General features: G+C 65.6%; 109 protein-coding genes and 1 tRNA gene (2 of these 110 cut by a window edge). 58 read left to right on the top strand and 52 right to left on the bottom strand.

Annotation, left to right across the window (positions count from 1 at the left end):
- A protein-coding gene (locus FHS94_RS04105) for a TetR/AcrR family transcriptional regulator (protein ID WP_184054944.1) crosses the window boundary here: on the bottom strand, window positions 1-686 show its 5' portion. It extends 544 nt beyond the left edge of the window; 686 of the gene's 1,230 nt are visible here — the first part of the coding sequence; it begins with the start codon at window positions 684-686; the stop codon falls past the left edge of the window.
- 125 nt (window positions 687-811) lie between these two features.
- Here FHS94_RS04105 and FHS94_RS04100 point away from each other — a divergent pair, with 125 nt between their 5' ends.
- From FHS94_RS04100 to FHS94_RS04075, 6 genes are all read left to right on the top strand, one after another.
- Window positions 812-2,092 (top strand): acyl-CoA dehydrogenase family protein, encoded by a 1,281-nt coding sequence (locus FHS94_RS04100; protein ID WP_184054942.1) that lies wholly within the window; start codon window positions 812-814, stop codon window positions 2,090-2,092.
- 58 nt (window positions 2,093-2,150) lie between these two features.
- The gene (locus FHS94_RS04095; RefSeq protein WP_184054940.1) at window positions 2,151-3,233 is read left to right on the top strand and encodes a Zn-dependent alcohol dehydrogenase; all 1,083 of its coding nucleotides are present in this window, start codon (window positions 2,151-2,153) and stop codon (window positions 3,231-3,233) included.
- A gap of 1 nt (window position 3,234) precedes the next feature.
- Window positions 3,235-4,272, top strand: a complete 1,038-nt coding sequence (locus tag FHS94_RS04090) for a phosphotransferase family protein (RefSeq protein ID WP_184055288.1) — start codon at window positions 3,235-3,237, stop codon at window positions 4,270-4,272.
- 3 nt (window positions 4,273-4,275) lie between these two features.
- Window positions 4,276-5,040 carry an SDR family NAD(P)-dependent oxidoreductase gene (locus tag FHS94_RS04085; RefSeq protein WP_184054938.1) on the top strand — a complete coding sequence of 255 codons (765 nt, stop codon included), beginning with the start codon at window positions 4,276-4,278 and terminating at the stop codon, window positions 5,038-5,040.
- 11 nt (window positions 5,041-5,051) lie between these two features.
- Window positions 5,052-5,840, top strand: a complete 789-nt coding sequence (locus FHS94_RS04080; protein WP_184054936.1) for an SDR family NAD(P)-dependent oxidoreductase — start codon at window positions 5,052-5,054, stop codon at window positions 5,838-5,840.
- An 83-nt stretch (window positions 5,841-5,923) separates the two neighbouring features.
- A complete protein-coding gene (locus FHS94_RS04075) occupies window positions 5,924-7,063 on the top strand; it encodes an energy transducer TonB (RefSeq protein WP_184054935.1) in 1,140 nt (379 codons plus the stop codon).
- Between the two features lie 8 nt (window positions 7,064-7,071).
- On the opposite strand, the gene FHS94_RS04070 is transcribed toward FHS94_RS04075, so the two are convergent.
- From FHS94_RS04070 to FHS94_RS04050, 5 genes are all read right to left on the bottom strand, one after another.
- On the bottom strand, window positions 7,072-7,962 hold the full coding sequence (locus tag FHS94_RS04070; RefSeq protein WP_184054933.1) for an acyl-CoA thioesterase: 891 nt from the start codon (window positions 7,960-7,962) through the stop codon (window positions 7,072-7,074).
- Between the two features lie 33 nt (window positions 7,963-7,995).
- Window positions 7,996-9,123: an acyl-CoA dehydrogenase family protein gene (locus tag FHS94_RS04065; protein WP_184054931.1), complete on the bottom strand. Its 1,128-nt coding sequence runs from the start codon at window positions 9,121-9,123 to the stop codon at window positions 7,996-7,998.
- A gap of 98 nt (window positions 9,124-9,221) precedes the next feature.
- A complete protein-coding gene (locus FHS94_RS04060) occupies window positions 9,222-10,406 on the bottom strand; it encodes an acyl-CoA dehydrogenase family protein (RefSeq protein ID WP_184054929.1) in 1,185 nt (394 codons plus the stop codon).
- Window positions 10,403-12,415 (bottom strand): 3-hydroxyacyl-CoA dehydrogenase NAD-binding domain-containing protein, encoded by a 2,013-nt coding sequence (locus FHS94_RS04055; RefSeq protein WP_184054927.1) that lies wholly within the window; start codon window positions 12,413-12,415, stop codon window positions 10,403-10,405. Before FHS94_RS04055 ends, FHS94_RS04060 begins: the two co-directional genes overlap by 4 nt.
- 95 nt (window positions 12,416-12,510) lie before the next feature.
- Window positions 12,511-13,740 carry a serine hydrolase domain-containing protein gene (locus FHS94_RS04050; protein WP_425506156.1) on the bottom strand — a complete coding sequence of 410 codons (1,230 nt, stop codon included), beginning with the start codon at window positions 13,738-13,740 and terminating at the stop codon, window positions 12,511-12,513.
- Window positions 13,741-13,908: 168 nt separating this feature from the next.
- Between FHS94_RS04050 and FHS94_RS04045 the strand changes: the two genes are divergently transcribed.
- Entirely contained in the window at window positions 13,909-15,615 is a 1,707-nt protein-coding gene (locus tag FHS94_RS04045; RefSeq protein WP_184055286.1) for a class I adenylate-forming enzyme family protein, read from the top strand.
- Window positions 15,616-15,624: 9 nt separating this feature from the next.
- Here FHS94_RS04045 and FHS94_RS04040 read toward each other — a convergent pair whose 3' ends face one another.
- Both FHS94_RS04040 and FHS94_RS04035 read right to left on the bottom strand, forming a co-directional pair.
- The gene (locus FHS94_RS04040; RefSeq protein WP_184054922.1) at window positions 15,625-16,704 is read right to left on the bottom strand and encodes a patatin-like phospholipase family protein; all 1,080 of its coding nucleotides are present in this window, start codon (window positions 16,702-16,704) and stop codon (window positions 15,625-15,627) included.
- Window positions 16,705-16,753: 49 nt separating this feature from the next.
- The gene (locus tag FHS94_RS04035) at window positions 16,754-18,073 is read right to left on the bottom strand and encodes a M20/M25/M40 family metallo-hydrolase (RefSeq protein ID WP_184054920.1); all 1,320 of its coding nucleotides are present in this window, start codon (window positions 18,071-18,073) and stop codon (window positions 16,754-16,756) included.
- Window positions 18,074-18,232: 159 nt separating this feature from the next.
- On the opposite strand from FHS94_RS04035, the gene FHS94_RS04030 reads away from it, so the two are divergent.
- Together FHS94_RS04030 and FHS94_RS04025 are read left to right on the top strand one after the other, a co-directional pair.
- A complete protein-coding gene (locus FHS94_RS04030; protein ID WP_246348367.1) occupies window positions 18,233-19,414 on the top strand; it encodes an AI-2E family transporter in 1,182 nt (393 codons plus the stop codon).
- 45 nt (window positions 19,415-19,459) lie between these two features.
- Window positions 19,460-19,536 (top strand) — tRNA-Asp (locus FHS94_RS04025).
- Window positions 19,537-19,593: 57 nt separating this feature from the next.
- Here FHS94_RS04025 and FHS94_RS04020 read toward each other — a convergent pair.
- The 4 genes from FHS94_RS04020 to FHS94_RS04005 all read right to left on the bottom strand — a co-directional run bounded on the left by FHS94_RS04020 (window position 19,594) and on the right by FHS94_RS04005 (window position 20,992).
- Window positions 19,594-19,800 (bottom strand): DUF2842 domain-containing protein, encoded by a 207-nt coding sequence (locus FHS94_RS04020; RefSeq protein ID WP_184054916.1) that lies wholly within the window; start codon window positions 19,798-19,800, stop codon window positions 19,594-19,596.
- A complete protein-coding gene (locus FHS94_RS04015) occupies window positions 19,797-20,291 on the bottom strand; it encodes a 5-formyltetrahydrofolate cyclo-ligase (protein WP_343055154.1) in 495 nt (164 codons plus the stop codon). Before FHS94_RS04015 ends, FHS94_RS04020 begins: the two co-directional genes overlap by 4 nt.
- Before the next feature lie 213 nt (window positions 20,292-20,504).
- Window positions 20,505-20,810: a cell division protein ZapA gene (locus FHS94_RS04010; protein ID WP_184054912.1), complete on the bottom strand. Its 306-nt coding sequence runs from the start codon at window positions 20,808-20,810 to the stop codon at window positions 20,505-20,507.
- Window positions 20,810-20,992 (bottom strand): hypothetical protein, encoded by a 183-nt coding sequence (locus FHS94_RS04005; RefSeq protein ID WP_184054910.1) that lies wholly within the window; start codon window positions 20,990-20,992, stop codon window positions 20,810-20,812. Before FHS94_RS04005 ends, FHS94_RS04010 begins: the two co-directional genes overlap by 1 nt.
- Before the next feature lie 123 nt (window positions 20,993-21,115).
- On the opposite strand from FHS94_RS04005, the gene gap reads away from it, so the two are divergent.
- The 10 genes from gap (at window position 21,116) to FHS94_RS03950 (ending at window position 29,460) form a co-directional block, all read left to right on the top strand.
- Window positions 21,116-22,126 (top strand): type I glyceraldehyde-3-phosphate dehydrogenase, encoded by a 1,011-nt coding sequence (gene gap, locus FHS94_RS04000; RefSeq protein ID WP_184054908.1) that lies wholly within the window; start codon window positions 21,116-21,118, stop codon window positions 22,124-22,126.
- A 106-nt stretch (window positions 22,127-22,232) separates the two neighbouring features.
- Complete coding sequence (locus FHS94_RS03995) at window positions 22,233-22,643, top strand: MOSC domain-containing protein (RefSeq protein WP_184055284.1); 411 nt, start codon at window positions 22,233-22,235, stop codon at window positions 22,641-22,643.
- Window positions 22,640-23,827: a phosphoglycerate kinase gene (locus FHS94_RS03990; RefSeq protein WP_184054906.1), complete on the top strand. Its 1,188-nt coding sequence runs from the start codon at window positions 22,640-22,642 to the stop codon at window positions 23,825-23,827. Before FHS94_RS03995 ends, FHS94_RS03990 begins: the two co-directional genes overlap by 4 nt.
- A gap of 31 nt (window positions 23,828-23,858) precedes the next feature.
- The gene (locus tag FHS94_RS03985) at window positions 23,859-24,764 is read left to right on the top strand and encodes a fructose bisphosphate aldolase (protein WP_425506155.1); all 906 of its coding nucleotides are present in this window, start codon (window positions 23,859-23,861) and stop codon (window positions 24,762-24,764) included.
- Between the two features lie 45 nt (window positions 24,765-24,809).
- Window positions 24,810-25,487 carry a thiamine phosphate synthase gene (thiE, locus tag FHS94_RS03980; RefSeq protein ID WP_184054902.1) on the top strand — a complete coding sequence of 226 codons (678 nt, stop codon included), beginning with the start codon at window positions 24,810-24,812 and terminating at the stop codon, window positions 25,485-25,487.
- Between the two features lie 509 nt (window positions 25,488-25,996).
- On the top strand, window positions 25,997-27,046 hold the full coding sequence (locus FHS94_RS03970) for a L,D-transpeptidase family protein (RefSeq protein ID WP_246348339.1): 1,050 nt from the start codon (window positions 25,997-25,999) through the stop codon (window positions 27,044-27,046).
- Between the two features lie 4 nt (window positions 27,047-27,050).
- Window positions 27,051-27,242 (top strand): hypothetical protein, encoded by a 192-nt coding sequence (locus tag FHS94_RS03965; RefSeq protein ID WP_184054898.1) that lies wholly within the window; start codon window positions 27,051-27,053, stop codon window positions 27,240-27,242.
- On the top strand, window positions 27,239-27,826 hold the full coding sequence (locus FHS94_RS03960) for a peptidoglycan DD-metalloendopeptidase family protein (RefSeq protein ID WP_184054896.1): 588 nt from the start codon (window positions 27,239-27,241) through the stop codon (window positions 27,824-27,826). The genes FHS94_RS03965 and FHS94_RS03960 overlap by 4 nt, the downstream gene beginning before the upstream one ends.
- A 124-nt stretch (window positions 27,827-27,950) precedes the next feature.
- Window positions 27,951-28,514: an elongation factor P gene (gene efp, locus FHS94_RS03955; protein WP_184054894.1), complete on the top strand. Its 564-nt coding sequence runs from the start codon at window positions 27,951-27,953 to the stop codon at window positions 28,512-28,514.
- A gap of 133 nt (window positions 28,515-28,647) precedes the next feature.
- Window positions 28,648-29,460 carry an inositol monophosphatase family protein gene (locus FHS94_RS03950; RefSeq protein ID WP_184054892.1) on the top strand — a complete coding sequence of 271 codons (813 nt, stop codon included), beginning with the start codon at window positions 28,648-28,650 and terminating at the stop codon, window positions 29,458-29,460.
- Window positions 29,461-29,463: 3 nt separating this feature from the next.
- On the opposite strand, the gene FHS94_RS03945 is transcribed toward FHS94_RS03950, so the two are convergent.
- Complete coding sequence (locus FHS94_RS03945) at window positions 29,464-31,065, bottom strand: glycosyltransferase family 39 protein (RefSeq protein WP_184054890.1); 1,602 nt, start codon at window positions 31,063-31,065, stop codon at window positions 29,464-29,466.
- Between the two features lie 151 nt (window positions 31,066-31,216).
- Between FHS94_RS03945 and ndhC the strand changes: the two genes are divergently transcribed.
- The 19 genes from ndhC (at window position 31,217) to FHS94_RS03855 (ending at window position 49,579) form a co-directional block, all read left to right on the top strand.
- Window positions 31,217-31,591 (top strand): NADH-quinone oxidoreductase subunit A, encoded by a 375-nt coding sequence (ndhC, locus tag FHS94_RS03940; RefSeq protein WP_184054888.1) that lies wholly within the window; start codon window positions 31,217-31,219, stop codon window positions 31,589-31,591.
- A complete protein-coding gene (locus FHS94_RS03935) occupies window positions 31,582-32,151 on the top strand; it encodes a NuoB/complex I 20 kDa subunit family protein (protein WP_425506158.1) in 570 nt (189 codons plus the stop codon). Before ndhC ends, FHS94_RS03935 begins: the two co-directional genes overlap by 10 nt.
- The gene (locus FHS94_RS03930; protein ID WP_184054884.1) at window positions 32,148-32,975 is read left to right on the top strand and encodes an NADH-quinone oxidoreductase subunit C; all 828 of its coding nucleotides are present in this window, start codon (window positions 32,148-32,150) and stop codon (window positions 32,973-32,975) included. The genes FHS94_RS03935 and FHS94_RS03930 overlap by 4 nt, the downstream gene beginning before the upstream one ends.
- 41 nt (window positions 32,976-33,016) lie before the next feature.
- Window positions 33,017-34,231, top strand: coding sequence for an NADH-quinone oxidoreductase subunit D (locus FHS94_RS03925; RefSeq protein ID WP_184055280.1), 1,215 nt, complete (start codon window positions 33,017-33,019; stop codon window positions 34,229-34,231).
- A complete protein-coding gene (locus tag FHS94_RS03920; RefSeq protein ID WP_184054882.1) occupies window positions 34,231-34,914 on the top strand; it encodes a complex I 24 kDa subunit family protein in 684 nt (227 codons plus the stop codon). The genes FHS94_RS03925 and FHS94_RS03920 overlap by 1 nt, the downstream gene beginning before the upstream one ends.
- Window positions 34,904-36,205, top strand: coding sequence for an NADH-quinone oxidoreductase subunit NuoF (gene nuoF / locus FHS94_RS03915; protein ID WP_184054880.1), 1,302 nt, complete (start codon window positions 34,904-34,906; stop codon window positions 36,203-36,205). The genes FHS94_RS03920 and nuoF overlap by 11 nt, the downstream gene beginning before the upstream one ends.
- Window positions 36,205-38,199, top strand: a complete 1,995-nt coding sequence (gene nuoG / locus FHS94_RS03910) for an NADH-quinone oxidoreductase subunit NuoG (RefSeq protein WP_184054878.1) — start codon at window positions 36,205-36,207, stop codon at window positions 38,197-38,199. The genes nuoF and nuoG overlap by 1 nt, the downstream gene beginning before the upstream one ends.
- Entirely contained in the window at window positions 38,196-39,299 is a 1,104-nt protein-coding gene (nuoH, locus tag FHS94_RS03905; protein WP_184054876.1) for an NADH-quinone oxidoreductase subunit NuoH, read from the top strand. Before nuoG ends, nuoH begins: the two co-directional genes overlap by 4 nt.
- Window positions 39,296-39,430 (top strand): hypothetical protein, encoded by a 135-nt coding sequence (locus FHS94_RS19600; protein WP_281396830.1) that lies wholly within the window; start codon window positions 39,296-39,298, stop codon window positions 39,428-39,430. Before nuoH ends, FHS94_RS19600 begins: the two co-directional genes overlap by 4 nt.
- Window positions 39,427-39,912 carry an NADH-quinone oxidoreductase subunit NuoI gene (nuoI, locus tag FHS94_RS03900; RefSeq protein WP_184054874.1) on the top strand — a complete coding sequence of 162 codons (486 nt, stop codon included), beginning with the start codon at window positions 39,427-39,429 and terminating at the stop codon, window positions 39,910-39,912. The genes FHS94_RS19600 and nuoI overlap by 4 nt, the downstream gene beginning before the upstream one ends.
- A 90-nt stretch (window positions 39,913-40,002) precedes the next feature.
- Window positions 40,003-40,617 carry an NADH-quinone oxidoreductase subunit J gene (locus FHS94_RS03895; protein WP_184054871.1) on the top strand — a complete coding sequence of 205 codons (615 nt, stop codon included), beginning with the start codon at window positions 40,003-40,005 and terminating at the stop codon, window positions 40,615-40,617.
- The gene (gene nuoK / locus FHS94_RS03890) at window positions 40,614-40,919 is read left to right on the top strand and encodes an NADH-quinone oxidoreductase subunit NuoK (protein WP_184054869.1); all 306 of its coding nucleotides are present in this window, start codon (window positions 40,614-40,616) and stop codon (window positions 40,917-40,919) included. The genes FHS94_RS03895 and nuoK overlap by 4 nt, the downstream gene beginning before the upstream one ends.
- Window positions 40,920-40,926: 7 nt before the next feature.
- A complete protein-coding gene (nuoL, locus tag FHS94_RS03885) occupies window positions 40,927-43,068 on the top strand; it encodes an NADH-quinone oxidoreductase subunit L (protein ID WP_184054867.1) in 2,142 nt (713 codons plus the stop codon).
- Between the two features lie 7 nt (window positions 43,069-43,075).
- Complete coding sequence (locus tag FHS94_RS03880; RefSeq protein WP_184054865.1) at window positions 43,076-44,608, top strand: NADH-quinone oxidoreductase subunit M; 1,533 nt, start codon at window positions 43,076-43,078, stop codon at window positions 44,606-44,608.
- On the top strand, window positions 44,605-46,047 hold the full coding sequence (gene nuoN / locus FHS94_RS03875; RefSeq protein WP_184054863.1) for an NADH-quinone oxidoreductase subunit NuoN: 1,443 nt from the start codon (window positions 44,605-44,607) through the stop codon (window positions 46,045-46,047). The genes FHS94_RS03880 and nuoN overlap by 4 nt, the downstream gene beginning before the upstream one ends.
- Before the next feature lie 44 nt (window positions 46,048-46,091).
- Window positions 46,092-46,796 (top strand): biotin--[acetyl-CoA-carboxylase] ligase, encoded by a 705-nt coding sequence (locus tag FHS94_RS03870; RefSeq protein WP_184054861.1) that lies wholly within the window; start codon window positions 46,092-46,094, stop codon window positions 46,794-46,796.
- A 12-nt stretch (window positions 46,797-46,808) separates the two neighbouring features.
- Window positions 46,809-47,594 (top strand): type III pantothenate kinase, encoded by a 786-nt coding sequence (locus tag FHS94_RS03865; protein WP_184054859.1) that lies wholly within the window; start codon window positions 46,809-46,811, stop codon window positions 47,592-47,594.
- A gap of 51 nt (window positions 47,595-47,645) precedes the next feature.
- Window positions 47,646-49,283, top strand: a complete 1,638-nt coding sequence (locus FHS94_RS03860; RefSeq protein ID WP_184054858.1) for a ribonuclease J — start codon at window positions 47,646-47,648, stop codon at window positions 49,281-49,283.
- Between the two features lie 5 nt (window positions 49,284-49,288).
- Window positions 49,289-49,579: a DUF1467 family protein gene (locus FHS94_RS03855; RefSeq protein ID WP_184054856.1), complete on the top strand. Its 291-nt coding sequence runs from the start codon at window positions 49,289-49,291 to the stop codon at window positions 49,577-49,579.
- Window positions 49,580-49,849: 270 nt separating this feature from the next.
- Here the strand turns inward: FHS94_RS03855 and FHS94_RS03850 are convergent, their stop codons facing one another.
- Complete coding sequence (locus FHS94_RS03850; protein ID WP_221234527.1) at window positions 49,850-52,102, bottom strand: coiled-coil domain-containing protein; 2,253 nt, start codon at window positions 52,100-52,102, stop codon at window positions 49,850-49,852.
- A gap of 105 nt (window positions 52,103-52,207) precedes the next feature.
- Here FHS94_RS03850 and FHS94_RS03845 point away from each other — a divergent pair, with 105 nt between their 5' ends.
- Genes FHS94_RS03845 through FHS94_RS03830 form a run of 4 tightly spaced genes read left to right on the top strand, consistent with a single transcriptional unit; the run spans window position 52,208 to window position 56,169 of the window.
- Entirely contained in the window at window positions 52,208-52,501 is a 294-nt protein-coding gene (locus FHS94_RS03845) for an Hpt domain-containing protein (RefSeq protein ID WP_184054852.1), read from the top strand.
- 51 nt (window positions 52,502-52,552) lie between these two features.
- Entirely contained in the window at window positions 52,553-53,728 is a 1,176-nt protein-coding gene (locus FHS94_RS03840) for a hypothetical protein (protein ID WP_184054850.1), read from the top strand.
- A 57-nt stretch (window positions 53,729-53,785) separates the two neighbouring features.
- Window positions 53,786-54,856, top strand: coding sequence for a DUF2336 domain-containing protein (locus FHS94_RS03835; RefSeq protein WP_221234526.1), 1,071 nt, complete (start codon window positions 53,786-53,788; stop codon window positions 54,854-54,856).
- Window positions 54,853-56,169, top strand: a complete 1,317-nt coding sequence (locus FHS94_RS03830; protein ID WP_184054846.1) for an ATP-binding protein — start codon at window positions 54,853-54,855, stop codon at window positions 56,167-56,169. The genes FHS94_RS03835 and FHS94_RS03830 overlap by 4 nt, the downstream gene beginning before the upstream one ends.
- Here the strand turns inward: FHS94_RS03830 and FHS94_RS03825 are convergent.
- From FHS94_RS03825 to gltX, 3 genes are read right to left on the bottom strand one after another with little or no spacing between them, the layout of a single operon-like run.
- Complete coding sequence (locus FHS94_RS03825) at window positions 56,155-56,355, bottom strand: hypothetical protein (protein WP_184054844.1); 201 nt, start codon at window positions 56,353-56,355, stop codon at window positions 56,155-56,157. The genes FHS94_RS03830 and FHS94_RS03825 overlap by 15 nt on opposite strands.
- 6 nt (window positions 56,356-56,361) lie before the next feature.
- The gene (locus tag FHS94_RS03820) at window positions 56,362-57,645 is read right to left on the bottom strand and encodes a citrate synthase (protein ID WP_184054842.1); all 1,284 of its coding nucleotides are present in this window, start codon (window positions 57,643-57,645) and stop codon (window positions 56,362-56,364) included.
- A gap of 17 nt (window positions 57,646-57,662) precedes the next feature.
- On the bottom strand, window positions 57,663-59,090 hold the full coding sequence (gltX, locus tag FHS94_RS03815; RefSeq protein WP_184054839.1) for a glutamate--tRNA ligase: 1,428 nt from the start codon (window positions 59,088-59,090) through the stop codon (window positions 57,663-57,665).
- Between the two features lie 27 nt (window positions 59,091-59,117).
- Here gltX and FHS94_RS03810 point away from each other — a divergent pair, with 27 nt between their 5' ends.
- Window positions 59,118-61,304, top strand: a complete 2,187-nt coding sequence (locus tag FHS94_RS03810) for a ComEC/Rec2 family competence protein (RefSeq protein WP_184054837.1) — start codon at window positions 59,118-59,120, stop codon at window positions 61,302-61,304.
- Here FHS94_RS03810 and lexA read toward each other — a convergent pair.
- The 8 genes from lexA to FHS94_RS03770 are packed head-to-tail and all read right to left on the bottom strand — an operon-like array spanning window position 61,301 to window position 67,983.
- Window positions 61,301-61,984, bottom strand: coding sequence for a transcriptional repressor LexA (gene lexA, locus FHS94_RS03805; protein ID WP_184054835.1), 684 nt, complete (start codon window positions 61,982-61,984; stop codon window positions 61,301-61,303). The genes FHS94_RS03810 and lexA overlap by 4 nt on opposite strands.
- A gap of 55 nt (window positions 61,985-62,039) precedes the next feature.
- Window positions 62,040-63,221 carry a molybdopterin molybdotransferase MoeA gene (locus tag FHS94_RS03800; RefSeq protein ID WP_184054833.1) on the bottom strand — a complete coding sequence of 394 codons (1,182 nt, stop codon included), beginning with the start codon at window positions 63,219-63,221 and terminating at the stop codon, window positions 62,040-62,042.
- 4 nt (window positions 63,222-63,225) lie between these two features.
- On the bottom strand, window positions 63,226-64,005 hold the full coding sequence (locus tag FHS94_RS03795; RefSeq protein ID WP_184054831.1) for a ZIP family metal transporter: 780 nt from the start codon (window positions 64,003-64,005) through the stop codon (window positions 63,226-63,228).
- Between the two features lie 52 nt (window positions 64,006-64,057).
- Window positions 64,058-65,143: an SGNH/GDSL hydrolase family protein gene (locus tag FHS94_RS03790; RefSeq protein WP_184054829.1), complete on the bottom strand. Its 1,086-nt coding sequence runs from the start codon at window positions 65,141-65,143 to the stop codon at window positions 64,058-64,060.
- The gene (gene moaC, locus FHS94_RS03785; RefSeq protein WP_184054827.1) at window positions 65,140-65,625 is read right to left on the bottom strand and encodes a cyclic pyranopterin monophosphate synthase MoaC; all 486 of its coding nucleotides are present in this window, start codon (window positions 65,623-65,625) and stop codon (window positions 65,140-65,142) included. Before moaC ends, FHS94_RS03790 begins: the two co-directional genes overlap by 4 nt.
- The gene (gene trpC, locus FHS94_RS03780; RefSeq protein WP_184054825.1) at window positions 65,622-66,401 is read right to left on the bottom strand and encodes an indole-3-glycerol phosphate synthase TrpC; all 780 of its coding nucleotides are present in this window, start codon (window positions 66,399-66,401) and stop codon (window positions 65,622-65,624) included. Before trpC ends, moaC begins: the two co-directional genes overlap by 4 nt.
- Entirely contained in the window at window positions 66,401-67,393 is a 993-nt protein-coding gene (gene trpD / locus FHS94_RS03775) for an anthranilate phosphoribosyltransferase (RefSeq protein ID WP_184054822.1), read from the bottom strand. Before trpD ends, trpC begins: the two co-directional genes overlap by 1 nt.
- A complete protein-coding gene (locus FHS94_RS03770; protein WP_184054820.1) occupies window positions 67,390-67,983 on the bottom strand; it encodes an anthranilate synthase component II in 594 nt (197 codons plus the stop codon). The genes trpD and FHS94_RS03770 overlap by 4 nt, the downstream gene beginning before the upstream one ends.
- A 112-nt stretch (window positions 67,984-68,095) precedes the next feature.
- Between FHS94_RS03770 and FHS94_RS03765 the strand changes: the two genes are divergently transcribed.
- Window positions 68,096-68,518: a hypothetical protein gene (locus tag FHS94_RS03765; protein ID WP_184054818.1), complete on the top strand. Its 423-nt coding sequence runs from the start codon at window positions 68,096-68,098 to the stop codon at window positions 68,516-68,518.
- A gap of 21 nt (window positions 68,519-68,539) precedes the next feature.
- On the opposite strand, the gene trpE is transcribed toward FHS94_RS03765, so the two are convergent.
- Window positions 68,540-70,060 carry an anthranilate synthase component I gene (gene trpE / locus FHS94_RS03760; RefSeq protein WP_343055150.1) on the bottom strand — a complete coding sequence of 507 codons (1,521 nt, stop codon included), beginning with the start codon at window positions 70,058-70,060 and terminating at the stop codon, window positions 68,540-68,542.
- A complete protein-coding gene (locus FHS94_RS03755; RefSeq protein ID WP_184054816.1) occupies window positions 70,044-71,987 on the bottom strand; it encodes a SurA N-terminal domain-containing protein in 1,944 nt (647 codons plus the stop codon). The genes trpE and FHS94_RS03755 overlap by 17 nt, the downstream gene beginning before the upstream one ends.
- A 122-nt stretch (window positions 71,988-72,109) precedes the next feature.
- Here FHS94_RS03755 and tpiA point away from each other — a divergent pair, with 122 nt between their 5' ends.
- On the top strand, window positions 72,110-72,853 hold the full coding sequence (gene tpiA / locus FHS94_RS03750) for a triose-phosphate isomerase (RefSeq protein ID WP_184054814.1): 744 nt from the start codon (window positions 72,110-72,112) through the stop codon (window positions 72,851-72,853).
- A gap of 127 nt (window positions 72,854-72,980) precedes the next feature.
- Here tpiA and FHS94_RS03745 read toward each other — a convergent pair whose 3' ends face one another.
- Complete coding sequence (locus FHS94_RS03745; RefSeq protein WP_184054812.1) at window positions 72,981-74,360, bottom strand: leucyl aminopeptidase family protein; 1,380 nt, start codon at window positions 74,358-74,360, stop codon at window positions 72,981-72,983.
- 1 nt (window position 74,361) lies between these two features.
- Window positions 74,362-75,762, bottom strand: a complete 1,401-nt coding sequence (locus FHS94_RS03740; RefSeq protein ID WP_184054810.1) for a serine hydrolase domain-containing protein — start codon at window positions 75,760-75,762, stop codon at window positions 74,362-74,364.
- On the opposite strand from FHS94_RS03740, the gene FHS94_RS03735 reads away from it, so the two are divergent.
- On the top strand, window positions 75,762-76,550 hold the full coding sequence (locus FHS94_RS03735) for a PdaC/SigV domain-containing protein (protein ID WP_184054808.1): 789 nt from the start codon (window positions 75,762-75,764) through the stop codon (window positions 76,548-76,550). The genes FHS94_RS03740 and FHS94_RS03735 overlap by 1 nt on opposite strands.
- On the opposite strand, the gene rimO is transcribed toward FHS94_RS03735, so the two are convergent.
- A complete protein-coding gene (rimO, locus tag FHS94_RS03730; RefSeq protein ID WP_184054806.1) occupies window positions 76,526-77,875 on the bottom strand; it encodes a 30S ribosomal protein S12 methylthiotransferase RimO in 1,350 nt (449 codons plus the stop codon). The genes FHS94_RS03735 and rimO overlap by 25 nt on opposite strands.
- Before the next feature lie 102 nt (window positions 77,876-77,977).
- Here rimO and FHS94_RS03725 point away from each other — a divergent pair, with 102 nt between their 5' ends.
- Window positions 77,978-79,066, top strand: coding sequence for an anhydro-N-acetylmuramic acid kinase (locus tag FHS94_RS03725; RefSeq protein ID WP_184054804.1), 1,089 nt, complete (start codon window positions 77,978-77,980; stop codon window positions 79,064-79,066).
- 6 nt (window positions 79,067-79,072) lie between these two features.
- Here the strand turns inward: FHS94_RS03725 and FHS94_RS03720 are convergent, their stop codons facing one another.
- The 9 genes from FHS94_RS03720 to FHS94_RS03680 form a co-directional block, all read right to left on the bottom strand.
- Window positions 79,073-79,504: a hypothetical protein gene (locus FHS94_RS03720; RefSeq protein WP_184054802.1), complete on the bottom strand. Its 432-nt coding sequence runs from the start codon at window positions 79,502-79,504 to the stop codon at window positions 79,073-79,075.
- Window positions 79,505-79,558: 54 nt separating this feature from the next.
- On the bottom strand, window positions 79,559-80,737 hold the full coding sequence (locus FHS94_RS03715; RefSeq protein ID WP_184054800.1) for a vWA domain-containing protein: 1,179 nt from the start codon (window positions 80,735-80,737) through the stop codon (window positions 79,559-79,561).
- Window positions 80,738-80,747: 10 nt separating this feature from the next.
- Entirely contained in the window at window positions 80,748-82,103 is a 1,356-nt protein-coding gene (locus FHS94_RS03710; RefSeq protein WP_221234525.1) for a glycosyltransferase family 39 protein, read from the bottom strand.
- 68 nt (window positions 82,104-82,171) lie between these two features.
- Window positions 82,172-82,702: a CHAP domain-containing protein gene (locus FHS94_RS03705; RefSeq protein WP_184054796.1), complete on the bottom strand. Its 531-nt coding sequence runs from the start codon at window positions 82,700-82,702 to the stop codon at window positions 82,172-82,174.
- An 84-nt stretch (window positions 82,703-82,786) separates the two neighbouring features.
- Window positions 82,787-83,641: an AAA family ATPase gene (locus tag FHS94_RS03700; protein ID WP_184054794.1), complete on the bottom strand. Its 855-nt coding sequence runs from the start codon at window positions 83,639-83,641 to the stop codon at window positions 82,787-82,789.
- 57 nt (window positions 83,642-83,698) lie between these two features.
- Window positions 83,699-84,364 (bottom strand): DUF6975 family protein, encoded by a 666-nt coding sequence (locus FHS94_RS03695; RefSeq protein ID WP_184054792.1) that lies wholly within the window; start codon window positions 84,362-84,364, stop codon window positions 83,699-83,701.
- A gap of 224 nt (window positions 84,365-84,588) precedes the next feature.
- The gene (gene rpoD / locus FHS94_RS03690) at window positions 84,589-86,625 is read right to left on the bottom strand and encodes an RNA polymerase sigma factor RpoD (RefSeq protein ID WP_184054790.1); all 2,037 of its coding nucleotides are present in this window, start codon (window positions 86,623-86,625) and stop codon (window positions 84,589-84,591) included.
- The gene (dnaG, locus tag FHS94_RS03685) at window positions 86,625-88,514 is read right to left on the bottom strand and encodes a DNA primase (RefSeq protein ID WP_184054788.1); all 1,890 of its coding nucleotides are present in this window, start codon (window positions 88,512-88,514) and stop codon (window positions 86,625-86,627) included. The genes rpoD and dnaG overlap by 1 nt, the downstream gene beginning before the upstream one ends.
- An 82-nt stretch (window positions 88,515-88,596) precedes the next feature.
- Complete coding sequence (locus FHS94_RS03680; protein ID WP_184054786.1) at window positions 88,597-89,049, bottom strand: GatB/YqeY domain-containing protein; 453 nt, start codon at window positions 89,047-89,049, stop codon at window positions 88,597-88,599.
- Window positions 89,050-89,192: 143 nt separating this feature from the next.
- On the opposite strand from FHS94_RS03680, the gene carA reads away from it, so the two are divergent.
- From carA to FHS94_RS03660, 4 genes are all read left to right on the top strand, one after another.
- Entirely contained in the window at window positions 89,193-90,365 is a 1,173-nt protein-coding gene (gene carA, locus FHS94_RS03675; protein ID WP_184054784.1) for a glutamine-hydrolyzing carbamoyl-phosphate synthase small subunit, read from the top strand.
- Between the two features lie 84 nt (window positions 90,366-90,449).
- Complete coding sequence (gene carB, locus FHS94_RS03670; protein ID WP_184054782.1) at window positions 90,450-93,785, top strand: carbamoyl-phosphate synthase large subunit; 3,336 nt, start codon at window positions 90,450-90,452, stop codon at window positions 93,783-93,785.
- Window positions 93,786-93,859: 74 nt separating this feature from the next.
- Entirely contained in the window at window positions 93,860-94,336 is a 477-nt protein-coding gene (greA, locus tag FHS94_RS03665; protein ID WP_184054780.1) for a transcription elongation factor GreA, read from the top strand.
- A gap of 5 nt (window positions 94,337-94,341) precedes the next feature.
- The gene (locus FHS94_RS03660) at window positions 94,342-94,977 is read left to right on the top strand and encodes a rhomboid family intramembrane serine protease (protein WP_184054778.1); all 636 of its coding nucleotides are present in this window, start codon (window positions 94,342-94,344) and stop codon (window positions 94,975-94,977) included.
- A gap of 20 nt (window positions 94,978-94,997) precedes the next feature.
- On the opposite strand, the gene FHS94_RS03655 is transcribed toward FHS94_RS03660, so the two are convergent.
- The 5 genes from FHS94_RS03655 to FHS94_RS03635 form a co-directional block, all read right to left on the bottom strand.
- Window positions 94,998-95,225, bottom strand: coding sequence for a DUF4170 domain-containing protein (locus tag FHS94_RS03655; protein WP_184054776.1), 228 nt, complete (start codon window positions 95,223-95,225; stop codon window positions 94,998-95,000).
- 62 nt (window positions 95,226-95,287) lie between these two features.
- Complete coding sequence (locus FHS94_RS03650) at window positions 95,288-95,689, bottom strand: hypothetical protein (RefSeq protein ID WP_184054774.1); 402 nt, start codon at window positions 95,687-95,689, stop codon at window positions 95,288-95,290.
- Window positions 95,690-95,715: 26 nt separating this feature from the next.
- Window positions 95,716-96,018 (bottom strand): DUF3618 domain-containing protein, encoded by a 303-nt coding sequence (locus FHS94_RS03645; protein ID WP_184054772.1) that lies wholly within the window; start codon window positions 96,016-96,018, stop codon window positions 95,716-95,718.
- Between the two features lie 3 nt (window positions 96,019-96,021).
- Window positions 96,022-96,384 carry a phage holin family protein gene (locus FHS94_RS03640; protein WP_184054770.1) on the bottom strand — a complete coding sequence of 121 codons (363 nt, stop codon included), beginning with the start codon at window positions 96,382-96,384 and terminating at the stop codon, window positions 96,022-96,024.
- A 1-nt stretch (window position 96,385) separates the two neighbouring features.
- Window positions 96,386-96,958, bottom strand: coding sequence for a hypothetical protein (locus tag FHS94_RS03635; protein ID WP_184054768.1), 573 nt, complete (start codon window positions 96,956-96,958; stop codon window positions 96,386-96,388).
- A gap of 136 nt (window positions 96,959-97,094) precedes the next feature.
- On the opposite strand from FHS94_RS03635, the gene eno reads away from it, so the two are divergent.
- Together eno and FHS94_RS03625 are read left to right on the top strand one after the other, a co-directional pair.
- Entirely contained in the window at window positions 97,095-98,387 is a 1,293-nt protein-coding gene (gene eno, locus FHS94_RS03630) for a phosphopyruvate hydratase (protein ID WP_184054766.1), read from the top strand.
- Window positions 98,388-98,449: 62 nt separating this feature from the next.
- The gene (locus tag FHS94_RS03625) at window positions 98,450-98,731 is read left to right on the top strand and encodes an FtsB family cell division protein (protein ID WP_246348338.1); all 282 of its coding nucleotides are present in this window, start codon (window positions 98,450-98,452) and stop codon (window positions 98,729-98,731) included.
- A gap of 41 nt (window positions 98,732-98,772) precedes the next feature.
- Here FHS94_RS03625 and FHS94_RS03620 read toward each other — a convergent pair whose 3' ends face one another.
- On the bottom strand, window positions 98,773-99,600 hold the full coding sequence (locus tag FHS94_RS03620) for an alpha/beta fold hydrolase (RefSeq protein WP_184054764.1): 828 nt from the start codon (window positions 99,598-99,600) through the stop codon (window positions 98,773-98,775).
- Between the two features lie 80 nt (window positions 99,601-99,680).
- Between FHS94_RS03620 and FHS94_RS03615 the strand changes: the two genes are divergently transcribed.
- The gene (locus FHS94_RS03615; RefSeq protein WP_184054762.1) at window positions 99,681-101,417 is read left to right on the top strand and encodes a DUF885 domain-containing protein; all 1,737 of its coding nucleotides are present in this window, start codon (window positions 99,681-99,683) and stop codon (window positions 101,415-101,417) included.
- On the opposite strand, the gene FHS94_RS03610 is transcribed toward FHS94_RS03615, so the two are convergent.
- On the bottom strand, window positions 101,414-102,817 hold the full coding sequence (locus tag FHS94_RS03610; protein WP_184054760.1) for an MFS transporter: 1,404 nt from the start codon (window positions 102,815-102,817) through the stop codon (window positions 101,414-101,416). The genes FHS94_RS03615 and FHS94_RS03610 overlap by 4 nt on opposite strands.
- 93 nt (window positions 102,818-102,910) lie before the next feature.
- Between FHS94_RS03610 and FHS94_RS03605 the strand changes: the two genes are divergently transcribed.
- Window positions 102,911-105,049, top strand: coding sequence for a prolyl oligopeptidase family serine peptidase (locus tag FHS94_RS03605; protein ID WP_184054758.1), 2,139 nt, complete (start codon window positions 102,911-102,913; stop codon window positions 105,047-105,049).
- Between the two features lie 42 nt (window positions 105,050-105,091).
- Here FHS94_RS03605 and FHS94_RS03600 read toward each other — a convergent pair whose 3' ends face one another.
- Entirely contained in the window at window positions 105,092-105,586 is a 495-nt protein-coding gene (locus tag FHS94_RS03600) for a DUF5872 domain-containing protein (RefSeq protein WP_184054756.1), read from the bottom strand.
- A gap of 101 nt (window positions 105,587-105,687) precedes the next feature.
- Between FHS94_RS03600 and FHS94_RS03595 the strand changes: the two genes are divergently transcribed.
- Window positions 105,688-106,023, top strand: coding sequence for a WYL domain-containing protein (locus tag FHS94_RS03595; RefSeq protein WP_184054754.1), 336 nt, complete (start codon window positions 105,688-105,690; stop codon window positions 106,021-106,023).
- An 87-nt stretch (window positions 106,024-106,110) separates the two neighbouring features.
- Here the strand turns inward: FHS94_RS03595 and FHS94_RS03590 are convergent, their stop codons facing one another.
- A complete protein-coding gene (locus tag FHS94_RS03590; protein WP_184054752.1) occupies window positions 106,111-106,665 on the bottom strand; it encodes a glycine zipper 2TM domain-containing protein in 555 nt (184 codons plus the stop codon).
- Between the two features lie 159 nt (window positions 106,666-106,824).
- Between FHS94_RS03590 and FHS94_RS03585 the strand changes: the two genes are divergently transcribed.
- The gene (locus tag FHS94_RS03585) at window positions 106,825-107,823 is read left to right on the top strand and encodes a glycoside hydrolase family 43 protein (RefSeq protein WP_343055147.1); all 999 of its coding nucleotides are present in this window, start codon (window positions 106,825-106,827) and stop codon (window positions 107,821-107,823) included.
- Between the two features lie 4 nt (window positions 107,824-107,827).
- On the opposite strand, the gene FHS94_RS03580 is transcribed toward FHS94_RS03585, so the two are convergent.
- Window positions 107,828-108,535 carry a Crp/Fnr family transcriptional regulator gene (locus FHS94_RS03580; RefSeq protein ID WP_221234524.1) on the bottom strand — a complete coding sequence of 236 codons (708 nt, stop codon included), beginning with the start codon at window positions 108,533-108,535 and terminating at the stop codon, window positions 107,828-107,830.
- A gap of 204 nt (window positions 108,536-108,739) precedes the next feature.
- Here FHS94_RS03580 and FHS94_RS19775 point away from each other — a divergent pair, with 204 nt between their 5' ends.
- The gene (locus tag FHS94_RS19775; protein WP_184054748.1) at window positions 108,740-109,213 is read left to right on the top strand and encodes a MarR family transcriptional regulator; all 474 of its coding nucleotides are present in this window, start codon (window positions 108,740-108,742) and stop codon (window positions 109,211-109,213) included.
- A 24-nt stretch (window positions 109,214-109,237) separates the two neighbouring features.
- Here the strand turns inward: FHS94_RS19775 and FHS94_RS03570 are convergent, their stop codons facing one another.
- From FHS94_RS03570 to FHS94_RS03560, 3 genes are all read right to left on the bottom strand, one after another.
- Complete coding sequence (locus tag FHS94_RS03570; protein WP_343055146.1) at window positions 109,238-111,559, bottom strand: ATP-dependent helicase; 2,322 nt, start codon at window positions 111,557-111,559, stop codon at window positions 109,238-109,240.
- 195 nt (window positions 111,560-111,754) lie between these two features.
- The gene (rsmD, locus tag FHS94_RS03565; RefSeq protein WP_184054744.1) at window positions 111,755-112,291 is read right to left on the bottom strand and encodes a 16S rRNA (guanine(966)-N(2))-methyltransferase RsmD; all 537 of its coding nucleotides are present in this window, start codon (window positions 112,289-112,291) and stop codon (window positions 111,755-111,757) included.
- A 3-nt stretch (window positions 112,292-112,294) separates the two neighbouring features.
- Window positions 112,295-112,386 carry the 3' end of a pseudouridine synthase gene (locus FHS94_RS03560; RefSeq protein WP_246348337.1) on the bottom strand. Its footprint extends 1,375 nt past the window's final position, so 92 of the gene's 1,467 nt are visible here — the last part of the coding sequence; the start codon falls outside the window, past its right edge; it ends in the stop codon at window positions 112,295-112,297.

Below are 112,386 nucleotides of genomic sequence, written 5' to 3'. Positions count from 1 at the left end.
GTGGCGGCAAGAAGGAATGCGGCCCGGCCGGGCTCTGCCTCCTCATGCTGCAGGTCAATGGTGGATGGCGCCCAGCGGTCATCTGGTGCAGCGACGCCACCAGCGAACACATCCATCAGGCGCGCCTCGACGCGCGGGTATTGATCGGGTTCGTAGCGGGTCAGCCATGCCGGCAACCAGAAAATGTTCTCCAGCAGAACATGCGCGCGTGCACCGTTCAGGTCGGTCGCGGCGCGGCTGGCCGGGGAGCCCCAGAGACTGCGGGTACGCCGGAACACCTCTCGCCAATCCGCCATCAACCTCGCGCGGATTGGCTCTTCAGTGGCGCGAAGGTCGGACAGAACCGCGAACGCGGTCTCCTCGCCCCGGTTGATCCGGGACAGGCGTGCCATGTTGAGCGCAAGAAATCGTGCCACCCGTTCACGCGGGGTTGGCTGCTCCAGCGCGGCGTCGAGCATCACCAGGAGGGAGTCGAGCGTATGCTCGAACGCGGCAGCCGCCAGGTCTTCCTTGCGCTTGAAATAATAGGTGACGCTGGTGGTGTTCAGCCCGACACGCCGCGCGACGTCGGCAAAGGTCATGCCCTTTGCGCTTTGTTCGTTGATGGCTTCGGCCGCCGCGGCGAGGATCGCGTCGCGCTTTGCCCGGAACCGCTTGGTGCCCCCGTCATCCTGCTGTGTTGCCATGCGCGGGACCCTACCAAGCTTTGTTCGAACGGAAAGCCGCTTTGTTGCGCGGCGCTGGAACGGCTTTACCGAAAACGCGGTATGGCCTAAACCCCCGACCACACAACCGACGGAGGGTGAGGGCGATGGATTTCACGCTGAACGAGCGGGAGACCCATTTCCGCGACCGGGTCCGCGCCTTCATCGAGGCGGAAATCGCGCCGCGTGATGCGGAGTACCACCAGCAGGAGCGAGAAGGAGAGCGCTGGAAGGTTTTGCCCGTCATCGAGGAGGTGAAGGCCAGGGCGAAAGCGGCCGGGCTGTGGAATTTGTTCATGCCGCCGCACTCAGGTGCGCCGCCGGTGGACAACAGCTTCCGGTTCGAAGGAGCGCAGCTCTCGAACCTTGAGTATGCGCTTTGCGCCGAAGAGATGGGGCGGATCGGCTGGGCGTCCGAATGCTTCAACTGCTCGGCGCCGGATACCGGCAACATGGAGGTGTTCCACCGCTACGGCACCGCCGAGCAGAAGGAGCGCTGGCTTCGGCCCCTGATGAACGGCGAGATTCGGTCTGCCTTCCTGATGACCGAGCCGGCCGTGGCAAGCTCCGATGCGACCAACATCGAGACCCGGATCGAACGCGGTGGCGACGAATATGTGATCAACGGCCGCAAATGGTGGTCGAGCGGCGTCGGTGATCCCCGATGCAAGGTCGCCATTGTCATGGGCAAGACGAGCTTCGAGGGCTCTCCGCATACGCAGCAATCGATGATCCTGGTGCCGATGGATGCGCCCGGGGTGACGATCGAGCGGATGTTGTCGGTTTATGGCTATGACCATGCGCCGCACGGGCATGGCGAGGTTGTGCTGGAGAACGTGCGCGTTCCGGCGGCCAATCTGTTGCTGGGCGAGGGGCGTGGCTTTGAGATCGCGCAGGGCCGGTTGGGTCCGGGCCGCATCCACCATTGCATGCGCACCATCGGCGTGGCGGAAACCGCGATCGAGGCGATGGCGCAGCGGCTGCTGTCCCGTGTCGCTTTCGGCAAGCCGATCGCGAGCCATTCGATCTGGGAGCAGCGCCTTGCACGCGCGCGCATCGACATAGAAATGACGCGCCTGCTGTGCCTGAAGGCCGCCGACATGATGGACAAGGCCGGCAACAAGGCGGCGCAGCTAGAGATCGCGATGATCAAGGTGCAGGCGCCCACCATGGCGTTGCAGATCCTGGACGACGCCATTCAGGCGCATGGCGGCGGCGGCGTGTCCGACGATTTCCCGCTCGCGCATCAATGGGCGGCGATGCGAACCTTGCGCTTCGCCGACGGGCCGGACGAGGTCCACAATCGAGCGATCGCGCGACACGAGTTCGGCAAACATGGCGAGCATCGGGCCGGCAACGACCGGGCGACCGCGCGGGCGGCGGAATAGGCGACCCGGTCTACCCGTCTTTCGGAGCAGGACCAGACGATGATGATGGAGTGATCGCTTGAAAGCCGCCGTTCTGTTTGAGGCCAAGACCCCGCTCAGCATTGAGGATGTCACGATCGATGCGCCGGCAGCGCACGAGGTGCTGATCCGCACCGCCGCGGTCGGCGTGTGCCGGTCGGACCTGCACTTCGTCGACGGCGCCTACCCGCACGCGATGCCCACCATTCCCGGCCACGAGGCAGCTGGCGTGGTCGAAGCGGTCGGCAGCGAGGTGCGGACGGTGAAGGTTGGTGACCATGTCGTGACCTGCCTGTCCGCCTTTTGCGGCCAGTGCGAATTCTGCGTTACCGGGTGCATGTCGCTGTGCATCGATCCCAGCGTCAAACGGCCCCGCGGGGCGCCGCCCCGGCTGCGGCTGGGCGAGCGACCCGTGGCGCAGATGCTCAACCTGTCTGCCTATGCCGAGCAGATGCTTGTTCATGAGCATGCATGCGTCGCGATCGATCGCGACATGCCGCTCGACCGTGCCGCGATCCTGGGCTGCGCGGTGACGACGGGTGCGGGCGCGGTGTTCAACGCGGCGGCGGTTGTGCCCGGCGAAACGGTGTGCGTGGTCGGCTGCGGAGGCGTCGGCCTGGCGGCGGTCAACGCGGCAAGGATCGCAGGCGCGGGAAAGGTGATCGCGGTTGACCCGGTGGCCGACAAGCGCGCCATCGCGACCAAGCTCGGGGCGACCCATGTAGTCGACGCGTTGTCGGACACGGCAATCGAGCAGGTGGTCGAGATCAGCCGCGGCGGCGTCCACCATGCGATCGAGGCGGTGGGGCGACCGCAGTCCGCCGCGACGGCCGTGAAGGTGTTACGTCGGGGTGGAACCGCGACGATCCTGGGCATGATGCCCTTGTCCGAACAGGTCGGCCTGTCGGCGCTGGACCTGCTTGCCGACAAAAAGCTGCAAGGCGCGCTGATGGGACGCAATCACTTTCCCGTCGACCTGCCCCGGCTGGTCGACTTCTATCTGCGCGGTGATCTGGACCTGGATACCATCATCGCCGAACGCCTGCCGCTGGAGCAAATCAACGATGCCTTCGACACGCTTCGCCACGGCGACGCCACTCGGACGGTGATCACCCTTGGTTGAGATGGAACAAGCACTGGAGCCGGTCGGTGACCTCGACAGCGAGCGGCTGACGGCATGGCTGGCCCAGAACGTCGACGGGTTCGCCGGCCCGCTCAGCTATGGCAAGTTCCCAGGCGGGCAATCGAACCCGACCTATCGCATCGACGCGGCGAGCGGCGCTTATGTGCTCCGCCGAAAGCCGTTCGGGGTGTTGCTGCCGTCTGCCCATGCGATCGAGCGTGAATATGGGCTGATCCGGGGGCTGCACCCGACTGGCTTTCCCGTCGCGCGACCTTTCGGGCTGTGCGAGGACAGCGGCGTAATTGGCGCGCCGTTCTACGTGATGGAGTTGGTCGAAGGGGCGACCTACTGGGATGGCTCGCTGGCCGGCTTCACGCCGGAGCGGCGCAGGGCCGTGTACCATCAGATCGTGGACCGATTGGCCGAGCTTCATTCGGTCGATTACGCCGCGGCCGGGCTAGAAGCTTTTGGGAAACCCGGCAGTTATTTCGGGCGGCAGGTGGCGCGTTGGACCAAGCAGTATCGCCTGTCACAGACCGATGACCTGCCCGTCGTCGAACGCTTGATCGAGTGGCTGCCCCGCACGCTCCCCGAACAGACCCGAACCGCCATCGTCCATGGCGACTATCGCATCGACAATCTGATATTCGATCCCGAAACCGACCGCGTCTCGGCGGTGCTGGATTGGGAGCTGTCCACGCTGGGCGACCCAATGGCCGACCTGTCGTACCTGCTGATCAACTGGGCGATCCCGGCGAGCGGGGCGGCGACAGTGGGCGGCATCACGGGCCCGGAGACGGGCATCCCGACGCTGGACGAGATGGCGGAGCGCTATTGCGCGGCGACTGGGCGGGACCGGGTGCCCAAGCTCGACTGGTATTTCGCCTTTGGCCAGTTCCGGCTGATGAGCATCGTGCAGGGCATCAAGAAACGCGTGCTCGACGGCAACGCGTCCAATGCCCAAGCACAGGCCCATGCCGCGCGCGTCCCGATGCTGGCGGAGAGCGCCTGGACGTTCGCGCAGCGGGCAGGGGCCTGAGCGATGTCGCTGTTCGACCTGACCGGCAAAGTCGCGATCGTGACCGGATCGACGCGCGGGATCGGCCGCGCTTCGGCGGAGGCTCTGGCAGATCACGGCGCCCGGGTCGTTATCTCCAGCCGCAAGCAGGACGCCTGTGACGCGGTCGCGGCGGCGATCAACGATCGGCATGGAGAAGAGCGGGCCATCGCGATCGCGGCCAGCATCTCCGATAAGCCAGCGCTGGAGCGACTGGTTGCGCAAACCCGGGCAAGGTGGGGGCAGGTCGATGTGCTCGTCTCCAACGCGGCATCCAACCCCTATTATGGCCCGCTTGCCGGGATCGCGGATGAGCAGTTCCGCAAGATCATGGACAACAATGTTCTGTCCACCCACTGGCTTATACAGCTCGTCGCGCCCGAGATGCGGACGCGCGGGGAAGGATCGATCGTAATCATATCGTCGATCGGCGGGTTGCGCGGATCGTCGGTGATCGGCGCGTATAACGTGTCCAAGGCAGCCGACCTGCAACTCGCGCGAAACTACGCTGTCGAGTTCGGCCCCGACAATGTCCGGGTGAACTCGATCGCGCCCGGCCTGATCCGGACCGACTTCGCCCGCGCGCTGTGGGAAGACCCGGAACGGATCAGGGCGGCGAACGAGAGCGTGCCGCTGCGCCGGATCGGGGAGGCTGACGAGATTGCTGGCGCGGTGGTGTTCCTGGCCGGCCCCGCAAGCCGCTTCATGACCGGGCAGGTCATGGTCATCGACGGCGGGGCAACGATCTGACGGAGGTGGCGATGCGGTTCGCGGGCAAATCGATCATCGTCACGGGCGCCGGTTCCGGCATCGGTCGTGCCGCGGCGGTCGCCTTCGCGGCGGAGGGTGGCCGTGTCGTGGTGGCGGATCGGACGGAGGGCGCCGAGGAAACGGCAGCAATGATCGGCGCTGCAGCCGTGCCGATCCGGATGGACGCGGCGGACGAGGCGGATGTGGTCCGGGCAGTGGCGCTGGCTTGTGACCGGTTTGGCGGTCTTGACGTCATGTTCGCCAACGCCGGCATCTCGGGCGGGCTCGCGAACCTGTTCGACACGTCGGTGGAGCTGTTTGCCGATGTGCTGAGGGTGAACCTGATCGGGCCGTTCCTCGCCATCAAGCACGGCGCGCCGAGGATCGCGGACCGTGGCGGCGGCGCCATCGTGTTGACCGCCAGCGTCGCCGGGATGCGGTCGGGCGCCGGATCGCCGGCCTATTCGGCATCGAAGGCAGGCGTCATCAACCTTGCCCAGGTCGCGGCGCAGCAGCTTTCTGGATCCAACGTGCGGGTCAACGCCCTGTGCCCTGGCCTGACCGAGACCGGGATGACCCAGCCCACCTTCGATTACGCGCGCGAAGCGGGAAAGCTGGACCGTGTCGGCCGCCTCAACCCCCTTCGCCGCGGCGCCAAGGCCGAAGAGCTGGCGCGCGCCGCCCTTTTCCTCGCCTCCGACGCAGCGAGCTATGTCAACGGCCAGGCGCTGGCGGTGGACGGTGGGCTGTCGTCCAGCCACCCCGTGACCCGTCAGGAATATGGCAAGACCGCCGTCTGACATGCGGCAGTCGTGCTGACCGGCTAGTTTCGTCACGGCCGCGCCGCTAGCGTACGCCAAACTGTTAGGGGGAGGGTGACAGGATGGCGGGTGAGCGTGCGACAACGGCCGGAGCCGGGCTGTTCCTGTCTGCTGCGGCCGGGTCAATCGTCGTACTGGCTCCGCCTGCGATCGGCATGGCACCCCCGAGCGTGCTTGCGCCGACAGCCCCGAGCCTGAACTTGGTCAGCTGGGCGGTGGAAAACGTCAGTTGTGACGACGGCGCCAAACCGCTCTTCGCCCGCGCGCCCGATGTTGCGCCATCCTTGGACTATGGCTCCGCCTCGTCGGCGCTGACCGCATCGTTCCGGATCGCAGCTGACGGCCGGCCGCTCAGTGTCAAGCGCGAGGGCAATGGATATATCAGCAACGCCAGCGACGTCTTGCCGGCGCTGGTCGCAGCCCGGTTCGCAGCCGGGCAAGCACACGCCGCTTGCTCGATCCGCTTTGCCTCCATTCAGCAGCCTGTCGCAAGTGCGTCGCCTGACCTTGCGACGGAATACTCCATGTTCCCGAACGGGCAGCCGCCGCGCGAGCTGTGGGAACGTACCAGACCGCTTGGCAGTGATTGCTTTGAGCCGGCTCCGGAACCGAGGCTGCGCGCTTTTCCGGCGTTCAAGGAACTTCCAGGTGAGCCCGGCCGGCGCAACTGGAGCATGATCGGGTTCGACCTCGACGCGAGCGGGAAGCCGGTACGGCCGGCGGTGGTTGCGGGATCCGGCAACGCGGCACTCGACGCGGCGTCGGTGCGGGCGGTGGCCGCGAGCCGGTTCGAAGCGGGCGCACGTCATGGTTGCCGCTATCCTTATTACCGCAACGCAGTGGTGCTGCCCGCGCCACCGCCACCCAGCCAGGAGAGCTTGCGGCCGGCGGGGTCAACCTGCCCGGACCTGCCCTTTGTTCAGCCGCCAACGCTGACCTTCCCCGAGGAATACAGGACGCGCAGCATCGAGGGCTGGGCCGTGCTCGCCTTTGACGTCGCGCCCTGGGGTGAGATCGGCAACATTCGCGTCCTGGCGGCAGAGCCGGCAGCCGCGTTCGGGGAATGGGCCAAGCAGGTCATCGGCAATGCGCGCAAGCCGGCCGGGCGCACCGGCTATGTCGATTGCACCGACCGCGTGTTGTTCAAAATGGGCCCGACAGCCCGTATCACGACCACTACAGCCTCGGCACCCCACTCCTGATCCATACGTTAGCCGCGCTGTCGGATAAGGCCCTCCTGCGCGACGCTGGCGACCAGCCGCCCGTCCTGGCTGAAGATGCGGCCGCGGTTCATGCCGCGCGCATGGCCCGCCCATGGACTGTCGCAGGCGTATAAGAGCCACTCGTCGGTGCGGAATGGCTCGTGCAGCCAAAGCGCATGGTCCAGGCTGGCAGTCTGGATGCTGGACGTCATCCAGTTCACGCCATGGGGCAGCATGGACGTCCCCAACAGTGTCATGTCCGATGCATAGGCGAGGATGGCCCGATGCGTATCGCCATCCGCCTGAACCGGGGCGGCGAGGCGAAACCAGCTATACTGCTGGGGATCGCTGACCTGCGGGCGAAACCAGCTGCGTGGATTGACGGGCCGGATCTCGATCGGCCGGGCACGCAGGAGGTGGCGCCGGAACTTCTCCGGGATCGCATCCGCCTGTTCTCGGCGAAGTTCCGACTCGGGTCGCAGTGCATCTGGGCCGGGCACGTCGGGCATCGCGTCCTGATGGTGCAGGCCGTCCTCCGCGACCTGGAAGGAGGCTGCGAGATTCAGGATCGGCTGGCCGCGCTGCATCGCGATCACCCGGCGAGTGGCGAAACTGCGCCCGTCGAAATCGCGCACGACGCGAAAGATGATGGGGAAATCCTCATCGCCCGGCCGCATGAAATAGGCGTGGAGCGAGTGGGCGGCCTTGCCCTCCGTTGAGCGTTGCGCGGCCTGAAGCGCCTGCGCGATCACCTGGCCGCCGAACACCCGCCCGACACCGCCGGGCTGGCGCCGCCCGCGATACAGGTCTGCGTCGATCTCCTCCACGGTGAGCAGGTCGACCAGTGCCTGGGCGAGCTCTGCGGGCGGGGTGTCGTCGGGCGCTTCGGTATCCGTCATGGCTGCGGGGAAAGCGGATGCACCGCCCGTCCGTCAATAGCCAGCTGCACGCGCCAGTCGGTCGGCATGGTAATTGGTGTCGCCAAACATCTCCGCCAGCACACGCGCGCGCTTCATGAAAAAGCCGATGTCATATTCGTCGGTCATGCCGATGCCGCCGTGCATCTGGACGCCCTCCTGCACCGCCAGGGTAGTCGCGAGCCCGGTCTGCGCCTTGGCCACGGACACCGCCGTGTCGGCGTGAGGACTTCCGGCGTCGAGCAATTGCTGCGCCTTCAGCACTGCGGCACGGGCGACCTCCGTCTCGCTATACAAATGTGCGGCGCGATGCTGGAGCGCCTGGTAGCTGCCAATCAGCGTGCCGAACTGCTTGCGCTGCTTCAGGTAGGACAGTGTCATGTCGGCTGCGCCCGCGGCGACGCCCAGCATTTCTGCGGAGGCCCCGGCGCGACCGGCGCGGAGCAGCCGGTCCAGAGGCTCGCGGCCGGCGTCGACTTCCCCGATGACCGCGTCGGCATCGACGGTGACGCCCTCCAGCGTGACGCGCGCGGCGATGCTGGCATCAGCCAGCCGCTCTGGCGTCGCGGTCAGGCCGGCGGCGTCGCGCGGCACGGCGAACAGGGTAACGCCATCGCTGTCGTGGTCGCCGCCGGCCGTGCGTGCCGCGACCAGCAGCAGGTCGGCGACGTGACCATGGGTGACGAATTGCTTGGCGCCGGTCAGGCGAAAGCCGTTGCCGGCTCGCTCCGCGCGGGTGGACACCGCATCGCCATGCTTCGCGCGCTCATCGACCGCAAGCGCCGCGACCGTGTCGCCCGCCAGGATACCGGGAAACCAGCGATCCGCATGGGGCGTGTTCTTCAGCGCCTCGACGGCCGCGACTGCGGTAGTGAGAAAGGGCGAGGGGGTCAGGTTACGGCCAATCTCCTCCAGCACGACGCCCGCTTCGACATGGCCCAGCCCCAGGCCGCCAGCATTTTCCCCGATCAGGATGCCAGTGAAGCCCATCTCGGCAAAGCTCTTCCACAGGTCGCGCGAGAAGCCTGTCGGGTCGTTCGCATCGCGCAGCCCTCGAAGGTGCGACACGGGGGCATGTTCGGCAACGAAGTCCTTCGCCGTGTCATGGAGCATCTGTTGTTCGTCGTTGAGGAAAAGCGGCATGTTCGTTCTCGTCATCGGGCGCGGCCGGGACGAAAGTGCCGAAGGCCGCGCTGCTTGGCTCTGGACCCCGACCTATGTCGGGGTGACGGCATGATCAGTCAGGCTCCTGGCAATTCCAGGATGCGCTTAGCGATGATGTTGAGCTGGATCTCCGACGTGCCGCCCTCGATCGAGTTGCCCTTGGTACGCAGCCAGCCGCGGCTTACGGCGCCGCCGTTGGACCGCTCGCTTTCCCATTCCAGCGCGTCCGATCCGCCTGCGGCCATGACCAGCTCGTGACGCGTCTTGTTCAGCTCGGTTCCATAATATTTCATCATCGATGGCTGGGCAGGGTGGGCGCGACCAGCCTTCAGCTCATCGATAAAGCGTTCGGACATGGCGCCGAATGCCTGCGCGCGCACCTCGAACAGCGCGATGGACGCACGCAGCAATGGGTCGGCGAGGCGCCCGTCCGCGTCGAGTCCGATCGTGGCGATCGCCCCCGCCACCAGCGGGTTGGCGCCGCGGCCGCCCAGGCCCATGCCGCTGATCATCTCCCGCTCATGGCCGAGCAGGTATTTTGCGACGTCCCAGCCCTTGTTCTCGTCATGGATGCGGTTCGCCTTGGGCACCCGCACATCGTCGAAGAAGGTTTCGCAAAAGGGAGAATAGCCGCTGATCAACAGGATCGGCTTGGTCGACACGCCCGCCGTTTCCATGTCGAACAGCAGGAAGCTGATGCCGCCCTGCTTAGATTCCCTAGACGTGCGCACCAGGCAGAAGATCCAGTCCGCCTTGTCGGCATAGCTGGTCCACACTTTCTGCCCGTTGACGATGTAGTCATCGCCGTCGGGCACCGCGCTAGTCTGCAGTCCGGCCAGGTCGGAGCCGGCATTGGGTTCCGAATAGCCCTGGCACCAGCGGATCTCTCCGCGCGCGATCGGGGGCAAATGCTCCAGCTTCTGTGCTTTGGTGCCATATTTCAGCAGCGCCGGCCCGAGCATGGAAATGCCGAAGGAGTTGAGCGGATTGCGGGCGCGGATCGCTGCCATTTCCTGACGCAGGATCTTGGTCTGCTCGGCGGACAGGCCGCCGCCGCCATATTCGGTCGGCCAATCTGGCACGGTCCAGCCGCGTTCGGCCATGCGGTCCAGCCACTGTTTCTGCGCTGGACTGGATGGCTGGAAGTTGCGGCCGCCCCAGCAGATATCGGCATCCGAGCGCACGGGCTCGCGCATTTCGGGCGGGCAGTTCGCCTCCAGCCAGGCGCGGGTGTCGGCGCGGAACGTGTCGAGGTCGCTCACTTGATTGCTCCCGACTTGAGACTTTGCGCGACGGTAAAGCCGTGGCGTTCCAGCCCGGCCACGACCTTGTCGTACCCCTCGGTCTTGGCCCAGAACATCGGGCCACCGCGATAGACCGGCCAGCCATAGCCGTAGATCCAGACCACATCGATATCCGACGCACGTTGCGCCTTGCCTTCCTCCAGTATCAGCGCGCCCTCGTTCACCATCGGGTAAAGCGTGCGCTCGACAATCTCCTGGTCGGTAATCTCGTGCTGCGGGGTCCCTGTCTTCTCCCGCCATTCTTTGATGATCTCCGCGACCCGTGGCGAAGGCGAAGGCGTCCGCTTCTCGTCATAATCGTAGAAGCCGGCCTGGCGCTTCTGCCCCCAGCGCCCTTCGGCGGCGAGAGCGTCGCGGACATTCTCGATACGGTTCGGGTCGCGATGCCAGCCAATATCGACGCCGGCGAGGTCGGCCATCTGGAACGGGCCCATCGGCATGCCGAACTCGACATGGACGCGGTCTATCTGCTCGGGCGTTGCGCCTTCCAGCAGCAGCTTGTTGGCCTCTACCTGGCGCGGCATCAGCATGCGGTTGCCGATAAAGCCATAGGTGACGCCGGCAACAACGGCGACCTTCCGGATTTTCTTGGCCAGATCCATGACGGTCGCCAGCACGTCGGGCGCGGTCTTGTCGCCGCGAACCACCTCCAGCAGCTTCATGATGTTGGCGGGCGAGAAGAAGTGCATGCCGAGCACGTCCTGCGGGCGGGCCGTGCAGGCTGCGATCTCGTTTATGTCGAGATAAGAGGTGTTCGATGCCAGGATAGCGCCCTGCTTCGCGATCTGGTCGAGTCGGGTGAAGATATCCTTCTTCACGTCCATGTTCTCATAGACCGCTTCGATGATCAGGTCGCAGTCGGCGAGGTCGTCGAAGCTGAGCGTCGGGGTCAGCGCACCCATCGCGGCCTCGACCTGTTCGGGCTTCATCCGGCCCTTGGCAGCGGTTGCTTCATAGTTCTTGCGGATGACGCCGGTGCCCCGGTCGAGCGCGTCCTGCGCCATTTCGACAATGGTGACGGGGATGCCGGCGGACAGGAAGTTCATGGAGATGCCGCCGCCCATCGTGCCGGCACCGATCACGCCGACGCGGCGGATTGGCCGAAGCGGCGTATCGGCGGGAACATCGTCGATCTTTGACGCCTGCCGCTCGGCGAAGAAGATGTGGCGCTGGGCGGCGGACTGGGTGCCAAACATCAATCGCATGAACTCGGTGCGCTCGAACTGGACGCCCTCATGATAGGGCACCTCGGTCGCCTTCACGACGCAGGCGATGTTGGCGGCTGGTGCATCAAAGCCACGGAACTTGCGCGCGTTGGCCTTCTGGAACGCGGCAACGGCTTCAGGATCGGGCGCCAGCGATTTTTCGGACGCACGGGGCAGGGGGCGGTGACCCTTGATGTCGTTGGCAAAGGCAAGCGCGTCTGCGGCGAGGCTGTCCTCACCCACCAGCTTGTCGATCAGGCCGGCGTCGGCCGCCTGCTTGGCGGAGATGGTGTCGCCGGTGGCCGTCATCCGCAGCGCAAGCGCCACGCCCGCGACACGCGGAAGCCGTTGAGTACCGCCAGCGCCAGGCAGCAGTCCCAGCTTTACCTCCGGCGTGCCTAGCTTCGCGGAGGGCACCGCCACGCGATAGTGGCAGGCGAGCGCCACCTCGCACCCGCCGCCCAGCGCGGTGCCGTGGATCGCGGCTACTACGGGCTTGTCCGACGCTTCGATCATGTCGACCAGCGCGGGCAGCGGCGGGTCCTGCATCGGCTTGCCGAATTCGGTGATGTCAGCGCCAGCGAAGAACGTGCGACCATCGCACCGGATCACCATTGCGTGAATAGAGGCGTCGGCGACGCCCTGCTTGATCGCAGCTTCCAAGCCCTGCCGAACCGCAGCGCCCAGCGCGTTCACCGGCGGGTTGTCGGAGATGATGACTAGAACGTCACCGTGGCGCTCCGTGCGGATTGGTGAAGTCATTCTTTTGGCTCCTCTCTGTGCTCCTGCTGGGCAGGACCTTGGGCCCAACGGCCCGCTTGTGGCTTGCTCTCCCGCTTGCGGCAGGAGCGCTGGCGTTATGTCAGTGCCGCGTAGATCATGGTCTTGAGCTCACGGCGGATGGGATACAGCATCGACGGGCTGAACTGGGTCATGAAGACCATACTCACCCGTTCAACAGGGTCGATGAAGAAGGCGGTCGAGAACATGCCACCCCAATAATACTCGCCGACGCTGCCCGGCATCATGGTGCGAGCTACGTCCTGCGTCACGGCAAAGCCGAGGCCGAAGCCGGTTCCGGCATTCTGCGCCTCGCTGAACAGCGATTTCGACATGGTGGTCAGGTCACCACCGCCGGGCAGGTGATTTTGCGTCATAAGGTCGACCGTCTTTCGGCCGATCAACCGCACGCCGTCCAACTCGCCGCGGTTCAGGAACAATCGACAAAATCGATGATAATCGAGTGCGGTGGATACCAGCCCGCCGCCGCCCGATATGAGCCTGGGCGCGCGGATCCAGGCGCTGGCCTCGCCTCGGTCGTAGAGCACGCGTGTCTTGTCCGGTGACAATGCCCAGCAGTCGGTCAGCCGCTCGACCTTGTCCGCCGGCACGTGAAAGAACGTGTCATCCATGCCGAGCGGGGCGAAAATGCGATCGCGAAAGAATGTCGCGAGGTCAGTGCCAGACACCCGCTCCACCACGGCGCCGAGCACATCGGTCGCGACGGAATAGTTCCAGGCGGAGCCGGGCGAGAACTCGAGCGGCAACTCTGCAAGCGCCTCCACGAAGCCCTGCAGGTCATGGCCGCCGTGCCAGCTTTCCAGTTTGGACTGACGATGGGCAAGGTCGATATTGGACCGGTTCTGAAAGCCATAGGTGAAGCCGGCTGTGTGGCGGAGAAGGTCGACCATGCGCATCGGTTGATCGAGCGGTCGGGTGACAAAGGGCGCTTCACCGCCGCCCGACTGGTACACGCCCACCTTGGCCAGCGCCGGCAAGACGTGATGGACAGGCGTGTCGAGCGCGACGCGCGCTTCCTCGACCAGCATCATGAAGGCAAGGCTGGTGACCGGTTTCGTCATTGAAGCGATGCGGAACAGCGAGCGCTCGTCAACCGGAGCATCGCTGCCGTCGCGAGCCGGACCCTGGTGTGAGAAGTGCACCACCTCACCATCGTGGGCGACCAGCAACTGGGCGTGCGGCAGCCTGCCCGAGTCGAGGTAGCGCTCTTTCAGAAAAACATCGATCGCGCCAAGGCGTGCCGGATCGAAGCCGGGTCGAGATGTCGTCCCTTTTATCGTCCCCACGTCATGCCCCGTCTCCATACCCCCGCTTCGAAACGTTGAACCACCTATTGCCTCCGCCGAGGTTTGAATCAACTATAACCGCAATGTGACGGGACAAACCCGTTCTTCGACCGGAGCGATTCTGTGGCCAGCGACCCCGCCTTTGCGCTTCCCTCCTCATGGCCCGCCATGTCGCTGGCCAAGGCGCAGGCGCTGCTGACCGCCCCAGGCCAGCCGTTCGAGATGACGACTGCAACAATCAGGGGCGTCGAAACCCGGGTCTGGAAAAACGCGCCGCCCAGCCTCCGCGCGCTGATCGACGCATCGCGGGGGCATGGCGATCGCCTGATGACGATCTATGAGGACGAGCGCATCAGCTATGACGCCAACCACCGCGCGACGGCGGCGCTGGCCGCGCATTTGTCGAACCTGGGAGTCGGCAAGGGTGATCGCGTCGCGCTGGCGATGCGCAATTTGCCCGAATGGCCCGTCGCGTTCTTCGCGATCGTCAGCATGGGCGCGATTGCGGTGCCGTTGAACGCGTGGTGGACGGGCGAGGAGCTTGCCTATGGATTGCGCGACTCGGGCGCTCGCGTCCTGATCGCCGACGGTGAACGTCACCACCGGTTGGGCGAGCACTATTCCGACTTGCCCGAGCTGGAGCAGGCCCTTGTGTCGCGGGCCACTACGCCCCTGGAGGGCAATGCTGGCCGGTTGGAGGCAGTGATCGGAACGCCGCACGACTGGGCGCGGCTACCCTCGGCCGAACTGCCGGAGGCGGCCATCGAGCCGGGCGATGGGGCCGCGCTGTTCTACACCAGTGGTACCACTGGCGCGCCAAAGGGTGCGCTGCTGACCCACCGCAACCTTTGCACCAACATCCTGTCCGGAGCCTACAATTCCGCCCGGTCATTCCTGCGGCGCGGCGAAGGCATTCCAGCTCCCTCCCCGCGCGTCGTGCTGACGGTTATCCCCTTGTTTCACGTCACGGCATGCTCGGCCGGGATGATGCCGGCGATCGCAGCCGGTAATACTGTCATCTTCATGCGCCGTTGGGACACGGTGCGGGCCATGGAGATCATCGAGCGTGAGCGGGTCAACATCACGGGCGGGGTGCCGACGATCGCCTGGCAGTTGATCGAACATCCCGACCGGGCGCGCTACGACCTGTCGAGCCTGGAAGCGATCGCCTATGGGGGCGCGCCCTCCGCCCCCGAACTGGCGCAGCGCATCTATGCCGAATTCGGTGCCTTGCCCGGCAATGGCTGGGGGATGACGGAAACCTGCGCCACGGTGACCGGCCATGCGGGCGAGGACTATCTTGCCCGACCGACCAGTTGCGGCCCGGCGGTGCCCGTCGCCGACCTGCAAATTCGCGCCGATGATGGCACCACTGTCCTGCCGCCCGGCACAGTGGGAGAGCTATGGGCGAGAGGGCCGATGATCGCCGCCGGCTATTGGCGCCGGCCCGAGGCAAGCGCCGAAACCTTCGTCGACGGCTGGGTCCGCACCGGCGACCTCGCGCGGCTGGACGAGGAGGGCTTCTGCTTCATCGTCGATCGAGCCAAGGACATGGTGATCCGCGGCGGCGAGAACATCTACTCGATTGAGGTGGAGAACGTGCTCTACGCCCATCCGGCCGTTACAGATTGCGCGGTGATCGGGTTGCCGCACCGAAGCTGGGGCGAGGAGCCGGCGGCGGTGGTCCATCTTGCGCCTGGTGAAACTGCCAGCGAGGCCGAATTGCAGGCCTTTGTCGCGGCCAGGCTTGCCGCGTTCAAGGTGCCCGTCGCCATTTGCTTCGTGACGGATACCCTGCCGCGCAACGCCAATGGTAAGATCATGAAGAAGGACCTCAAGGCCCTTTTCGCCGATCGTGTCGAGGCGGCCGCCTGACGGCCGCGGTCAGCGAGTGCGGCCGGGTGTCATGGACCAGCCAAGTGGCTCGCCCGTGCCGCCGACGACATGGAGGCCCGGCCTGCCCACGGGCATCCGCCCATTGACCAGGTGATCCAGCGCCAGCTCCATCGCTTGCCGTCCCGAGTCCCACCGCTGTCGCACCGTTCCGGGTGAGAAGTCGAACGCCTTGCCCGCGACTTCGCGCGACTGGTCAGCATAGCTGATGTGGACGAGGGTGATGGCCGGGACCGGGTCGCCGGCCTGCTCACGCGCGGCGAACAGCGCTTGCCAGGCGGCGATGGTGCGGCGGCTCTGCGCGGCGAACATCAGGTCCTGGGCGCGACCGATTGCTTCGCCCAGGGTGGTCGGGCGTGGTGCCTGCAACGGCAACAGGTCGACGGCGAGGCAAAGCAAGGGCGATGACTGCTGCCCGTCCTGTTCGGCCGCGAGGATCGTGTCGAGCGGCAGATTCGCCGACATCCCCGCGTCCCCGTACAGGTGCCCGTCGATCTCAACTCCCGGGAAAGCAGGCATCAGCCCACCACTCGCCAGCACATGGTCGGTTGTGAGCGGCGTTGCGCGATCGAATACGACGTCCTCCCCCGTTTCGATGTCCACCGCGGTTGCTGCAAATCGGATCGGGCCCTCATTCAGGCAGCGCAGGTCAACCAGCTCATCGAGCGAGGTCCGCAGGGGAGCGTTGCTGAACAGGCTCGGGACTGACACCCGCGGGTCCCACCAGTCTGGCGACAGGTGGGTTCTGGGCGCGAACACCCGATAATGGCCGGTCGCGAGGGCGAGGCTGGCGGCCGCCGTTCGGCGCGCCGTGTCGGTCGCGGGCATGTCCGCCGTCAGGTCCCGCCCAGGGTTCCAGAAAGTCATGAGCCGATCCATCTGTCGCTCGGCCGGATTGCCCGCGATCAGGGCGCCGTTGACCGCCCCGATCGACGCCCCGACGATCATGTCGGGCTGAACGCCGCGGGCATGCAATGCCTCATAGGCACCGGCCTGGAAGGCACCCAAAGCGTTTCCGCCGCTGAAGGCAAGGGCGATGCGGGTTTCGACTTCCGGAACGATGTTGGTCATCGCGTGGTAGCGTCGGGCGCGGCCTATCGTTCCGGCGTCGGTGATCCGCTCAGCGCGCGGTCCCGGGTGCCGGCCGCGGAGGGACCCCGGCGAACGTCACCAGGCTCTCCGATCCATCGGTCGCCAGCGCGGACACGCCAAAAAAGTGATCATCGATGTTCACACGCGGCAGGTCGAGCAGCGTCGCCGATGCCGGCACGTCGCGGCTGTCCGTCCAGGCGTTGCCGTCTCCGCGGCGCCAGCGGATCCGGTAGCCGGCAGCGGCCGGCACCGCGGCCCAGGTCACGCGCGTGTCGTCGCTGAGCGCGCCTGCGATGGAGGCGCGGGCCGGCGCCGCGGGTGCGGCGGCGAGCTGACGCAGCAAGGCCATGTTGAGCTGCGTCACCTTAGCGAGGTACGGGAAATCCACGAACTCGATTGTGTCGCCATAGCGGCGCGCGCCCTCGGTGCGGATCGTCTGATGCTGGCGATCATAGTTCTCGGTCGCTTCGGTGAACCGGATCGCGGGGAATCCAGCCTCAAGGAACGGCAGATGGTCGCCGCCGCGCTGGAAGCGGTCGGCACGGCGGATTGCGACTGCTTCAAGTCCGATCCCGCGGTCTGCGGCGGCAGCGCGAACGGCGGCCTTTGCTAACGCACGCGAGGGGCCGTCGTCCTCTGCCCCGATCGCGCGCTGTCCCTTGGGGTCGGCGTCCGCGGACGAGCCGATCCCTTCGGAAAACACGCGCACAAGGTTGTCGACGTGCTCACCACCGATGCCGTGGGTGTTGCCAACAATGTCGTTGTTGAGCACGGCCGCGACCTGCCAGCCACGCGCCTTTGCCGTTTCGGCCAGCAACTGCCCGCCCCACAGGCCCTGCTCCTCGCCAGACAGCGCCGCGTAAACAATGGTGCCCGCGAGCTTTTCCCGGCTGAGCAGGCGGGCGGCCTCCATCACCAGAGCAACGCCAGAAGCGTCGTCATTGGCGCCCGGGGCATCCGTCGTCACGTCCATGACGTCGTTGACGCGGCTGTCGATATGGCCCTGCACGATCACCACGCGGTTCGGATCGCCGGTGCCCCGCTGGACCGCGAGCACATCCTCCACCCGGACGCCGTTCGGCGCGCGCGGGCCCGTGAAGCTGCGGCCGATCGTTTCAACCTTCAGGCAGCCGCCACAATCGCGCCCGATCGCCTCGAACCGAGCGGCGGTCCAGCGGCGGGCAGCGCCGATGCCGCGATTGGGATCAGTGGTGGTCGACAGCGTGTGCCGGGTCCCGAAACCAACCAGCGCGCTGGTGGTGCGCTTCAGCGCGGCGGGATCGGCACGTGGCGCGGGGCCGGCAGCGACGAGCAAGGGGGCGGCAAGGAGGAGAAGGCGCGGGTTCATGGCCCTTTCGTGCCCTGCGGCGATGACGTCGGCAAGGTCCAAATCGGCTGCATGCCGGGTGACAGGATGCCCTTGCGCCCGCTACGGTGAGGCATGGCGGATCCAGCTTCAAGCGATACCCTGTTTCCCTCGGCCGAAGAGGAAGTGTCCGCTGCCGCCATGGTCGCGGCCAATGGCGGCGTGGGAGAGATCGGGCGCATCGCGGCGCGGCGGGACCGCCTGCTGGCGGCCTTGGTGCTGGTGGCGAGTGTCGGGCTGATGCTCGCCGTGCCATTCGCGCTGAAATCCGGCGCGGAGTTCTTTCTGCCGGTCACCGTCGCGCTGGTGATCGCAATCGCGATGGTCCCCGTGCTGGAATGGCTGGAGCGGCGCGGCGTACCGTCCGCGCTGGCCGCCATCCTGTGCATTTTGCTGTTCCTGATCGCCGCCAATGTCGCGATTGCCGCCATCGTGGTGCCGGCGACGGATTTTTTCAGGCTGCTGCCGACCCGGATCGATCGGATCCAGAACAATCTGGCGCCGCTCCTGGACCTGTATTCCAACCTGGAAAAGTACGTGAACCGGACCCTGCGGGCGGTTGCGGACGCACCGGTTCGGCGAACGAGCAATGCGGCCGTCGCGCCGCCCAGTTCGATCCTGGAACTCGCGGCTACGTCGGCTCCGGCGCTGATCGTGCAGTTCATCTTTGCCGTGCTGGTCGTGTTCTTCTTTCTATCGGGTTGGACGCGGATGCGGAAGCGCACCATCGCCGGCCGGTCGAGCTTCGACGGCGCCATGGCAACCGCGCGGGTGATCCAGGACGTGGTCGATGACGTGTCCGCCTATCTCGGCACGATCACGGTCATCAACCTGATCCTTGGCGGGATCGTGGCGGGCGCGTTGTACCTGCTCGACATGCCTTATCCGTTAATGTGGGGCGGAGTCGTCGCGCTGCTGAACTATATTCCATATTTTGGACCGGTGGTGGCGGCGTTCCTGCTCGCGATCGGCGGGCTGATGACCTTTGCCGATATCTGGACGGCGCTGGTGCCGCCCGCGCTCATGTATGGTTGCCACCTGATCGAGGCCAATCTGGTCACGCCCTTCGTAGTCGGGCACCGGCTGACGATCAGTCCGCTGCTGATCCTCGTCTCGCTCAGCTTCTGGAGTTGGGTGTGGGGCACCACGGGCGCGCTGCTCGCCGTGCCGCTGCTGATCATCATCCAAACGGTCGCGGGTGCGGCGGGCAAACCCGACATCGCCGGCTTCCTGTTCGAGCATGGCACGCTGGTCCAGCCCGCGCGCGAGCGTCGGCGGTGGCGATTTGGCGGAAGTGGCGAAGATGACGAAACAGGCGGTTGACACCCCCCGGACCCTCGCCTAGTTGGCCCTCCACAACGCTTCCAAGCGGGTGTAGCTCAGTTGGTTAGAGCGCCGGCCTGTCACGCCGGAGGTCGCGGGTTCGAGCCCCGTCACTCGCGCCACCCTTTCTAATGGGTGGCGCTTTTTCTGAAGCGTTTCGGTGACATCGCAAGCAGCGCTCAGCGCCAGCGACCAGTTTCCATCCACAGCAGCAACGGTTTCAGCGGCGCGATCCACACGATCCCTGTGACCAGGTAAAAGCCGAGCTGGAGCGGCCACGCCCAGTTGCCAACCAGTGCGGACGCACTGGCGATCAGGATTGACCAGACGGCGATCAAGGCCAGAATGATGAAGATGCCAGCGGGCTTGCGCCAGGTTGGGGTCATGCAGGTGTAATCCATTCTGTATCGGTGGCGATGGCGTTGAGCGGAACGTCCCATGGGTCGCAAGGTAGTTGCGCAACTTCCTGAATCGAAAAGGCAACGCCGACCCGCCAGGCCTGCGGGTATTCGGCAAAGGCGCGGTCGTAATGGCCGGCGCCCTGGCCGAGGCGATTGCCGGCGCGGTCGAACCCGACAAGGGGCGTCAGGATGATGTCCGGCGTAACCCCGGGTGCGTCAGGGGATAGCTGTTGCAGCCCGAACGGACCGGGCAGAAGCGTTCCGCCATCCCAGGCAAGAAAGATCATCGGTGTCGCCCGGTCGATCACATAGGGCAGGGCAAGGCGACAGCCCGCCGCCTGTGTCGCAGCGTTGAGCAGCTGCGGATCGGCCTCTCCGCCGACCGGGTGATAGGACGCAACCGTCAGTCCGGGACGCAGCCGATCAATGAAAGCCTGGGCAGCGGGCACGATGCGGCCAGCCGCACCCCTGCGCACGGCCCGGAGGCTGCGGCGCAAATCGTTCTTAACGCTGGGAGCGGGTGGCGGGACCGCCATGGCCGTTTGCCGAAATATCCTCTGACGCCCGGTACGTCAGGTGGGGACCATATACGTCAGACCAGGATCTGTGCAGGGACAGCCCCCATGGATGATGAATAGCCTCAGGGATAATCGATGGCTCGTACCGGGCAGTGCCCGCCATCATCTGATCTAGGCGCTCGGAGGCGTTTGCTCAAGGGCTGACGCGAGCCGCTCCAGCCGATCGGCGATCCGCGCCAGTGCTGCGTCGCTTACCGCGGCGCCAACAGGCGGGCGCCGTTCCAATTCGTCCAGGTCGTCGGCGAGCATTAGGGCGACAAGAAGAAAGGCGCGTTCGCTGTTCAGCCCGGCCGCGCGCTCCGCTGGTGCCCAGCGCTCATCGATCATCGCGGCGAGCTGGCGCACGCGATCCTCTTCGCCATCGCGGCAGGCGATCCGATGCGGTCGGCCGCCAATCGTGATCGAAATCTCTGCCATTATTCCTCCGGCCGCCGGGCTATGACATCGTCCAGCGCGGCGACCGCTTCCGCCATGCGCGCCCGCAGCGCCTCATGACGGGTGGAAAGGTCGCGGGCGTCGGCGGCGCGAGCGGCAACGGCAGCCTCGATCCGAATGATCGCGGCCTCGATCCGGTCGGCGGCGGTGGAGGGCTCTGCCATCGGCGCGCGATAGCATGGAGAGACGACGCGACAAGCGGGTTTTCATACGCCGTGGGAATGGTTGACAGGCCCCGCTGCGGGCCGTCAAAGGCCTCCCAACCTCACTTCGGGAGCGAGCAGGCGATGACGGTCAAGGTTGCGATCAATGGCTTCGGGCGTATCGGTCGCCTGGTCGCGCGCGCGATGCTGGAGCGCGGCGATGAAACGCTGGAGCTGGTGACGATCAACGACCTGGCCGATGCCAAGTCGAACGCCTGGCTTTTCAAGCGCGACAGCATCCACGGCATATGGCCAGGCTCCGTGACGGCCGAGGGCAATGACCTGGTCATCGATGGCAAGCGCATCCGCGTCACTGCCGAGCGCGATCCCGCCAACCTGCCGCACCGCGAGCTGGGCGTAGACCTGGTGCTTGAGTGCACCGGCTTCTTCACCGATCGCGACAGCTGCCAGAAGCACCTGGATGCCGGCGCGAAGAAGGTGCTGATCTCCGCGCCGGGCAAGAAGGTGGACCTGACCGTCGTATACGGCGTCAATCATGACAAGCTGACCGCCGAGCACACCATCGTGTCGAACGCGAGCTGCACCACCAACTGCCTGGCGCCAGTCGCCAAGGTGCTGAACGACAGCATCGGCATTGAGCGTGGTCTGATGACCACGATCCACGCTTACACCAACGACCAGAAGATCCTGGACCAAATCCATCCCGACCTGCGCCGTGCGCGCGCGGCGGCAATGAGCATCATCCCCACCACCACCGGCGCTGCCCGCGCGGTTGGCGAGGTGCTGCCGGAGCTGAAGGGCAAGCTCGACGGGTCGGCGGTGCGCGTGCCGGTGCCGGACGGCAGCCTGGTCGACCTGACCTTCCAGCCAGGGCGCGACACGACGCGGGACGAGGTGAACGCGATCCTGAAGGCGGCGGCGGAGAGCGGTCCCTTGCAGGGTGTGCTCGAATATACGGACGAGCCGCTGGTCTCGATCGACATCCAGCACACGCCGGCCTCGTCCACGGTCGACAGCCTGGAAACCGCGGTAATCGACGGCAAGCTGGTCCGCGTGGTCAGCTGGTACGACAATGAATGGGGCTTCTCCAACCGCATGGTGGACACCGCCACCGCGATGGCAAAGTTCCTCTGACGCGGTGAACGCGCCGTCCCGGCTCCTGACCGGCGAGGCCCCGCTCGGCGACACGCTGACGGGCGTTCTCGCCGGTATCGCGCGCCACGCTTACCCGAAGGCACCGATGGAGGTGCTGACGGAGGCGACAGTGACGGTCGAGGCCGGGATCACGGGCGACTTTCGCGGGGCGGTAAAGCCGGGCGGCAAGGGCAGGCGGCAGGTCACGCTGATGGAGCGTGGCGATTGGGACGCCGCCATGCGGGAGTTGGGCCATTCGCTTCCCTGGCAGGAGCGGCGGGTTAACCTGCTGGTCGACCATCTCGATCTGCCACAAGTCCCTGGCGCGCTGATACGCGTGGGCGCCGATGTCGTGCTGGAAGTAACGGTGGAATGCGACCCGTGCCATCGCATGGACCGGATCATCCCCGGCCTGTTCGCGGCGTTGATGCCGGACTGGCGCGCGGGCGCGTGCACACGAGTGAAACAAGGCGGCCGTATCGCGGTCGGCGACCTGATCAGGATCGAGATACCATGAGCAAACCGTTCAAGACGCTGGACGACATGGGTGACGTCACGGGCAAGCGCGTGCTGGTCAGGGAGGACCTGAATGTGCCGATGGCGGACGGGGCCGTTACCGACGACACGCGGCTGCGCGCGACCATCCCGACCGTGACCGAATTATCCGACCGGGGTGCGATCGTGCTGGTGCTGGCCCATTTCGGCCGACCCAAGGTGCCGAGCCCGGAATTCTCGTTGGCGTTGGTGACCAAGGCGTATGAGACGGTGCTCGGCCGGCCGGTCCGCTACATCGATTGGGAGGGCGACACGGCCGCAGTCGCGACCTTGCAGCCGGGCGACATTGCCGTGCTGGAGAACACGCGCTTCTTCGGCGGCGAGGAAAAGAACGATCCCGCCGTTGTCGAGCGTTTCGCTGCGCTGGGGAACCTATACGTCAACGACGCCTTCTCCGCCGCGCATCGCGCACACGCCTCGACCGAGGGGCTTGCCCACCGCCTGCCGGCTTTTGCGGGCCGAGCCATGGAGGCGGAACTCGACGCGCTGGACAAGGCGCTGGGCAGTCCCCAGCATCCGGTCGCGGCGGTGGTTGGCGGGGCAAAGGTGTCCACCAAGCTCGACGTGCTGAAGCACCTTGTCGCGCGCGTCGATCACCTGATCATCGGCGGGGGTATGGCCAACACCTTTCTTGCGGCGCGCGGCGTCAATGTCGGCAAGTCACTGTGCGAGCATGACCTGACTGGTACCGCGGACGAGATCATGGAAGCGGCCGACCGGGCCGGCTGTACCGTGCACCTTCCTTACGACGTCGTTGTCGCGACCGAGTTTCGCGCGAACCCGCCGGTCCGCACTGTCAACGTGCATGAGGTCGCGCCGGATGAGATGATCCTTGACGTCGGTCCGGCCGCGGTCGAGTCGCTTGGCGATGTGCTGAAGAACTGCCGTACGCTGGTGTGGAACGGGCCGCTGGGCGCGTTTGAGACGCCGCCCTTCGACACGGCAACCGTCGCACTCGCACGCACGGCGGCAGCGCTGACAGGTGATGGTAGCCTGGTGTCGGTCGCTGGCGGTGGCGACACGGTGGCAGCACTCAACCAGGCGGGTGTCGCAGACCAGTTTACCTTCGTATCCACCGCGGGTGGTGCCTTCCTGGAATGGATGGAAGGGCGTGAGTTGCCAGGAGTGGCCGCGCTGACGCGTTGATCGGTTAGTATAACGATACGGGGGAGAGATGATGGACAAGGCTGCCATGACCGCCAGGATCGCCGACGGGCGGGGCTTCATCGCCGCGCTCGACCAGAGCGGCGGATCGACCCCCAAGGCGCTGGAAGGCTATGGCATTGCAGAGGGCTCCTGGTCGACCGACGAGGAGATGTATGCGCTGATCCACCAGATGCGCGCCCGGATTATCACCTCACCCTCATTCACGGGTGACAAGGTGGTGGGCGCGATTCTGTTTGAGCGCACCCTGGACGGCCAGGCTGCCGGCAAGCCGGTGCCCCATGCACTGCACGATCGCGGGGTGGTGCCGTTCCTGAAAATCGACAAGGGCCTGCAACCGGAGGCAGACGGCGTTCAGTTGATGAAGCCGATACCCGGACTGGGCGACTTGCTCGACCGGGCGCGCGGGTTGGGCGTGTTCGGGACCAAGGAACGTTCGGTCGTCAACCTTGCCAACAAGAACGGCATCGACGCAATCGTGCGCCAGCAGTTCGAGGTCGCGCGAGAGGTCCTGGCCCACGGCCTCGTCCCGATCATCGAGCCCGAAGTCAACATCAAGAGCCCGGAGCGCGGGGCGGCGGACGTCCTGCTGCGCGACGGCCTGCACGAGGCCTTGGACGGGTTGACCGGCGACGACCAGGTCATGCTCAAGCTGTCGCTGCCCGAAACCCCGGGTCTATACGACACGCTGGTCGACCATCCGCGCGTGCTGCACGTCGTGGCTCTGTCTGGTGGCTATCACCGCGCCGAGGCCTGCGCCGAGCTGGCCCGCAACCGCGGCGTGATTGCGAGCTTCAGCCGTGCCTTGCTGGAGGACTTGCACGTCGACATGGGCGAGGATGCCTTCGATCGGGCGCTGAGCGAGGCGATCGAGGAGATCTATCAGGCTTCGGTCCACAAGGCCGTGGACCCTGCCTGAAAGCAAGTGCTTTCGCGGCGAAGCTTGGAGCGCTAACCGGCGGGGATGACCGATGACCCGCTTGGACCGATGGATCCAGACTTCGCCGCCAACTTCACGCGCGATGTGCGCCGGCCGCCGTGCCAGCTGTATCTCGTGTCGCCCCTGGACGTGGGCGGCGGCTTCCCTGAGCGGCTGGCGCGCGCACTCGATGCCGGGCCCGTCGCGGCGTTTCAGTTCCGGGTAAAGGACGTTGGCCAGCATGACGCCGCACGGCTGGCGGAGCCGTTGCAGCGCGTCTGCGCGGATCGCGAGGTCGCCTTTATCGTCAACGACTCGATCTCGCTGGCCAAGCGGCTGGGTGCGGATGGCGTGCATCTGGGCCAGGATGATGGAGACCCCCGGGAGGCGCGGACGGCGCTCGGCCCGAACGCCCAGATTGGCGTGACCTGTCACGACAGCCGGCACTTGGCGATGGAAGCGGGGGAGGCAGGCGCCGACTATGTCGCGTTCGGCGGTTTCTACCCAACCACGACCAAAGAGGTGAGCCATCGCGCCGATCCGGTCATCCTGTCCTGGTGGTCAACGGTGTTCGAGCTGCCCTGCGTCGCGATTGGCGGCATCACGCCCGCCAACGCGGCCCCTCTGGTGGCGGCGGGCGCGGACTTCCTGGCGGTAAGCGGGGCGGTTTGGAACGGCGATGAGGCTGCGGCGGTGCGGAATTTTGCGGACCTGCTCGGTTAACGGCGGACCAGCACCACACCCGCAAGGACCGACGCTGCACCCGGCAGGGAGATACTGTTACTGGCCTTGCCTTGAGTTCCAGCCCGGGCTGGTCACGCACAATGGCCGTCGCGAGCTGGCTTGAGGGGGCTATCTTCAGGGTAGTCCCAAAGCCCAGGCGCGACGCAGCGAAGGCATCGCCGCGACAGAGCCGGCGCTGTAGCAGCCGCCCAGACGGAGTAGACAAGGCCGGCGATGACGGCTCAGGCTGACGGCAGCGCCGCCGCGCCGACTAGGAACGAGACCAGTGCCGCTACCAGAACTGATCGGACGCCGCAGGCGAGCGCCGACTTTGTGGGCGGCTGCAGAGCGGGGGCTCTTCCGGCTGCGAGGATGGCTAGCCCGGGAAAAAGGGCGGGTACGTCAGGCCCCGATGGACTCGCCTGGAACGCGTCACGCGGCACCGGCTCGGAAACCATGGCCGGTCACGTCGGTTATGTCGTCAGCGTAACAGTGACGGAAGGGCAGTTATGACGAAAACGGTTTTGGCAGGTATCCTGGCGTCGACGGCGGCAACAGCGGCAATGATGACCGGAGCAATCGCCCAGCCTCAGCCGCAGACGTCGAACAGTTCCTCCCCGACGGCCACACCCGGCAAGCCGCCACTCGACCTGTCGCTGCTGCATGTGCAGGTCATCCTCGATCACCTGGGATTCTCTCCGGGAATCCTCGACGGGCGTGAGGGCATTTCACTCACCGCCGCGATCAAGGGCTTTCAGGAAAGCCGGGGCATGCCGATCACCGGCAAGGTCGACCAGACCCTGCTTCGCGCTCTTTATCCGTATCGCCAGTTGCGGCCCGTAAAGACCATTGCGCTGACACAGGATATGCTCGCGGGGCCATACGCGCCCAACATCCCGAAGGACGAGGACCAGCAGGCCAAACTTCCCGGCCTTTATTACCGGGCCCCGGTCGAGAAGCTGGCGGAGATGTTCCACACTACGCCCGAGGTGCTGCAGGAGATGAACGCTCCTGGCACCAGGCTGACCCTTGGGACGCGCGTCAACTTTCCCAACGCACTACCAGGGGCCCGCAACTACGATCCAAAGCTGCGCCCCGATTGGCGGGCGACACTGAACACGCTGAACGTCGATTCGAACCAGCCGCAGGGCGCCAAGATCGTGGTCGACAAGTCGGACGGTGTGCTCCGCGTGCTGGACAAGGCGGGCAAGCTCGTGGCGCAGTTCCAGGTCACGACGGGAAGCGAGCACGACCCGCTGCCGCTTGGTAGCTGGAAGGTGACAGTGGTCGACTATAATCCCAAGTTCCACTTCAACCCGGACCTGTTCTGGGACGCCAAGAAGAGCGACGATCCCGCCATGTTGCCGGCCGGGCCGAATGGGCCGGTCGGGGTGGTCTGGTTCGACCTGACCAAGGAGCATTACGGCATCCACGGAACGCCCGAGCCGCGGACGATTGGACGCACGACCAGCCATGGCTGTGTGCGCCTGGCGAACTGGAATGCCGCACGGCTGTCGCTGATGGTGAAGCCGGGCGTGCCAGTGGTCTTCCAGGCCTGACGCCGTGAGCAGGCTCGGCTGGATCATCGCGCTTTTCGTGGTTCTGCTGGTGGGCGGATTCCTGGCGCTGACCAGGTTCGGCGGGCCCGCGCCGGCGTCGGCCGCGCCGGCTCTGCCGACTGCCCTCAACTCGGCTGAGCCGGCGTCCGGGCCAACAGACACGGCTGCGCGTGAGGTGAATGGAGTGGCCAAGTGACCAGGGTCGGCTGGATCGTCCTTGGGATCATCGTGCTGCTGTTCGCCGGCTTTGCGTCACTCACCCGTTTTGGCGGCTCCTTGCCACTGGGTCGTCCGAGTGCCGATCCGGCGACAACGGTGCGCTCTGACGCTGCAGGTGGCGACCTGGTCGTGCCGGTGGCCGGGGTCGCTCGGGAGAGTCTCCAGCGCAATTGGGGCGATCCGCGGGAAGGGGGTCAGCGGGCACATCATGGGCTCGACATCATGGCGCCCCGGATGACGCCCGTTCTCGCGACGGCGCCGGGCCGGGTTGAAAAATTATTCCAGAGCGGGCTGGGCGGCACGACGCTTTATCTGCGCTCCGCCGATGGCAGCACGGTTTATTACTACGCTCACCTGGCCGGGTATGCGCCGGGCATCGCAGAGGGACAGCAGGTCTCGGCCGGGCAGCCATTAGGCTTTGTTGGCGACACGGGCGACGCGGGCGCAGGTAATTACCACCTCCATTTCGGCGTCCAGCGTATGCAACCGGGACAGCGCTGGTGGCAGGGTGAGGACGTCGACCCCTTTCCGCTGCTTGCCCCACGCGTGGCGTCCCGCTAGACGCGCGACGTTCTTTCACTTCCGTTCGCCCCGGGCGTGTCGACGGGCTGTTCTTTTTCGGCAAGGCCGATGGGCGCAGAGCGGGGGCACGGCCGGCGCAGCGGCCCATCAGCAGGTTACGGCCATGAAGATCAGCGGCGTGGACATTCGTCCCGGCAACATCATCGAGTATGAAGGCGGCATCTGGCGCGCCGTGAAGATCCAGCACACCCAGCCCGGCAAGGGCGGCGCTTATATGCAGGTGGAGCTGAAGAACCTGCGTGACGGCCGCAAGAACAATGTCCGCTTCCGCTCGGCGGAAACGGTGGAGCGCGTCCGGCTCGACACCAAGGATTTCCAGTTCCTGTTCGCTGATGGCGACAGCCTGGTGTTCATGGACAAGGACACCTACGACCAGGTGAGCCTGCCGCGCGACCTGCTGGGCGACGCCGCGGCGTTCCTTCAGGACGGCATGGACGTCGTGATGGAGCTTTATGACGAGGAAGCCATCAGCGTGCAGCTGCCCGACACGATCGAAGCGACCATCGTCGAGGCCGATGCCGTGGTGAAGGGGCAGACCGCCTCCTCCTCCTACAAGCCGGCGATGCTAGACAACGGCGTTCGCGTCATGGTGCCGCCGCACATCGCCGCCGGCACGCGCATCGTTGTAGATGTGTATGAGCAGACCTACGTCCGCCGCGCGGACTGATTATTATTTGTGCCAGGCGCGTCGGCGGTTCGTCGCTGGCGCGCCTGGATTGACCGCTGGGGTCGCCCCTGTCCCAGGCGATCCCAATCTTGCCCGACCCTCTATCCGTGAAGGGGAGGGAGAAGGAACTGAAATGCCCTCCCATTCCGGCCTGTTCACCATCATCGAGCGCGCGGCGCGCAAGGCTGCGTCGCGGCTGCGCCGCGATTTCAACGAGGTGCAGAACCTGCAGGTCAGCCGCAAGGGGCCGGCCGACTTCGTGTCCATGGCCGACCAGCGCACCGAGCAGACGCTGTTCGAGGAACTGTCCCGGGCGCGGCCGGACTGGGGTTTCCTGATGGAAGAGCGTGGAGAGGTTGCGGGCGACCCCAACAAGCCGCGCTTCATCATCGATCCGCTCGATGGCACCACCAACTTCCTCCACGGCATGCCGCATTTTGCTATTTCGATCGCGGTGGAAGAGCCGCTGCCGTCGGGCAAGCGGGAGATCACTACGGCGCTGATACATCAGCCGGCGACCGATGAGAGCTTCTGGGCGGAGAAGGGGCGGGGCGCCTGGCTGCAGGACCAGCGGCTGCGCGTGTCGTCGCGGCGTGACCTGGCGGACAGCGTGATCGCGACGGGCATTCCGTTTCTGGGTCACGGCAACTTCAACCAGTGGGGCCGAATCTTCAACGCGGTCGCACCCGAAGTCGCTGGCATTCGGCGGTTCGGGGCGGCAGCGCTCGACCTCGCCTGGGTCGCGGCGGGCCGGTTCGATGGCTATTGGGAATCGGACCTGAAGCCGTGGGATGCGGCCGCGGGCGTGCTGCTGGTGCGGGAAGCTGGCGGTTATGTCACTGACTTCCGCGGCGGCGACCGGCCGATGGACCGCAGCGAGTTCCTGGCTGCGAACGACGCGCTTCATTCAAAGCTGCACAAGCTGGTAGCGGGCGCCCTCCGCTAAGCGTCATTCTAGCGCCCGGGCCATCTTCCCGGCCTTGGCCGAGATCGGATCGCTTGCGAGAAGCGATACGTTCGGCATGACCCAGGTGCGGCGTCGGGCGAGGATGACCTTGCCCGACCCAAGCCGGAAGGGTTGCCGGATCCCTTCGAAGCTTGGGACGCCGATGGCCTCCAGCAACAGGCGACTATGGGGGTAAGCCAGGTGGCCGTTCACAGCGATCGACACAGCGCCCGCCGCGCCGAGGCGGTCCAGTACGGCGCGGGTTTCGGCCGGATTGCTGACCGTCAAGCGATAGCCCCGGCCCATGAAGTCGCTTTGCGACAGCCATTGCGACGCACGCGCGATCCACACCCGCCGACGGCCATTATCGGCGTGTGCGGCGGCTGCGATCAGGGCTCCTTCACCGCCCGAGCGGCCATCCACAAGGTAAAGTCCTCCCTTCGCGGTGATCGCTTCCGCCAGTGCTGGCGCGCCGATCTCGGGCTTTGGGTTGAGGGCTGCGACGGCTTGCAATCCGGGCAGCAGGGCGAGTCCGCCAATCACAGCAGCGGCGGCCGAACCGGCAGGTCGCCAGCGCGCGATGCGGAGAAGGCCGAGGCCCGCCAGGATGACGAGCCAGGGTAGCAAGGGCGAAAGGTAGCGGCCGACCAGCGAGGCTGGGACTGCCGACTGGAAGATCAGCGTCGCGAGGATCACGGCCAACGACAATCTTGCTGTGTCACGCTCCGGTTCGGAGCGAGGCCTGAACAGTGAGGCCGCACCCACCCCGGCCAGCGCAACACCTGCCAACCCGACATTGGCCAGGATCGTTCGCGCGTTCTCGATCAGCGCCAGCCCGGCGTAAGCCAGCCCGGGCGCATAGTTGAAACCCTCGGCCGAGATCTTGAACGACAGCCAGTACCAGGGTGCGACCAGCGCCAGCGTTACCCCTGCTGCGGCCCAAAGCTCGGGCCGTCGCAGCAGGTTCGAACGGCCCGTCAGCGCGATGTGGATGGGAGGCACCAGGGCGATGAGCGCGCCATTGCCCTTCACCAACGGGCAGGCCGCGGCGAGAAGGGCGAAGGTGATGAACCGGGCCCAGCCGCCCTTTTCCGCCGCGCGCTGCCATGCGATCACGGCAAGTGCCACCACGAGCGCGAGCGGCTGGTCGAGCAGAATGTATCGGGCGCCCTCCAGCGTCACCGGCAGCAGGGCATAGGTGATTGCCAGTAGGAGGCCCCACCCGCGCTTGCCGATGCGTTCACCCGCCCACAGCACGGCGACGCCCGGCAGGCCGGCAAGCAGGGCGGAAATGATTGCGGCGGTGTACGGAGTCGGCCGGAACAGGGCAAAGAACGGTGCCTCGACCATGTACCAGGCCGGCGGCCAGTGTCCGATCGAAAGACGTGGGAAGTGGGCGTAATAGTCGCGCGCCCACGCCATGGGCGAAGGGAAGCCAGCGCGAATCCAGTCGCCCAGGAACAGGGCGTTCACATAATGGCCACCCTCATCGGGCTCGATCAGGCTGGGCGAAAGGCCCTGTGTCGCCGCCGTGATCGCGAGCGTTACCAATCCGAGGAGGATCGTGTTGGCGATCTGGCGGGAAAGGGGGCGGAGCGCGGCCATTCTCCCTGGATAAGGCGAAAGGGTTAGGGGGAGGTGGACGCGACGGATGATCCAGGCTTCCTGCGAATGATTCTCATAGGTCAGCGACCTTGCCCGGTACCGCTCCCGAGCCTAAAGCGGCCGGGCTCTGTTCGCACATGCGAGAACCATCTTGGTCGATCTGTCGCAATATCTGCCGATCCTTCTGTTTCTGGGCGTTGCCCTGATGCTATCGTCGGCGTTCGTCTTTCTGCCGATCGTGGTCGCTCGCCTGACGGGGGCCAACAAGCCGACCGCGGAAAAGCTGAGCGAGTATGAATGCGGGTTCCCTGCGTTCGAGGATCCGCGCAGCCAGTTCGACGTGCGCTTTTATCTCGTAGCCATCCTGTTCATCGTCTTCGATCTGGAGGCAGCGTTCCTATATCCCTGGGCAGTCAGCGTTTTCACTGCCGGCTGGACCGCCTGGATCGCAATGATGGTGTTCATTGGCGAGCTCGCGCTCGGGCTCGTTTATGCATGGAAGAAGGGAGCGTTGGATTGGGAGTAGAGATGCACTCCGGTCCGGTTGAGTTGAAGCCGCGGCCCGATCAGGGTCAGGCGCTGGTCCAGCCGGACCAGGGCTTCTTTGACAGTCTCAACGGCGAGCTGACCGACAAGGGATTCCTGGTTACGTCGACCGAGGACCTGTTCCAGTGGGCTCGTACGGGCTCGCTGTGGTGGATGACGTTTGGCCTCGCTTGCTGCGCGGTTGAGATGATCCACGTCAACATGCCCCGTTACGACCTGGAGCGCTTCGGCGCCGCGCCTCGTGCGTCCCCGCGCCAGTCGGACGTGATGATCGTGGCGGGCACGCTGTGCAACAAGATGGCGCCGGCTCTCCGCAAGGTCTACGACCAGATGTCGGAGCCCAAGTACGTCATTTCGATGGGCAGCTGCGCCAATGGTGGCGGCTACTACCATTACAGCTATTCCGTGGTTCGCGGTTGCGACCGTGTGGTGCCGGTCGACATCTATGTCCCGGGCTGCCCGCCGACTGCGGAAGCGCTGCTGTATGGCATCATGCAGCTCCAGCGTAAGATCCGCAGGTCCGGGAGCATCGAGCGATGAGGGCGCCCGCGCCGGCCTGGGCGGCGGATCTCAACGACGAGACGATGGAGCTCGCCCGGGCGACCCTGGGCGACGCGCTTGACGACGTCTTCGCCCGGGTTGGCGAGGTGCAGCTGTGGGTGAAGCGCGATCAGGTCGCCGAGGCTTTGCGGTTGCTGCGCGACACGCCGGGCCTTGAGTACCAGCAGTTGATGGAGATCGCCGGGGTCGACTATCCCGAGCGACCGGAGCGGTTTGAGGTGGTTTACTGCCTCTTGTCGCTGACCCGCAACCATCGCGTGCACGTGCACCTGACGACCGATGATGAACAGCCTGTGCCATCCGTCACCGACCTGTGGCCGGTTGCGGGGTGGTTGGAGCGCGAGGTTTTCGACCTGTTCGGCGTGGTATTCGTCGGCAATCGGGATCTTCGCCGCATCCTGACGGACTATGGTTTCAGCGGACACCCGTTGCGCAAGGACTTCCCGATGACGGGTTATGTCGAAATGCGCTATTCTGAGGAAGACAAACGGGTCGTGTACCAGCCGGTCAGCCTGCAGCAGGATTTCCGCAACTTTGATTTCATGAGCCCATGGGAAGGTGGCGCTTACGTGCTGCCGGGCGACGAAAAGGGTGGCGCGTTGCCTCAGGCCAAGGGGGCCTATACGCCCGCAACGGCCGATCAGGTGCAGAAGGCTGGCGCTACGGCGACGCCGACCGCTGCGCCGGCGGGCGACAGCGGCAGCTACGCAAAGGGGACCAACCCGCCGGGTGGGCCGGATTCAGGCAACAGGCCTTCCGATCCTGACGTTATCCCGAGCAAGGGCCAGGGACAGAACCAGTGAGCGAACCCGCGACCACGACGGTCGATCCTTATCTCGACAAGATGCTGTCGCACACCAGTGCGGCGGACCCGGCAACGGGCGACGTCACCATCGAGAATTATACGATCAATTTCGGCCCGCAGCACCCGGCAGCGCACGGCGTGTTGCGTCTGGTGATGGAGCTGGACGGTGAGCTGATCGAGCGCATCGATCCGCATGTCGGCCTGTTGCACCGCGGCACCGAAAAGCTGATCGAGGCAAAGACGTACATCCAGGCGCTGCCGTACTTCGACCGCCTGGATTACTGCTCGCCGATGTGCATGGAGCATAGCTGGGTGCTGGCGGTCGAGAAGCTGCTCGACCTCGAAGTGCCGATCCGTGCGCAGTATCTGCGGGTGTTTTGCGCCGAGTTGACGCGCATCATGAACCACCTGCTGAACCTCGGCAGTCACGTCATGGACGTGGGCGCGATGACGCCCAACCTGTGGCTATTCGAGCTGCGGGAGGACACGTTCAACTTCTACGAGCGTATTTCCGGCGCGCGTATGCATGCGAACTACTTCCGTCCGGGCGGCGTCCACCAGGACGTTCCGTTGAAGCTGCTGACCGACATCGCCGACTGGCTCGACACGCGCGTGCCCCGCTTGTTCGAGGATGCGATCAGCCTGGTTGCGGACAACCGCATCTTTAAGCAGCGCAACGTCGACATCGCGACCGTCAGCCGTGACGACGCCATTGCCTGGGGCTTCTCGGGCCCGATGATCCGGGCTGCGGGCATCCCCTGGGATATCCGCAAGTCGCAGCCTTATGACGTGTACGATCGCATGGACTTCGACGTGCCGGTGGGCACGCGGGGCGACTGCTACGACCGCTTCATGGTGCGCGTGGAAGAGGTCCGCCAGTCGGTGCGGATCATGAAGCAGTGCCTGCGTGACATGCCGGAAGGCCCGATCGCGAGCCTGGACCGCAAGGTGGTGCCGCCGAAGCGGGCGGAGATGAAGCAGTCGATGGAAGCACTGATCCATCACTTCAAGCTCTACACGGAAGGCTTCCACGTGCCGGAAGGCGAGGTATATGTCGCGACCGAAAGCCCCAAGGGCGAGTTCGGGGTGTACCTGGTGGCGGACGGGACCAACAAGCCGTACCGGTGCAAGATCCGACCGACCGCCTTTAGCCACCTGCAGGCGATGGATTTCATGAGCCGGGGGCACATGCTCGCGGATACGACCGCTATTCTGGGAGCGATGGATATTGTGTTCGGGGAGTGTGACCGCTGATGGCTGACGCACCGGCCATCCCGGACGAAGCGGAAGTCCGTGCGCGCTGGGGCGCCTTCGCCTGGAGCGAAGATAGCCAGCGCAAGGCGGCCGAGATCCTGGGCCGTTACCCTGCGGGCCGGCAGCAGTCCGCGTCGATCCCGTTGCTCGATCTTGCCCAGCGGCAGGTGGGCGCCGAAACCAAGACGCAGGGCTGGCTGCCCGTGCCGGTGATCGAGTTCGTCGCGCGCCAGATCGGCGTGCCGTATATGCGCGTGTACGAGGTCGCCACTTTCTACACGATGTTCAATCTGGCGCCGGTCGGCCGCTATCACGTCCAGGTATGCGGCACGACGCCGTGTGTGCTCGCCGGGTCCGATGACGTCTTCGCGGCGTGCAAGAACCACGGCTTGTCCAAGGGGCGCACCACGCCCGACGGCTTGTTCACGCTGACCGAGGTCGAGTGCATGGGCAACTGCTCGAACGCGCCGATGATGCAGATCAACGATGATAACTTCGAGGATCTCGATTACGATTCGACCACGCGCGTCCTGGAAACGCTCGCGCGTGGCGAGACGCCCAAGGCGGGGTCACAGACCGGCCGCCGGTCGAGTGAGCCTGCCGGCGGGCCGACGTCGCTGACGGCCATGGTGAACGAGAACCACGACTATCGGGGTGAATGGAACACGGCCCATGCTGGCTGATAAAGATCGCATCTTCACCAACGTCTACGGGTTCCAGCCATGGACCCTGCAGGCGGCGCGTGCGCGCGGCGACTGGGACAACACCAAGGCGCTGCTGGAACTCGGCCAGGACAAGATCATCGACGTGGTCAAGGCGTCGGGGTTGCGCGGGCGCGGCGGGGCAGGGTTCCCGACCGGCACCAAATGGGGCTTCATGCCCAAGGAACCCAAGGCGGACCGGCCCAACTTCCTGGTCATCAACGCCGACGAGTCAGAGCCGGGTTCGTGCAAGGATCGCGAGATCATCCGGCATGATCCGCACAAGCTGATCGAGGGCGCGCTGGTGGCGGGCTTCGCGATGCGGGCGCGCGCGGCCTATATCTACATTCGCGGCGAATATATCCGCGAGGCCGAAACCCTGTTTGCGGCGGTGGCCGAGGCGTACGAAGCCGGATTGGTCGGCAAGAACGCTTGCGGGTCGGGCTACGACTTCGACGTGTTCGTGCACCGCGGCGCTGGCGCGTACATCTGCGGCGAAGAAACCGCGATGCTCGAGAGTCTCGAGGGCAAGAAGGGCCAGCCACGGCTGAAGCCCCCCTTCCCGGCGGGCGCGGGCCTGTATGGCTGCCCCACCACGGTCAACAATGTCGAGTCGATCGCGGTTGCCCCCACGATCCTGCGGCGCGGCGCCGAATGGTTCTCCAGCTTTGGCGCGGAGAACAACAAGGGCACCAAGCTGTTCCAGATCAGCGGCCATGTGAACAAGCCGTGCGTCGTCGAAGAGGCGATGAGCATCAGCTTTCGCGAGTTGATCGAGACGCATTGCGGCGGCATTCGGGGTGGCTGGGACAACCTGCTGGCCGTGATCCCGGGCGGTTCGTCGGTGCCGCTGGTGCCGGCAGCGCAGATCATGGACTGCGCCATGGACTTTGACGGACTGAAGGCCGTCGGTTCGGGCCTGGGGACGGCTGCCATCATCGTGATGGACAAGTCCACGGACGTCGTTCGCGCGATCAGCCGCATCTCCTACTTCTACAAGCATGAGAGCTGCGGCCAGTGCACACCGTGCCGCGAAGGCACCGGCTGGATGTGGCGGGTCATGGAGCGTCTTCGCACGGGCGAGGCCGACATCGGCGAGATCGACATGCTGCAGCAGGTCACCAAGCAGGTCGAGGGCCATTCGATCTGCGCGTTGGGCGACGCGGCGGCTTGGCCGATCCAGGGCCTCATCAAGCATTTCCGGCCCGAGCTGGAGCGGCGGATCAGGGAACGCGGGGGCGATCTGGCCCCCATGCAGGAAGCGGCAGAATAATGCCTAAGTTGAAGGTTGACGGGATCGAGGTCGAGGTGCCGCAGGGCGCGACCGTGCTCCAGGCCTGTGAGGCCGCGGGCAAGGAAATCCCTCGTTTCTGCTACCACGAGCGGCTGTCCATCGCAGGCAACTGCCGCATGTGTCTGGTCGAGGTGAAGCCTGGGCCGCCCAAGCCGCAGGCCTCGTGCGCGCTGCCGGCCGCGGACAACCAGGAAGTGTTCACCACCACGCCGATGGTGAAGCATGCCCGTGAGGGCATCATGGAGTTCCTGCTGATCAATCATCCGCTGGATTGCCCAATCTGCGACCAGGGCGGCGAATGCGACTTGCAGGACCAGTCGGTGGCTTATGGCCGCGGGCAGAGCCGCTTCGCCGAGAACAAGCGCGCGGTCACCGAGAAGTATATGGGCCCGATCGTCAAGACGATCATGACCCGCTGCATCCAGTGCACCCGCTGTGTCCGCTTCGCCGAAGAGGTTGCGGGTGTTGAAGAGATCGGCGCGATCTATCGCGGCGAGAACATGCAGATCACCTCCTACCTCGAAGAGGCGGTGCAGAGCGAGCTGTCCGGCAACACGGTTGACCTGTGCCCGGTCGGCGCCCTTACCCATAAGCCCTACGCCTATGAGTACCGGCCGTGGGAGCTGAAGAAGACGCTGACGATCGACGTCCACGATGCGCTCGGGACTAACATCCGGCTCGACAGCCGCGGGCGCCAGGTGCTGCGCGCCCTGCCGCGGGTCAACGAGGACGTGAACGAGGAGTGGGCGCACGACAAGACGCGCTATGCGGTCGACGGCCTTGTGCGCAGGCGCCTCGATCGCCCGTTCGTGCGCAAGGACGGCAAGCTGGTGCCCGTCAGTTGGAACGAGGCGTTCGCGGCTATTGCCGCGGTGGAACATGGCGGATCGGTTGCGGCGGTAGCCGGCGACCTGGTCGATTGCGAGACGATGTTTGCTGCCAAGACGCTGGTGACGGCGCTGGGCGGGTCGCGGCTCGAAGGCCGTCAGACCGGCATGGACTATGACACGTCGAGCCTTGGCGCGGTGGCGTTCAATTCGACGATTGCCGGCACCGAACGCGCAGATGCGATCCTGCTGGTCGGTACCAACCTGCGATGGGAAGCGCCGCTGGTGAACACGCGCATCCGCAAGGCGATCAAGCGTGGCGCCAAGGTGTTCGCCATCGGCCCGGAAACCGAGCTGACCTACAAAGTCGAATGGCTAGGTGACGATTTGGGCGTCCTGTCCGATCTGCCGCAGGCAGTGCTGCAGGCGTTCGACGGTGCCGAGCGGCCGATGGTGATCGTCGGGCCGGCGGCGCTGGCGGGCGCACACGGGGCGGCGCTGGGGCTGGTCGACACGCTCGGGTTGGTGAAGCCTGACTGGAACGGCTTCAACGTCATCCACCTCGCCGCCAGCCGCATGGGCGGGCTGATGCTGGGCTATGCTTCCAAGGGCGGCATTGCCGACCTGCACGATGCGCGGCTGACCTTCTTCCTTGGTGCCGACGAAGTTGATTATACCCGCTTCGACGGGTTCAAGGTTTATGTCGGCCACCATGGCGACCGCGGCGCCCACCACGCGGATGTGGTACTTCCGGGCGCCACCTATGCCGAGAAGCCGGGCACATACGTGAACTTGGAAGGTCGGGTGCAGCGGGGCGAGCGCGCGGTGTTCCCGCCGGGCGACGCGCGAGAGGATTGGGCGGTCTTCCGCGCGCTGTCCGACGCGATGGGCGCAACCCTGCCGTTCGACAGCCTGCCCGCCCTGCGTGAAGAAATGTACGCGGCCGTGCCGGCGCTCCGCCACCCTGGTCTGGCAAATTACGAGTGGAGCCCGCCGTCGCTGGGCACCACTGCGACCGGGCGGATTGAGGGCTACCCCATCCAGGATTTCTACCTGACCAACGCGATCTGCCGGGCGAGTCCGACGATGCAGCGTTGTTCGGCCGAACTGGTGCATGGCGAAAGCTTCGCGGAGGCGGCCGAGTGACGAACTTCTTCAACACGACGGTCGGCCTGCCCTATGGCTGGGCGTGGTTCATCGCGACCATCGCGGGCATCCTGCTGATCGCGCTGCCACTGATGCTGGCGGTGGCCATGATCATCTATGCCGACCGCAAGATCTGGGCGGCGATGGCGCTGCGCCGTGGTCCCAACGTGGTCGGTCCGTTTGGCCTGTTGCAGAGCTTCGCCGACGGGTTGAAGGTCTTTCTTCAGGAAACGATCATCCCGTCCGCGGCGAACCGTGGACTGTTCCTGCTGGCGCCGATCATTACCTTTACCGTTGCGCTGATCGTGTGGGCGGTGATCCCGTTCTCGCCGGGCGCAGTGCTGGCCGACATCAACGTCGGGTTGCTGTACGTCCTCGCGGCTTCCTCGCTCGGCGTGTATGGCATCATCCTGTCGGGCTGGGCCTCGAACTCTAAATATCCCTTCTACTCGGCGCTGCGTGCGGCCGCGCAGATGGTCAGCTATGAAGTCTCGGTCGGTTTCGTGCTGATCACGGTGGTACTCTGGTCGGGCAGCTTCAACCTGTCGCAGATCGTCGAAAGCCAGCGCGGCTATTACGGCATCCTCAACGGGCATGGGTTCAACCCGCTGCTGTTCCCGATGTCGATCGTGTTCCTGATCTCCGCGATGGCGGAAACGGGGCGAGCGCCGTTCGACCTGACCGAAGCAGAATCGGAACTCGTCGCGGGTTATCAAACCGAATACAGCTCGATGTCATTCGCGCTGTTCTGGCTTGGCGAGTACGCGAACGTGATCCTGATGTGCACGCTGACCGCCACCCTGTTCTGGGGCGGATGGCTGCCGCCGGTCGATCTGCCGATCTTCTACATCGTGCCAGGCTTTATCTGGCTGTTCCTCAAGATGCTGTTCGGCTTCTTCGTGTTCAGCTGGGTCAAGGCGACGGTGCCGAGGTATCGCTATGACCAGCTGATGCGGCTGGGATGGAAGGTGTTCCTGCCGCTGTCACTGTTCTGGGTCTTCATGATCTCGGGCGTGCTCATGTTCATGCGGGTCGGTACCGGTGGGCCTGTGGCGGCACCAACGGTTGCTGCGGCGAGCGCGCCGGCCGTGCGGTCATGATCGGACGTATCGATGCCTTGATGGCGCGCGCGGGGCTTGACCCCGACACCGTCAAGCGTCGGGCGCTCAGCGGCGCCATTCTGGGTTTGACGGTCGTCGCTATCGACCGGTTATTGGGATTTGGATCGTGACGGTAGCTCAGCTCGTCAAGTCGTTCACGCTTTGGGAGTTCGTGAAGGCGCACGCCCTCACGTTGAAGTATTTCTTCAAGCCCAAGGCGACGCTCAACTACCCTTATGAAAAGAATGCGGTGAGCCCGCGTTTCCGGGGCGAGCATGCTTTGCGTCGCTACCCCAACGGGGAAGAGCGTTGCATCGCGTGCAAGCTGTGCGAGGCGGTGTGTCCGGCGCAGGCGATCACCATCGAAGCCGAACCCCGGGACGATGGGAGCCGTCGCACGACGCGCTATGACATCGACATGACCAAGTGCATCTATTGCGGCCTGTGTCAGGAAGCCTGCCCGGTGGACGCGATCGTGGAGGGCCCGAATTACGAGTTCGCCACCGAAACGCGCGAAGAGCTGATCTACAACAAGCAGAAGCTGCTCGATAACGGCGACCGGTGGGAAGCGGTGCTCGCGCAGAACCTTGCCGTGGATGCGCCGTACCGGTAGGGCCGCGCAATCTGAGTTGCCCCGGCGTTGTTGCCGGGGTGTTCTAGGGCTGGCTCCGGCTTCGGCTGGGGGAAGAAACAGGGACCGGTCTTGATCCAGGCCATCGCCTTTTATCTGTTCGCGGCTGTCGTCGTTATATCGGCGGCGCTGACGATCTCGTCGCGCAATCCCGTTCATTCGGTGATGTGGCTCATTCTCGCCTTCTTCAACGGGGCGGGGCTGATGGTGCTCGTCGGTGCCGAGTTCATCGCGATGCTGCTGGTCATCGTCTATGTCGGCGCGGTCGCTGTGCTGTTCCTGTTCGTGGTCATGATGCTGGACATCGAGGTCGCGGAGGTGCGGGCCGGCGTCGCGCGCTACTTCGGCTTCGGCCTGTTGATCGCAGCGGCGCTGTTCGCGGAGATCGTGTTCTACGCCTATGGGGCGGTTGGAACCGGCAGCCTTCAACTCGCCCAGCGAGTGGCGCCGATCAACAACGCGGTCCCGAACATCAACGCGATCGGCCAACTGCTCTACACCCGATACATCTTCATCTTCGAGGCGGCGGGCCTGGTCCTGCTGGTCGCGATGATCGGGGCGATCGTGCTTACCCATCGCGAGCGGGGCGGCACGCGTTACCAGAACATCTCCCGGCAGAACGCTCGCCGGCCTGAAGATGCGACGCGCAACACGCAGCCGACGGTCGGGCAGGGGGTGCAGCTGTGATCGGGTTGACCCACTATCTGGTCGTTGCGGCCATCCTGTTCACCATGGGGGTGCTCGGCATCTTCCTGAACAGGAAGAACCTCATCGTCATCCTGATGGCGATCGAGCTGATCCTGCTTGCTGTGAACCTGAACCTGGTCGCCTTTGCGGGATTCCTGCACGACCTTGTCGGACAGGTCTTCGCGATGTTCGTGCTGACGGTCGCGGCCGGCGAAGCGGCGATCGGGCTTGCGATCCTGGTGATCTATTTCCGTGGCCGCGGCACGATTGCGGTGGATGACGTCAACCGGATGAAGGGGTGATCAGTCGGTGACGTCGATCCTGCTAATTGTATTCCTGCCGCTCATCGCCGCGCTTGTCGCCGGGCTGGGCAACAAGGCGATCGGTTTCGTGCCGGCCAAGGTCGTGACCACCGGCGCGCTGTTCGCCTCGTGTGCGCTGTCCTGGCCGATCTTCATCGGCTTCCTCACCGGCGCCAACACCGCGTCGGTGACGCCGGTGCTGGAGTGGATCAACTCGGGCGACGTTCAGGTCGGCTGGGCGCTGCGCGTGGACGCCCTGACCGCCGTCATGCTGGTGGTGATCACCAGCGTGTCGGCGCTCGTCCACCTGTATAGCTGGGGCTATATGGACGAAGACCCGGATCAGCCGCGGTTCTTCGCGTACTTGTCGCTGTTCACCTTCGCCATGCTGATGCTGGTGACGGCGGATTCGTTGGTCCAGATGTTCTTCGGCTGGGAAGGCGTTGGCTTAGCCAGCTACCTGCTGATCGGCTTCTGGTTCCGCAAGCCGAGCGCAAACGCGGCGGCGATCAAGGCGTTCGTGGTCAACCGCGTCGGCGACCTTGGCTTCATGCTCGGCATATTCGGCACCGTGCTGGTGTTCGGCACCGTCTCGATCCCGGAGATCCTGCGGATGGCGCCGTCGATGGCGGGTTCGACGATCGGCTTCCTGGGCCTGCGCGCTGACACGATGACCGTTTTGTGCTTGCTGCTGTTCGTGGGCGCGATGGGCAAGTCCGCTCAGCTTGGCCTTCATACCTGGTTGCCGGACGCGATGGAGGGCCCAACCCCGGTATCGGCGCTGATCCATGCAGCCACCATGGTGACCGCGGGCGTGTTCATGGTGTGCCGCCTGTCGCCAATGTTCGAAGTGAGCCCGACCGCTCTCGAGGTAGTCCGCTTCGTGGGTGCCGCGACCTGTCTGTTCGCGGCCACGTGCGGGCTGGTGCAGACGGACATCAAGCGCGTGATCGCCTATTCGACCTGTTCGCAGCTCGGCTACATGTTCTTCGCAGCCGGCGTTGGCGCGTACGGCGCGGCGATGTTCCACCTGTTCACGCATGCCTTCTTCAAGGCACTGCTGTTCCTGGGTGCGGGTTCGGTCATCCACTCGATGCACCATGAGCAGGACATGCGCTATTACGGTGGGCTGCGCCGCAGCATTCCAGTGACGTTCTGGGCGATGCTGCTCGGCACGCTGGCGATCACGGGCGTCGGCCTGCCGGCAGTGTTCGGCAATCCGCTCGGGATCGGTTTCGCCGGTTTCCATTCCAAGGACGCGATCATCGAGGCTGCGTGGGCCGCGGGCGAGCAGGGCACGTGGTTCGTGGGTGTGCTGGTTGCGCTGCTGACGAGCTTCTACTCGTGGCGGCTCATGTTCCTGACCTTCTGGGGCAAGCCGCGCTGGGCCGCGTCCGAGCACATTCAGCATGCGCTTCATGCTCATGGTGGCCATGGGCATGACGATGCCGGGCATGATCACGCCCCTGCTCATGCTCATGGCGCAGCTCATGACGAGCACCACGCGAACGTTGCCGCAGCGGAGGACTCAGGTGCGTCCCCCTCGCAGCATGGACCTTCGCAGCAGGACCTGCCGGCGGGCACCGGCGGCTATCATCCGCATGAGAGCCCGATATCCATGCTGATTCCGCTGATCGCCTTGTCGGTCGGTGCGGTCGCGGCTGGCTTTGCCTTCCATGGCTATTTCATCGAGCCCGATGCGGGTGAGCGATACTGGAAGGGGGTAATCGCCTTCCGTGAGCACCTGATGCATTCGATGCACGAGGTGCCAACTCTGGTGAAGTTGTCGGCCACGATCGCCATGCTGCTGGGGCTCGTGTCCGCCTGGTACGCGTACATCCGTAAGCCGGAGACGCCGGCCGCCGTCGCGAACTCGTTGCCGCTGCTGTACAAGTGGCTGCTCAACAAGTGGTATTTCGACGAACTCTACCACTTCCTCTTTGTCCGGCCCGCTTTCGCGCTTGGGCGGTTGCTGTGGCACCGCGGCGACGAGAAGACGATTGATCGCTTTGGCCCGAACGGCTCGGCCTTCATGGTCGGCGTCGGCAGCCGGGCAGCGGCACGGCTCCAGTCAGGATATCTTTATACCTATGCATTCGTCATGTTGATCGGTCTGACCGCCGCGGTCACCTGGGTCATTGCAGGGTGATCGGCTGATGCAAGGGTTTCCCATCCTGTCCGTCATGCTCGCGGTGCCCGCCGTGGCGGCTATCGCTTGCCTGTTCCTGCGAGCGGAGGCGGCGCGGGTCGTCGCGCTTGCCGCTACGCTGATCGACTTCGCGCTGGGCATCGTCCTGTGGTCGAGCTTCGACATCGGCGGGGCGCAGTGGCAGTTCGTCGAGAGTGCGCCGATCTTCGGGCGCTTCGCCTGGGCACTTGGCATCGATGGTTTCGCGCTGATGCTGATCATGCTCAGCGTCTTCCTGATGCCGATTTGCATTGGGGCGAGCTGGAAGTCCGTCACCGAGCGGGTGCCCGAGTATATGGCGGCATTCCTGTTCACCGAGGTGCTGATGATCGGCACGTTTGCGGCCCAGGACCTGCTGCTGTTCTACGTGTTCTTTGAAGCCGGCCTGATCCCGATGTATCTGATCATCGGCATCTGGGGCGGGGCGAACCGGATCTACGCGTCGTACAAGTTCTTCCTGTACACGCTGCTCGGATCCGTCCTGATGCTGGTCGCTATGCTGTATATGAGCCAGGCGGCGGGCACGACATACATCCCCACCCTGATGGCGTATGACTTCCCGGCGCACGTCCAGACCTGGCTATGGCTCGCCTTCTTCGCGTCGTTTGCGGTCAAGATGCCGATGTGGCCGGTCCACACCTGGCTTCCGGACGCGCACGTGCAGGCGCCGACGGCTGGTTCTGTGATCCTGGCAGGCGTCCTGTTGAAGCTTGGTGGCTATGGCTTCCTGCGCTTCAGCCTGCCGATGTTCCCGGAGGCATCGAGCCAGCTCACATGGCTGATCCTGCTGCTGTCGGCGATCGCGGTCGTCTACACGAGCCTGGTCGCGTTGGTACAGTCCGACATGAAGAAGCTGATCGCTTATTCGTCGGTCGCGCACATGGCGATTGTCACCATCGGCCTGTTCGCGTTCAATCGGCAGGGCATTGAAGGCGCGATGATCGTGATGCTGAGCCACGGCCTGGTATCTGGTGCGTTGTTCCTGTGCGTCGGCGTGATCTACGATCGGCTGCATACCCGCGAGATCGCGCGCTACGGCGGGCTCAGCATCAACATGCCGCGATATGCCGTGTTCTTCCTGCTGTTCACCATGGCGTCTATCGGCCTGCCCGGGACCAGTGGCTTTGTCGGCGAGTTCCTGAGCCTGATGGGAACCTATCGTGTGTCCACCTGGGCCGCGCTGGTCTGCACGACCGGCATCATCCTGGGTGCGGCCTATGCCCTCTACCTTTACCGTCGCGTCGCTTATGGCGAGATCAAGTCGGAAGAGGTGCGTGCCATGCCCGATCTGACCTCGCGGGAACTGTGGCTCCTCGCGCCGATTGCGGCCGTGGTGCTGTGGATGGGCGTGTACCCTGAAAGCTTCCTCGCTCCCATGCGTCAGGATGTCGGACGTTTGCTCGCCCGTATCGAGCGAGCGACTCCGCCGAGCGACTCCAACCCGACCGCCGGCAGGCCCACGGCCCTGGCCGCCGCCGCTCACGCTGAGACCCACCCATGAACATGGCCGCCGATTTCGCGATGGTGCTGCCCGAGGAGATCCTCTCGGCCGCAGCGATCCTTCTGATGCTGGTCGCCGCGTGGGGCGGGCAGCAGGTGACGCGGCTTGTGTCGATCGTGTCTGTATTCGTGCTGTTCGGTGCGGGTATCGCGCTGCTTGGCCCCGCCTCTTACGGCGGCTCAGCCTTCTCCGGCCTGTTCCGCGCCGATGCGTTCGCGGCCTTCTGCAAGGTGCTGATATATGGCGCGTCTGCGGTCGCAATCATCATGGCGCCCGACTTCTTCGGCCGCACCTCGGGCGATGATCTTCGGCCCGAATACCCGATCCTGATCCTGTTGTCGGCCATTGGGTCGGGCATGATGGTGTCTGCAGGCGATCTGCTGACGCTATATGTCGGCCTAGAGCTGCAGAGCCTGTCAGCCTATGTCCTTGCCAGCTTCATGCGGCGGGACTCCCGCTCCGGAGAGGCGGGGCTGAAGTATTTCGTGCTCGGCGCGCTGGCCAGCGGCATCCTGCTTTACGGCATCAGCCTTGTTTACGGCTTCTCCGGCTCAACCCTGTTCGCGGACATTGCCCAGGCCTATGCCGGCGGACGTTCACCCGGCCTGTTGTTTGGCTTGGTATTCATCTTTGCCGGGATCGCGTTCAAGCTCGCGGCGGTACCGTTCCACATGTGGACGCCCGACGTATATGAGGGAGCCCCGACGCCGGTAACCGCCTTCTTCGCTTCGGCGCAGAAGGTTTCCGCCATGGCGATGGGCATTCGTGTCGCGGTGGAGGCGATGGGCCCGGCGCTGGCGGACTGGCGGCAGATCGTGATTTTCGCGAGTATGGCGTCCATCATCCTTGGCGCGGTCGGAGCCATCGGCCAGCAGAACATCAAGCGCCTGCTTGCGTACAGCTCGATCAACAATGTCGGGTTCACGCTGGTTGGGCTGGCGGCGGGTACGGCACAAGGTGTGTCGGCCGTGCTGTTCTATCTCACCATCTATGTCGTGATGACGCTGGGCAGCTTCCTGGTCGTGCTCCAGATGCGCGATGCGGATGGTCAGCAGCTCGAAACGATGGCTAGCCTGTCCGGCCTGTCGCGGACCCGCCCTGGGCTGGCGCTGGCCATGGCGATGTTCATGTTCTCATTGGCCGGTATCCCGCCGTTGCTGGGCTTCAATGCCAAGCTGGCCGTGTTCGACGCCGCGGTTCAGGCCGGGTTGTTCCCGCTGGCCGTGATCGGCTTCGCGGCATCGGTGATCGGCGCTTATTACTATCTGCGCGTCGTGAAGGTAATGTACTTCGACGAGCCGGCGCATAGCTTTGCACCGGGTGATCGGGTCGAGGGCGGGCTGATCGCGCTTTCGGCAGCGTTCGTATCGCCGCTGGGCTGGCTGCTGCTGGCGCCGCTGGGGGCCTGGACGCTGACGGCGGCCCAGTCGCTGTTCTGACAACCCGCTCCTGAGCCTCGGCCGATGAGCCGTCTATTTCCGGCGTGATCCGCTTCGTCGCGGAAACCGGGTCCACCAACGCCGACCTCCTTGCTCTGGCGCTTGCCGGTGCCGAGGAGGGGCTTTGGATCAGGGCCGGGCGGCAAACCGCTGGCAAGGGCAGGCAGGGTCGTAGCTGGGCCTCCGATCCTGGCAATCTGTACGCCAGCACGTTGGTCAGGCTTCGGCCGACCGACCCACCCGCCGCGAGCCTTGCCCTGGTTGCGGGACTGGCGGTCTGGGGAGCAGTCCAGGTGTGGCTGGATGATGAGGCCCTGTTTCAGCTGAAATGGCCCAACGACCTCCTTCTCGACGGCGCCAAGCTTGCTGGCATTTTACTGGAGCGGGCAGGGGATGCGGTCGTGATCGGCGTTGGGGTGAACCTGGCGCATCACCCGGAGTTGCCAAACCGCCCGGCCACCGATCTGGCGAGCCACTGCGCTGCGCCCAGTCCTGACGTCTTCGCCGACACCCTAGCTGACCTGATGATGTCAGAGGTCACTCGTTGGCGGGCTGAGGGGGTGGTGGGAACTAGAACGCATTGGATGAAGCGTGCCCATCCGATTGGAACGGCGCTGACCGCGCGATTGCCGGACGGTGAAGCGGTTGATGGCCTGTTCGACGGGTTGGATCCGAGTGGCGCCCTGACCCTTCGCTTGGCCTCGGGAGAGCGACGTGTCATTCACGCCGCCGATCTGTTCCTTCTCTAGGCCGACCTGACGATGCTTCTCGCGATCGATGCCGGAAACACCAACGTGGTGTTCGCTCTGATGGACGGCGACACCGTGCAAGGGCGCTGGCGCATCGCGACCGATCCGCGGCGGACGGCGGACGAGTACGCCGTGTGGCTCAATCAGCTATTCCAGCTCTCGGGCCATGATCGCGTGCAGGTGACGGCGGTGATCATCGCGACGGTCGTACCGCGGGCGCTTCATAATCTGCAGGTGCTGAGCACCAAGTATTTCGGCACCGAAGCGCTGGTCGCGGGACGGGCACCCGTGGAATGGGGCATCGCGCTGGACGTCGACGAACCGGGGCAGTTGGGGGCGGACCGGGCGGTCAACACCATTGCCGTGCATGCGCTCCATCCCGGCGATCTGATCACCATCGATTTCGGAACGGCCACGACGTTCGACGTCAGTGACTATTCGGGAGCCTACAAGGGCGGAATCATCGCGCCGGGCATCAACCTGTCGCTGGACGCGCTGGTGACGGCAGCGGCCAAGCTGCCCCGCATCGCCATCGAGGCCCCGCAAGGGGCCGGGTCCGTGATCGGCCGCAACACCGCAGACCAGATGCACATCGGCATCTTCTGGGGGTATGTCGCGATGATCGAGGGCCTGGTCGCGCGGTTGAAGGCTGAGATCGGGCGGCCGGCGAAGGTGATTGCGACCGGCGGACTAGCGACGCTGTTCCAGGAACATACGGACGTGTTCGACGTGGTCGAGCCCGACCTGACCATTCAAGGGCTGGCGATGCTGTACGCCCGCACCCATATTCAGCGGTAAGCACGCGGGTGCCGGCCGGCACTCCGCCTCAACGATAACATAAGGAAAGTAATGACTCCCAAGAACGAACTGTTGTTCGTCGCGCTCGGCGGATCGGGCGAGATCGGCATGAACGTCAATCTCTATGGCACCTGCGGCAAGTGGCTGATGGTGGATTGCGGCGTGACGTTCGCCGATGCGGGGTATCCTGGGATCGACGTGATCCTGCCCGACCTCGCTTTCATTGAAGACCGGTTGGACGACCTGGTCGGGATCGTCCTGACCCATGGTCACGAGGATCACATCGGCGCGTTGCCGTACCTGGCCGAGGATCTGGGCGTGCCGCTGTATGCGACGCCGTTCACCGCGGGGCTGATCCGCGGCAAGCTGGAAGAGGAGCGGATCGCCGATCGGGTTAAGATCAAGGTGATCCAGCCGGGCGAGCGGGTCGATCTGGCGCCGTTCGGATTTCAGTTCGTGCCACTGTCGCACTCGATCCCGGAAGCCAATGCGCTCCTGATCGACACGCCCGATGCGCGCGTGTTCCATACGGGTGACTGGAAGCTGGACGCCGCGCCGATCCTGGGCAATCCGGCCACCGCCGAACAACTTACCGCGATCGGTGACGAGGGCGTGGACGTGCTCGTCTGCGACTCAACCAACGTCTTCAATGCGGGAGCGTCCGGGTCCGAACAGGACGTGCGCCGCGGCCTGGCCGAGGCTGTTGCGGCAGCGAAGGGGCGGGTGATGGTCACGACCTTCGCCTCCAACGCCGCCCGCCTGCACACGTTGGGAGAAGTTGCGCGGGAAACCGGGCGCAAGCTGTGCGTCGCTGGACGATCGCTCGACCGCATCCTGCGCGTTGCGAAACAGTGCGGCTACCTGGCAGACTTCCCCGAGACCGTCGACCCTGAGACGGCGATGCGGTTGCCGCGCGATAAGGTACTTATTATCGCCACTGGCGGACAGGGTGAGCCGCGCGCTGCGCTGGCGCGGGTAGCGGACGGCACCCACCCGATCAGCCTGGAAGCAGGCGATTCGGTGATCTTCTCGTCCAAGCAGATCCCAGGCAATGAAGTCGCGATCGGCCGTATCCAGAACATCCTGGCCGGCAAGGGCGTGATCATGATCACCGAGCGGCAGGCCCATGTGCACGTGTCCGGGCACCCCGGCCGTCCAGAGCTTGCCCAGATGTACAAGTGGATCCGACCCAAGGTTCTGATCCCGGTGCATGGCGAAATGCGCCACCTGATGGAGCAGGCGCGCTTTGGGCTGTCCGAAGGCATTGGCCAGACGTTGGTGCAAAGCGATGGCGACATCGTGCGCCTGGCGCCCGGCCCCGCACAGAAAAAGGGCCATGCCGAGGTCGGTCGCCTTGTTCTGGACGGCGACGTGATCCTGCCGTCCAACGGCGCGACGATGAACGAGCGCCGTCGCATCGCAGTCAACGGTCAGGTGTCGGTGGCGGTTGCCATCGGGCGCGAAGGCCGGCTGATCGGGAAGCCGCAGGTCCGGGTGCAGGGCGTGCCGGTCGAGGAAGATCGTGATGCGTTCATTGCCGATGCCGCCGCGGCTGCCGGCGAGGCGGTCCGGTCCGGCAAGCGCCAGGGCGACCGGCTGCGCGAGGACGTCCGTTTGGCCGTACGCCGGGTAGCCACGCGTTGGACGGGCAAGAAGCCTGTTGTCGACGTGCTCGTCATCGAAGGCTGATCGCCGTGCGCTGGACGTCGATGCTCGCGATCTACGTCCTGTTCTGGGCGTTTTCGGTGTTCCTGGTGCTGCCATGGGGCGTGCGGACCACCCACGAGGCCGGGGGCGAGCACGTTCCCGGCACCGCCGAAAGCGCGCCGCATGAGTTCAACCTCAAGCGGTTGGCCATCCGGGTCACGATCGTTGCCACCGTGCTGTGGGCGCTGTTCGTCCTCAACTACAGCTATGGATGGGTAGAAGCGGGAGCGTTCGACTTCTTTGATCCCGCCAACCGCACCGACATGAACGTCCTTTGACCTTCACGCCGAAGCGCTTCGGGGCTCCGGTACGGCTTCTCGGGCGCCGTGTTCCGCCGGTTGGCAAGCGGGGCGCGCCGGGTCTGGTGCTGGCCGCCTAACGCCGCCACGATCGAGCAAATCAATACCCTCCAGTCGCAGAGGGGTGATCTGTACGCGCTGTCGGTGCTGAGCAGCCTTTGTCAGTAGAGCGCAAACGGGTTCGCTCATGGTCCAGCCTGCCCTGACGGCCAGGCCTGCTGGCTCGCCCAACAGGCAAGCCAGCGCCGATCAGCGCAGCCGTTCGATCGCTTGAGCCAGTGCGACATAGAGCTTGCCCATGTCGGACGAGAGCAGCGTTACACCGAGCGGTGATCCGTCCGGCTGCGCCAGGATCGCGCGCAGCATCGATTCGAAATCGTGAATGTAGCGGTTTACCTGTTCGCGGAAGGCGTCGTCGTCGTCATACAAACGCCCGACGTCGCGCGCATCGCTTGCGTCCAGAATGCGCACCGCGCGGCGGGTAAACACGCCGCGATCGCCCTTGAGGTACGCCGCCCAGGAACTGTCCGACACCTCCGACGCGAACGCCTTGGTGATGTCGATCGACGACGAGTTCAGGGACTCGATCAGCAGCGACACGCGCCGGGCCATCGTGTTGCGGTCGGCATCCTCGCGCTCCTCGCGAGCCACCTCTAGCCGGGTTTCCACCAGTGCGGTCTGATCGGCAATCTGCTGTACGTGCGCGGCCAGCCGTTCGGTCGCGCGGGTAGAGGCAGCGACGGCATCGTCGGTTGCCTGCGCCAAGGCAGCGACCTGCCGCTCGACCGTGTCGCTGGCCGCACGACGCATCGCCTCTTCGCTCGCCGCCCCCAGCGCGCTTGCTGCTTCCGGAATCACGCCGGCCAGCGTCTCACGCGCCCTGTCCGCAGCGGCGCTGGCGGTGTCACGCACCCGGAGCAGCGCCTCAATAAGACGAGGCGCGGCTTCTTCAGCGAAGCGGTGAGTACGGTCGATCGTCTCGTCGACCACCCGGCCAAGCTCGTCGGCCCGGATGCGTCCGGTGGACAGGGTTTCAACGAGGCCGGCGGACAATGTGTCGAGGGTACGCCGCTGATCCCCGACCACGGTGGCGATTGCCTCGATAGCGTCGTGGGTGCTTTCGGCGGCGCCGACCAGCGCGAGCAGCTCGGGCTTCGCCTGCCCAACGACCTGACGGCTGGCGGTAACGCGCAGGTCGAGACGGGCGAGCGCGTCCGGTAGTGTTTCGTCGATCTCCCGCGCCGCTGCGTCGAGGGCGATAAGCAGCGATTCGGTCGTGCCGATCGTACGGGTTGCCATCGCCTCGCCGGTACGCAGCGCCTCGGTCATGGCGTCGGCAGAGCCGCTCAGCGCGCTGATCGAAGCGGCGAGCATCTGAGAGCGCTCGACACCTTGTTCGTGCAATTGGCCCAAGCGCCGGTCGACGCCGGCCAGGCCCTGGTCAAGTTCGCTGACGATCAAGTCACCCGATGCGCGCTGGGCGGCCAGGCGCGCGGCGATACGGTCGATCAGTTCTTCCACGCGGGCGATCCGCTCCGCGAGCACGTCGGCATTTTCACGGGCGGATTGGCCCAGCGCAGTTTGGCTGGCGTCGATCATCGCCAGCACCGCATCGCCCTGCGCGGCGATACCCTTGCGGGCTTCATCGACGGCTTCGGCCGTGCGGCCGAGCAGCGAGTCCACCTGCGCCGACATTTCGCCGGTTACGGACTCAAGGCGCATGCCAGCCGTTTCGCTGGTGGCCTCCATGCGGGCGATGTGAGCGGCCAGACGCTGGGCGGCCGCGCCAACGACACTGTCCGCATCACGCCCACGCTCGGCCAAGGCCGTGACCTGCACCTCCAGCGCCGCCGCCTGCTCGCCGGCGGACAGGCCGGCGCGTTCGAGTACCCGGATCGCTTCTTCGGTTGCGGCGCGTGCGCGGGGCAGGGAGGTGAGCACTGTCGAGAGGCTCGCTTCGGCGCTGGACGCGGCCGCGGCGAGTGCCCGCCCGCGTTCGTCGACCTGGGCGACATCGGAAGTAAGCTGCTGACCCAGCGCCGCAAAGCGGCCGGACGCGGCCTGGCTGGTCGCCGCAAGCAGTTCAACCTGTTCGGCAAGAGCGGCGCGATTGTCGGCGAGCGCTCTGCCTGCCGCGGCCGCGCTACGCTCCAGCCGCGCCGACTCCGCGCGCATAGCGGCGGCGGTCCGGCCGAAACGGCGTGCTTCGGCCCGGCTGGTGCGCATGATCAGGAGCCAGAGGATGCCCACCAAAGCGGGGACGACGGCGAGGGCGGCGACGAACTCCACCCATGCCAGGCGTGACATGGTGCCCCATTCCGAACTGGTCAGCCAGAGGGCCGCGCCGATCCAGACCAGCGTCCCGGCAAGGGCGACTGCTGGCGCGAGCAAACGCGCACGATCATCGGATTCATCCGGAAACGTCATGATCTCACCTTCGAGCGGCACCGTCGCCGGCGCCTGCCACGTTCCCAGGTCCTCGTCGTGCGACCAAACCTCCATGCCTGACTTACCCCCGTGCATGCGGAGCTATTTACCACGTCTGGGCCGTTCACAAAGCGAATAGCGCAACCGGTTGTTAAGCGGTCGCTTCGTACAGCGTCTGCCATGGCGTATGACCCCGGAGCGATCGATGCGGCGCTGGCTGCGGCCGTTGGTGACGAGCCCGGCCTGATCGCAGAGCTGCGGCTGGCGTTCACCGACGGTGCCAGTCGAGCGCTGACGGCGATGGAAGCAGCGCAGGACGAGGCCGCGTGGACGGCAGCTGCCGCAAGGCTGCGCGGACTTGCGGCGAGCTTTGGCGCGGTCCGCCTTATGGCATTGGCAGCGCAGGCGGGGGAGGGTGCGCCGCGCGACCCAGAGGCCCTTTTGCGCCTTCGACGTGCCATTGCCCGCCTTTAGGCCACGCGTCCCGCCCTTGCACGACGCCCCGTTCTCGATAACAGCCGGGCCATGCTCGCCGGCCTAATCTTCGCGCAGGACGAGGCCGAGGATCGGCCCGACCGGCTGATCGCCACCCTGCCCTTTGCGGGGGCGACCCTTATCGAGCATCACGCACGCCAGCTGGTCAATGCAGGTGCGGCGCAGATCATCGTGGTCGCCAATCAGCTGCCACCTGACTTGCTCGGTGCGCTGTCCCGGGTCGCGCGCCTGGGCGTCGCCGTCGATACGGTTCGATCCGCGGGTGAGGCTGCAGCAAAGCTCCACCCGCTTTCACGCGTTCTAATGCTCGCCGATGGGCTCGTGGCGACTGACAAGATGGTGGCCGCGCTCGCGAAGGAGGGCGGCGACGCGCTGCTGGTCGTGACTGGCGACGGCACTGGCGATCTGGAGCGGCTGGGCGGGAACATGGCGTGGGCAGGCATCGCGCGCCTTCAGGCCCAGCGGGTCGTCGAGGTCGCCGCCCTGCCGCGCGACTACAACATGCAATCCGCGCTGGTCCGCGTCGCCGAGCAGGCGGGCGCCCTGCATCTGGTCCTGCCGGAGGGCAGCGAACGCGCGGGACACGGGCTGGCGCGCGGTGAGCTGGCATTGGGCATACGCGGGCGGCAGATGCTGTCGGCGCTGTTTGCCGGCCGCCGCAACTGGATCGATCGCTGGATTTTTGCGCCGGCCGGTTGTCTTGCGCTTCCACCGCTGGTGGATCGGGGCATCGCCGCGACGGCGGTCGCGGGCGGTACGGTCATTCTTGCGGTAATCGCTGCCGCGCTTCTGCTGCGCGGTTTTGGTGGCGCCGGTACGATGCTGGCGATGGTGGCCACGGTGTTCGCATCGGTCGGCGTGGCGCTCGGTATGCTCAGGGGCGAGCGGCGTGTTGCGCGCTGGCTTCGGATGGGTGTCACGGCCGTGCCGTTGGTCAGCACCTTGCTGCTCGGCTGGTCCTTGTGGGGAGAACGGGGCCATGAGGGGTCGATCGTGGCCGCGGTCTTCCTCGCGATCCTGACCTTGCTAGGCGAGCGCGCGATGACGCAGCCGCGCGACACGTGGTGGGGTAGCCCGCCGGCATATCTGCTCGTCATCCTGCCCACCGCCCTGCTCGGTCTTGCTGAACTGGGGATTGGAGCAGCGTCCTTGTACGCGGCGGCGACCCTGGCGCTCGCCATCGAGGACCTGCGCGAACAGCCTTAGCCTCGTTTTAACGACGCGGCGGCTAGATCGGTCGGTATGACGGGCCAACCCGGAACCTTGCCGCGCGATTCTGCCTCGCCAGAGAGCGCGACGCTGCTGATTCGCAGCGCTGCCATGGCGGGCGCTCGCGAGGCCGCACGGCTGCGTGCGCGGGCCGCAGATTGGCGGCGCGACACGGCATCCAGGCTGGATGATCGGATGCGGGCGTTGCTCGATCACTTGCTGACCGGCATGGTTGGGGAGGTCGAGGCAAGGCTCCGTGAAGATGCATCGCGGATGCTGGTCAGTCGCGGCGACCGCGCGGGGGCCGCTCGGCTACGGCAAGCTCGGCCGAGTGCCGCGCAGCGACTCGAGCGTGCCGGACTGCTGGCAAACGAGCCGCTGCTGGCCGAGTTGTTCGCGCGGCTCCGTCAGGACCTGATTGCCGAGCGGCTGCCAGTGCGGGCCGATGACGATGAGCCAAGCTTGCTCGCAAGGCTCGCCCAGGTCGGCGATCCTACCGTTGCCGCCGCAGCGCGCGGATTGCTAGTGGCCGAGAGCCGGCGCCGTGAGGCGCTGGCCATGGGAGACGTGACGGCCAGCGATTTGCCGGCGGAACTGCACCAGCAGCTGGTCTGGCGCGTCGCCGCCGCATTGCGCGACGGCGACACATCAGCGGATCGTGCGCTGGTGGAGGCTGCCGGACGTATCCTTGCCGGCTATGATGAAGGCGAGCGGGCGGATGCACAGGCGATGCGGCTGGCCTTTGCCATCGACGCACGCCCGCAGGAGCTGCCGGCGCTTCTGGATGAAGCGATCGGTGATCGGCGCTTGTCGTTGGTCTTCGCCGCGCTGGCCCTGTCGGCACAGGTCCCATTCGACGTCGTTCGCAGCCTTGCCGTGGAGCCGGATGACGAGCGATGGTGGCTGTTGCTTCGTGCTGTCGATCTCGACCCGTTGACGATGGCTCGCCTGGCATTGGCACTGGCGAGCGCGGATCCACGACGCGGCGACCAGGATTTGCCGACACTGCTGGACGCGGCCAATGCGGTTTCCGCCGAAGAGGCACGGGCGGAGCTGGCGGTGCTTCGCCTGCCGCCCGACTTCCGGGCCGCGGTTGACGCGCTTGGAACCGGAGAAGCCGCGTGAGTGGCGTCGCGCGGGGTACGGTGAACGCCGCTGGCCGACTGGTCGCGGCCGACCCGGCGCTTGCGACGCTGCATGCGCGCGCGGGCGGAAATGCGGACACGCCCCTGGCCGTGGTGCCGCTGGCCAGCATCGCGCGGCTCGCCCGGCGGCTGGGCGTTGTCGTGTCGCGGCCGGTGACGGTGGCCGATGAAGAGGCTGACGTCGAACTATGGGTGCGCGCCCAGCCGATCGGTGACGAGGTTCGCCTTGCTGTGAGCGGCTGGCGCGCACAACAGCCCTGGCCCGGTCCCCGCGGCGACGATCCGGTCGAGCTGGAGGGGTGGCGATGGGAGTGCGATGCGGCGTTGAGGCTGACGCATCTTGCCGTCGGTGCCGCGGCGCGGTCGGGCAGTGAAGTGTCCGACCTGCTCGGTCAGCCTGTCACTGCATTGTTCACGCTGGAGGCGGATGGTGCGGGCGGACTGCCGCTCATTGACGCGCTGGCTCAGCGAGTTGCGCTGAGGAGACAACGCGCGCGGGTGAGGACCGGTGGTAATCCAGTGGTCCTGGAAGCGCGCGTACGCCGTGACGCCGCCGGCAGCTTCGCTGGCTTTGTCGGGACAGCGCGCCCCGTGGAAGAAGCGTTGCTGGCAACGCCGCCGCTCAGCGAGGCGTTTACGCAGGGGCTCGACCGCGCACTGCGCCGGCCGCTTGCGCGCATCGTGGCGAACGCGGACAGCATCCATGGGCAGGCCGATGGCCCGATCGCCCCGGACTATGCCGACTACGCGGCGGACATCGCGGGAGCGGGCCGCCACCTTCTGTCGCTGATCGATGACCTGGCCGACCTTCAAGCGATCGAGCGGGCTGACTTCGACGTGCCTGTGGAGCCGATCGACCTTGCCGACCTCGCGCGACGGGCTGCGGGGCTGCTGTCGGTCCGCGCGGACAACGCCGGCGTCACGGTGCTGCGGCCCCCGCTCGGCGCCACTGCAGAAGCGCGAGGCGATTTCCGGCGAGTGCTGCAGATCCTGGTGAACCTGGTCGGGAACGCGATCCGCTATGCGCCGCAAGGTTCTGCGGTGGCGATCGAACTCGGCGAGACCGAGGGGCGCCGGACCGTCACGGTTATCGACGGTGGCAAGGGCATTGATGCCGAGGATGCCGAGCGGGTGTTCGAGAAATTCGAGCGCGTCGATCCGGCGGAGCCAGGTGGAAGCGGTCTGGGGCTCTACATCGCCCGGCGGCTTGCACGTGCCATGGGTGGCGACCTTACGCTGGTAAGCGCGCCCGGCAGAGGCGCGCGGTTCACGCTGGCCCTACCGACGCGGTAGACGGCGCGCGATCAGCACCAGCACCAGCCCGATCACGGCGGTAACGCTGCCGCGGCTGACCCATACCGCTTGGGAGATCATGAAGCTGGAGGCGGGCCAGCGGATGTAGCCCAAGCCTTGGCCGATCCACAGCATCCCGAGCAGCGCCAGGACGACGCCGAGGAGCAGGAGGATCGGCCTCAGCATGGTGGATCAGCGCTGTTCGACGGGAAGGTAGGTGCGCTGGGTTGGGCCCGTGTACAGCTGACGCGGGCGACCGATCTTCTGGTCGGGGTCGGTGATCATCTCGTTCCACTGCGCGACCCAGCCGACGGTACGGGCAATCGCGAAGAGCACGGTGAACATCGACGTCGGGAAGCCGATCGCCGACAGGATCACCCCCGAATAGAAGTCGACATTGGGGAACAGCTTCTTTTCGACGAAATAGTCGTCATTGAGCGCGAGTTCCTCCAGCCGCAGCGCCGTCTCGAACAGCGGATCGTTGACCTTCAGCGCGTCGAATACCTCGCGCACGGTCTTCTGCATCACCGTCGCGCGCGGGTCGTAGTTCTTGTAGACGCGATGGCCGAAGCCCATCAGGCGGAATGGATCGTTCTTGTCCTTGGCCCTGGCGATGAATTCCGGAATACGTTCGGGCGTGCCGATCTCACGCAGCATGTTCAGCGCTGCCTCGTTGGCGCCGCCATGCGCCGGGCCCCACAGGCAGGCGATGCCCGCCGCGATGCACGCGAAGGGGTTTGCGCCCGACGAGCCGGCGAGGCGGACGGTTGAGGTTGACGCGTTCTGTTCGTGATCGGCATGCAGGATGAAAATGCGATCCATCGCCTTCTCAACCGCCGGGTTCACCTCATACGGCTCGGCCGGCACGCCAAAGGTCATGCGCAGGAAATTGCCGGTGTAGCTGAGGGAGTTGTCCGGATACAGGAACGGCTGCCCGACGCTGTACTTGTAGGCCATCGCGGCAAGCGTCGGCATCTTCGCGATCAAACGGTGGGACGCGATGATGCGCTGTTCCGGATCACGGATATCGGTGCTGTCGTGGTAGAAGGCCGACAGAGCCCCGACGACGCCGCACATAATCGCCATCGGGTGCGCGTCACGACGGAAGCCGCGGAAGAAAGTCGCGAGCTGTTCGTGCACCATGGTGTGCCGCGTGATCGTGCGCGAAAACGTCCCAAGCTCGGCCGAACCGGGCAGTTCGCCGTTCAGGAGCAGGTAGGCCACTTCCATGAAGCTGGACTGTTCGGCCAGTTCCCCGATCGGATAACCCCGGTGCAGCAGCACACCCTCGTCACCGTCGATATAGGTCAGCTTCGACTGGCAGCTCGCCGTTGATGTGAAGCCCGGATCATAGGTGAAGGCGTCGGTCTGCGCGTAAAGCTTACGAATATCGACAACGTCCGGCCCGACCGAGCCCGACATGACCGGGAATTCGACGTCTTTGCCGGACAGGCTGAATTTAGCCGCATCGCTCATGATAATCGTGATCCTTCCTAATCTTTCGCCATCTGGTCGGCGATCCGGCCCAGGCTCTCGTCCCGGCCGAGCAGGGCGAGGACGTCAAAGATGCCAGGCGAAGTCTTGCGGCCGGTCAGCGCCGCGCGGAGCGGTTGCGCTACCTGGCCGAGCTTCACGCCTTGCTCTTCGGCGACCCGCCGTACCGCGGCGTCGAGCGCTTCCGTATCCCAGTTGTGCACCGCGTCAAGCGCCCGGTACGCCGCCGCGAGCAGCCGACATAATTCGTCGGTAAGCAGCAATGATGCTGCCGTATCCATGACCAGCGGACGAGAGGCGAACAGGAACTCCGCCCCGGTCGCCAGGTCGTTCAGATTGGCGGCGCGGACCTTCAGATACGGCATCGCGCGTTGGAGAAGGTTGAGCGCGGGATCATCGGTCATCCCCAGCCGATCACCCACCAGCTTGGCCAGGCGGGGGTCACCCGCTTCGCGCAGATAATGGCCGTTCAGATGCTCGAGCTTCTTCAGGTCGAAGCGGGACGGGCTCTTCCCGACGTCCGCCAGGTCGAACCAGCGGATCGCCTCTTCGCGGCTGATGATCTCGTCATCGCCATGACCCCAGCCGAGCCGCAGGAGGTAATTGTCGAGCGCTTCGGGGAGAATGCCCAATTCATCCCGATAGGCCTCGATCCCGACTGCGCCATGGCGCTTGGACAGCTTTGCGCCGTCCGATCCATGGATCAGCGGAATGTGTGCATAGACCGGCTCGGGCCAGCCATTTGCGCGATAAATGGGCAGCTGTCGGAAGGCATTGTTCAGGTGGTCGTCGCCACGAATGACGTGAGTGACGCCCATGTCGTGGTCGTCGACGACGACGGCCAGCATATAGGTCGGCGTGCCGTCCGAACGGAGCAGGACCAGATCGTCCAGCTCGGCATTCTGCACCGTCACCGATCCCTGGACGAGGTCGTCGATCGTCGTCGCGCCCTCACGCGGAGCCTTTAGCCGGACCACGAACGGAGCGTCTGCCGGGCGGTCAGCGGGGGAACAGTCGCGCCACTGACTGCGGATGCGAAGCGGCGTCTTCGCCGCCTCCGCCTCGGCGCGCAGCTGCGCGAGTTCTTCGGCGGTCATGTAACAGCGATAGGCGTGTCCGGCCTCCACCATCGCGTGGGCGACCTCGGCATGCCGGGCGGCTCGCGCGAACTGGTACGTGACATCGCCGTCCCATTCGAGGCCGAGCCAGCGCATGCCCGACAGGATCGCGTCAATTGCCGGCTGGGTGGAACGTGCCCGGTCGGTATCCTCGATCCGCAGCAGGAACTTGCCGCCATGGTGGCGCGCGAACAGCAGGTTGAACAGCGCGGTGCGCGCGCCGCCCAGGTGCAGGAAGCCCGTCGGCGACGGGGCAAAGCGGGTCACGACGGGCGTGTGCGTCGTCGTGTTATCAATAGTTGCGCCCAAGCGCGCGTGCTCCCAAAGCTGAAGGGGATGGCCAGTGTCGCCGCGGCCCCTAGCACGCACCCTCCGGCCGGACAATTCGGCCTAGGCGCGCGCGCGCGTGCGGTCCTTGATCAGATCGAGCACTGGCTGGAGGCGGAACGCGACCAGCTGCCGTTGTGGTTGCCAGTCTCGGTCGGCACGGGCGTGGCGCTATGGTTCGTGCTTCCGAACGCGCACGGCTGGCTGGCCGCGATGTTGTTCGCGGTCGGGCTGGCGCTCGCGGCTCTTGCCCTGGGGCGGGGCGGGCGACTGGGTCGCGTGATCGCGATCGGAGCCATCGGCGTGGCGCTGGGGACCGGACTTGTCTGGTGGCGGGCGGAGCGGGCCGCGGCACCCGTGCTGAACAGGCCGGTGGTCGCCCGGTTCACCGCACGGGTGGATGCGGTGGAGATGCTGGGCGCGCGCGGTCTGGTGCGGGTGACGCTGAGCAGTCGGGGCGCCGGCGTGGACAGCCGAGGGCGCGCCGTGGTGTTGCCGGCCCGTGTCCGGGTCACGATGGCGGAGGCCGACGCTCCAGTCGGACTGGCATCCGGTGCGATGCTGAGGTTGTCGTCTCGCCTTCTTCCACCTTCTGCGGCTGCGGTGCCGGGGGCGTATGACTTTGCTCGGGTCGCCTGGTTCAGCGGCATCGGCGCAACCGGACGAGCGATCGCGCCGATCAGGATCGAATCCGGATCACGGGCAGGCAGCGGCATCCGCGACCGCCTGACGGCGCACATTACCGGCAGGCTGGAGGGCAGCGCCGGGGGCATCGCGGCGGCGCTGGCAACCGGAGACGAAGGCGCAATCGAAGAGGGCGATGATGAGGCGATGCGGCGCGCGGGTCTCGCACACCTGCTGTCGGTTAGCGGCCTGCACATTACCGCGGCCGTGGCGGCGACAATGTTTGTGGTGATGCGACTGCTGGCGCTTAGTCCCTGGCTGGCGTTGCGAGTCCGACTGCCCGTGCTGGCCGGCCTCGCCGGGGCCGCGGCTGCGATCGGTTATACGTTGCTGACCGGAAGCCAGGTGCCGACGATCCGGTCCTGCGTGGCGGCCCTCCTGGTGCTTGTCGCGCTGATGATGGGGAGGGAGGCGGTGACGCTGCGCCTGGTCGCGACCGGCGCGCTGGTCGTGTTGCTTTGGTGGCCCGAGCAGTTGGCGGGGCCGAGTTTTCAGCTCTCCTTTGCCGCGATAACCGCGATCGTGGCGCTTCATGAACACCCGCGGATCGCGGCCTTCTTTGGGCCGCATGAGGAGCCCCGCTGGCGACGGGCGGGACGTGGGCTGCTGAGCCTGCTCCTGACAGGCGTTGTGGTCGAGGCCGCACTCATGCCGATCGCGGTGTTCCACTTCCACAAGGCGGGCCTGTATGGCGCGGCGGCGAACATCGTCGCGATACCCCTGACCACCTTCGTGGTGATGCCGGCAGAGGCGCTCGCGCTGATGCTAGACACGATCGGCCTTGGCGGGCCGGCATGGTGGGTCACGGGGCGGGCGATCGCGCTGTTGTTGTGGCTGGCACAGACGGTCGCTGCCGCACCTGGCTCGATTGCTGCCCTGCCAGCGATGCCGACAGGCGCGTTCGCTCTGATGATCGGCGGCGGTTTGTGGCTGATGCTTTGGCGCACCAGCTCGCGCTGGGCGGGGGCGGTGCCGATTGCGGCTGGCGCACTCTGGGCCTTGCTGACGCCCGCACCGGATTTGCTGGTCACCGGCGACGGACGCCATCTTGCAATCCGCACGACCGGGGGCGGCCTGGCGCTGCTTCGGGACCGCGCGGGCGATTATACGCGCAGTACCCTGGCCGAGAATGGCGGTCTGGATGGTGAGCCCTTGCTGCTGGCAGAACAGCGGGAGGCGCGGTGCAGTCGCGACCTTTGCCTGGCAGAGGTCGTGCAAGGCGGCCGGCGGTGGCGGCTGCTTGCAACACGCAGCGCCTATCCGGTGCCCTGGGCGGAACTGGTCGCGGCCTGTGCCCGCGCCGACATCGCCATCAGCGAGCGCGCCCTGCCGCGAGCCTGCAAGCCGCGATGGCTGCTGCTCGACAAGCGCAACCTGTCGCGCACGGGCGGCGTGGCGGTCACGTTAGCGACCGGGCGGGTGTATACGGTCCGCCACCCGGGTGACGAGCATCCGTGGCGCGCACCGCCAACGCTGGCCAGCCCGGCCAACGACTGGCGGCGACACCCTTAGTCGTAGCGGCGCAAAATGCCCGACAACTTGCCCTGGATACGCACCTGCTTGGGTGCATAACGCTGCGGGTCATAAGCGCGGTTCGCGGGATCGAGGCGAACCATCGCCCCTTCCTTGCGGAAGTATTTCAGCGTGGCTTCGGCATCGTCGATCAGCGCAACCACGATCTGGCCGTCGCGGGCCACGTCGGTGCGGCGGATCAGCGCATAATCGCCGTCGAGGATTCCAGCCTCGACCATCGAATCACCGGCGACCTCGAGGGCGTAATGTTCACCTGACCCGAGCAGCGCAGCCGGCACCGCAAGCATCGACGAACCTTCAAACGCTTCGATCGGCACACCGGCAGCGATGCGACCGTGCAAGGGAATCTCGACCACGTCGTTTGCAGGCTGCGGCGCGGGGCGGATGTTCACCTCGGGTGCTGACGGAACGATTGCTTCCGGCATAGCCGTACCAGAGCTGGGCCTTTCAGGCATCCGTACCACCTCCAGCGCGCGCGCGCGGTTAGGCAGGCGGCGGATGAACTGGCGTTCCTCCAGCGCGGAGATCAGGCGATGGACGCCCGACTTCGACTTGAGGTCGAGCGCGTCCTTCATCTCCTCGAAAGAGGGGGAAACACCCGTTTCATTCAGGCGGTCATTGATGAAGCAAACGAGCTCGTGCTGCTTGCGCGTGAGCATGGCAGTCCTCCGTCGGGAACAGACGTGGAACCTATATGGAACGTAATCGGCCTCGTCAAGCGAGCGCAAGGAATTCTGCCGAGTCGCCGGGCATTGCGGCGGGGGCATTCGCAGGCCGGATGATCAGGCATGTCGAACGCGCCAGGGTGAGCAGCATGGAACTGTCCTGAATGGTTGACGCGTAAAGGCGACCGCCGCGCAAGTCCGCCCGCAGATAGTCGGTGCGCGGTCCGTTCGCAGGGAGGGGCTCGCCGACCATTGCCATCATGGGCCGGGGGAGAGGATCGGCGGCCCCGGCCAGGCGAGCGACCAGAGGCTTCACGAACAGGAGCGCGGTGACAAAGGCGGAAACGGGGTTGCCCGGCAACCCCAGCACCAGCTTGTGGCTGAGACGCCCGGCCATCATCGGCTTGCCCGGACGCAGCGCGATACGCCAGAAATCGATGGCGCCACCTGCCGCCTCCAAGGCGGGGCGAACCAGGTCGTGGTCGCCAACCGACGCGCCACCCGTCGTGACGAGCAGATCGACGTCCACGGCCGCGAATGCCTCGCGCAGCACGTCCAGCCGGTCTGGCAAGATGCCCAGATCGACTATCTCGACCGGCAGATCGGCAAGCAGGGCACGCAGCATCAGTCGGTTCGACTCCGGCAAGGCGACGCCGGTCACGTCTTCGCCGGGAGAGACCAGCTCATCGCCCGTCGCAACCAGGGCCACGCGAACGGGTCTGGTCACGGGCACGCTGCCGTGGCCGCCCGTGGCGAGGACGGCGAGGCGGGCAGGGGTGAGCCGCTCTCCGGCGCGGACCAGTGTGTCGCCTTCATGGAAGTCCAGCCCGCGCGCCCGGGTGTTGCGGCCGTGATAGGGTGGGCCCTCTCCATTGAGTAGCAGCGTTGCGCCGTCGCGGGCGGCCTCCTCCTGCACCAGCACCGTATCCGTGCCCGGCGGCAGCGCGGCCCCGGTGAAGATACGCACCGCCTCACCCGCCGAGACGGGCTGCTGGTGCGGGGCGCCGGCCGCACTCTCGCCCACGACCCGCCACGGACCCGGCATGTCTGCAAAGCGAAGCGCAAATCCATCCATGGCGGACAGGGTCGCCGCAGGCTGGGTCCGGCGAGCGTGAATGTCCTCCGCAGCCCAGCGGCCTATCGCTTCGGCGAGCGGAACGCGCTCGACCGGAAGAGTGCCGGCCAGGGCGAACAGTCGGGATTGCGCTTCATCGACGGGGAGCAACGTCATGGGATCAGCCACCAAGCTTGGTCAGGCAGAACGCGGCAAGGAAGCCGGTCACCGCGATCAGCCCGGAATAGTCGTGGGTCGCCTCGGTCGCCTCGGGGATCATGGTGTCGACCAACATGGCCAGGATCGCGCCCGCCGCAACGGCCGTCACCGCAGCGACGAAGGAGGGCGCGGCCCCGGCGAGCGCAACATTGCCGAGCATAGCGGCAAGTCCGGAGGCGATCGCGATGCCGATCCATACGCCAAAGATGTAGCGCGCGCTGCGGCCTGCCTGACGCATGCCGGCGGCGCTGGCGAGACCTTCCGGCACGTTCGACAGGAACACCGCCGCGACCACCACTGCGCTGACGCCCTTCCCCCCGATCAGGCTGGTGCCGATCACCACGGACTCAGGAATCCCGTCGAGCAGCGCGCCGATGGCGATGGCAACACCGGTGTTCGTGCCGGGTGCCTGGTCAGCGCTGGCGTGCGGCTGGCTTTCGTCCGGGTTGTTGCCGGAGCGCTTGCGGTGGCGAGCGCCGCGGCGTGAAACCACTATGTTGGCGATCGTGTAAACCAGCGCGCCGCCAAGGAACCCCGCCGCCGTCGCGGTAAAGCCGCCACGATGATAGGCCTCGTCCATCAGATCGAACGCGACCGCGGAGATGAGGACGCCCGATCCGACCGCCATCACCGCGGCGATCACCCGCTGGGGTAGGGACAGGATGAAAGGCACGGCTGCCCCGATGACGAGCGCCGAGCCCCCGACCAGCCCCCAAAACCCCGCCAGCAATGCCTGGTTCATCGTTCGCCCCCGTTATGATCTCCATAACAGCCGGACGACCGGATGGTGCCGATCAGCGCGCGGGCGCGGCACGCCAGCCAAGAGGAAGTTTGTCGATCGTCCCCGCCAGCAGGTCGGCAACGATCCGATCGTCGGCCAGCGATGGGTGGGCGTTGCAACCGCTATAGGCGAGCCCGTCGAAACGGACCGGCGTGGTCCAGCCCGGGAAGCGCGCATTCACGGCTGCCGAAACCTGCGCCACCTGGTCGTAAAATTGGGGCTTGCCCATCAGGATCACGCGAGCCTGTGGCTGCTTGGCGTGCAGTTCCGTCAGAAAGCTGACATAGCGCTGGCGATAGGCGGCCTGGAGCGCAGGCAGGTCGGGCCATTTTTCCCCGGCATGAAGGTCGGTCGAGAAATCATTGGTGCCGAGGTTCACGACCACTAGCTGCGGCCGCCACTTGGGATCGCCCGGATCGAGATGGGTGGCGTCGTCCGGCTTCAGCTGCGGATAGATGATGGGCAGGCTGCGCGTCGGCGACGTCCCGTTGTAGTTCCGGACGATGCCGAAGCCGGAATAGGCATTCAGCCGGTAGTCGGCATCGTATCGCCGCGCCACCAGCGGCCCGAACGCGCGCTGGCTGTCGGTCGTGTCGTGGACTTCCTGTCGCGTGCAGGTCGTGGTGGGTGAGGTGTTGCCGTAGCCAACCGTGTAGCTGTCGCCAATGAACTCGATCTGCCGCGCGCGGGGGCGAAGGGGCAGCGGCTTGGCGTTCGCAGCCGTGTAGAAACCGATGAAGCGAAAGCCGCCCTCCTGGCTTTCGGTCACCTTCTCAAGCCGCACCACGTGCGCGCCCGGCCGCAGCCCATCGATCACGGCATCGACCGGGTCGGGGCTGGGGTGATCAAAGCGCCTCTTCTCCTCCCCGTCGATCAGCAGGCGCAAATGGTCGGTGGAGGTTTGAAAGCGGACCCGCACCGCGGTTCCAGTAAAGCGTCCTTCCAGATAAGCACCGGGCCAGCCGATGGAGAGCGAACCGTCCGCCTGCTGAACCGCACGCCCGCCAAGATAGGCCGGAATGGGCCGCGGTGCCTGGGTGGCGGCGGCGAGCGTCAGCAAGGCGAAGGTCAAATAGCCGGCACGAGGCAGGTTCGTCATCGATCAGCGCCCTTTTCTGTGGTCCAGTCACCCGACCGGCCGCCGCTCTTGGCAAGCAGGCGGACGCCGTCGATCACCATCTCCCGGTCGACCGCCTTGACCATGTCGTACACGGTCAGCAGCGCGACGGAGCACGCTGTCAGTGCCTCCATCTCGACCCCGGTCTTGCCCTCCGTCGCGGCGATCGCGGTAACGGTGATTCCGGTCGCGTCGGGGCGAAGATCCACCGAGACCCTGGTCAGCGGCAGAGGGTGGCAGAGCGGGATCAGGTCGGCAGTTCGCTTGGCGCCCATGATCCCGGCAATACGGGCGACAGCCAGCACGTCGCCCTTCTTGGCCGCGGCATCGTTGACCAGGGCGAGCGCCGCAGGGGAGAGGGTAATGCGGCCGGTCGCGGTTGCCTGCCGAGCGGTCACCGCCTTGCCACCGACATCGACCATGCGGGCGGCGCCCGTGTCGTCGAGGTGGGTGAGGCCATTCACCCGATCAGCTCGCGCGTCGCCGCCTCGACATCCGGCGCCCGCATCAGTGTTTCGCCGACCAGGAAGCAATGCACGCCGCGCGCCATCAACACATCGACATCGGCGCGGCCGGTGATCCCGCTTTCGGCAACAAAGGTGCAGTCCGCCGGTGCGCGGTTCACCAGTTCCAGGGTGCGGTTCAGGTCAACGGTGAAGGTATGAAGGTCGCGGTTGTTGACCCCGATCAGCCGGGTACGCAGCCGCAGGGCGCGGTCGAGTTCGCGGCCGTCGTGAACTTCGACCAGCACGTCCATGCCGCATTCCAGGGCACAGGCCTCGATTTCCGCCATCTGGTCATCCGACAGCGCGGCGGCGATCAGCAGGATCGCGTCGGCGCCAAGCGAGCGTGCTTCGGTCGCCTGCCAGGGATCGATCATGAATTCCTTGCGCAGCACCGGGAGCGTCACCGCCTCTCGTGCGGCAACAAGGAATTCGTCCGAGCCCTGAAACCATTGCTCGTCAGTCAGCACCGACAGGCAGGCGGCTCCGCCAGCCTGATAGGCGCGGGCATGGGCGGGCGGATCGAAATCCGGGCGGATCAGCCCCTTGGAGGGCGAAGCCTTCTTGATCTCTGCGATCAGCGCGGGGCCTTGGCGCGAATCAAGGGCAGCGCGAAAGCCGCGTGGGGCGGTCACTTCCTCAATGCGCCGGTCAAGTTCGTCCAGCGTCGTGGTGGCGCGCCGGACGGCGACCTCCGCGCGCTTGGTTTCGAGAATCCTGTCGAGAATGGTGGTCATTAGTAGGCGATCCAGCGGTCGAGGAGCGCGTTCGCCTGGCCGCAATCAAGCGCTTCGGCTGCTTGCCTCGCGCCGTCGGCCAATGCGGTCACGCGACCGGCGACGACCAGCGCCGCAGCAGCATTGAGGAGAACGGCGTCACGATAAGGGCCCTGTTCTCCCGTCAGCAGCAGGCGGAGTGCCATGGCATTATGTGCGGGGTCGCCACCGCGGATTGCGCTGACGGGCGAGCGGGGCAGGCCCGCATCCTCTGGCGCGATGCGGCCAGGAAGGGAGATCGCGCCAACGGACACGGCCACGCTGGGGCCGGCGCCGGACAGTTCGTCCAGCCCTTCCTCGCCCGACACGACCAGTGCTGCCTCGGTGCCGAGCTGCTCAAGCGCGGCGGCGAAGACGGGGGCGTAGTCGGGCCGGGCGATGCCGATCAGCTGGCGTGTCACCCCGGCGGGGTTGGCGAGCGGACCCATCAGGTTGAAGATGGTGCGCCGGCCAATACGCCGGCGGATGGGCGTGATCCGCTTCATCGCGGGATGGTGGTTGGCCGCGAACAGAAACGCGATGCCGAGTTCATGAAGTGTGTCGAACGCGGTGGCGCCGACACGTTCCATGTCCAGGCCGAGCGCTTCCAGCGTATCGGCGGCGCCTGCCTTTGAGCTCGCGGCGCGGTTGCCGTGCTTGGCGACGGGCACCCCACAGGCTGCGACGACCAGCGACACGGCGGTGGAAACGTTCAGCGTATGGTGCCCGTCACCGCCGGTGCCGCATACGTCGACAGTTCCGGGCGGCGCATCGATCGGGAGCAGGCGGTCGCGCAAGGCACGGGCGGCCTCCGCAATCTCCACCGACGTCTCGCCGCGCTCGGCCAGCCCGATCAGAAAGGATGCGATTGCATCCTCCGATGCGCGACCGTCGAGGAGGTCGCAAAAGGCGAGGCGGGCCGTTTCGCGCGACAGCGGCGTCGCAGGATCGGGCAGCAGTGCAAGCGTGGTCACGCGGGCTCGCGCTCTCGAACCGGCAATCCGGCAGCACGCAGGAAGTTGGCGAGCATGGCGTGGCCATGCTCGGTCGCGATCGATTCGGGATGGAACTGCACGCCGTGGATCGGCAGCGTTGCGTGGCGGAAGCCCATCACCGTTCCGTCCTCCGCGCGTGCATTGACGTGCAGCTCCTCGGGAACGTCATTGACGATCAACGAATGATAGCGGGTCGCGGTGAAGGGGCTTGGCAATGACTGGAACAGGCCGGTGCCGTCGTGAAGTACGGGGGAAGTCTTGCCGTGCATAAGCCCGCCGCGTTCCACCTTGCCCCCGAAATGCTGGCCGATCGCCTGGTGCCCGAGGCACACGCCCAGCAGTGGCCGACCTGCATCCGCTGCTGCCGCGACCAGGTCGAGGCTAACCCCGGCCTCGGTAGGCGTGCAGGGGCCGGGCGAGATCAGGAAGGCTTTCGCGCCTGACGACAAGGCCTGCCCCGCAGAGATCGCGTCGTTGCGGACAACGTCCACCTCGGCCCCCAGCTCTTGCAGGTAGTGGACCAGGTTCCAGGTGAAGCTGTCGTAGTTGTCGATGACGAGCACGCTCATAGCCAGTCGACATAGCGCTTTGTTGCAGCGCTGCAATCGCCTGGCAACTCGGGCCGTTCAGATGGGAGCCATGCCCGACGCCGCACGTTGAGCAGCAGAAGAGGAGATCAACATGTTGCGTGTCGTGGTCGGGGTGGTGGCGATGATGTCTGCGGCGGGCGCGGTGGCGCAGAGCCAGCAGGCCGAAACGGGCCAGCCGCCCCAGCGAATCCGCAATGTCACGGTCACTGGTCAGCAGGCGTGTCCGCAGTCGACCTCCGACGAGGTGGTCGTTTGTTCGCGCCTGGACGAACCGTATCGTATTCCAAAGGGGCTTCGCGACGATCGCCCCATCGCCGCCCAGAACCAGAGCTGGGTCAATCGGACTGCTACCATGGATCAGACGGGCCGGGTCGCGGGCGGCCTGCCCGATACCTGTTCGCCGGTCGGAACGGGCGGGCAGAGCGGTTGCGCGTTGCAGCGCAACCAGGCCTTCGCAGCCGAGCGCCGCGCCAATGCACAAGCGGCGCGGACGGTGCCCGGCGGCGAGCAGTAAACGCCGCCCGACCCGGGCCGATTACTGGCCGAAGCCGCCCGAGGCCGCGCGCGTCACCGCGTCGCGGGCGGCGGCGAGGATCGCTCCGGCCTTTGCCTCGCACTCGCGCTGTTCGTATTCGGGAACCGAGTCGGCGACGATGCCAGCGCCCGCCTGGACGTGAATGATGCCGTCCTTCACCACCGCCGTACGCAGCACGATGCACGAGTCCATCGACCCATCGGGTGAGAAATAGCCGACCCCACCCGCATAGGCGCCGCGGCGTTCGGGTTCCAATTCGGCAATGATCTGGCAGGCGCGGACCTTTGGCGCTCCGGAAACCGTACCAGCGGGAAAGCCCGCGAACAGTGCGTCTATGGCGTCCTTGCCCGGCGCAAGGCGTCCAACGACGTTGGACACGATGTGCATCACGTGGCTGTAAAGCTCGACCGTGTAGCTGTCGGTCACCCGCACGCTGCCCGGCCCGGACGCGCGACCGACATCGTTTCGGCCAAGGTCGAGCAGCATCAAATGCTCGGCGCGCTCCTTGGGATCGGCGAGCAGGCTTGCACGATTCGCCTCATCCTCCGCAGCGGTACGGCCGCGAGGGCGCGTGCCGGCGATAGGGCGGATCGTCACCTCATCGTCGCGAACCCGGACAAGAATTTCTGGGCTTGATCCGATCAACGCGAAGCCGGGCAGGTCGAGGTGGTAGAGAAACGGCGACGGGTTGATCCGCCGCAGCGAACGGTAGAGCTCAAACGGCGGCAACGCGAACGGCGCGGTGAAGCGCTGGGCGAGCACGACCTGGAAGATGTCGCCGGCGGCGATGTACTCCTTTGCGGTGAGCACCATGCGTTCGTAGGAGGCACGGTCCAGCGCCGGCGTATAGCTGGGCTCGGCAGCGTCGGCCCGCGGAGGGGCGGGCAGGGCCGCCGCTGACAGGCGCGCCGCGACGGCATCGATGCGCTCTTCCGCCTCTGCGAGCAGGGCCGCCGGATCGCGGGACGGATCGGGCCAGGCGGGCGACACCAGGAACAGCGCGTCCGCCAGGCGATCGAACACCAGGATGACCGTTGGCCGCACAAAGATCATGCTGGGAATGCCAAGGGGATCGGCGGTCGGTGCGGGCAGGTCCTCGACCAGTCCGACAGTTTCATAGCCGAAATAGCCGACGAGGCAGGCCAGCGCGCGCGGCAGCTCGGCGGGAACGTCGGCCCGGCATTCCGCGACCAACGCGCGCAACACGTCCAGTGCCGGGGCTGCTTCATCTTCAAACGCTTCGTGGTCGGTTGCCCAACGGCGATTGATCTGGGCCCGCGCACCTTCCGCGCGAAAGACGAGGTCGGGCGCAAGGCCGATCAGGCTGTGGCGGCCACGGACGCTGCCGCCCTCCACCGATTCCAGCAGGAAGTCGCCCCGGCCCGGCTCGATCAGCTTGAGCGCGGCGGCCACCGGCGTTTCGGTGTCCGCGACCTGACGACGCCAGACGAGCGCGGGGCGGCCCGCGGCGAGCTCCGCGAGCGGGCCGTCGCGCACGCCCGCGTCAGTTGCCCGCGTCACCGCTGGACCCGGACAGATCCGCCTTGACCCGCTTCACCGCGGCCGTGTCGATCTTGACCCCGACATCGGCACGTACTGCGCGAGCGAACTGCTGCAGATATTCATTGCCGACATTGCGGGCCAGGTCGGCGCGGGTGGCGGCCACTACCTGTGGCCGGCCGGCGGCACTGGTCGACGTGATTGTGTCGAGGCGTACCACCATCCAGCCCCCCGGCACCTCCAGCAGCTTGGCGCTGTTCTTTGCCATGGAGAACATCAGCACCAGCGCGGGCGGCGCAGCCGACGGGTTCGCCGCTAGCTGGGCGCGGGTGGCGGCGGCAGGACGCGGCGCGGCCAGGCCCGACGCGGTCAGCGCCTGGGCGAAGGGCGTGCCCGCGTTTGTCTTGGCCAGCACTGCCAAGGCAATCCGGCGCGCCTCGCGGTGCGCACGGTCGGCGAGGAAGTCACGCTGCACCGTGTCGCGAATCTCCGCCAGCGGACGCGGGGCGGCCCGGATCACCCGGCCGAGCGCGACCACGCCGAAGCTGCCGTCCTGACCAATCGGAACGAGCTGCGGATCATCTCCCTCCTCCGCCTGAAACGCTGCGGCAAGCAGCGGCTGCAATGTCGGGGGGGCGCGGAAGCCGGGGTTGAGCGGGTCGGTTCCGTTGGCGAGCAGCGCGGGGCTGGTCTGCGGCGTCAGTTTCGCATCGGAGATGAGTTCGTCGAACGTGGCGTTCTTGGCGGTCTGGTCATCCAGCTGGTCGTGGAGCGCCACCAGCGCCTCTACCGACTTGCGCTTGGCGGTCTCTGCCGACAGTTCGCCGCGAGCTTGGTCAAGCGTCTTGCCGGCAACCTGGCTGACGATTGTGGTTCGCGCCACGGTGAAGGTGCCATTCGCACGCACCGGGCCGACCACCGCGCCGCGGGCAGCCGCGAACACCGCATCCGCCACGGCAGGCGCAGTGGCGGCGGCATAGGCAGCCTTTGTGGTGCCGGTCTGGGTGGAGGCGTCGAGCCCCGCTGCCCGCGCCGCATCGGCCAGCGACGCGCCACCCTTCACCCGGGCTGCAATGCCGTTTCCGGTGTTCTGATCGAGGGCGACCACCTGTTCGATGTCACGCTTTTCCGCGGCAGCGAAGCGAGCCGGGTTGGCGCGATAAGCGGTGGCGATCTCCGCCTCGGTAGGTGTGGCACGCGCCTTGACGGCGTCCGGCGTCACCAGCGCGAAGCGGATGGAACGGCGCTCGGGCACATTGTAGCGGCCGAGGTTGCGGCGATAGAAGCCGGTGATGTCCGCGTCGGTCGGTTCTGGGCCCCTTGCGCCGACGGTATTGGGGATGATCCCAATCTGGCCCTGGCGCCGCTCCAGCAGGAGAGAAGCATAGGGGAGGGCGAGTTGCTCGGGCACCTGAGCGGCCCCGCCGATCGGCAGGGTGAGCTGCTGACCCATCAACTGGCGGGTCAGGTCGGTGCGGATGCCGGCATCGGTCAGCTTACGATCGGAGAGCAGGCGCTGGTAGGCCGCAGGATCGAACTTGCCGTTCGGCCCCTGGAACGCCGGGAAGCTGGCGATCGTGCCGTCCACCGAGCGCTTGGAGATCACCATGCCCTGGTCGTGGCCGAACTGTTCAAAGGAGACCCCGGTGACGAGCTGGTCGAGCGCTCGGTCCAGCCCACCGGCCGCAAGATACTGGCCGACATCGAAATCCGGCTGCTGCTGGCGCAGGCTGTCGATCTCCGTCTGGGCGCGGGTGCGAAGGTCCGCAATCGTCAGCTTGGTGTCGCCCACCTTGGCCACGCTGCCGCCGGTGAGCCCGCCCGTGTTCGATGACCGCAGGCCGGTGATGTCACCGGCCGCGAAGGCGATCGCGATCACGGCGAGCACCCCCAATGTGACGATCACGCCCACCTTTGAATTGATGATGCGCCGAAAGAAGCTGAGCATGGTGGTCGTTGCTGCCAGAGAACGAAAAGGGGACCGCTTTAGGGGCGGGATCGGCTGCCATCAAGCTTGTGCGCCAGCCCGGCGTCGCTATCCGGGGCAAGAGAATAGCGAAAGGGACGGGGATGACGCGCCGCAGGCTGATCGCGGGGAACTGGAAGATGTTCGGCAACCGGGCAGCGCTCGCCGAACTGACGCCGATCGCAGCAGCGGCAGCGGCCGCGCCGGGGGTGGACGTCGCCGTGGCAGTCCCGTTCACGCTGATCGCACCCGCAGCCGAGCTGGTGCCCACGCTCCCGATCGGGGCAGAGGACATCCATGAGGCCGAATCCGGCGCGCATACCGGCTGCGTTTCGGCCAGCATGGTGCGGGAGGCGGGCGCCCGCTTCTCGATCGTCGGCCATTCGGAACGCCGGGCCGACCAGGGTGAAACCAGCCATGACGCCTGGGCGAAGGCGGCGGCGGGGCATCGCGCCGGGCTGTCGATCATCCTGTGCTGCGGGGAGACCGAGGCGGAGCATAATGCGGGCCGAGCGGAGCGCGTGGTGCAGGCCCAGATCGAGAAGTCGGTGCCCGACAACGCGGATGCGAGCTGGTTCACCCTCGCCTATGAGCCGCGCTGGGCAATCGGGACGGGACGCATACCAACCTTTGACCAGATCGCGAGCATGCACGCGATCGCGCGGGCAAAGCTGCGCATGATGATCGGCGACCGGGCCGCAGACGTTCGCATCCTATACGGAGGCTCGGTCACGGGCGAGAACGCGGCGGCGATCCTGGCATGCGACGATGTCGACGGCGCGCTGGTCGGAGGCGCGAGCCTGACCGCGGCCAAGTTCGTGCCGATTATCGAGGCAGCGGCTCGTTGAATAACCACCGCCCTTGAGCGGGTGATTTCGCACATCGCGTCCGACTTCATCGCGGCTGAACGGTTGTGGTGGGCGAGGCTGCCACCGCGCACTCGCGCTCAGTCTCGTTGAAGTCTGCTGAACCAGCCTATGCGTACCGTTTCCGCAGAACGTCGAACGCGGCGCGCAGGCCATAGGCGTCGCCGCCCTTGGGCCGGCCGGGCTTGGACGTCGGACGCCATGCGAAAACATCCATGTGCGCCCAGGCGACGCCTTTTGGCACAAAGCGGCGAAGAAACAACGCAGCAGTCACCGCACCGGCCATCCCGCCTTCGGGCGCGTTGACCATGTCGGCGATGTCCGACTTCAGCATGTCGTCATACCCGTCCCACAGGGGCATACGCCACAGCGGGTCGCCAAGCGCACTGCCCGCGGCGAGGAGGTCGCCTGCGAGCGCGTCGTCATCCGTGAACAGCGGCGGCAGGTCTGGGCCGAGCGCGACGCGGGCAGCGCCGGTCAGCGTGGCGTAATCGAGGATCAGCTCTGGGTCGCTCTCGCCGGCCTTGGTCAGCGCATCGGCCAGGATCAGGCGGCCTTCGGCGTCGGTGTTCGTGTTCTCGACGGTCAGGCCCTTGCGCGAGCGAAGCACATCGCCCGGACGGAAGCTGTCCGGACCGACCGAGTTCTCGACCGCGGCGATCAACAGGTGCAGCCGTACCTTGAGCCCCGCCGCTATGACCAGCCCGGCGAGTGCGAGCGCATGGGCGGCGCCGCCCATGTCCTTTTTCATCAGGCGCATGCCGGCCGACGGTTTGATGTCGAGCCCGCCGGTGTCGAAACACACGCCCTTGCCCACAATCGCGACGCGCGGGTGAGCAGGGTCGCCCCATTCGACCTCGATCAAGCGCGGCTGGCGCTCGCGCGTCGCAGCGCGGCCGACCGCGTGGATCAGCGGGTACTCGGCTGCGAGCGTGTCCCCGCGAGTGACGGCCAGCGTGGCGCCGTGCCGCTTGGCAAGCGTCTCTGCCGCGCCCTCTAGCTCGGCGGGGCCGAGGTCGCCGGCACCCGTGTTGACCAGGTCGCGCACCGTTGCGGTGGCCGCGACAAGGCGGGTGGCCTCTTCGACCCGGGCGGGGTCGCTGGTGAGCAGGATGCGCGCTTCGGTGTCGGTGCCCTTGCGATATCGATCGAAACGGTACTGGCCTAACATCCAGCCGAGCAGCCAGGGCCCGCTGTCTCCGTTCGCGACGCGATAGGTGCCGCCAGGCAGCGTGCCGGGCAGCGAAGCGATCTTCCATGGCGAGGATGCATCCTCATCACAGACCAGCAGCGCCGACCAGTCCTCTGCGCGATCGCCGGGCAGGATAGCGCGATTGCCCGGCTTTCCGGTCACACGGTGAGCGGCAACAGCGACCCGCGTGCGTTCGGGCTGAGCGGCGAGCCAGCGCTCCCAATCATCCGGGTGGACAACGGTGATCGCGCGGGCGCTCTGACCGCGATCGGGCTGGACGAGAGGCGCAAAATCCATCTCAGAGCGCCGGCTGCACGAGAAACTGTTCGTAGCGGCCGTTATCGCCCGGTTCGGCGTAGGTGATCACGTTGAGTGTGCGATCTCCATAGGTCACCTTGTAGTTGCGGTTGACGAACCCGCCACGCAGTCGCGGGCCGCGGCCGGCCTCGAACTTGGCCGGCTCACCCAATGCGGACAGGCTGGCCTTGTAATCGGACTGCGCTTCCTTGGTGAAGTAGTAACGGGCGTCGTCAGTCAGCAGACGCGGATCGAGCGTACCCGTGCGCAACTGGTCGAACAGGCGGCGGGCCTGCACGGTCTTGGCGACTTCATCGGCGCTGGTCGTGTCCGCCTTGGCGGGCAGCACGATCTTGGTGATGTCCTCGGCGATAGTGGTGAAGGCGTTGCCGAAGTCGGAGTTGGTGAGCACCACGACCGCAGCCTTGTCGTCCGGATAAACGACGTTCTCGCTCAGGAAACCGACCGCCTCGCCGCTATGCTCCACCTGGGCGCGACCATTTTCCGTCCCGACCTGGACGCCAAGGCCATAGCCCGTGTCCTTGCCATTGCTGAGTTTCACCGCCGTTTCCTGAGCCTGCCACTCGGCGGGAGTGAGGAGTTGGCGGTTCATCCGGGCAATGTCCCAGCGGGCAAGGTCGGACGGGCTCATGGCGAGCTCGCCCGCTGCAAAGAGCCAGCCGCGTGCGGCGGGCTTCTCGACCCGGACCGGCCCCAGCGCGTAACGATGATAGCCTTGTGGGTAACGCTGACCGACCGCCAGGTCCTGATCCATCGCAGTGATCTGGAGGGGCTTGAACACGCGGCGCTGAAGGAAGGAGAGCAGCGGCTCGCCAGCAACCTTCTCGATCACCAGTCCTGCGACGACATAGCCGGTGTTCGAATATTGCCACTGAGTTCCGGGCGCGAAGTCGAGCGGCTTCTTTGCCCAGCGGTCCACGATACCCTGCGGCGTGGTCGGCTTCTCCATCGCGGCAAAGCTGTAGTCCTGCGGCCAATAATCCTGCAGGCCCGATGTGTGGCTGAGCAATTGTCGCAGCGTGATCGTGTCGCCGCCCGTGATGCCGGGGACGTACTTGGCTACCGTGTCGTCGAGGCTGAGCTTACCGTCGCGCTGTAGCAGCAGCATGGCAGCAGCGGTGAACTGCTTGGACACCGACGCGATCTGGTAAGGCAGGTCGGGGCGGGACTGCGGGATCGACTCGGACGCTTTGTCATAGGCCTTGGCCAGCACGATGCGACCGCCGCGAACAATTGCGACAGAAGCCGACGGCGTGCCGGTGGAGGCTAGCGCCTTTTGAACCGCAGCGTCGATGCGCTGGGCCTCGTCCGGCGTGATCTCTTGGGCAAGGGCGGGAAGCGGCGACAGGGCCGCTGCTGCGGCGAGGGCTAGGCGAAGCATTGGCCGAGCATAGCAAACGCAACCGCGCCGTCACCCGCCACGTTCATCGCGATGCAAAGTTCGAGGAGGTGTCGATGCGCATCGGGGCGGGGTTGGTCGCGGCCGCACTGCCTGCAGTGCCGGCGTCGGCGCAGGAGAAGGATAGCCCCGCAAAGGTCAGCTACACCTACCCCGCACAGGCCCGCGCGACCCCGGCGCTGCGGCGCTGGTTCGACAAGGAAGGCGCGGCGTTTCGCGCGACAACGATGGACGAGGCGGCACAGGCGCGGCGGGAGGCGGCGAACGATGGCTTCCCCTTCCGCCCTTATGTGTCGGACCGCGATTGGAAAGTGGTGGCGGACACGCCGCGTTTCCTGTCGCTATCGGTCGAGGGTTGGGACTATTCAGGCGGGGCGCATGGCATGACCATGTACGCGACCTTCGTCTGGGACCGGACGTCAGGTGTGCGGCGAGCGCCCTTGTCGTTCTTCACCAGCCCGAAAGCGCTCGGCACGGCCATTCGGTCTGAGTTCTGCCGCGAACTGGATGCGCAGCGGCAAAACAAGCGAGGGGGCAATCCGCCCGCCGACATTCCCGAATTCAGCAAGTGTATCGACCCGCTCGCCCAAACCCTGATCCTGGGCAGTCGCAAGCGCGATCGCTTCGATCGGATCGGCATCCTGATCCCACCTTATGACGCGGGCCCATATGTCGAGGGGACGTACGAGGTGACCCTGCCGGTCACACGTGCCGTGATGGCAGCTGTGCGACCGGAGTGGCGCCGCTACTTCGAGCCAGGCACGCCGTAGAGGTCGTGTTCGTCCGCGTCCTCGATCTCAACGGAAACGATGTCGCCCACTGACAGGTGCCCTGCGTCTCGCAGGAACACTTCGCCGTCGATTTCCGGGGCGTCCGCCTGCGAACGGCCTGTGGCGCCGCCTTCCTCATCCACCGCGTCGATGATGACGGGCAGGGTGCGACCGACCTTGGCGGCGAGCTTGGCAGCGCTGATCGCGGCGGTGCGCTCCATGATCCGCGCGTACCGCTCTTCCTTGACCTCTTCGGGCACGGGATCGGGAAGAAAGTTCGCCGCGGCGCCCTCTACCGGCTCGAACCGGAAAGCACCGACACGGTCAAGCTGCGCTTCGTCCAGCCAGTCGAGCAGGTACTGGAAATCCTCCTCCGTCTCCCCCGGGAAGCCGACCACGAAGGTCGACCGGATCGCAATGTCCGGGCAGACCGAACGCCAGCCGCGAATGCGCTCAAGCACCTTGGCGTCGTTGGCGGGGCGCTTCATGCGCTTCAGCACCGAAGGCGACGCGTGCTGGAAGGGGATGTCGAGATACGGGAGCACCAGCCCGTCGGCCATCAGCGGAATGACGCTGTCCACGTGCGGGTACGGGTACACGTAATGGAGGCGCACCCAGGGCGCGATGCGGCCGAGCTCTCGGGCAAGGTCGGTCATGGCGGGCACGACTTCCTGACCCTTCCACATGCGCGGCTCGCGTCGGATGTCGATGCCGTAGGCGCTCGTGTCCTGGCTGATCACCAGCAATTCGCGCGTGCCGGCCGCGACCAACTTTTCGGCCTCGCGCAGGATCGCGTCCGGCCGGCGGCTGACCAGGTCGCCGCGCAGCGATGGAATGATGCAGAAGGAGCAGCGGTGATTGCAGCCCTCTGAAATCTTGAGGTAGCTGTAATGCCGCGGGGTGAGCTTCAGGTCGGTAATCTCGACCGCACCGCCAGGTACCAGGTCCAGATACGGCGACCGGAACGGCGGCGCGGCCGCGTGAACCGCCTCGACCACCTGTTCATACTGATGCGCGCCCGTGACCGCGAGCACGCCAGGAAAACGGGCGCGAATGGCTTCTGCCTCGCTGCCCATGCAGCCGGTCACGATGACGCGGCCATTCTCCGCGATGGCTTCGCCTATCGCTTCAAGGCTTTCTTCCTTGGCGCTGTCGAGGAAGCCACAGGTGTTGACCAGCACGACGTCGGCGCCGGCATAGTCGGGCGACATCTGGTAGCCCTCCTGACGGAGCTGACCAAGGATGCGTTCGGAGTCGACCAGGTTCTTGGGACAGCCAAGCGACACCATGCCGACACGCGGTGGGGAGGGGAGTTGGGTTGCCATGGGATAGCTGCCACATAGGGCAAGGCGGGTCGTTTTTCCAGCGCTTGCAAATGCCTGCCCCCGCGGCGATGGCCGAAGCCGTTGCGCCGGGGTGGAAGATCAATGCTTGCGATAGGTCTGATGTCGGGAACGTCGCTCGACGGCGTCGATGCCGCGTTGATCGAAACTGATGGCGAAACCATCGCGCGCCCGGTCGCGTTCCGGGGCGAAGCCTATTCGGATGCGGCGCGGGCCGAACTGGCCGAAGCTACCGCGCTGGCTCTCACCTTTGACCGCCCGCGCGCCAGCCCCGTGCTGGTGAAGGCGGGTGAACTGATCGATCGCACCCACGCGTTGGCGGTGCACAAGCTGCTGCGGGAAGCCGGCGTGAGTGCGGGTGACGTGGGCGTAATCGGCTATCACGGGCAGACGGTGGCGCATCGACCCGATCGTGGCTGGACCTGGCAGATCGGCGATGGAGCGGTGCTGGCCGCGGCGACTGGCATCACCACGGTCTCCGACTTCCGAAGCGCGGACGTGGCGGCCGGCGGGCAGGGTGCGCCGCTGCTGCCGGTCTACCACGCCGCACGGGCAGCGGGGCTTGAGGGGCCGGTGGCGGTGCTGAACCTGGGTGGGGTCGGCAACATCACCTTTGTGGGCGGCGACGGGACGCTGGTCGCCTTTGACACCGGCCCGGCCAATGGCTTGATCGACAGTTGGGTGGAGGCGGAAACAGGCGCGCGCTATGACGCGAACGGAGCACTGGCGGCTGGTGGCCGGGTTGACGAAGCGGTGCTGACCGCGATGCTCGACCATCCGTTTTTTGATGCGCCCGGCCCCAAGTCGCTCGACCGAAGCGATTTCACGATCCAGCCCGCGCGGGGCCTGTCGGCGGCGGATGGGGCTGCGACACTGACGGCGTTTACGGCCGCAACCGTGGCAGAGGCGCTGCGGCAGGTGCCCTCTCGTCCGCGCCGGCTTGTCGTGGCCGGTGGTGGACGCCACAATCCTGTGCTGATGCGCATGATCGGTGACCGGACCGGGCTGTTGCCGGAGCCAGCCGATGCGCTCGGCTGGAATGGTGACGCGCTGGAAGCGGAAGGCTTTGCGTATATGGCGGCCCGCACGCTTAAGGGCCTGCCAATCAGTTTTCCGGGAACGACGGGCGCGCCGGCGCCAATGCCGGGTGGCGTGGTTCACCACCCGGCTTGAATCGGCTCAGGCCTTTTTGCCCGACTTCTTGCGCTTGGCCCGGCCGGTCTGTTCCGGCTCCTGCAGAAGCGGAACGGCAAACGCAGCGGCGACCCCGCCGACCAGTGCCGCGAGGCCAAGCAGCTTGGCATAGGTCGGCAACGCGCCAACCTTGCCGGCCACGCTCTTGGCCGCTTCGGACGTCGCTGTGGCCGCCTTGTTGACCGCCTCTCCGGTCTTGGCGGCCGCGCTACCGGCGGTATCGGACACGCTGCTGGCGGCAGACTTGACTGCCTCTGCAGCCGTCGATGCCGCCTGCTGCGCCTGTTCCGTCACCTGTGCGACCGCGCCCGTGTTCTCGGCTGCGTCCTTGTTTGAAGGGGAGGGCGGCGAGCCAGCAGCATTGTCCTCATGGTGCGCGTTCGCATGAGGCATGGCCGAGGCGGGAATGTGCGACATAGATTACTCCGAACTAAACTGGAGCGACAACCAGCGCCGGAGGGTGGGGTTCCGTCAGCGCTTGCGCGACAACTCCCGCATCGCATCATCCAGCCCCGACAGGGTAAGCGGGAACATGCGTCCCGTCATCAGCTGGCGTATCATCATGACGGATTGGGTGAAGTCCCAATGGGTCTGGGGCAGGGGATTGAGCCACACTGCCGCTGGATAGGTGGCAGTCAGCCTACCTAGCCAGACCGCGCCGGATTCCTCGTTCATGTGCTCGGCCGATCCGCCCGGCTGGGTGATCTCATACGGGCTCATCGACGCATCGCCGACCAGCACCAGCTTGTGGTCGTGGCCGTATCTGTGGAGCACGTCCCACATCGGCGTGCGTTCCTGGAACCGGCGGCGATTATCCTTCCAGACGCCCTCGTAAGGGCAGTTGTGGAAATAAAAGAATTCCAGGTTGCGGAATTCCGTCGTGGCGGCGGAAAACAGCTCCTCGACAAGGGTGATCCACGGGTCCATCGAGCCACCGACGTCGAGAAAGAGCAGCAGCTTGACTGCGTTGCGCCGCTCCGGCCGCATTCGCACATCCAGGAACCCGGCCCGCGCGGTACCATCGATAGTGCCGTCGATATCCAGTTCGTCCGCTGCCCCCTCGCGCGCGAACCGACGCAGGCGACGCAGCGCGACCTTGATGTTGCGGGTGCCGAGTTCACGCGTGTTGACGAGATTGCGAAAGGCGCGCTGATCCCAGACCTTTATCGCGCGCCGGTGGCGCGACTCGCCGCCGATCCGAACGCCCTCCGGATTGTAGCCGTTGTTGCCAAAGGGGCTGGTTCCGCCGGTGCCGATCCATTTTGACCCGCCTTGGTGGCGTGCCTCCTGCTTCGCCAGGCGCTGCCGGAGCGTTTCCATGATCTCCTCCCAGGACCCGAGCGACTCGATGGCGGCCATCTCCTCGGGCGTCAGGTATTTTTTGGCAACGGCACGCAGCCACTCCTCTGGAAGGCCGACGCGGCCGTCACCGTCGCCTCCCACAACCCCGCGGAAAACCTTGGCGAAGACCTGATCGAACCAGTCGAGCAGGCCCTCATCCTTCACATAGGTGGCGCGGGCTAGATAGTAGAAGGCCTCGGGCGTTTGCGCGATCACGTCTGCGTCCAACGCCTCAAGCAGGAGCAGATGCTCCTTGAGGCTGGCGGAGATGCCGGCGGCCCGCAGTTCGTCGAGAAAGCCGAGAAACATCGGCGCTACTCTACCGGTGTCGTTCGTACAGCGTCCAGTGGGTGCCCGACAGGCCGCGAACCCTCGCCGCCGCGATGGGGAGGAAAAGGGCCCCGCACCGGTGGAGCGTGCCGGGCATATCCTCACCGCCAAAGCGGTCCAGAAATGCGAACCGTGCCGCGCAGGAGTCGGTAACGGTAAGCGGGAAGGTAGCTTGAGCCGCAGCGACCTTCAGCACGGCTTCCCCCGTTTCCCGATCGGCCATGACGGCAGCGCCCGCTGGCGAGCGGGCCGCGAGAGCTCGAACCGCGGCGGCAGGGTCGGCTCTTCGATTGGTCGCGAGTATGCCGTCCTGGTAGAGCGACCCGATGATGATCGTGGAAAGGGCTGCGCTCGCAAGCAGGCGGGGCAGGCCCGGACGGGTCAGGGCTTTCCCGATCACCTCACCCAGCAGAAGAAGGAGCGCGAGGCCGGCGAGCAAGTAATAACGGGCATGCCCGGGATTGGCCGTATGAAGCACGGCCAGGCCGATGGGGAAGCCGGCGATCGCCAGGCGATAAAACCAGATTTTGGCGGTGCCCATTTGCCGCGCGCAGAGCAGGAGGACCAAAGCTGCGATCGGAAGCGTGACGGTCAGCAACGGCCAGCCAATCGTGAAGCCGGTCAATTCCACGACGGCGCGCAGCCAGGCCATCCAGGCGAACGCCTCATAGGATCCGAACTGGAACCCCAGCGGGCTGGCCCAGGCGCCCAAAGCAAGCAGGGCCAAGGTGATGGCAACGGCCGCAAAGGCGGGAGCGAACAAGCGAACCGTCAGTCGGAGCGCGACGGCTGCCCCGTCGCGCTGCCATCGCTCCAGCAACACCCAGCCGGCCAGTGCGAGCAGGCCAAAGATCATGGTGAGCTGCGACAACAGGCCGAGCACCGCGAGGATTGCCATGTGCCTGCGATTGACGCCCGGCTCGCCCGCGATCGCTTGATCTGCGATTACGGCAGCGGCGAGCAGGGCGAGTGTCATTGGCGCGTAGCCACGAGCCTCCGACCCGAGCGTCACCAGGATTGGCGACACCGCAAACAATGCTGCGCTGACGAGAGCGGGAACAGTGCCGGCCCGGCGCGCAAGGGAGGCGACCAGCGGAATGGCAAGCGTGCCCGTAACAATGGCCAGCGCTCGCTGGGCAAGCGGCGGCGCGTCCATGCCGACCGTCAGCAGCCAGAGCGAGTTCAGATGGTGGTTGTTGTCGTGATTGATCCCGAACAGCACGCCCAGCGGCGTACCGACCTGATGCGCGAGAAGAACCGACCATGCCTCATCGAGCCACAATCCCCCGTTTCCGCCCGCGATACGGAGGCCCAGACCGACCAATGTCAGCGCGGCGAGCGCCACGCGGTCGGCGCTGAGCCAGTTTGTCGAAGCGACAAAATGCAGCCTTGCCGGTGACAGAACTCCGGCCATCAATGGGCGTAGGCGTCGATCAGGGCGCCGACATAGTCGGGACTTCTGCCGGTCAATTCGCGTGCGGTCTTGCCGCCATAGATGAAGCCCTTGAGCGGGTAGATGCTGCTGCCAAGGCCCTCCGAATCGCGGTACCAAACCTTGACCTCGCTCCAGTCATTATCGGGCGACACGTCGAACAAGGTGACATCCTGCTCGGCATGGCCGCGCTCTCCGTTCTGGCGGGACCAATTGGCGTGGGTGAGCATCACCACGCGCTTTTCCACGACGCGGCTGATCACGGCGACGTGGCCCAGCGACAATCTGCTCGACTTCGCGAATACCACGACGGCACCGACCCGCGGCTTGTGCCCGCGCGGGTAACGCCCGTCCGCCTGGTCCCACCAGGTCCAGGCGTCACCATAGATGTCGATACCGGACGCTTCGCGCGCAAAGGGCACGCACTGGCCGACATAGTCGAGCAGGGACGCCTGAGCTGCTCCGCCAGCACCGGCAAGCGCCCAGGCCATCATGATCCACAATACACGCATCCCGGCGCCCTACTCGGCTTCCACGAATCCTTGATACTCAGGCGTGGTAACCAGAAGGTGAAGATCGCGGGAATCGGGGATGGGTCAACCCTTGTTGGAAGCACGCCGCGCCAGAAAGGCCAGGCGCTCGAACAGCATGATGTCCGCCTCGTTCTTCAGCAGGGCACCATGGAGTGGCGGAATAGCCTTGGTCGGGTCACGGTTTTGCAACACTTCCAGCGGCATATCCTCGTGGAGCAGCAGCTTTAGCCAATCGAGCAGCTCGGATGTGGACGGCTTTTTCTTCAGGCCGGGAACCTCGCGTACCTCGTAGAACAGGTCCAGCGCACGGTTGACCAGCAGCTTCTGAATGCCGGGGAAGTGGACGTCGATGATCGCCTGCATCGTGTCGCGATCGGGGAAGCGAATGTAGTGGAAGAAGCAGCGGCGCAGGAAGGCGTCCGGCAACTCCTTCTCATTGTTCGACGTGATCACCACGATCGGACGCTCGACCGCGCGAACCGTTTCGCCGGTCTCGTAAACATGGAACTCCATGCGATCGAGTTCGCCCAGCAGGTCGTTCGGGAACTCCAGATCGGCCTTGTCGATCTCGTCGATTAACAGCACCGGCGGCGTCGGGCGGGTGAACGCGTCCCACAGCTTGCCGCGGCGGATGTAGTTTCGAATGTCGTGAACGCGCGGATCGCCGAGCTGGCCGTCGCGCAGCCTTGCGACCGCATCATAGTCGTATAGGCCCTGTTGCGCCTTGGTGGAGGACTTGATCGTCCACTCGATCAACTCGGCGCCGACGGCGCGGGCCACCTCCTGGGCTAGAACAGTCTTTCCGGTGCCGGGCTCGCCCTTAACCAGCAACGGCCGGCGGAGCGTCACGGCGGCGTTGACCGCGACCTTCAGGTCGTCCGTTGCGACGTAGTTCTTGGTGCCTTCGAAGCGCTGCATCGGGTCCGCTTGGCAAAGGGCATGGTCGCGCGCAAGCGGTGGCTGCGCCGAAGCGGCCTAGTCCTTCCTGGCCGAGGCGCGCGCCTCCAGCAGCGACCACAGGCCCCGGTGCTGGGCCAGGAGTTGCTGGGCACCAAAGCCGATCGCGCGCTCGCATGCTGGCGTCGCACCCAGTTCCGCAATGAGACGAGCGGTTGTGTCAGGATCGGGCAGGGCGCTTGGCTGATGAGGGATGCCGAACCGTTCGGCCGCCGCATCCAGTACCAGCCGGATCGCGTACCAGTCGCCCACCAGCGCAGCGACCGCGCCTACCGCGCAGCCGCCTCGGTCAGACAGGGCAAGCATCGTCAGCGCGTGAGCCTGAGCGGTGATGGTCGCGTGCGCGCTGGCGTGGCCGGGCGTTGAAGGGAGTGGGCCCGCAGCCGCGGTCAACTGGGCGAGATAGGCACGTTCCAGGGCGAACCCTTCGCCGACCGCTGCAAACCAGTCATGAGCTCCCGGCATGGCGGCACGTCCGATTGCCTCGTCCGCCATGCCGGGATGATGACCGTAAAGGATGCAAATCGCATGCACCGCATCCGCCAGATCGCGCCGCGGACGCTGGTTTACCAGTACGCTGTACCATGGGTGGCGGGCTGTGCCATCGGTGTCGATCAGCCGCGCGAGCAGACCGGCTGCGCCGCCATGCCCCCGTACTGCCGTAAGTGCCGATCGATTGTCCATGGTTCCGCTTTCAACCGCGCGCGCCATCACCGCGCGACGCGTCTGGTGTGTGTTTCGCAGACTGGCGTAACCGATGCCGGTAAAGACAGGGTTTACGAGCAGTTATCCACGACGAGCGGAGTCAGTGGTGCGACGAAAAGGGCGGGGGAGCCGCGACAGCTGGGAGACCAGTGTCGCGGCTCCCCCGCCTTGTTCAGTGCCTCAGGGGCGGTGCCGCCCAGACCTTATTGATCGAGGAAGGAGCGCATCTTGCGGCTGCGGCTCGGGTGCTTGAGCTTGCGCAGCGCCTTTGCCTCGATCTGACGAATACGCTCGCGGGTGACGGAGAACTGCTGCCCGACCTCCTCCAGCGTGTGGTCGGTGTTCATGCCGATGCCAAAACGCATGCGCAGCACGCGCTCCTCACGCGGCGTCAGGCTGGCAAGGACGCGGGTCACCGTTTCCTTCAGGTTTGCCTGGATCGCGGCATCGACGGGGATGACCGCGTTCTTGTCCTCGATGAAGTCGCCCAGGTGGCTGTCTTCCTCGTCGCCGATCGGCGTTTCGAGGGAGATCGGCTCCTTCGCGATCTTCATCACCTTGCGCACCTTTTCGAGCGGCATGCTCAGGCGCTCCGCCATCTCCTCGGGCGTAGGTTCGCGGCCCTGCTCGTGAAGGAACTGACGGCTGGTGCGGACCAGCTTGTTAATCGTCTCGATCATGTGGACCGGGATGCGGATGGTGCGCGCTTGATCCGCGATGGAGCGGGTGATCGCCTGCCGGATCCACCAAGTGGCATAGGTGCTGAACTTGTAGCCGCGACGGTATTCGAACTTATCCACAGCCTTCATCAGGCCGATATTGCCCTCCTGGATCAGATCCAGGAACTGAAGGCCGCGGTTCGTGTACTTCTTGGCGATCGAGATCACGAGGCGCAGGTTCGCCTCGACCATTTCCTTCTTGGCGATACGCGCCTCGCGCTCGCCCTTCTGCACCATGTTGACGATACGGCGGAACTCGACCAGCGCCATGCCGGTCTGCTGTGCGATTTCGCCGATTTCCGTGCGGATGCGGTCAACCGCCGCTCCCTCTTCGGTCGCGAACTTCGCCCACTTCTTGTCGACCTTCGCCACCGTGGTGAGCCAGGTGTCGTCCAGCTCGTGACCGACATAGCGGTTGAGGAAGTCCGCACGCGCGACCTTGTGACGCTCCGCCAGGCGCAGCATCTGGCCACCCAGCGCGGTCAGGCGCTTGTTGAACGCATAAAGCTGGTCAACCAGGTACTCGATCTTGGCGTTGTGGAACTGGACGCTTTCGACCTCGGCCGTCAGCTCCTCGCGCAGCTTCTGGTACTTCTTCTCATCCGTCGCGGACAGGTCGCTGCCATTCGCCATCGCGTCGAGGCGCGACTGCTGAACCTTGGAGAACTTCTTGTAGAGCGCGGTGATGTTGGCGAACCGCTCAAGCGCCTGTGGCTTCAGCTGTTCTTCCATCTGGGCAAGGGAAAGGGTGTTGTCCTCTTCCTCGTCGTCCGACGGACGCGGCGTGCGGCGCTCGGTCAAGTCGTCGTCGTCATCGGCCGAAGCCTCTTCCTTGACGTCTTCCTCTTCCTTGAACGACGGGCCCGCGGCACTCTCGCTGATCTCGCCCGTGTCGTCTTCGGCGCCCTCGACCTGCTCGGCCGACGGACCCTTGGACAGCATGGCGTCAAGATCCAGGATCTCGCGCAGCTGCATCGTGCCTTCGTTGAGCGCGGTCGACCAGTCGATGATGGCGTTGAAGGTGATGGGGGACTCGCACAGGCCCAGGATCATGGTATCCCGGCCAGCCTCGATCCGCTTCGCAATCGCGATCTCGCCTTCGCGCGACAGAAGCTCCACGGCCCCCATCTCGCGCAGGTACATGCGGACGGGATCGTCGGTGCGATCAACCGTTTCCTTCTTCGCGGTCGCAAGCGCAGGCGCGGCCTCGCCATCGCCGCCTTCGGGCGTTTCCGCCTCATCGTCATCGTCCGCGCGAACCTCGGGCTCGCCGTCCTCGCCCGCCTCTTCGTTCTCGACGATGTTGACGCCCATCTCGTTGAGCGCCGACATGATGTCTTCGATCTGATCGGTCGTGAACTGGTCCTGCGGGACCATCTCGTTCAACTGGTCAACAGTGATGTACCCGCGCTTCTTGGCGCGAGCGATCAACTTCTTCACCGAGGCGTCGTTGAGATCGATAAGCGGCGCGTCGCCCCCTTCGATCACATCCTCACTTGCGGCACCATTAGCCTTCGCCATTAATTTCCCTCGGGTTTAATCTCGGCATTCAGGGCCCGGGCGTCTTCGTTCGACTGCACCAGATTTGCAAGTCGAAGCTCCAACGCCTGCTTCTCCCTCACCAACGCCACTTGTCGTTCAAACGCTTCGTCGGTGAAGCGCGCCTGCATTGCCGAGGTTGCCTCGGCGAGCTGGGCGTCGACCTCAGGCCGGGCGACCAGGATAGCGATCGCTTCGTCAAGATCGGCTTGAGCTCTGTCCGTATCTGCCAACCGTTGAGTGAACGAATAGGGCATGGTGTCGGCCCTAAGAAGGTCACCAGCGACCCCTTCGAAACCGGACCGTGCCAATATGGTGACAAGGCGCGTGCTATCAAGCGCTTGATCCTCCAGCGCCAGATCGACCACCGCTTCGAACAATCGGCCGAGTGCTCCCTCCGCCATGCGAAGCGATCCGAGCACCTCCATGTGCCGCGCGATCTCCGCCGGATGGCGGATCAGGCCGGCGAGCACAGCCTTGGCGAGCACGCGATCGATGCCGGCGGCGCGAACTTTCTTGGCATCATCGGTCACTGGGGCCGGGGGCTGCCAACCGCCCTTGAAGGGCCGCTTTCCGGCAGGGCGTTTCTCAAAAGGAACGAACGGGCGACGCTGCGGCGCGAATTGTGCTTCGTAGCGGCGCCGGAACTCCGCCTGGTATTCGGAGCGGACGGAGGAATCGCCGACCGTCGCTGCAAGCTCACCCAGCCGGCTCTTCAGCCCCGCGCGCTCTTCGGGCGTGCCGAGCGGCTCGGCCGCGAGCTCATGTTCCCACAACAGGTCCACCAGCGGCTTGGGACTGGCGAGCAGCGCCTCCATCGCGCTTGCCCCCTTGGCACGGACCAGGTCGTCGGGATCCTGTCCCTCGGGCAGGGTGACAAAGGAGAGGCTGCGGCCCGGCTGGAGCATGGGCAGGGCGCGGTGCGCCGCGCGCAAAGCTGCTTTCTGCCCCGCTGCGTCCCCGTCCAGGCAGACGACCGGCACGTCGACCAGCCGCCAGAGCAGTTCCAACTGTCCCTCGGTCAGGGCGGTGCCGAGTGGTGCAACCGCCTCAGGGATGCCGGCCTGTGCAAGCGCAACCACGTCGAGATAGCCTTCAACCACCACGACCCGTGCCTTTTTGCGAGCGGCAGGGGCGGCGCGGTCAAGATTGTAGAGCGTACGGCCCTTGTCGAAGAGCGGGGTGTCCGGCGAATTAAGGTATTTGGGCTCGCCCTGGCCGATGATGCGGCCGCCGAACGCGATTACCCGGCCGCGCGCGTCCCGGATCGGGATGATCAGGCGGCCACGAAACCGGTCATAAGGATCTTTCCCCTCGACCTGGATCAGCAATCCCGCCTCCACCAGCAGCGGGTCGCCATAATCCTTCAGCTTGGCTTTCAGCTGCCCGCGCGAGTCGGGCGCAAAGCCGAAGCCGAACGTCCGGGCAGTCTCGGGCTTAATGCCACGCTTTTCCAGAAGGGCGCGCGCTTCCGCGCCAGCGATGCCGTTCAACTGCTCGGAGAAGAAGGCGGCGGCGTCGGCCATCGCCTCGTGCAGCCCCTTCTGCTTCTCCGCCTTCTGGGCAGACTGGCGGTCCTGTGCGGGCATCTCCAGACCAGCGGCCTGGGCCAGTTCCTTGACTGCGTCGATGAACGGCAGGCCACGCTGATCGGTCATCCAGCGGATGGCATCGCCATGCGCCGAGCAGCCGAAGCAATGGTAGAAGCCCTTGTCGTCGTTGACGTAGAAGGACGGCGTCTTTTCGTTGTGGAACGGGCAGCAGCCGCGCATCTCGCGCCCGGCCCGGGCAAGCTTGGTCGTCTTCCCGATCAGCGCGGACAGCGAAGTACGAGAGCGCAACTCATCGAGAAAGGCGGGGGTAAGACTCACTTGCGCGAGTATAACAGCCTAATGCGTCAAGCGGGTGCCCCGACGCAAGCGCCGGGGCAGGTTCTTCTCACCGTATGAATAATCAGCTCAGCGCGGCCTTCACCAGCCCGCTTGCCTTGCTCATGTCGAGGCTGGACGCATGGCGAGCCTTCAGTTCGGCCATGACGCGGCCCATGTCCTTCATGCCGGTTGCGCCAAGGTCTGCCTTGATCGCCTCGATGGCGGCGCGGGTGTCGTCCTCAGAAAGCTGGGCGGGGAGGAAGCGCTCGATTACGGCGACCTCCTTCTCCTCTGCCGCCGCCAGTTCCTCTCGGCCGCCCTGGCGGTACATGGTGATCGACTCGCGACGCTGTTTAACCATCTTCTGCAACACCTCGACGACCAGGGCATCGTCGTCGATAGGAGCGGTGCCGGTTCGAACCTCGATGTCACGATTCTTGATCGCTGCCTGGATCAGGCTCACGGCGGCGCGGGTATCCTTGTCGCCGGCCTTCATGGCGGCGATCTGGGCTTGCTTGATATCGTCTCGAATCATGTGTGCCTCTTACGCCGGTTCTTGCGAAGCGGAAACGGTGCCAGCGGGCTTGGGGCCATGCGGCGGTTGACGCCGGACCTGGGGTTCTCTAGCCGGCGGGGCTTAGCGACATCGCCAGCTTTTCACGGAGTGCCTGCCCGATCATGGCCGACGCCACCAACACACGCGCGCCGAACGGAGCCACGGGCGTGCTGGTCCTCGCCAACGGCGAAATTGCCTGGGGCCATGGCTTCGGCGCTGAAGGCCAGGCTGTCGGTGAGGTGTGCTTCCACACGGCGATGACTGGTTATCAGGAGATCATGACTGACCCGAGCTTCGCCGGTCAGATCATCACCTTTACCTTCCCCCATATCGGCAATGTCGGGGCGAACCCTGACGATGTCGAAGCCGACATGCCGCACGCGCTTGGCATGATCGTGCGGGAAGACGTGACCCAGCCGTCTAACTTCCGCGCGGTCGAAAACCTCGATGGGTGGATGAGGCGCCACCGCCGCATCGGCCTTTCGGGCATCGACACCCGCGCGCTGACCCGCCGCATTCGCACCGGCGGCGCGCCCAACGGGGTGATCGCCCATTCCAGGGACGGCGTGTTCAACATCGACTCGCTGCTGGGATTGGCGCGCGGCTGGCCGGGGCTGGAGGGCATGGACCTCGCCAAGGAAGTCTCTACCGCGACCCATTACGGCTGGGAGGGCGGCATCTGGCGGCTGGGCTTCGGTTATGGCGCGCATGACGAGGGCGCCGACAAGCCACACGTGGTGGCGGTCGACTACGGGTCCAAGCGCAACATCTTCCGCAACCTGGCGCTCGCGGGCGCAAAGGTGACGGTGGTGCCGGCCGCGACCTCGTTTGACGAAATCGAGGCGCTGGCGCCGGACGGTTACTTTCTGTCCAACGGTCCGGGCGATCCGGCGGCGACCGGCGAGTATGCGGTGCCGGTAATCCAGAAGATGCTCGATTCAGGCAAGCCGCTGTTCGGCATCTGCCTTGGCCACCAGTTGCTGGGCCTCGCGGTCGGAGCAAAGACGACCAAGATGTTCCAGGGCCATCGCGGCGCGAACCATCCGGTGAAGCGGCTGGAGGATGGCGTGGTCGAGATCACCAGCATGAACCACGGTTTCTCAGTAGAGCGGGACACGCTGCCGCCTAACGCGCGTGAGACCCATGTTTCGCTGTTCGACGGATCGAACGCGGGCATCGCGCTGGACGATAGGCCGGCGTTCAGCGTCCAGTACCATCCCGAGGCGAGCCCCGGGCCGCAGGATAGCTTGTACCTTTTCGAGCGGTTCGTGGGGATGTTGGACCAGTCACGATGAGCTTGGCGCCTCCGAAAGCAACCATGGTCGCGGCCAGCGGCGTCATCCTAATCTTCAAGCGGCCAAAGGGCTGATCGGACCACAATGCCCAAACGTACCGACATCTCCTCCATCCTGGTCATTGGCGCCGGGCCGATCGTCATCGGGCAAGCGGCCGAGTTCGACTATTCGGGAACGCAGGCGATCAAGGCACTCCGTGAGGAGGGCTACCGGATTGTCCTGGTCAACTCGAACCCTGCAACGATCATGACCGATCCGGAACTGGCCGATGCGACATACATCGAGCCGGTCACGCCCGAGGTGGTCGCGCGGATCATCGAGCGGGAGCGGCCGGACGCGGTGTTGCCGACAATGGGCGGGCAGACAGCACTGAACACTGCGCTGGCGCTGTTCCGGGATGGAACGCTCGACAAGTTCGGCGTGCAGATGATCGGTGCGGACGCCGAAGCGATCGACAAGGCGGAGGACCGCCTGAAGTTCCGCGACGCGATGGACAAGATCGGCCTTGAGTCCGCGCGCTCCGCGATTGCGCATACCGAGGCCGAGGCGCTCGAGGGCTTGGACAAGGTCGGGTTGCCCGCGATCATTCGCCCGAGCTTCACCATGGGCGGATCGGGCGGCGGCATCGCCTATAACCGCGCAGAGTTCCTGGAGATCGTTCGTCGCGGGCTTGACCTGTCGCCGACGACCGAGGTGCTGATCGAGGAGTCGCTGCTCGGCTGGAAGGAGTATGAGATGGAGGTCGTGCGCGACAAGCACGACAACGCCATCATCATCTGCTCGATCGAGAATGTCGATCCGATGGGCGTCCACACGGGCGACTCCATCACTGTCGCGCCGGCGCTGACGCTGACCGACAAGGAATATCAGATCATGCGCAACGCGAGCATCGCGGTGCTGCGGGAGATCGGGGTGGAGACGGGCGGCTCCAACGTCCAGTTCGCGGTCAATCCGAAGGACGGCCGCCTGATCGTGATCGAGATGAACCCACGCGTTTCGCGCTCCTCGGCGCTCGCTTCTAAGGCGACCGGCTTCCCGATTGCCAAGGTCGCGGCGAAGCTCGCGGTCGGCTACACTTTGGACGAGATCGAAAACGACATCACCGGTGCGACGCCCGCCAGCTTTGAGCCGACGATCGACTATGTCGTAACCAAGATCCCGCGCTTCGCTTTTGAAAAGTTCAAGGGTGCCGAAGCGACCCTCGGCACAGCGATGAAGTCGGTCGGCGAGGTGATGGCGATCGGCCGCAACATCCACGAATCGATGCAGAAGGCGTTGCGAGGTCTGGAAACGGGGCTGTCCGGCTTCAACTATGTCGACCGGCTGATCGGCGCGCCACGGGCCGACATCGAAGCGGCGTTGGCGATTGCGACGCCCGACCGGCTGCTGGTCGCGGCACAGGCCCTGCGAGAAGGGTTCACGGTCGCTGAGGTGCATGCGATCGCCAAGTACGATCCCTGGTTCCTGGAAAGGATCGCCGAGATCGTTGCGGCGGAGGATGCGGTTGTTTCGAACGGCCTGCCGCGTGATGCCGCCGGGCTGAGGCGGCTCAAGGCCATGGGCTTTTCCGATAAGCGCCTGGGCTTCCTGGCCGCTCAATCCGTTAACATCCGCAAGGGCATGGGTCGCGCGAATGCCAGCGGACGTGGACTGGTGCACGACGTGATGACCGCGATGGCAGGCGGGGTCACGGAGGATGAGGTGCGCGCGCTGCGTCACAAGCTGGGCGTGCGCCCGGTATTCAAGCGCATCGACACGTGCGCGGCCGAGTTCGACGCCAAGACGCCGTACATGTACTCGACCTACGAAGCGCCAAGCTTCGGTGAACCAGAGGACGAGGCGCAGCCGAGCGACCGGCGCAAGATCGTGATCCTGGGCGGTGGGCCGAACCGGATCGGGCAGGGGATCGAATTCGATTACTGCTGCTGCCACGCTTGCTTCGCGCTGGAGGAAGCCGGGTTCGAGACGATCATGGTCAACTGCAACCCGGAAACGGTGAGCACCGACTATGACACGTCCGATCGCCTGTACTTTGAGCCGCTGACTGCCGAAGACGTGCTGGAAATCCTGCACGTCGAGAAATCGCGCGGCGAACTGGTCGGCGTGATCGTGCAGTTCGGGGGGCAAACGCCGCTCAACCTTGCGCGCTCGCTTGAAAAGGCGGGCATCCCGATCCTGGGCACCAGCCCTGACGCCATCGATCTGGCCGAGGACCGCGAGCGCTTTGCCGCGCTGGTCAACAAACTGGGGCTGAAGCAGCCTTCGAATGGCCTCGCCCGGAGCCGTGACGAGGCGATCGCCGCGGCGCAGCGGATCGGTTATCCCGTGCTGATGCGGCCCAGCTACGTGCTGGGCGGTCGCGCGATGGAGATCGTCGACGGACCGCAGCAGCTTGAGGATTACATCCAGACGGCTGTGCAGGTGTCCGGCGACTCGCCCGTGCTGATCGACCAGTACCTGCGCGATGCCATCGAGGTCGATGTGGATGCGATCTGCGATGGTGACGACGTGATTGTCGCCGGCGTGCTGCAGCATATCGAGGAGGCGGGGGTCCATTCGGGCGACAGCGCCTGCTCCATCCCGCCTTATAGCCTTCCCGCCGAGGTGATCGCGGACATCGAGCGGCAAACGGAGGCGCTCGCCCGGGCACTGAGCGTGCGTGGGCTGATGAACATCCAATTCGCGGTGAAGGATGGCGCCGTTTACCTGATCGAGGTGAACCCGCGCGCGTCGCGCACCGTGCCCTTCGTCGCCAAGGCTATCGGCGTGCCGGTCGCGAAGATTGCGGCAAGGGTGATGGCGGGCGAGAAGCTGAAGGACTTGCCGCCGATCGACCGGCGGATCAGCTATTTCGCGGTGAAGGAGGCGGTGTTCCCCTTCAACAAGTTCCCCGGCATTGACCCCGTGCTGAGCCCCGAGATGAAGTCCACGGGTGAGGTCATGGGAATCTCCCCCGATTTTTGCGCTGCCTTTGCCAAGGCGCAGCTCGGCGCGGGAACGGTTCTGCCGAGCGGGGGCACGCTGTTCGTCAGCGTCAAGGACGGGGACAAGGCTGCCATCGTTTCAGCGGTGCGCACCCTTGCCGAAGCTGGGTTCAGCGTCGTCGCCACGGGGGGTACCGCCGATTACCTGTCCCGTGCTGGGATTAGTGTCGAGCGGGTGAACAAGGTAGCGCAGGGGCGCCCCCACATCGACGACCGGATCAAGGACGGTGATATCGACCTGATCTTCAACACGACCGAGGGCTGGCAAAGTTTGAAGGATTCCAAGCCGATCCGCCAATCCGCCCTGTCTGGCCGCATTCCATATTTCACCACGGCGCCTGCCGCGATTGAAGCGGCCAAGGCGATCGTGAGCGCAAGTGACGCGCGCCTTGAAGTACGGCCGTTGCAGGCTTATTATTCGCAGTCGCACAACTGATCCCGACATGAACAGATGAGGTGCGGGCGATCGGCAACGGTCGCGTGGGATGTGATTATTTGGGGTGTTAGACTATGGCGACCGTCGAAAAGATGCCGATGCTCCAGGAGGGCTATGAAAAGCTCAACCAGGATCTGAAGCGTCTGAAAGAAGAACGGCCGCAGATCGTCGACGCGATCGAGGAAGCGCGTGCCCATGGCGACCTGTCCGAGAACGCCGAGTACCATGCAGCCAAGGAGCGGCAGGGACAGATCGAGGCGTCGATCGCCGACATCGAGGATAAGCTGAGCCGCGCCCAGATCATCGATCCAAAGGATCTATCTGGCGACAAGATCGTGTTCGGCGCGACCGTGACCTTGCTTGACGAGGACGAAAAGTCGATCCGTTACCAGATTGTCGGCCAGACTGAGGCTAACGCCAAGACCGGCCGGATCAGCTACAACTCGCCGCTCGGCCGTGCTCTGATCGGGCGCAAGGTGGACGACGAGGTCGAAGTCTCGGTCCCAGCGGGCGATCGCTATTACGTCGTGTCCAAGATCGACTTTATCTGACCGGCATGCGCTGGCGGGATACGCCCGCGACCGCGGTGATCGCGGGCGTGACGCTGCTGACGTCGGCGCTGTTGCTGCTTTCCGGTTCGGTAGCCGACGCCGCGATCGGCGCTGGCTTTATCCCGTTACGCTGGTCGTCGGTCGTCATCCCGGCGGATCACCTGTTCCTGCTGCCGAGCTGGTTGACGCCGCTCGGGGCGACGCTGATCCATGCCGGCGTTGCGCACCTGGCGCTCAACCTCGTCGTGCTGGTCTTTTGCGGGCAGAAGACGGAGCGGGCACTTGGGTGGGGTGGGGCGGTCCTGATTTACCTGGTCGGCGCCTACGCGGCCGCCGCCGGGCAGTGGGGGTTGTCACCCGAATCCGCGGTGCCGATGATCGGGGCCAGCGGAGCCATCTCTGCATGGTTGGCGAGCTATGCGCTGTTGTATGGAAGGACGCAGGCTCGCGCGATCGGACCAATACCGGCGCGAATCGTCCATGTGCTGTGGCTGGCCGCAGCGTGGGTGGGTATCCAGGTCCTGATCGGGTTAGCCGGCATGGGCGGCACCAGCGTGGCGATCGGCGCGCATGTCGGCGGCTTCGTCGCCGGCCTGCTGCTGACCCGTCCAGTGCTGCTGTGGCGCTGGCGAGCCGCCTGAACGGCCCGCCGAGCGACAGATTACTCAGCGGTCGGCGTAATGTTTGGTTCGAGCAGCCGGTGCAGGTGCACCACGACGAACCGCATTTCTGCGTCGTCGACGGTGCGCTGGGCAGCCGCGCGCCAAGCCTTTTCCGCGCTGGAGTAGTCAGGGAAGATACCGACCACGTCGAGGTTTGACGGATCGATGAAATCGAGGGTCCGGGGGTCGCGGACGCGGCCGCCGAAGACGAGGTGGAGCTTGCTCATGAGTGCGGTTCCGTACGGGAGTCGCGAGCGGCCCTACTGCCTGTCGGCGGCCGTTTGAAGCCTTAGCCGTTCTTTGCCGACTGTGCCGCCGCCGTGCCGGCCGTCGACAGCGCCTTTGCCACACCTTCGAACAGCCCTCGGGCTTGGTCGCGTACGCCGTCGCGGGTGAGGCCGCGATTGCTCAACTCGTCCATGCCGGCAGTCTTGGCGGTCTCGATGGCAGTCCGCGCGCGGCTGCCGAGCTGGGCCCCGAGCGGCGCGAGCAATTCCTTCTCGCGATCCGAACGGGGGATCAGCGCGCCAGCAAGAGCGCCGACCGCAAGGCCGCCGACGAGTACGCCCAGCGGGTTGGAATCGATGCTCTTGGCCGCGCGGTGCGCAACGTCGCTCGCCGCGTCGCGCGCATTATGAAGGCGGCCATGCTCTGCTTCATGGGCCTGCTTGTTGTTGTTGTTCTGAGCCATTCTGAGAGTCCTCTCGTGCGGAGCGTCTAAGCGGTTTTGTTGACGGACTGTTTGGGCCGCCTGCGCCGGAACAGCGAGGCGATCCGGTGACGGGCCAGAAACAGGCCCGCACAGGCCACAAGCCCGGCGGCGGTACCCGGATTGCGGCGTGCCGTGTCCACGGCCGCGGTGCTGCGGTCGCCAGCATCGCGAACCGCCCGGCGTGCGATCTGCTTCGGGCTAAGCCGGTCCTGCAACTGCGCCACCGTCCGTGACAGGCGTTCACGCGCGATGGTCGCGTCGTGCTCGGCCGCGGCAATCTGGGCGGCGGGATCGGGGTTCGTCGCCATGCCTCAGCTCCTCGGGGCCAGGCTGCGCTTGCCGATCAAGGCGAGCACAGCTGCGATGACGAGCGTGACCAACACCACCATCGCGGTCGCGCCACCTGGTCCCACCAACGGTGCCAAGGTCAACTCCAATCCCACCAGCAGCGCGATCAACGCCGCCAGGGCGAGAAGACCCGCCGCGCCAAAGAAGATCGCGGCGCTGCGGTATGCCCCAACGCGTTCGCCTGCCTTCGCCCTGACGAGCGTCAACTCGGCCTGAGCCAGCGAACGCCCTTCGGAGACGAGGCGAGAAATCAGCGTGCCGACGCTTTCCTCTTCGTCGGGCGCAACGCCGCCGAAGTCACCCGTTCGGGGCGACGGATCGAGCATATCAGACCTCGTCGTTGCTGGCCGTCCGGCCGCGCTCGGCGTCCAAGCCGGACTGGACCAGCCGAGCGACGACAAAGCCGAGCGCTGCCGCTGCGCCGATCGCGACGCCGCGGCTCTTGCGCACAAAACCGCGCGCTTCCTCGAATAGCTCGTCGACGTCCTTTGCCTTCACCGTATCGGAAAAGCCGGACACGGTGCCCGCGGCCTGACGGGCGTAATCGCCATATTGTGCGCCGAGCTTGTTATCGACCTGGTGCGCCGCGTCGTTCAGCAGCTGCGCCAGCTGATCGAGGGCGCCGCCAGCGCGCGACTGGCCGTCCTGGGCATAAGCGCGAAGCTTGTCGGTGGCCTGGCCCTGAAGCTTTGTTGCACCTTCCTTGATCGCCTGGGTCGCCTTGGTGGCGGTACCCTCGCCTGCGCCGCCCTGCGAACTTGTAGAACCTTGTGTGCCGGAGTCGGCGGCCTCGAATTCCACGCCGGCGTCCTTCAGCGGCTCGGCCGGGGCGAACTCGGTGGTCGCCGGCGGCGTGTCGATGTCGGCGTCGGTCATCGGTTTCGCGTCGTTATCAGCCATGTCCCAAACCCTTTCGTGGTCGCCCGTTCAACATGCCGCGGCTGGCACGGTTCCCTGCGCCTGAAAGCGCACAACGATTGCCGGGGAAAGCCTGGCACAGTAGAGCCGCGCGCGTACACCCTGCCGGAGTAGCTTTGTGACCGCCATTATCGACATCCATGGCCGCCAGATCCTCGATAGCCGGGGCAATCCGACCGTAGAGGTAGACGTGTTCCTGGAGGACGGCAGCTTCGGCCGCGCCGCGGTTCCCTCGGGCGCCTCGACCGGTGCACATGAGGCAGTTGAAAAGCGCGACGGCGACAAGTCGCGCTGGGGTGGCAAGGGCGTTGATGGCGCAGTTGAGGCCGTGAATGGCGAGATCGCGGAAGCGGTGGCCGGCGTCGACGCCGAGGATCAAGCCGATCTCGACCAGATCATGATCGATCTGGACGGGACGGAGAACAAAGGCCGGCTGGGCGCAAACGCGATCCTGGGCGTCAGCCTGGCGGCGGCGAAGGCCGCCGCCGATGCACGCGGGCTGCCGCTGTACAAATATGTCGGCGGCGTCGCCGCTCACCTGCTGCCCGTCCCAATGATGAATATCATCAATGGCGGCGAGCATGCCGACAACCCGATCGACTTTCAGGAATTCATGATCGTGCCGGTGGGCGCTTCAAACATCGTGGAGGCGGTGCGCTGCGGGTCGGAGATCTTTCACACGCTAAAGATGGGGCTGCATGACCGAGGCCTGGCGACCGGTGTGGGCGACGAAGGCGGTTTCGCGCCCAACATCGCGTCCAACGACGAAGCGCTGGGCTTCATCATGGCATCCATCGAGAAGGCGGGGTATCGCCCGGGCGAGGACGTGATGCTGGCGCTTGATTGCGCCGCCACCGAGTTTTTCCGCGACGGTCGTTACAACATCTCCGGCGAGAACAAGGTGCTCACCGGCCATGAGATGGCCGAGTATCTTGCGGACCTCAGCCGTCGCTATCCGATCGTGTCGATCGAGGACGGCATGGCCGAGGATGATTTCGAGGGCTGGAAGGCACTGACCGACCTGATCGGCGACAAGGTCCAGCTGGTCGGGGACGACCTGTTCGTGACCAACCCGAAGCGTCTGCGTCAGGGCATTGCGGACGGCCTCGCCAACTCGCTGCTGGTGAAGGTGAACCAGATCGGCACGCTGACCGAGACACTGGAGGCGGTGTCGACCGCACAGCGCGCCGGCTACACCGCAGTGATGAGCCATCGTTCAGGCGAAACGGAGGACGCGACCATCGCTGACCTGGCGGTCGCCACCAACTGCGGTCAGATCAAGACGGGCAGCCTCGCGCGGTCGGATCGGTTGGCCAAGTACAACCAACTGATCCGCATTGAGGAAGAATTGGGCGATGCCGCGCGTTATGCCGGCCGTGAAGCGTTCGGGACCCGGCTGAAAGGAGCTTGATCGCGCGACCGCAAGGGGTGAGAGTGATGCCCGTGTTCCGTTCCAGCGCTTTTGGCAGAACAATGAAGCGTGCCGCCTGGCCGGCGGTAGGGCTGACTCTGATGACCTTTTTTGGCATCTATGCCGTGCTGGGACCTAACGGCATGCTCGCTTACGGCGACTACAAGCGCCAGCTGGCGAAGCGTGAAAAGGACTACCAGGTGCTGGATCACCGGCGCGAGGTGTTGAAGAATCGGGTCGCGCTGCTCAATCCCGACCATGCCAACCCGGACATGGTCGATGAGATGACCCGCAAACAACTGAACGTCGTCCACCCCGACGAGGTCATCATACCCAACAAATAAGGGAAAGGCGGACGCGACCCTCGCGCCCGCCCTTTCTTTGATCAGCGACCAAGAAAGGTCAGCAGATCCTGGCTGAGCCGATCAGCATGGGTGACGTTCAGCCCGTGCGGCGCTCCGTCATATTCGACCAGCTGGCTTTGCGCGATGCCCAGCGCCGCCGCGCGACCCGACGTATCGATGGGCACGGTCTGGTCGCCCGTCCCATGCACGATCAGGGTGGGCACGCGGAACGCAGGCAGGTCCGGCCGGAAATCGGTATAGGCAAACGCGTCAAGGCACGCGAGCGTTGGCTTCAGTCCCGCCATCAGCGCGAGGCTGGTGGAATAGTCGAGCACATCGTCACTGACCGGGCTGCTGATGTACCCGACGCCGTAGAATTGCGGCGTGAACTTGCGCCGGAAGAAGTGGGCGCGATCATCCTTGATGCCTTCCCGCATCTGCTGAAAGGTCGACTCCGGAGCGCCATTCGGGTTGTCGTCGGTTTTCAGCATATAGGGCACGACCGAGGCGACCAGTCCTGCGGCGATCACGCCCTTGCCCTCATGCCGGCTCATGTAGCGCGCGACTTCGCCACCTCCCATGGAGAACCCGACGATTGTCGCATCCTGGTCGGCACCGGCCGCCTTCATGACGTCGGCCAAGTCGTCGGCTAGCGTGTCGTAGTTGTAGCCGTCCCAAGGCTGGCCGGAGCGGCCGAAGCCACGGCGATCATAGGCAATGACCCGGAAGCCTGCCTCAGCCAGCGCCTGCGCCTGCACGTCCCAGCTGTCGGCGTTCAACGGCCAGCCATGCGTTAGGATGACAGGGCGCCCGCTGCCCCAGTCCTTCACGTACAGGTCGGTGCCGTCGCGGGTCTTGATGTATGGCATGAGCTTGCTCCGAATTTACCTGAGTTAAACGTCAGGGCATCTGCCGCCGTTCCCTTCGCACTGGCGTGTTCATCCGGGCGATGCCACAACTTCGAAACCAGCTCTCCCGAATCGAGGTTCTGCCGTTGCGTCGTCGATTGCTCGCCTGCTTGTCCGCGCTTGCCCTGATCGGGGCGGCTCCAGCGCCGACCACCTCGCCCTGGTCGACATTTCGCAATGCCACGATCGAGGAAGGGTTCCGGCTCAACCCGAGCAACGCCGTGTACCAAGGGCGCCACGATTTCGACGGCCGGCTGGCCGACTGGAGCGCAGCGGGACTTCAGCGCCAGGCCGAGTTCCTGCGCCGAACGATCACGCGGGCGCGCGACTTTTCCAAGCTGACCGGTGCGGAGCGGTTCGAGCGCGACTATCTGGTCAAGGTCTACGAAGGGCAGCTGTTCTGGCTGACCGATGCCGACCAGCCGCATCGCAATCCCGCCTTTTACGTGGGCGGCGGCCTCGACCCCAACGTCTATGTGGCGCGCAACTACGCCCCCGCAGAGGTGCGTATCAAGGCGCTGACCAGATTCCTTCGCGCGATCCCGACCGCCGCGACCAACATCCGCACGAACTTGAAGGGGCCGCTGCCGCTCAGCTTCGTGAACTATGGAGTGGCAGGGTTTAGCGGCTTTGCGGGCTATTACTCGGGCGATGCGGTTGCAGCTTTCGCGTCGGTGAAGGACCGGAAGCTCCAGGCTGACCTGAAAGCAGCGGCGGCCGGCGCGTCGCAGGCGATGACGCAGCTTGCGACGTGGCTTGACGCGCAAAGGGCAAGCGCGAACCAGGACTACGCGCTCGGAGCCGCGCGATTCTTCCGAATGCTGATGGCGACCGAGGGCGTGGATACCCCGCTCGATCAGCTCGAGGCGATCGGGCGTGCGGACCTGCTGCGCAATCAAGCGGCCTTACGAGAGGCATGCGCGGCCTATGCGCCGGGCCAGACGATCCAGGCCTGCACCGAGAAGATGAACGCCGACAAGCCCGAGGGCGGGCCGGTAGCGGAGGCCCGTCGCCAGATCCCGACGCTGCGGGCCTTTGTCGTGCAACACGATCTGGTGACGATCCCCGGCGGCGAGCAGGCGAAGGTGGAAGAAAGCCCGCCCTATAACCGGCAGAACTCCGCCTACATCGATCCGCCGGGACCGTATGAGAAGGGCATTCCGTCCATCTACTACATCTCCCCGCCTGATCCCGCCTGGGACCAGAAGACGCGCGATGCTTTTGTGCCGGGCAAGGAGGACCTGCTGTTCACCTCGGTCCATGAGGTGATGCCTGGGCACTTCGTCCAGTTCCTTCACGCCAATCGGTCGCCGTCGATCTTTGGCCGGATCAGCGTCGGCTATGCCTATGCCGAGGGTTGGGCCCATTACGCGGAGGAGATGATGTGGGATGCGGGGCTGGGGAACGGCGACCCGGCCGTGCATATTGGGCAACTGGCAAACGCCTTGTTGCGCGACTGCCGCTACCTGTCCGCCATCGGGCTGCATGCGCGCGGCATGACGCAGGACCAGTCGCGCCGCCTGTTTGTCGAGCAATGCTATCAGGATGAGGGGAATGCGCGTCAGCAGTCCGCGCGTGGCACGTACGATCCGGCTTATCTCAACTATACGATGGGCAAGCTGATGATCCGGCGTCTGCGAACTGACTGGACCGCGACACATGGCGGCCGGGCCGGATGGAAAACCTTTCACGACCAGTTCTTGAGCTTCGGTGGGCCGCCGATCCCGCTGGTGCGCCAGGCCATGATGAAGGAGCCGGTCCCCCGGTCGGTCTTCTAGCCGAGCCGGGGTGACTTGAGCGTCGGAACCTGGGCTCGGGTTTCCGCCTCGTCCGGGTTGCGGATGGATGGGCGCAGCCGGGCAAGGCTGCACAGCCCCGCGACAAGGGCTAGCCCGGCCGCGACATAGGCCGGGGTTGCTCCGCCGCCGACGCCGAGTGCCAGCAGCGCGGCAACCAGGGTCGCGCCGGTGGTCTGTCCCACCAGCCGCACCGTGCCGACCAGGCCACCGGCAGCGGCGGCGCGCTGCTTGGGGGCCGACCCGATGATCAGGCGTGCGTTGGGCGGCAGAAAAGTGCCGAAGCCCGATCCGCACAGCGCCATTCGCCAGGCGATGTCGAAGTAGCTTGGATGCGCGGGCAGGTTGGCAAGCAAGAGCAGCGCGATGATCGAGATCGCCATGCCGATCCCGCCCAACAAGCCCGCGGGAACTCGATCCGACAGCCAGCCCGCCAGCGGCGCGACGATCATGTTGGTAAGGGGCCATGGGGCGATCGCGGCTCCTACGGCGGCCGCGCCAAGCCCGAACTCTTGCGTCAGGCGGAACGGGGTGGACAGCAGTAGCGTCATGGACGCGACAAAGGCCGTGAAGGCGCCGATGGCTGACAGAGCGATCACTGGGCGAACCAGCAGGTCGACCGGCAGGATCGGGTTGGCAATCGCCCGCTCTCGCCGGACGTACACGACGCCAATCGCTGCCCCGAGAAGGACGATCGCGCCCGACACGACCGGGCTGTCGCCGTGCACGGCACTTTCCGCGCCGCCGATCACCAGCCCGAACATGGCCGCGCACATCACGGCGCCGCCCACGTCGAACCGTGCCTGTCGACGGGGCACGTCGGGAAGCGCGCGACCAAGGATCAGCGAAACGATCGCGAACGGAATGGCACTCGCGAACACCCAGGGCCAGGGCGCAACAGCCAGTATCAGGCCCCCTAACGTCGGCGCCGCGGCCGCTGAACTCGCCACGATCACCGAATTGATGCCAAGCCCGCGCCCCAACTGCCCGGCGGGGTATGTCGACCGGATCAGCGCCGACGCGACCGCCAGCGCACCCGCGGCCCCGACCGCCTGCGCGGCCCGCACGACCAGCAGGAAGGGTAGGCTGCGCGCAAAGAAGCACAGCAGCGTCGCGACCGTGAAGATCAGCTGCCCCACCTGGTACATTCGCTTCAGCCCGATCCGCTCACCCAGCCCGGCAAAGGGCAGCATCAGCATCACGAGGGTAAGCTGGTACACGGTGACGATCGCCACCACGGAACTGGAGTCGACCCGCAGGTCGCGCGCGATGGTCGGGAGGGCGACGTTGGCGACACCGCCATCAATGATCACCAGCGCGGTTCCAAAGCACAGGGCGGCAATGGCGCGGAAGCGGCGAGGTGTCGGAAGGCCGTCGGTCATCCGGCAAAAAGCTGATTTGGCTGAAAAGGATGCATTGCCCGCGCGCGTCCCGACCGTCACAGTTCCGCCAGAACCATTCGGGGATCCGTGCCGATGCGCTTGCGTGCCTTGTTTCTTGCCACCGCCTTTCTCGCCCAACCGCTTGTTTCGACGTCAGCGCACGCGCAGATGACGGCCATGAACACCAGCAACGACCCTTATATCTGGCTTGAGGACAAGGACGGCGCCAAGCCGCTTGCCTGGGTGGAAGCAGAGAACGCCCGCACGCTGCCGCGCCTGCAGAACGATCCCCGTTTCGCGACCTACCAGGCCGAAGCGCTGGCCATTGCTGCGGCCAAGGATCGCATTCCGATGCCGAACCAGCTGTTCGGCCGCATTTATAATTTCTGGCGCGATGCCGACCATCCGCACGGAATTTTCCGCTGGACGACCGAGGCCGGCTACGCCGCAGCGGAACCCGCCTGGACGGTTGCGCTCGACATCGACGCGCTGGGCAAGGCCGAGGGCAAGACCTGGGTCTTCAAGGGGCTAACCTGCCTTCAGCCCGAAGAGCGGCTGTGCTTGGTCGCGCTGTCGGAGGGCGGCGAGGACGCGGTCACCTATCGCGAGTTCGACCTGCAGGCGAGCGAGTTCGTTGCGGACGGCTTCACCCTGCCGACGTCCAAGCAGGACGCTACCTGGATCGACAAGGACACGCTGCTGGTGTCGCGGGACTGGGGACAGGGAACAATGACCCAGTCCGGCTATCCCTTCGTGGTCAAGATGGTGAAGCGCGGTCAGCCGTTGGAAAAGGCGACCGAGGTGTTCCGCGGTGAGACGGGCGACCAGGTCAGCACTGGCGCCAATGTCGTGGTGGATGCCAAGGGCAATCGGCTGGTCTACATTACCCGTGGCCGCACGTTCTTTGGCAATGACAAGCTGATCTGGACACCGGCGGGCGTGAAGCCGACCACCCTGCCTCAGCGGACGCGGATCGCGGGGCTGGTGGACGGTCAGGTCGTGTTCCAGACCAGCGAGGACTGGGGCGGTATTCCGCAGGGTTCCGTCGCGTCCATGCCGCTGGCAGATTTCGTCGCGGGGCGGGGAACGCCGACGCTGGCGTTCCGGCCAAACGCGCGCCAGTCGGTAGAGGGAGCTTCGACCACCCGCACCAAGCTGCTGGTCAGCACCCTGGACAACGTGCGCGGGCGCTTCACGGTCTTCAGCCATGGTCCAAAGGGCTGGACCTCGCGGCCAGTGATGCTGCCCGACAATGCCGCCATCGATCTGGCGAGCGTGACGGATCGCAGCGACAAGGGCTTCATCAGCGTCAACGGCTTTCTCGACCCGACCTCGCTCTGGACGCTCGACGCGGCGAGCGCGACCGTGGCGAAGGTTCGCACGCTTCCTGCCAAGTTCGACGCGTCCCGCGCCGTGGTGGAGCAGTTCGAGGCAACCTCCACTGACGGGACCAAGATCCCCTACTTCATCGTCCATCGCCGCGACGTGCCGCTCGATGGGACGACCCCGACAATCATGACGGCGTATGGCGGGTTCGAACTGTCCCGGACGCCGACCTATCTCGGCTCCACGGGCAAGATCTGGGTCGAGCGCGGCGGCAGCTTCGTTCTCGCGAACATCCGCGGCGGCGGCGAATTTGGCCCGGCCTGGCACGAAGCAGGGCGCAAGACCAAGCGGCAGATCATCTATGACGACTTCGCAGCGGTCGCGAAGGACCTGTCCGCGCGCAAGCTGACCAGCCCGGCGAAGCTGGGCATTTATGGCGGATCGAACGGCGGCCTGCTGATGGGCGTCGAGTTCAACCAGCATCCCGATTTGTGGCGGGCGGTGTCGATCGGTGTGCCGCTGCTCGACATGCTGCGCTACGAACAGATCGCCGCGGGCTATTCCTGGGTCGACGAATATGGATCGGTCAAGAACCCCGACGAGGCGGCTTTCCTGGCCAAGATTTCACCCTACAACAACCTGAAGCGTGGGGTGGCGTACCCCGAGCCGTATATCTGGACCACGACAAAGGACGATCGTGTCGGCCCGCAACATGCCCGGAAGTTTGCGGCGCGCATGAAGGAGTTCGGTTTGCCGTACCTGTTCTATGAGGACACGGCGGGCGGCCACTCGGGTGACGCCGATATCGCGCAGGGGGCGAAGCTCGCCGCGTTGCAGATGGTCTATTTCAGCCAGAAGTTGATGGACGCGCCATCGGGTGCCGGTGCGGTGACGGCCGCAAGGTAAGGTTCAGGTCCGGCTCCTGTTGGGAGCCGGACCAGCAGCCGATCACGCGGCGAACGCCTTTTCGAGCTGCTCTTTCGACATCTTGGACCGGCCGGGGATGTCGCGCTTTTTGGCGGCTTCGTACAACTCGGCCTTGGTACGGTGGTCGCGATAGGGACGAGTCTTTTCGGCAACGTCCTTGGGCTGGGCGCTATGCTGATGGCCGGCCTTGCTGTCGGCGCGCTTCTTGGCAGTGGTACGCTTGTATTCGTCGTCGGATAGCGCTTCGCGGGCTTTCTTGGGCAGATAGCGCTCGCCAGTGTCGCCGCTCTTCTCGCCCGATTTCGTGCCCCAATCTTCCTCGCTCCACTCGTGGAGTGAATTGTGCGGGTCTTTCTTGCCTTTGTATGCGCCCCCGCGCTTCTTGTATTCGGCTACTGCCATCTGCGCCTTGCGGGCCGACCACTCGCCCGCATGGCCGCCCTTGGCGCCCGCGGTCACCTCTTCCTTGACCTTCTCCCATAATTCGGGATCAGTCTTCTCGGCGGTTTCGCTCATTCCGCCACAATCGCCGGATCGGCGGATCGTTCCGTAACTGGAACGGGTAAAAGGCATCGGCGTTGTTGCTGCGGCGCAGCGAAGCAAGCTAGGGGTCCCGCATGACTTCCGATCAGAGCGCGTCCAAGCCCGCTCCCGTGCCAGAGACGACTCCGGTCGTCCTTGAGGCTATCGTCAAGCAGCTCGCGATTGCGGCTACCTACAACCGTGGCGAGGTGACGCTGGCGCCTCACGTCCTGTATACGCGCCATGGTGAGCTATACCTGGATGCTGTGACATTGGAACGGGACGGCAAGCCACCACGTGAGGTGAAACTTGGCACGTTCAAGCTGGCCGGGTTGCAACCGTTGCGACTGACTGCCCGGCGTTTCACGCCGAGTGAGTTGTTCCAGCCCAGCGACGAGAAGTATGTCGGCACCGTGCTGATGGCAATCTAGACCATAACAGGGTCGCCTAGGGCGGATCGGGAGTGGCGATTGCCTTTCCGATCCGCCCCAAGCGGGTCGCCAGAAGCGGCAACCTGATTATCGGCAGCGAACCTCCTGCTGGTTGCGCTCGATCGCGCGGCCGGCGAGCGCGCCGGCTGCGGCGCCGAGAAGCGTGCCGACGCTGCGGCTGTGGCCGCCATCGATGACGTTGCCCAGGATGCCCCCGGTTGCGCCGCCGACGATCAGCCCGGTCGTGCCATCCGAGCGGCGGCAGTAATAGCGTCCGTCCGTGCCGGCATAGACGCGCTCGTTAGTGGTCAGCACCCGCTCCTGATAGTTGGGGCCTACGCGGTAATAGCGGGACGGATCGTAATTGGGTTCGTAGCGATCGTCCGTCGCGGGACCGTCGCTGACGTAAGCGTCGGGCGCGGTCCGATAGCCGCCGCGGTCATCATAGTTGCTGCCCTGATACCCCGCGGTGCGCGAAGAACGATACCGGTCGACCGCCTGACGAAACAGGTCGTATTCGCGGTCGAAACGCGCCTGCGCGTCATCGAAACGGCGCTGCTCGGCGGCGCTCTGCGCCACGGCGGGGACGGCTGAAAGGACCGTGGCGGCAAGAGCACCGGCGGTCAGAAGGCGGGTGAACATAGTGGATGTTCCTCTTGGCTGGCCCGAGGCGGGCGACGCCAACCGATACGGTTGCGCAAGTGTATCGTTCCTGACCAACCGCGTTGCAGGTCGTTCAAGCGCAGCTATTGCCCAGGCTGGGACAGCCGGGCATGCCCCTTTCCAGAACGGAGAAGGCGAGTGCGCAAACTGATTGTGACGACGCTGGCGCTGATGTCAGCGGGGGTAGCGGTTGCCGGCCCGGTCACGAAGGGCTGGTATGCTGACCCGGAGATCCATCGGTTTGGCGGCCAGTACTGGATCTACCCGACCACCTCCGAAGCGCCGGCGAACGCACCAGCCCCGAGGCTGTCGGCCGCTCAGGAAGCGATGCGTGCCAAGCCGGACATCCGTCCGGCATTTCTGACCCAGACCTATATGGATGCTTTCTCGTCTCCGGACCTCAAGCACTGGACCAAGCATCCGCGGATTATCGATACCGGGTCGATTAGTTGGGCAGCGTACGCCCTTTGGGCGCCCTCGGTCATTGCTGCGAATGGACGCTACTACATGTTCTTCGGTGCAAATGATGTGCACCCGGGCGAGACGGGCGGCATTGGCGTGGCGGTCAGCAATCGGCCGGGTGGCCCTTTCCGCGACGCGATCGGGCGCCCTTTGATCGGGACGGTGGAGAACGGTGCGCAGCCTATCGATCCCATGGCATTCCGCGACGACGATGGGCGCGTGTACCTGTTCTATGGTGGATGGCGGCACCTGAACGTGGTGCGCTTGTCTCCGGACCTTCGATCGGTCGAGCACTTCCCCGATGGATCGATCTTCAAGGAACTGACCCCGCCCGGATATGTCGAAGGCAGCTTCGTCGTGAAGCGGAACGGGACCTATTACCTGATGTGGTCGGAAGGCGAATGGACCGGGTCCGATTACCGCGTCGCCTATGCCACCGGTCCAACCGTGCTCGGCCCGTTCACGCCGCGAGGCATCATCCTGCAGCAGGACGAGCGGATCGCCCGTGGTGCCGGACATCATTCGGTGGTCAAGGAGCCAGGGTCCGACCGCTGGTGGATCGCTTATCACCGCAGGCCGATCGACGACCGCGCCGGCGATCACCGCGTGCTGGCGGTGGACAGGATGTTCTTCAATCCGGATGGGACGATCCGGCCGGTAACGATGACGCCGTAGCGCCTCATTCCGCGTCGGCGCTCGATCCGTAGTCGAACGCGGCCCGTGGGCGGGAGTAGCCGGCGCCAGCGATGCCCTCCAGCACGGCGCGGTCGCGCATGATAACTGTCCCACGACGCGATCGGATGGCGCCCTTCTCTTCCAGCAGGTGAATGGCGGCGGTCACTCCGGTCCGCTGCGCTGCGACCATCATGGCGAGCAGGTCATGAGTCACGTCGATGCTGTCCCGTTCCAGACGATCGCAGCACAACAGCAGCCAGCGGGCAGTACGTTGTTCAACAGTCTGACGCGCATTGGCGTATGCGGTTTCGGAGATCTGCACGATCAGATCAAACGTGTAACGTAGCAGAGCCTGCTGCAGGGTCATGCTCCGTATCGTCAGCGTGCGGAGGAGTTCCGCCGACATGCTCCATGCGTGGAGCGGGCTGATCTGGACTAGGGCCGTGAACGGAAGAACGACGCCTTCGCACAAGGCATGGCCACCGCAGAAGCCGTCGGTGCCGATGATCGCGACTTCGGTCAGGCTGGATTCCCGCTCAAGGGTGATGGAGAGCAGTCCCGAAAGTGGGAAGTAGACCTGCTTGCGGTCTTCGAATGGCGACCACAGCCGGCTTCCGATCGGGACCTCACAATAGGTCCCATTGTCAGCGATCAACCGCCGGTCGGCTTCGCTCAGTGCTGTCAGCAACTTATTTCTGTGCAGATCCGTCATCTAAGGCCCTGTTCGGAAGGCAGGCGCACGTACACCACGAACGGGTTTGCGCCACTTTCGGTCCGATACCGGACAGAAATGATTTGAATGCCCCGGCTAGGCCTGATGCCAAAGGGGTCAGACGGCGTCGGATACCGGACAAAGCGTTTCCAGCCTCTTCAGAACAACGCATCTTAATCGGAGGTGCAGAAAAGAGGGGCCGGCGTGAACGTGATTGGTCGAACCGAAGGTGTTGGAGTGACCCAGCATCTGCTCACTGACTTGGTCGGCGTGCTGACGCGTTGGAAGCATGAACTGGATCTGGAACGGCCTCCTTCCGCGTCTGTCACGTCAAACGAGATCCCGAAGGACAAGGTCGAGCTGGCGCGGTTGATGATTGACGTGCGCAAGAAGCGTGCGAGCATCTTTCCCCCAAGCCTGCTTGGTGAGCCAGGCTTCGACATACTGATCGGGCTGTATGTGGCGGAGGCCGCGGGTGAGGCACTATCGACGAAGCAAGTCTGTTCGATGTCGCCGGTGCCGACCACAACCGCCCAGCGCGCGATCGTAGAGCTTGAACGGCTGAAGCTGGTGTCGCGGCGCGAAGCAGGCGAGGATCGCCGCCGGACAATGGTGCAACTGACCGATGACGGATGCGCCTTGGTCGATCGCTACCTGGACACGCTGAACGCGAAATAGACCGCAACCCGGCCCGTGGCGTCATCATCCAATGGTGACGAAACTGTCCATCACACGCTTGCGGCCGGCTTGTTCGAAGTCGATTTCGAGCTTGTTGCCCTCGATGGCGGCAATGTCGCCATAGCCGAACTTTTGATGAAAGACGCGCTGGCCAACGCTGAGGTCGCTGCGACCCTTGTTGCCGAGGCTGACGGCGGGGCCGCGACTTTCCGCGACACGGGTTGGCGCGGTGGAAAAGGTCCGCTGCCCCCAATCGCCGCCGGGCTTCTTGGCATCCAGCGTCCCAGCGGCTCGTTGCCAGCCTGGCCCACGGCCAGTGCCGCGCGCGACATCGGCAAACGGATCGGCCTGTTCTGACCAGTTCGCCTGCCACAGGCTGGCGCCGCCCGTCATCGTGGTTTCGGAGTCGATGTGTTCGGCCGGCAACTCGTTCACGAAGCGTGACGGAATTGAGCTCGTCCATTGGCCATAGATGCGACGGTTGGCCGCGTGGAGAATGATCGCCCGCCGACGTGCCCGCGTGATCGCCACATAGGCCAAACGGCGCTCCTCCTCGAGGCTGCGGGTGCCGCCCTCGTCGAGCGCGCGTTGCGAGGGGAACAGTCCTTCCTCCCAGCCGGCCAGGAACACGGTGTCGAACTCCAGGCCCTTGGCGGCGTGGATCGTCATAATGGTGACCTGCGGCTGCTCCGGGCCGCCCTCATTGTCCATCACCAGGCTGACATGCTCAAGGAAGGCGCCGAGCGACTCATACTCCTCCATCGCGCGAACGAGCTCGGACAAATTCTCGAGCCGCCCTGCCGCTTCGGCCGACTTCTCGGCCTGCCACATGGCCGTGTAGCCGCTTTCGTCCAGCAACTGTCGGGCGAGCTCCGGGTGCGGCAGTTCGCGCGCGCGGTCGCGCCAGCGGGCAATGTCGCCGATCAGGTTGCCGAGCGCGCGACGCGCCTGCGGGGTCAGTTCATCGGTGTCGAGGATGCGCGCCGCCGCGGTGGTCAGCGGTGTATTGGTCCGCCGGGCAAGCTGATGAAGCCGCGCCATCGCCTTGTCACCCAGGCCGCGCTTGGGAACATTGACGATCCGTTCGAACGCGAGGTCGTCGGCCGGCTGGTTTACCACCCGCAGATAGGCGAGCGCATCCCGGATTTCCGCGCGCTCATAGAAACGGAAGCCGCCCACGATCTTGTACGGCAGTCCGATCGCGATGAAGCGGTCCTCGAACTCGCGGGTCTGGTGCGACGCGCGAACAAGGATGGCCACGTCGGCAAGCGAGGTTCCCGCGCGCTGGCATGTCTCAATCTCGTCGCCGACCCGGCGAGCTTCCTCCGGCCCGTCCCAGACGCCGAGCACCCGAACCTTTTCACCCACGTCGAGTTCGGTCCACAGCTGCTTGCCGAGCCGCCCCGAGTTGTTGGCTATCACGCCCCCGGCAGCAGCCAGGATGTGCGGCGTGGACCGGTAATTCTGTTCAAGCCGGATCACAGCTGCGCCAGGAAAGTCCTTCTCAAACCTAAGAATGTTCTCCACCTGAGCGCCACGCCAGGAATAAATAGATTGATCATCGTCGCCGACGCACGCGATGTTCTTGCGCTCCTGCGCCAGCAGCCTCAGCCACAGATACTGGACGGCGTTGGTGTCCTGGTATTCGTCCACCATGATATAGCGAAAGCGCTGTTGATAGTGCTCCAGGACCTCGCGGTGGGTCTTCAGGATAACCAGCATGTGCAGCAGCAGGTCGCCGAAGTCGCAGGCGTTCACTGCTTTCAGCCGTGCCTGGTACTGCTCATACAGCTCGCCGCCACGCCCGTTCGCGTAGCGCTCGCTCTCCCCCGCATCGATGTCGCGCGGCGACAGGCCCTTGTTCTTCCATTCGTCGATCAGCCCGGCGAGGCTGCGCGCGGGAAAGCGCTTCTCGTCCAGATCCGCCGCGACGATCAGCTGCTTCAGCAGGCGGAGTTGGTCGTCTGTGTCGAGGATGGTGAAATTGGACTGCAGCCCGACCAGTTCCGCGTGGCGGCGCAGCATCTTGGCCCCGATCGCATGGAAGGTGCCAAGCCAGGGCATGCCCTCGACCGCCTCGCCAACCAGCCGGCCGACGCGCTCCTTCATCTCACGCGCCGCCTTGTTGGTGAAGGTCACGGCCAGGATCTCGGACGGCCACGCCTTGCGCGTGTACAGCAGGTGAGCGAGCCGGGCAGTCAGCGCTGCCGTCTTGCCCGTGCCCGCTCCGGCCAGCATCAGCACAGGCCCCTCTGTCGTCAGCACGGCTTCGCGCTGCGGCGGATTGAGGTTCCGGAGGTATGGCGGGTCGGCGAGCTGCCCGGTCGAGATCTGGCTGTCGTTCACCGTCGAACAGGTAGGGAACGCGAGCGCCTGGGGCAACCGTCGAAAGGGCGGGGCGGCCCAGACGGACCGCCCCGTAGTTCGGGGAAGACGCTGTAAGCGCCCGTCGCTGTCACAGGGGGGAGGACAGCGACAAGTGATCCTTAGAACCGAATTGTATCTCGATTGTGTCAGCCGGCCGGAAAATTGTGACCGTTCTCAGGCGGCCCTGAGAAGGGTCAGGCGCGCCTTGCCATGGACGCGCTCGGCATCGACCGCGAACCCCGCCGCCGTGACTGCCTCGTCGCGTGCGGTTTCGATGCTGATCCAGGTAGCGGGGCCGGTCCAGCCCAGCCGAGAAAGCTTGTCGAGCGCCACCGCGCCGGCGCTAGTGCCGTAAGGTGGATCCATCATCAGCAGGTCGAGCGGCTGCGGGGCGGGCCCCAGCGCCAGCACCGATCCGGCCCGTACATCGCCACGCACGCCAAAGGTCGCCAGGTTGGCGCGTAGAGCGTCCAGCGCGGCGCGGTCCTGCTCAACGAACAGGCACGAGGCCGCACCACGCGACAGGGCCTCGATCCCAAGCGCGCCCGAGCCCGCAAACAGATCAGCTACGGCCAGCCCCTCGAAACTGCCGAGGCGACTGGCAAGCATCGAAAACAATGCCTCTCGCGTACGATCGGCGGTGGGACGGGTCGCATCGCCACGCGGCGCGACCAGCGGACGCCCGCGCCATTGCCCGGCAATAACACGCATGGGCTAGCGACCCCGTGGCTTGCCGCCGCGAGGAGGGCGGGGGGGGTGGTCAGGACGCGCCGGGCGCGTGCCGCGCGGTTTTGACGCGCCGGGAC

This window comes from Sphingomonas aerophila (assembly GCF_014199305.1).
In the GTDB taxonomy this organism is placed as follows: Bacteria; Pseudomonadota; Alphaproteobacteria; order Sphingomonadales; family Sphingomonadaceae; genus Sphingomonas; species Sphingomonas aerophila.
Note: the sequence above shows the minus strand (reverse complement) of the source record. Positions and strands in the feature narration are given on the sequence as shown.

What these genes read in the sequence shown, in the direction of transcription:
- FHS94_RS03930 (WP_184054884.1), top strand. Translation starts at nt 32,148, where the DNA reads ATGAGGGCGCCCGCGCCGGCCTGGGCGGCGGATCTCAACGACGAGACG.
- gap (WP_184054908.1), top strand. Translation starts at nt 21,116, where the DNA reads ATGACGGTCAAGGTTGCGATCAATGGCTTCGGGCGTATCGGTCGCCTG.
- rpoD (WP_184054790.1), bottom strand. Translation starts at nt 86,625, where the DNA reads ATGGCGAAGGCTAATGGTGCCGCAAGTGAGGATGTGATCGAAGGGGGC.
- FHS94_RS03715 (WP_184054800.1), bottom strand. Translation starts at nt 80,737, where the DNA reads ATGTTTCTCGGCTTTCTCGACGAACTGCGGGCCGCCGGCATCTCCGCC.
- FHS94_RS03790 (WP_184054829.1), bottom strand. Translation starts at nt 65,143, where the DNA reads ATGACGAACCTGCCTCGTGCCGGCTATTTGACCTTCGCCTTGCTGACG.
- FHS94_RS03825 (WP_184054844.1), bottom strand. Translation starts at nt 56,355, where the DNA reads ATGCTGAGGCCGATCCTCCTGCTCCTCGGCGTCGTCCTGGCGCTGCTC.
- FHS94_RS03655 (WP_184054776.1), bottom strand. Translation starts at nt 95,225, where the DNA reads ATGAGCAAGCTCCACCTCGTCTTCGGCGGCCGCGTCCGCGACCCCCGG.
- FHS94_RS04030 (WP_246348367.1), top strand. Translation starts at nt 18,233, where the DNA reads ATGGTCGCGGCCAATGGCGGCGTGGGAGAGATCGGGCGCATCGCGGCG.
- FHS94_RS04100 (WP_184054942.1), top strand. Translation starts at nt 812, where the DNA reads ATGGATTTCACGCTGAACGAGCGGGAGACCCATTTCCGCGACCGGGTC.
- FHS94_RS03720 (WP_184054802.1), bottom strand. Translation starts at nt 79,504, where the DNA reads ATGTCGCACATTCCCGCCTCGGCCATGCCTCATGCGAACGCGCACCAT.
- FHS94_RS03985 (WP_425506155.1), top strand. Translation starts at nt 23,859, where the DNA reads ATGGACAAGGCTGCCATGACCGCCAGGATCGCCGACGGGCGGGGCTTC.
- FHS94_RS03860 (WP_184054858.1), top strand. Translation starts at nt 47,646, where the DNA reads ATGACTCCCAAGAACGAACTGTTGTTCGTCGCGCTCGGCGGATCGGGC.
- FHS94_RS03580 (WP_221234524.1), bottom strand. Translation starts at nt 108,535, where the DNA reads ATGACGGATCTGCACAGAAATAAGTTGCTGACAGCACTGAGCGAAGCC.
- thiE (WP_184054902.1), top strand. Translation starts at nt 24,810, where the DNA reads ATGACCGATGACCCGCTTGGACCGATGGATCCAGACTTCGCCGCCAAC.
- FHS94_RS03990 (WP_184054906.1), top strand. Translation starts at nt 22,640, where the DNA reads ATGAGCAAACCGTTCAAGACGCTGGACGACATGGGTGACGTCACGGGC.
- FHS94_RS03695 (WP_184054792.1), bottom strand. Translation starts at nt 84,364, where the DNA reads ATGGACAATCGATCGGCACTTACGGCAGTACGGGGGCATGGCGGCGCA.
- FHS94_RS19600 (WP_281396830.1), top strand. Translation starts at nt 39,296, where the DNA reads ATGATCGGACGTATCGATGCCTTGATGGCGCGCGCGGGGCTTGACCCC.
- FHS94_RS03840 (WP_184054850.1), top strand. Translation starts at nt 52,553, where the DNA reads ATGCTCGCCGGCCTAATCTTCGCGCAGGACGAGGCCGAGGATCGGCCC.
- FHS94_RS03645 (WP_184054772.1), bottom strand. Translation starts at nt 96,018, where the DNA reads ATGGCGACGAACCCCGATCCCGCCGCCCAGATTGCCGCGGCCGAGCAC.
- FHS94_RS03680 (WP_184054786.1), bottom strand. Translation starts at nt 89,049, where the DNA reads ATGATTCGAGACGATATCAAGCAAGCCCAGATCGCCGCCATGAAGGCC.
- FHS94_RS04055 (WP_184054927.1), bottom strand. Translation starts at nt 12,415, where the DNA reads ATGACTTCACCAATCCGCACGGAGCGCCACGGTGACGTTCTAGTCATC.
- FHS94_RS03725 (WP_184054804.1), top strand. Translation starts at nt 77,978, where the DNA reads ATGCTTGCGATAGGTCTGATGTCGGGAACGTCGCTCGACGGCGTCGAT.
- efp (WP_184054894.1), top strand. Translation starts at nt 27,951, where the DNA reads ATGAAGATCAGCGGCGTGGACATTCGTCCCGGCAACATCATCGAGTAT.
- FHS94_RS04020 (WP_184054916.1), bottom strand. Translation starts at nt 19,800, where the DNA reads ATGACCCCAACCTGGCGCAAGCCCGCTGGCATCTTCATCATTCTGGCC.
- FHS94_RS03660 (WP_184054778.1), top strand. Translation starts at nt 94,342, where the DNA reads ATGCGCTGGCGGGATACGCCCGCGACCGCGGTGATCGCGGGCGTGACG.
- FHS94_RS03745 (WP_184054812.1), bottom strand. Translation starts at nt 74,360, where the DNA reads ATGGATTTTGCGCCTCTCGTCCAGCCCGATCGCGGTCAGAGCGCCCGC.
- carA (WP_184054784.1), top strand. Translation starts at nt 89,193, where the DNA reads ATGGCCGACGCCACCAACACACGCGCGCCGAACGGAGCCACGGGCGTG.
- carB (WP_184054782.1), top strand. Translation starts at nt 90,450, where the DNA reads ATGCCCAAACGTACCGACATCTCCTCCATCCTGGTCATTGGCGCCGGG.
- FHS94_RS03845 (WP_184054852.1), top strand. Translation starts at nt 52,208, where the DNA reads ATGGCGTATGACCCCGGAGCGATCGATGCGGCGCTGGCTGCGGCCGTT.
- FHS94_RS03820 (WP_184054842.1), bottom strand. Translation starts at nt 57,645, where the DNA reads ATGAGCGATGCGGCTAAATTCAGCCTGTCCGGCAAAGACGTCGAATTC.
- FHS94_RS03640 (WP_184054770.1), bottom strand. Translation starts at nt 96,384, where the DNA reads ATGCTCGATCCGTCGCCCCGAACGGGTGACTTCGGCGGCGTTGCGCCC.
- FHS94_RS03625 (WP_246348338.1), top strand. Translation starts at nt 98,450, where the DNA reads ATGAAGCGTGCCGCCTGGCCGGCGGTAGGGCTGACTCTGATGACCTTT.
- FHS94_RS03620 (WP_184054764.1), bottom strand. Translation starts at nt 99,600, where the DNA reads ATGCCATACATCAAGACCCGCGACGGCACCGACCTGTACGTGAAGGAC.
- rimO (WP_184054806.1), bottom strand. Translation starts at nt 77,875, where the DNA reads ATGGCAACCCAACTCCCCTCCCCACCGCGTGTCGGCATGGTGTCGCTT.
- FHS94_RS03705 (WP_184054796.1), bottom strand. Translation starts at nt 82,702, where the DNA reads ATGCGTGTATTGTGGATCATGATGGCCTGGGCGCTTGCCGGTGCTGGC.
- FHS94_RS03595 (WP_184054754.1), top strand. Translation starts at nt 105,688, where the DNA reads ATGACTTCCGATCAGAGCGCGTCCAAGCCCGCTCCCGTGCCAGAGACG.
- FHS94_RS03970 (WP_246348339.1), top strand. Translation starts at nt 25,997, where the DNA reads ATGACGAAAACGGTTTTGGCAGGTATCCTGGCGTCGACGGCGGCAACA.
- lexA (WP_184054835.1), bottom strand. Translation starts at nt 61,984, where the DNA reads ATGCTCACGCGCAAGCAGCACGAGCTCGTTTGCTTCATCAATGACCGC.
- FHS94_RS04075 (WP_184054935.1), top strand. Translation starts at nt 5,924, where the DNA reads ATGGCGGGTGAGCGTGCGACAACGGCCGGAGCCGGGCTGTTCCTGTCT.
- FHS94_RS04040 (WP_184054922.1), bottom strand. Translation starts at nt 16,704, where the DNA reads ATGACCAACATCGTTCCGGAAGTCGAAACCCGCATCGCCCTTGCCTTC.
- nuoN (WP_184054863.1), top strand. Translation starts at nt 44,605, where the DNA reads ATGAACATGGCCGCCGATTTCGCGATGGTGCTGCCCGAGGAGATCCTC.
- FHS94_RS03950 (WP_184054892.1), top strand. Translation starts at nt 28,648, where the DNA reads ATGCCCTCCCATTCCGGCCTGTTCACCATCATCGAGCGCGCGGCGCGC.
- FHS94_RS03615 (WP_184054762.1), top strand. Translation starts at nt 99,681, where the DNA reads ATGCCACAACTTCGAAACCAGCTCTCCCGAATCGAGGTTCTGCCGTTG.
- FHS94_RS04065 (WP_184054931.1), bottom strand. Translation starts at nt 9,123, where the DNA reads ATGCCGCTTTTCCTCAACGACGAACAACAGATGCTCCATGACACGGCG.
- FHS94_RS04045 (WP_184055286.1), top strand. Translation starts at nt 13,909, where the DNA reads ATGTCGCTGGCCAAGGCGCAGGCGCTGCTGACCGCCCCAGGCCAGCCG.
- FHS94_RS03880 (WP_184054865.1), top strand. Translation starts at nt 43,076, where the DNA reads ATGCAAGGGTTTCCCATCCTGTCCGTCATGCTCGCGGTGCCCGCCGTG.
- nuoG (WP_184054878.1), top strand. Translation starts at nt 36,205, where the DNA reads ATGCCTAAGTTGAAGGTTGACGGGATCGAGGTCGAGGTGCCGCAGGGC.
- FHS94_RS03650 (WP_184054774.1), bottom strand. Translation starts at nt 95,689, where the DNA reads ATGGCTCAGAACAACAACAACAAGCAGGCCCATGAAGCAGAGCATGGC.
- trpC (WP_184054825.1), bottom strand. Translation starts at nt 66,401, where the DNA reads ATGACCACCATTCTCGACAGGATTCTCGAAACCAAGCGCGCGGAGGTC.
- FHS94_RS03755 (WP_184054816.1), bottom strand. Translation starts at nt 71,987, where the DNA reads ATGCTCAGCTTCTTTCGGCGCATCATCAATTCAAAGGTGGGCGTGATC.
- FHS94_RS03600 (WP_184054756.1), bottom strand. Translation starts at nt 105,586, where the DNA reads ATGAGCGAAACCGCCGAGAAGACTGATCCCGAATTATGGGAGAAGGTC.
- FHS94_RS03925 (WP_184055280.1), top strand. Translation starts at nt 33,017, where the DNA reads ATGCTGTCGCACACCAGTGCGGCGGACCCGGCAACGGGCGACGTCACC.
- FHS94_RS03995 (WP_184055284.1), top strand. Translation starts at nt 22,233, where the DNA reads ATGGAGGTGCTGACGGAGGCGACAGTGACGGTCGAGGCCGGGATCACG.
- FHS94_RS03850 (WP_221234527.1), bottom strand. Translation starts at nt 52,102, where the DNA reads ATGGAGGTTTGGTCGCACGACGAGGACCTGGGAACGTGGCAGGCGCCG.
- FHS94_RS03635 (WP_184054768.1), bottom strand. Translation starts at nt 96,958, where the DNA reads ATGGCTGATAACGACGCGAAACCGATGACCGACGCCGACATCGACACG.
- tpiA (WP_184054814.1), top strand. Translation starts at nt 72,110, where the DNA reads ATGACGCGCCGCAGGCTGATCGCGGGGAACTGGAAGATGTTCGGCAAC.
- FHS94_RS03945 (WP_184054890.1), bottom strand. Translation starts at nt 31,065, where the DNA reads ATGGCCGCGCTCCGCCCCCTTTCCCGCCAGATCGCCAACACGATCCTC.
- FHS94_RS03605 (WP_184054758.1), top strand. Translation starts at nt 102,911, where the DNA reads ATGCGCTTGCGTGCCTTGTTTCTTGCCACCGCCTTTCTCGCCCAACCG.
- greA (WP_184054780.1), top strand. Translation starts at nt 93,860, where the DNA reads ATGGCGACCGTCGAAAAGATGCCGATGCTCCAGGAGGGCTATGAAAAG.
- FHS94_RS03590 (WP_184054752.1), bottom strand. Translation starts at nt 106,665, where the DNA reads ATGTTCACCCGCCTTCTGACCGCCGGTGCTCTTGCCGCCACGGTCCTT.
- FHS94_RS04010 (WP_184054912.1), bottom strand. Translation starts at nt 20,810, where the DNA reads ATGGCAGAGATTTCGATCACGATTGGCGGCCGACCGCATCGGATCGCC.
- FHS94_RS04080 (WP_184054936.1), top strand. Translation starts at nt 5,052, where the DNA reads ATGCGGTTCGCGGGCAAATCGATCATCGTCACGGGCGCCGGTTCCGGC.
- FHS94_RS04090 (WP_184055288.1), top strand. Translation starts at nt 3,235, where the DNA reads ATGGAACAAGCACTGGAGCCGGTCGGTGACCTCGACAGCGAGCGGCTG.
- FHS94_RS04085 (WP_184054938.1), top strand. Translation starts at nt 4,276, where the DNA reads ATGTCGCTGTTCGACCTGACCGGCAAAGTCGCGATCGTGACCGGATCG.
- nuoF (WP_184054880.1), top strand. Translation starts at nt 34,904, where the DNA reads ATGCTGGCTGATAAAGATCGCATCTTCACCAACGTCTACGGGTTCCAG.
- FHS94_RS03865 (WP_184054859.1), top strand. Translation starts at nt 46,809, where the DNA reads ATGCTTCTCGCGATCGATGCCGGAAACACCAACGTGGTGTTCGCTCTG.
- FHS94_RS03740 (WP_184054810.1), bottom strand. Translation starts at nt 75,762, where the DNA reads ATGCTTCGCCTAGCCCTCGCCGCAGCAGCGGCCCTGTCGCCGCTTCCC.
- FHS94_RS04005 (WP_184054910.1), bottom strand. Translation starts at nt 20,992, where the DNA reads ATGGCAGAGCCCTCCACCGCCGCCGACCGGATCGAGGCCGCGATCATT.
- FHS94_RS03800 (WP_184054833.1), bottom strand. Translation starts at nt 63,221, where the DNA reads ATGACGTTGCTCCCCGTCGATGAAGCGCAATCCCGACTGTTCGCCCTG.
- FHS94_RS03770 (WP_184054820.1), bottom strand. Translation starts at nt 67,983, where the DNA reads ATGAGCGTGCTCGTCATCGACAACTACGACAGCTTCACCTGGAACCTG.
- FHS94_RS03795 (WP_184054831.1), bottom strand. Translation starts at nt 64,005, where the DNA reads ATGAACCAGGCATTGCTGGCGGGGTTTTGGGGGCTGGTCGGGGGCTCG.
- FHS94_RS03810 (WP_184054837.1), top strand. Translation starts at nt 59,118, where the DNA reads ATGGCCAGTGTCGCCGCGGCCCCTAGCACGCACCCTCCGGCCGGACAA.
- FHS94_RS03700 (WP_184054794.1), bottom strand. Translation starts at nt 83,641, where the DNA reads ATGCAGCGCTTCGAAGGCACCAAGAACTACGTCGCAACGGACGACCTG.
- FHS94_RS03920 (WP_184054882.1), top strand. Translation starts at nt 34,231, where the DNA reads ATGGCTGACGCACCGGCCATCCCGGACGAAGCGGAAGTCCGTGCGCGC.
- FHS94_RS03765 (WP_184054818.1), top strand. Translation starts at nt 68,096, where the DNA reads ATGTTGCGTGTCGTGGTCGGGGTGGTGGCGATGATGTCTGCGGCGGGC.
- FHS94_RS04070 (WP_184054933.1), bottom strand. Translation starts at nt 7,962, where the DNA reads ATGACGGATACCGAAGCGCCCGACGACACCCCGCCCGCAGAGCTCGCC.
- FHS94_RS04035 (WP_184054920.1), bottom strand. Translation starts at nt 18,073, where the DNA reads ATGAACCCGCGCCTTCTCCTCCTTGCCGCCCCCTTGCTCGTCGCTGCC.
- FHS94_RS03610 (WP_184054760.1), bottom strand. Translation starts at nt 102,817, where the DNA reads ATGACCGACGGCCTTCCGACACCTCGCCGCTTCCGCGCCATTGCCGCC.
- rsmD (WP_184054744.1), bottom strand. Translation starts at nt 112,291, where the DNA reads ATGCGTGTTATTGCCGGGCAATGGCGCGGGCGTCCGCTGGTCGCGCCG.